Origin of the sequence: Flagellimonas allohymeniacidonis (assembly GCF_004296335.1) — a bacterium.
GTDB lineage: Bacteria > Bacteroidota > Bacteroidia > Flavobacteriales > Flavobacteriaceae > Flagellimonas > Flagellimonas allohymeniacidonis.
Window position 1 is genome coordinate 1 of record NZ_SGIU01000003.1, and the last position, 94,730, is coordinate 94,730.

Genomic DNA, 94,730 nt, shown 5'->3' on the forward strand with positions numbered 1-94,730 from the left:
GGCGACCAACGAGATCCAGGATTTGGACGCGGTGCTGACCGAGGGGAACGATGCGGGCGGTGCCTCGATCACGAACCTGGCCGACCCTACCAACGCACAGGACGCGGCGACGAAGAACTACGTTGACGGGATAGCGGATGATGATGTGTCTATCACAAATACAGTAGCAGGTAATCGAATTGCAACTGTATCTGAAACGGGTATTACCCCAGTAGACATTAATGAAACAGTAACGTCTTTATCTCAAAATACCACAACAGGTGTAATTAGTTATATCGATGAGGATGGAGGAACTCCTGAAACTGCCAATGTAGTGAGCACTGATGCAAACAACGAACTTAGTGTTGGTGCTGATGGTGGAGCATCTTTTGAAATGACTGATATTGATGTTGACGGTGATGGGTCGGACGAAACGACAGTTGACGAAGCTATGACTGATATTACCAAAGTGACTGCCAAAGCAGGAAGAATCTTTTATCCACCATCCATAGCTATTGATGCATCAACGCTTGTAAACAATGTAACTATTGATTTGTATCAAGAATATATTGACCAATTTGGAGGTCCTGCTGCTAGAAGTACCAGTGCACCAGCTTTGATTCCCACTTATGGCAGAACGGAATTGTATTACTATGTAACCTTGGTTGATACATCGGTTATCAATATTGATTCAATAGATGATAATGGCCAGATGCAGTACGACATTGTAGGTACTCCAGCAGATTACAATTCTTTGATCAATGTGGTATTTGTTGTAAAATAATTATTTAATCAGGCAAGGTAAATTGAAGACAAGTACCATCCATAAAATTTTATTTAAGTGCCTGTTTTTGGCATTCTTTGGTGTACAAACAATTAGTGCCCAATTTTTGCTTCAGGCTCCCAGTGGCGGTGGAGAATCAAATTATCAATGGTTTGAGGCTTCCGATTTGGGAACAGTCCTAGGCACCAATTCTTTTTATGTAACCACGCAGCCTGGAGTTTATTTTGCTACCTATGATGGTACCCTCTGTGGGTCCAACGCCACTGGGTACTTTATACTTACAAATTGCCAAGCACCTGACAATCAAGTTACCTTAGATATTTCAGCAAGTATTCCTTCCGGAGCCACTATAAATTGGAGTCCAGCCCTAGCGGGTGACCAAACCCAGCCAACGGTAACGAGTACCACAACAGTAGAAAGGTATATCGCAACGATTACAAAGGCTGGAAATAGTAGTGATTTACCAAGGTTTACGGTTGTTTGTATGAGCGCTGCAGCAAACTTGGTTGATGATTTGGTAACTGTGGATGAAGATAGTTCAGTTGTTGTACCCATTTATGACAATGATACAGGTTTGCCTACTACGGGAACCTTAACCACAACAGACCCACCAAACGGTGCGGTATCCATCAATAATAATGGAACACCAAATGACCCAACCGACGATATTGTAACGTATACTCCAGACCCGGACTATAACGGACCGGACACTTTTGATTATACTGTGTGCAACTCAATGGGCGACTGCAGCACTGCTACCGTTACTGTCGATGTACTTCCTATCGTAGATGCATTTGACGATTCAGTAGCGACATTCGAAGATATCGCTGTTGACATTGATGTGCTGGGCAATGATAATGATGTACCGAATCTAGGGACTCTAACATTTACAACACCATCTGATGGAAACATTTCATTGGTGGACAATGGAACCCCCGCAGACCCCTCGGACGATGTGTTGAACTACCAACCTACTTCAGGATTTACTGGGACGGATTCATTTGATTACACTATATGCGATAACTTAGGAAACTGTAGCACAGCAACAGTAACCATCATGGTTAATCCTCCGGGTGCTGACCTCGATTCTGACGATGATGGGATACCTGATAGTTTTGAAGATTTAAATGCGGATGCGGATAATGATCCTTCAACCAACCCGACGGATACCGATGCGGATGGTATACCGGATTACCTAGATATTGACAGCGATGACGACGGTATTCCAGATAACGTTGAAGCCCAGCCTACTTTGGGATATATTCCACCTAGCCTAGTGGACGCAAATGGCAATGGAGTAGATGACGCTTACGAAAATGCGGGATCTGTAGGATTGATTCCCGTTGATACAGATGTGGACGGGCTTCCCGATTATGTGGATGATGACAGTGATGGTGACAATGTACCTGATATTATCGAAGCCAATGATGATAATCAAGATGGTATTGCTGACGTAACCTTGACAGGTTCGGATAAGGACAATGATGGCTTGGATGATGCTTTTGAAGGGGGCACAGCCATTGATATTGATGTAAATGATGAAATCGATGATCCTTCAGCGGATTTAATGGACACCGATTCTGATGGTGAAGCCGATTATAGGGATACTGATGACGATGACGATGGTATTGCAACAACAGATGAGGATTTGGATTTGGATGGGAACTATGCCAATGATGATTCGGATGAAGATGGTATTCCAAATTACCTAGATCCAGATTTGGGCCCAACAGATGAAGACCAACCAGATGTAATCAATGTAATAACGCCAAATGGTGATAACGTTCATGACGTTCTGACCATAACCAACATAGAGAATTTTCCAAACAACACAGTAAAGATTTTTAACCGATGGGGTGTCATGGTCTATCAGACCAACTCATACAACACCTCGGGAAATGTTTTCGATGGTACATCGGAAGGAAGGGTAACCGTAGACAAGGACAATAAATTGCCAGTGGGTACCTACTTCTATATCGTTGATTACGAAGATCAGAACGGAAGTATGAAGCAACTCTCAGGTTACCTATACATCAACCGCTAAAAATGTTACTGTGGAACGAACAATGAACATAAAAACACTTTTCCCTACCATAAGCCTCTTTTTTTGTTTCTGTACGATGTTATGGGGCCAGCAAGATGCGCAATACACCCAGTACATGTACAACACGGTAAGTGTTAATCCTGGGTATGCCGGTTCTCGTGGTCACTTAAGTGTCGCTGCTTTATACAGAAACCAATGGTTGGGGCTTGACGGGGCTCCCGAGACACAAACACTAAACCTTCACACTCCATTGGGCTATAGGGGAGTAGGGTTGGGAGTTTCTATAGTTAATGACAAAATTGGACCCACATCCGAAACGTATTTTGATGTAGATTTTTCTTATACCATTCAAACTTCATTTGACGCAAGGCTAAGTTTTGGACTTAAAGCCAGCGCCCATATGTTGGATATTCGTTTCTCAGAATTGGATGAGTTCGAAATTGACCCGCAATTACAAGCCCAACAAGATATCAGAAACCAATTTTCCCCAAATATTGGAGCAGGAATTTACTATCATACGGAACGCTTTTACGCGGGTTTTTCAGCACCTCGTATTTTAGAGACGGAACATTTTGATGAGTCCTCCATTTCCACCGCCAAGGAACAAATCAACTGGTATTTGATTGGTGGTTATGTTTGGGATTTGAACCCCTTTTTGAAATTTAAACCTACGGTTTTGACCAAGGTGGTTCAGGGAGCACCTTTACAGGTAGATTTATCCGCCAACTTTATGTTCAATGAAAAGTTTATTGGGGGAGTGGCCTATCGTTGGGATGCAGCCTTTAGCGGCCTGTTTGGTTTTCGTGTTTCCGATGAAATGTTCATTGGTCTGGCCTACGATAGGGAAATCACTGACTTGGGTGCAACCACCTTTAACGACGGTTCATTTGAGGTAATCGTTCGCTATGATTTCATAAGAAACATCGGGAACTTGAAATCCCCACGATTCTTCTAATTCAAATTATTTCTTCTTAAGAAGTTTTTAAAAATGGGAATGCGAACATTTTCCTACAAACGCCCTATTTTTACAGAATGAAAGAAGAAAATGTGATATTGGTCAATGAGAATGATGAACCCATTGGCTTAATGCCCAAAATGGAAGCGCATGAAAAAGCCTTGCTCCATAGGGCATTTTCCGTATTTGTACTGAATCAAAATGGTGAGATCATGCTCCAACAACGTGCGAAGGATAAATACCATTCGCCATTACTTTGGACCAACACTTGTTGTAGCCATCAAAGAGAAGGAGAGAGTAATATTGAAGCCGGGAAACGTCGCCTACAAGAGGAAATGGGCTTTGACGTAGAATTAAAGGAACTATTTTCATTCATTTATAAGGCCCCGTTTGACAATGGCCTCACTGAGCATGAATTAGATCATGTGATGTTGGGGTACTATGAGGGTGAACCTAAAATAAATGTGGAGGAGGTTGCCGATTGGAAATGGATGCATCCGGAAACAATCAAACAGGATATTCAAAAAAGTCCCGAAAAATACACAGAGTGGTTCAAAATCATCTTTGACCGTTTTTATGACTATTTCGAAGAAAAAAAATCTGTGCTATGAAAGTAAAGGTTAGTAGAAAGGCACATTTTAATGCAGCTCATAGGCTTTATCGACCTGACTGGAGTTTCGAAAAAAATGAATCCGTTTTCGGTAAGTGCAATAACCCAAAATACCATGGTCACAATTACGATTTGATTGTAAGTGTTGAAGGAGAAATTGACCAGGAAACAGGATATGTGATGGACATGAAGGTACTCAAAGACTTAATTAAGTCCGAAGTGGAAGACGCCTTAGATCACAAAAATCTTAACGAGGATGTTGAAGAGTTCAAAAATCTAAATCCAACTGCTGAAAATATCGCTGTGGTCATTTGGAACAAACTCCGGGAGCATATTGACAAAAGCAAGCGATTGGAAATTGTGTTGTATGAGACTCCCCGCAACTTTGTAACCTATTCTGGCTAATATGTTATACCCACTTAAATTTGATCCTATTCTCAAAGAACGCCTATGGGGCGGCACCAAACTCAAAGATGTACTTGGGAAACCCATAGAAAGTGGGATTACAGGAGAAAGTTGGGAGTTATCTGGAGTGGAAGGTGATATTTCCGTTGTTTCGGAGGGGAGTTTAAAAGGCATTTCGCTTGTTGAACTGATACAAGAACAGGGTACTGACCTTCTTGGAAAAAGTGTTGTGGATCGCTTTGGAATGGAGTTTCCCATTCTTATCAAATTTATTGATGCCAAAAAAGACCTGTCCATTCAATTGCATCCGAATGATACTTTGGCGAAGGAACGTCACGATTGTTTTGGTAAAACAGAAATGTGGTATATCATGGATGCAGACCCAGGCTCCCAGTTGATCGTAGGTTTCAACAAGGATGTGGAAAAGGAAGAATACGCCAAGAGTCTTGAAAACGACACTCTTTTAGATCTGTTGAACTATGAAGAGGTGGCTGAAGGTGACACATTCTTTATAAATACAGGTAAAATACATGCGATTGGAGCTGGGGTTCTTCTGGCCGAAATCCAGCAAACATCTGACGTTACTTATCGAGTTTTTGATTTCAATAGAAGGGACAGTAAAGGTAAGCTTAGAGAGTTGCACACCGAATTGGCGTTGGATGCCATTGATTACAAAAAGAAAGATGATTACAAGGTAAACTATACCAAAAAGGTGGATGAGGTCAACACCATGGTTGATTGTCCTTACTTTAAAACGGATTTTCTCGAATTGACCTATTCGATGAAACTTGATTTGAGTGAGAGGGATTCCTTTACGATTTTCATGTGTGTAAAAGGAATGGCTGAAGTGCGAAACGACTTTGGTTCCACGTTGATTTCCAAGGGAGAGACCATTTTATTGCCTGCTTTGAGTACCTTTGTTGAGATTGACACCCAAGGGGCAAGGCTTTTAGAAGTTACCATTTAATAGTACATTTGAAAAAACTGGAGTATGGCTAGTATTCGCGACTTAAAAAAAGATGTAAATTTTGTTTTGGGTGATATCATCGAAGCGGTCTACATTTGGGAGGCCGGCTCCAACAATAAAAACTCGGAAGAGGGCAGTGTAATTATTGATAGGGCCATTTCAGTTTTTGATGAGTTGATGTCCCAAATACATCAAAAGGAAGTTACGGACAGAAAATCCCATTTTAAGGATATTCGTACTCAACTCGAAAACAAAGCCACCGAATTGGTGGAGGAACTCAACAAACTTGCAGATTAGTTTTACTTTCCTAAGAATTCCTTGAATTCTTTACCATATTTTGATTCCAGCACCCTTTGGGATAAAGCGCCGTAAACGGAGTCCAAATATTTTGGGTTCGCCTCTCTGCCCTCAGTTAACATGGCATAGGGGGTTACGTATGAGTCTCCATTGTTGAGTCCAAAATTAAGCGTGTACCTATAGCGGTTTACGATATTTTGAGCAATAAGCTTTTGAATAGAGTCCAAACTTGTCGAATCTTTTGAGATTTCTGGGACGGCAGTTTGCTGCATTAATTGGAGCTCTTTGATGTTGAATTGAGAAAGCATATCAGTGAATTCAGAAAGCTTTTCTTGGGACTGTGAGCCCTTTATTTCGGGGTCGACATCAAAGGTATTCCATGAAGTATTTATGGTTATGGTACCCTCTTCGCCAAAAAAAGTGATTCTATCGTTGATGTCGTTGTTATCCTGCTTTTTCAAATAGAGATAGAAAATCTCTGGACTTTCAAGATTGTACCCGAAAGAAAAACTACCATCACCTTTGATTTCCAAGGAATCAATATTGACCAATGTGGAATCAATGGGTTTTTGAAAGTACAAAGTGCCTTTTTTCAAGCCTTTTATAGTTCCTGAAATCAACATATTGGGTTCACTTTCTTTTTGGCAGGAGAATAGTAGTGCACCTAGAAATAAAATGACAAAGACGCGTTTCATGCATAAATTTTTGTGCGGCAAATATCTATATATTTCTTGAATTAGCTGAAATAAGATAGTGCTTTTCTATCACAAGAAATGGGCAAAATATGTTCTTTGATGATATCTAGATATCCGTTTTTGGTGCATGAAAAATATCGTACTGCATGGCCTGAAGAAGCAGTTGAAATCCCAATATTAAGGCCAAGGTAATGATCATGATGGTGCCTGTAGGTGCAAAGGCCTTTAAAAATGAGTAATGAACCCAAGTATACGAACCGAAAATGATTCCAAATAGAAACAGAGGGAGACCAAAAAGGATATATACGGAAGCTACATTGAAATCATATAAAAAATAGTCTTTTAGAACTCGCTTTACCAGTGTCTTGGTTAAGTTGCCGGAAAACACAAAAACCATCTTGAACAAATTCATGTTTGACTTTTCATTTCTGTAAATAGCGGGCATGGCAACATCCTTAATGGCAATTTTTTGAAAATAAAACTGGGATAACATGGAAGTTTCAAAAAAATAGCGGTCAGATAACTTATTTAGGTCCATATTTTTAAGAACTAAGGAGTTGCAGGCAACAAAACCATTTGTAGGGTCGAAATTATGCCAATACCCGGTAGCAAGCTTCACCAAAAAGGAGAGGATGAGATTTCCCATTTTGCGGGGCACGGGCATTTTTTGGAGCGCTCTAAAATCCCTAAATCGATTCCCTTTGCTCACTAGAGTCTGATTGGTGACCAAGGGTTCCAGAAGTTGGGGAAGATAGTTTAGGTCCATTTGGTTGTCGGCGTCAACCTTTATGAGGAAATCAATTTTTTTAGTAATGGCAAAAACAAAGCCTTTTTTGGTCGCACCACCTACCCCCAGGTTCTTTTCATTCTTTAGAAAATGGCAGGTAGTGTGGTCGTTGAGTGCTTTGGATATTTCCTTTTTGGGTAATATTTCCTTGCTATCATCATCAACAATAATTACAGCATCTATATAGCTTGGTATTTTTGCTACTACCTTAACAATTTCCTTTGATGCATTGTAATAGGGAATGATGATTCCCAAGCTATTTTCGTATAACAGTTTGGCCTTCATGTTCTTTTCCATGTTTGCCTTTTCGGAAAGGGTCAATCTTGGATTACGTTTTATTAAAGTATTGGCTGTTGGCATATCAATGGCTTTTTGGGTTATCAACCTATGGTTCTATTTGGGCGGTGGTGGCGAGTTTGTTTTGAACAAGGTGTGTCTTTTTTTCACCTTTTATTATGGCTACGTAGTTTCTTGCATTTATTAAATCAGGATTTTGGGTCAAGGCCTGCTGAAAGGCCATTAGGGCCATTCGCCTATTTCCTAATTTAAAATAGGCGAGGCCCATCTGATTTAGGGCAGAGGGAAAATGATGTTTGATTTCGAGAGTTTTTTTGGCATGATGCAAGGACTGGGCAAAACGGTTTTGGCGATAATAGACCTCACTTACCTTTAAGTGATTTTCTGCTGATGGCGACTGGGAAAGTTCTTCTTGTAAAACTTGAAGTAAAGGTTTCTTGTTAAGACCTATATCAAGATATTTTTGAGCTAATCCGTCGTTTTTTTGGGCTGAAAGTCGTTTGCTTGAAAGCTCAACCAACGCATGCCAATTTTTGATTTCATGGTAAACCTCCAGCAATAGGTTCGATGAATGTTGAAAAGACGGAGCTAATACGGAGGCCTTTTTTAGACACTTTCGAGCTTCTTCGAATCGTTGTTGTTGTTTAAGAAATCGGCCATAGAAGTAAAGAGAGGTATGTTGATTGGGATTTAAGGCGAGTCCTTTCTTAAAGCTTCTTTCGGCACCTGCCAAATCACTGAGATGTTCTTTAGCGATTCCAAGGTTTATATGGATGTTGGAATAGCTCGGAAGAAGTGTCAAGGCTTTTTCAAAACAGTTTTTTGCTTTTTGATAATCTCCAGACCCTAAAAGGGCTACTCCATAGTTCATATGCCCCCTACCATTTTCTGGGCACTTTTTCACCACATCTTCCCATAGGGAAAGTTCATTTTTCCATACGCTATTTCGTTGTGTGATACCATAGAAGTGAAGTCCAAAGAAAACGATAAGAAAAAAGGAAGCGAAGGTCTTCAATTTGTGTTGGTATAAGGTTTTTGGGAGGTGTCTCTCCCATAAAAAGCGTATTCCAAACACCACTGCAATGGTTAATCCGATATAGGGTAAAAAGGTTCTATGATCATTTAAAACTTCGGCAAAAGGGACAAAAGAGGATGTTGGCAACAGGCCAATAATAAACCAAAGCATTCCGAAGGACACTATGCGCGTTTCCTTTTGTTTGGAAGCCCTTAGGGCAATAAAAAGAAAAAACAAGAAAACTATGATTCCTATAATGGCTCGATAATCCAAAACTGACTGGAAAGGCATCCAATCGGTGTCAGCGGAAAGATTATATGGAATAAAATAGGTCAATACATAATGGCCAAAAACAAAAGGCTGTGTAATGATGTAGTTATATCTGCTAATATTCCCGGGAGAAAACGTGTCTGGAAGCATTTGGAAATAGAACAATAGATATAAAAAGGTAAGAGCAACTGCCGGCCAGGTTTTCCTAAGGGCATTTAAGCATTTCTGAATCTCTTTTCTTCTATAGAATTCAAGAAGATAGGCCTGTTCTTCCAAAAGGAGGACATACAAAAACAGCAGTGGAGCAAAAACAAAGGCTATTTCTTTTGATAGAAAACCAAAAAGTACAAATAGTAAATAGAGTCCTTTCCTTCTCCAGTATTTGGAATTTAGAAAGACAAAAAAAGCTAGGAGGATGAAAAATGTTGCAGTTATTTCAGCTCTTTGTATGATGTAATTAACAGTTTCGGCATTCACACAATTGAATCCAAAAGCCGACGCACATAACAATGCCAGATATCGATTTCTATTGGGCTTATGCTTATCATGAAGCATACGATTAACCATCAGAAACACTAAGAAGCAAACCCCAAGAAACATGAGAAATATATGGGTGTGATAAGGAGCGGTATAAAGACCCCCAATGGCATAGTCCAAAGAATTTTCCAAAGTGGTCAAGGGTCGATAACTCCGGTTTGTGCTTAAGGAGCTAAAAGTTTCGGGGTTACTAAAAAAATCCAGCACCTGAAACTGCCTTATAGCCGTATTGTTTACAATGGTGTGAAAGTCATCAAAATGAAACGAATTTGTGAAATGGTTGGAATAAGAGGCAACCAGTGCGATTACGGCGGAAATCGCGAGCGTGTAAAAAGTTTGGTTCTTTTCAAGACAAATTTTGAGGCCTTTCATGCTACTTCTTTAAGGCATGACCGCAATTCCAATGGATTGGGCCAAAAAGGTTTGCATGTTTAAGGTAGAGGGAATTTAGCCTGTCTTAGTGCAGGAATTTAGGAATACAGGATATGAATTGATGAATTGGGAGATTCGTTTGAACTTGAATCTTACACTTGGCTATACTTGAGATGCCACTTCCATGAGCAGGGCACAGATATAGGCTCCGGCCGTACCCACAACATAACCAAAAACCGCCAACAAGATACCCACTGAGGTCAACGAGGGGTGGAATTCAGCTGCAACCACGGGAGCAGAAGCCGCCCCACCTACATTGGCCTGGCTCCCCACTGCGAGAAAAAAATAGGGTGCCTTTATGAGTTTAGCCACCAAAATGAGAAGACCTGCGTGAAATGAAATCCAAATTAGGCCAATGGCAATGAGCCCTGGATTTTCCAATACACGTCCTAAATCCATTTTCATACCTATTGTGGCTACCAAAATGTAGATAAAAACACCTCCAATTTTACTTGCTCCGGCCCCTTCGTAGTTTTTCGCTTTGGTGAAAGAAAGCCCTATACCAATACAGGTTGCAAAAACGACCATCCACAAAAACTTGGACCCTAGTGAGGACAGGATTTTTTCCTTGTTGCGAATGACCTCAAAATTGGCCTCCAAAAAATCAGCAAAATGGTGGCCCAAGAGATGGGCAATACCCACCCCGGCAAAAGCATAGAAGGTCATCATCATAAAGTCATGCAAACTGGTTATCCTAGCTATTTTTTTGGTATGTTCCGTAACTTTTTCTTTAAGTGCTTCGATGGATGAGGTATCTGCTTTCAACCAGCCATCAATTCGCTTTGATCTTCCGATGCCAAGGAGGATAATGGCCATCCACAGATTTGCTACAACAATATCTATCAGTACCATTCCTCCAAACTTTTCAGGATTGTACTGAAATACCTCCAGCATGGCGGCCTGATTTGCCCCACCACCGATCCAACTTCCAGCTATCGTCGCCAAACCGCGCCAAACGGCATCAAACCCAGCTCCGCCAACCGTTTCGGGTGAAAAAATGGATACAATCAATATGGCAACGGGACCTCCAATAATAATTCCAGCAGTACCCGTCAAAAACATGATCAAGGCCTTTGAGCCCAAATTGAATATCGCCTTTAGATCGATACTCAGGGTCATCAAAATCAAAGCTGCCGGTAAAAGATATCTACTGGCAATGTAATAGGTGTTGGACGCCTCTTCCTTAACGATTCCGAGGCTTGCCAAAATCGCTGGCAAGAGGTAACACATTAAAACGGTAGGTACAATGGCATAAAACTTTTTCCAAAAACCTGTTTTGATGGAAGAGGTATAAAAAACGAATCCTAAACAAAGGCAAAGAAGTCCAAAGATGACAGTATCTTCAGTAAAGGGAAGTTGGTTCATAGTATTTGGCTACTAGTTTACCAAATATAGAAAAATCATAATCGGTCGTGGAGGAATTTTGCAACTCCATCCTCCGTATTGGCATAGGTTACAGCGTCGGCGACCGCTTTAACTTCATTGCGTGCATTGCCAACAGCCACTCCGAAACCAACTTTTTGAATCATTTCAATATCGTTGTAGTTATCTCCAAAAGCCAAAATATCGTCCAAAGTTTCATTCGGAGCCAGCAAAGACGTGATTGCAGATAGTTTTGAGGCCTTTTTTGGGCTCATCTCAATAATGGTGTCGCTTGAACGATAGGAATGGACTTGATTGGCAAACTTGGTTTCTAATTCTGAAAATACACGATCTAGAACTTCCTCCTGACCCATCAACATAATTTTATGGGCACCTTTTTTTTTGGAAGTCCAACGACTTAGGGTTACCTCTGTGTTTTCAAAAATGGGGTAGGTCTTGGTATTGAATATTTCCTTTTGTACGCGTTCGGACGTCTCGCTTACAAACCAATCATCATCACTATAAAGACCGAGTTTTATTCCCATTGATTTTGAGATTTCCGCAATTCCCTTCAAGGTTTCACCAGAAATGGTTTCAGAGTAGAGCGTTTTTCCTTCATGTTGAATTAAGGCTCCATTATAGCAAATAGTAGGATGGTTTTCAATGCCCATTCGTTGTTGTAGGTATTGAATGGATTTGGGCATACGCGCCGAAACCAGAATAATCATGACCTTGTCCTTAATTTGTTGGATTATTGAAACCGTAAAATCAGATACATCATTTTTAGTGGAAAGCAGGGTGCCATCCAGGTCAGAGCAGACTATTTTAAACTGCTTTAAATGTTGAGCCAATAGGTGAATTTAAGGTTGATAGAGCGGCTTCTGGGCATGAAACTGTTTACAAAGTAGTTGTCGTTGTAAACAATGAACAGGTCAGACAAGGGAGCAAAACGCCATTGCAGCCTTGAATTGAAGCCCAAATTATCTCTTTGATTGCTATATTGAACTAGGTTGGACCAGAAAATGGATTTACTGAATGTTACATTGATTCGTGGGCTTACCAACCAGATATCAGCACTGGGAAAGGGGTCGGGAAGGTTGATATTATCGTAAACCACATCCAAAGAAAGAAAAACTTTGGGTTGCAAACGCAAGCTCATGTTTCCTTCGAATGAAAACCGGTTACCGTTGAAAAAATCCCCATAGCCTGGTTCCAAGGAATAAGAAAACACTTTTCGACGGTCGCTTTGAAATTCAACCTCGTAGCTAGTGTAATAGTACCCTTGGTCTGCAGGCAACTCAATCGCTCCATCCGTTCCTGTGGGATCAAAGGGGTCCGTAAGAAAGGTAAACCTGTTGAACATCCGTGCCGAAATTTCTTCTTGGGTCTTGAATTGGGCGCCCCATCTCCAAAAGATGGTATAGTCGGTATTCTGATAATCCAAATTAGGTCTCCAAATGGCATTTGGACTAAATCGAAAACCATGCGAATTGATTTTTCCCTTTTTTGGCCAAAAGGTGTACTCAACAAAAGGCCGTGCCGCGACGATATCCTTTCTTCTTACAAAACCAAGATCGGCCCGATAATCTTCCCCTACAAAGTTTCCGCGCACACCAAAATTTACATTTCTCGAGTTATACCGCAAATCAACGCCCCCAGCGCTGTCATCATCTCCGATATCGCGGGCAAAAGACTTGTGGAAGAAAAACTTTCCCACCCATGTGTTGTCCGAGGAGGCAAGATTGTAATCCAGTCCCACCACACGGTTATAACGATCGGTCTGATCTAAGAAGTCATAGTCTTTAAAGGTTTGGCGGTTCACAAAAATGAAGCTAAGGTTGGATCGCGAGAACATCTTTTTTTGAAGGGCAAAAACCGTGTTGTTATTACTAGGTATCTCGTTGGGAACATCTTCTTCTGTTTGAATATTTAACAAACCCAGCCGCCAATCTTCATTGAGTTTTCCACTTAGACGAATACCTCCAATGATTCCGTTTTCAATGGTGTCGTCGTTAATATCATCGGCAATACCAATTCTTCGGGAAAAGAAGGGGTTGGAGTCACGTTCGTTTCCGAAGGTCCCAAATAAGTCCACGTTGTCAATAAAAAACTGTCTCCTTTCGGGTAGGTTGACTTCAAATCGTGTAAGATTGGTGAAAAAGTTATCTACCTCCACGTTTGAAAAATCTGGATTCACGGTGATGTCCAGGTTCATTCCGTTTCCAATCGCCACTTTGGCATCTGCTCCAAAACTAAAATCATTGGTGCTTTCATCATTTTCAAAATCCTTTAAGGAAATTCCATTGACATAAGGAATTATGGCCAATGGCGTCCGTGATCTTCCCAAGGGTTTTTCGAACACCATATCGCCCATGAAAGCAAGATTGAAAACAAATTGATTTTGTGGGATTTCAGCCCATGTGCTTGTCTCGTTGGTCTGCATATCGAAACGGTAGCTGTTGAATCGCCATTTGGTCTCTCCCTGCTTAAACTTGAACGAAGTAAGGGGAATGGCCATTTCACATACATAATACCCATCGTAAATTTTGGACTCGCCACGCCATTTTACATCCCAAGACGTGGTAAAACCACTCAATGTTGTTCCCCCATTTGAAATCAATGCTTCCCTGCGGACCCCGTATGGATTCATTCCGAACAAAAAGGCATTGGTGCCGTCATTGAAAGTGTCAAAAAGCAAACTGATGTTATCATTGCCCCCGGCTCTAAAATCACGCTGAAGTGAGGGTATCACGTAGTCATCCCCTTCTGTGTTGACCTTAATTCCAATATAGAGCGTTGTGGCACTGTACAGCATTTTTATGTCTGTTTGCTGCTCCGCCAAAATGGAATCAGAAGGAAAATACTGTTGAAACTTATGGGCACTTTCGGCAATTTCCCAAACGGATTCATCCAAAACAGCATCAATTTTAATAGGCTGGTCGATGAATTTTACGGTAAATTGTTTTGGTGTGTTTTGTGCGGAAAGTATGAGTGGTAAGAATACCCAAAAAACTATAAAATAGCGTTTTGACATCAGTTAATTTGAATTAGTCGCCCAAATTTAAGGGGAAGCATAGTTAAAAAAATGCCAAATGTGATTGGATTTTCCAATGTAAGAATTGAAGCTTTGGAATTTCATGGCGTTTTTAACCTTAACCATACCTAATAAACGCCTTCATTTCCTATTTTTGGCGAAATTCATCAATCATGAAAAATCTCTGCATCTTCCTCTTTTTGTTACCCTACCTGGTTTCGGCGAATTTCTGGGGCAAAACGGGCCATCGTGTGACCGGCGCGATTGCCGAGAATCATCTAACTCCAAAAGCGAAGCGTGCTTTGAATGACCTTTTGGATGGCCACAGTTTGGCCTTTGTATCCACTTTCGCAGATGAAATCAAGGCAGATAGGTCCAACTCCCGATTTTTTGCATGGCATTTTGTGAATTACCCTTTGGATGTACGTTATGAGGATTCTGAAAAAAGTGAGTATGGTGATGTAGTGATGGCCATTGAAGAATGTATTCGGATTATTAAAGATGAAAATAGCAGTAGGGAAGACAGGGTTTTTTATTTGAAACTACTGGTACACTTTGTTGGAGATTTGCATCAGCCCATGCATGCGGGTAGGGGGGATGACCGCGGTGGCAATGATATTCAACTACAATGGTTTGGGGAAGGTACTAACCTGCACCGTGTTTGGGATAAGAATCTGATAGAATCCTACGGCATGACCTATACTGAACTGGCGGACGAGTTGGACCGGGTTCCACGCAAACAGAAAAAAAAGATTCAAGAAGGTACCATTTATGATTGGGTGCACGAATCCCATCAACTTGCAGCTCAGATTTATGATTCGGCCAAAGTCGGCGAGAAATTGGCCTATCGGTATACCTACGATTATAATGACCTATTGTTTCAACAGCTGCAAAAGGCAGGTCTGCGTTTGGCCCAGGTGCTCAATGACGTCTTTAAATAGGATTACCTTTTAGATATTTTGTTGCCCGTTATTTGCCGCTGCATAGTGCATTTAAATCGGTCGACCTCACCACTCCTCAATTTTTGATGTTTGGTACTTCTACCCTGAACCCGCTTTCGCCACATTTTAAAACTACTGGGTTTCATCTCGCGACGCATGATTTCAATCGTTTCTTGTTCGGAGATTCCAAATTGGTAGGTGATGGCCTCAAAAGGGGTACGGTCTTCCCAAGCCATTTCAATAATGCGGTCCAAATCCCGTTCGGTAAATTTCTTTTTCATGCAGGGCAAAAATACGAATTAGCGAATTACGCGGAAGGTAAGGTTGATGCGCTCCCCAATATTTCTAGAAGTCTTTGCAATTTGATGCTGCCAAAAATGCTGTGTTTCTCCCTTCATTAATAACAGACTTCCATGTTGAAGAAGAATTTTATGCTTAAGGGTTCTATCTGATTTATGCCTCAAATGAAAATTACGCTCTTCGCCCAAAGTAACCGAAGCAATTACCGGATTTGTTCCCAATTCCTTTTCATCATCGGAATGCCAGCCGTTACTGTCCTTCCCATCTCGATAAAGATTCAGTAAACAGGTAGTAAAAAGAGTATCGGTCTCTTCTTCAATGGCAGTTTTTATTTCCAATAGATTCGAAGTGAACGGTTTTGGCTGCATGGTGATATTGGAATAGGAGTAAGACCTGTTGTTCGAAGCATATAGGGCTGTCAATCGCGGCTGGGCATACACCTTACCAAATACTTTAATGTCGTCTTGCTGCCAAGGTGTATTCTTTCTCAAACTTTCGAAGAAATCGTCGGCTTTTTTGAAATCGAAAAAATTAGCAAAATACCAAATATCACTATCCGGCAAATCGAGCCTCACTTTTTCCGAAAAAAGCTGCATATCAGTGAAGCACGGTTTTTAATTGATTCCGGTATTCCGAGGGATTTTGGCCTGTGAATGCCTTAAAGGACTTATTGAAGTGAGAAAAATTGTTAAACCCACTTTCGTAGCATACCTGGGTAATGCTTAGCGGTTGCTCTGCCAACAGTTTGGAGGCATGCACCAAGCGGTATTCGTTAACAAATTGTGTGAATGTCTTATTGGTAATCTTTTTAAAGTATCTGCAGAAAGAGGGCACCGTCATACTGACCATATCTGCAATTTCATCAAGACTGATATCTTCTTTAAAATTGGCTTTGACATGGTTAAAGACGATGTTTATTCGGTCGTTGTCCTTTACCTCGGTCTCCATGGAAAAACCTTCCGCATTGAGCACTTTCATTTCTTCCGAGTTGGCCAATTGATTCAAAATGTTCAATATGGAAAGTAAGCGTTGAAAATCGGTTTGGTACTCCAAAATTTCCATTTTTTCTCCCACTTTCATTTTAGTCTTGCCATAGAAGGCAATACCGCCCTTGGCAACTTCAAAAAGATTTTGAATGTTTTTCATCTCCGGAATATCAAAAAAATCACTTCCTAAGAAATCATATTTCATTTGCACCAGAGTCTCACTCTTGTTCCCGGTCAGTTTATCGGTAAATCCGCAATGGGGAAGATTTGAACCAATAAGTATAAGATCACCTTCCCTAAAATAGGAAACATGGCTGCCAATTTGCCTTTTGCCTGATCCCCCATTGATGTAAACCAACTCTAATTCAGGATGATAATGCCAGCCGTTGTTCTTGTTTTCTTTGTGTTCACTAAACTTCTGATAGGTGAACGAATGCCCAAAACTTGGGGCTATAGCTTCAAATGTAGGTTTTTGATTGTTCGTCATCATAATATCCTTTCCTATAGTAAAGGTATAGTGGGTTTTTATACCGATTCTATGCAAAATTACCACAAATCTATGGTATTTTAACCTTAATGTTTCCTTAACACTCCATGGTGGGTAATTTTCCATAGATATTGGAAAAAATGGTGGTATTTAGGGAAGTGATCACAGTGTAGTTTTGTCCTGTAATCTTAAAAACGATACGTTATGAAATCAGTTTTAAAAACTATTACAGTAGCAGCAGTTCTATTTGCAGGAGCGGTAGGATTTGCCAATGGACCAGCAAAAAGCGAGGTAGAGAAAAAGCTTGTAACCGTAGAGCTTGATCCTGTTTTTGTGAAGAAGGGAGATACATTGTTGATCAATCTTTTGAACCTTTCCCAAGAAAATGTTACTCTCAAAGTATACGATAGCGAAGGTAGATTGGTATTCAGTGAAAAAATCGAAGGTGAGGTTGTAGTTGAAAAGGCCTTTAACTTCGAGAAAGCTTACGAGGACGAATATACCGTTATCGTTGCAGATGCTTCCGGAACCTACAAAGAGAAGGTAAGCGTACGATAAGTTGTTTAGTTAATTTAAGTTCGAGAAGGCCCTTTTTTGGGCCTTTTTTTATGCGAATTTTTTAAGTCTTTCCCTTTTACCGACAGGCAAAGCCTCATTTTCTATAGCAAGTTGTAAAAGCTTTGGGTCCTTTTTTCGAGCAAAAAGCAGCTCATAAAATCCTTTTGTAGTAAGGGAAGTTGATGATTCCTCTACTAACTCTAGGGTATCACCGACAGATACTTCACCCACTTCCAAAATTCGTACGTAGGTTCCGGGATGTCCGTGTTCGATAAACTGCCTTAGGATTTCCTGTGTACCAAATTTCACTCCCAATTTGTAGCAAGGCTCCCGAGGTTGGGTAATTTGTACCAGCGCAGTGCCCAATCGATAAATGTTTCCAATGCGAAGTTCACTTTCATTCAAACCCTTGACGGTGAGATTTTCGCCAAACATGCCCCAGTCCCAATCTAGATTGGGATACTTCTTTTTCCAATAGGGGTAGTGGTCAGCTGAAAAAAGATAACAAGCCTTAAAAATGCCGCCATGTACTTTTCGGTCGGCGATTACGTCATCAACAACGCTTTCTTTTTCAAGTTTGATTGGTTTGTTGACAGGGGTTTTGTAAATGCCTGTTGTGTGGGTCTCCCCATTCCATAAAAAGCTCTTGGGTCGAGCTACGTTTGTACTGATTACCTTCATACCTTGAAGGTAAAGAAAATCAGTTTGAAAGTTGAGGGCGTTAACAAAAAAATGTCCTAAATCACCAAAGCTTCTTGGTGTCGGAATTCTAGAATGTAAAGATGCAAAATATGCTCTCCAACATTCTCTAGGTCATGAATGTAATTGTTCTCACAATGCTCCACATATTTGGTGTCCCCTTTTTCGAACTGGAGCAAATCGATTTTACCATTGCTATATCGTGAAATGGCCAGTCCCGAAGTTAGGCAAACCACACTGCAGGGATACCGATGCTTGCGAAAGGGAATTCGCTGGTTGGGCCATAGCGAAAGCTTCCACAATCGGGAGGTTTCGTTTTCGTGGAGTAACTGATGCCCTACGGAATCCTTTAAACTTTCCTCGTCCTGTAATTCCCGAATTTTTTCGATATCCCAAAGGTCAAAATTACCCTCTGGGTTCAACTGGACGCATTTCATTTGGTATTCTACTTTTTCAGGGTGATGTAAAGCACATAAAAAGAGATGACCACCAATAGGGGCAAAAGCATGAGGTCATAACGTACAACAATTACCGGATTGATGGTAATCCATTGTTGTACCTGCATTTCCCAGATAACAAAACAGGCCCAAATCAATACGAGGCACAACCAACAGATGTATTTGCTGAAATCCATTCTTTGTTTTTTGCGGCTGCAAATTTTCTAAAAATGAAATGCCATCACCAAAAAGGGACTTGCTTAAGGCGTATTGATTTCCGTTTTGTAGACAAAATGGGAGTACTTGGTTAAATTTCGTGTAATATGTTGAGGTAATGTTGTGTAGAACAGGGGCGATTAGTTGGGAATCGTGGTCTTGTACGTTTTTGGGGTTACCCCGGTTTCTTTTTTAAAAGCATTATAGAATGCGCTTTTACTGTTAAACCCGACCTCTGTTCCGATTCCTTCAATGCTAAGGTTGGCCGAATTTTTATCTATTAACATTTGCTCGGCCCTTCCAACACGATAGCGATTGATATAGGCATTAAAGTTTTCATGATACACCTGGTTGATAGCGTTGGAAATTTTTCGCGGATGCAATTTGAGTGCATCGGCCAGCCCCATAATGGTAAGATTCTTATCCTCAAAAACCTTTGACCCTTCAACATAAGCATCTATTTGTTTCACCAATTTTTTTAGTTCCGAAATAGGAATAGAATCAATTGGATTTGATCTTAGATTTTGAATTTTAGTAGGTGCCATGGACTTTTCTTCCGGAATGGCCGAAACTATGTTGCGCTGCAGAATGCCATGAATGGATGCCCAGTACAACATAAACACGTTATAAGAGGCATACAAAATGCGATAGCCCATGGAATCCTCAGTAAAGTAGCGGATGAAATGCAGAAGGAATAGTACAAAACCAAAAAAGACAAAACGCTTAACCCATCGTAGCTCTTTGTGCTCGACCAAAGTGTACTGATTGACAACCTCCTTGGAATGTTCTTGAATGAACCGCCACATGTACAACAGAATCCCGGTTGAATAGATCAATGCTACCAAGAAGAACGGGCTGTACCAGTTTGAGTTGACCCATTGCATTTTGGTAGATAATGGCAAGAAGAAAACGACAACCTGAAACAATAGGGCCAATAGTCCTGGATAGAGACACCAATAGGCAATTTTCCGATTTGAAAAAATAGAGATTTTTTGAATATACACGAAGAAGAGGGAGGCTAACAACCATTCTCCAGGTCTTGGCAGTACTTCCAGTTGAGGCATTTGGCTTATTAGATTCATATCCTCCAGAATAATGGGGATAAAGCTATAAGCATAGGTAAGTACAAAAAGACCCAAAAAAAGTGTGGACTTATTTTCTTTACGATTGGTGTACAAAAGGAGGGAACCAAGGATGATACCTTGCAGACAACCAAAAATATCAATTATGGATATGATATTGTAGTTGATTTCCATGCATGGATTTTTACCAAAAGTTAATAATTTATCCGAAAAGTCCCACAGTTTTTGCTGTAAAAAAGCCTTAAAAACCACCTATGCAAAAAGAGGTAGAAAATTTACAAATACGAATAGGCCCAATACATTAAAGCCAATTGGAGGGGAATCCGAATCAATAAAACCCATCTGGGCAAACCAAATGAAGCCCTCTGATTGTTGAGCATATTGAAATGCACAGGAAGAAAGGCCACAAGCATTGCAATGATGAGATAAATGGAAATCTCTTGGGTAAGGTCAAACAGAAGTCCAATTCCTAAAACCACTTCCATAGCACCGCTTAAATAAACGAAAAAAAGCGGTTGCGGTATAAAAGAGGGCATTATTCTTTTATAGGCTTTCGGGTAAAGAAAATGTAATAGCCCAGCAAGCATATATATACCCACCATAAGCCATAAGTGCCAGGGTATGGTTTGCATCATTTCTCTCTGAATAACCAAAAAGGTATCGATTCTGTAATCAAGCTGACAGTATCTTTCTCTTCTTCCTTCTTTTTTCTCTTCAGTTGAAGCAAGTGTTTGCCTTCATCAACCCCATTAAGGTTTAAAACTGTCTCAAACCCCAACTGATCTTTGATGTTGGTCGTTACTAAAAATTCACCGTCCAGCTCAAGGGTATCAATTTGAAATGAATATATCGCGTTGACTACCTTGAGGAAATGTTTTCTAATACTATCTTTTTGGCGTTGGGTTTTAATTTTATCACTCCAATCTGAATTGAACTCAATGGTGGACGTTAGGCCTCTACGGTCCTTTTCTGGGACCAAAGTGCTGTCAAAGGCAAAAACCCGGTTCTCCAAACCTTCAGAAAATGGCATGAATACCTGCAAATAGGACGTGGTGATTACTTTGGATGGTATGACCAATTCCCCGGGATAATCTTCGTCATTTATCAATAAATCAAAATAATTCTCTTTGTTGGCGAATTGCTCGGAAGAGTTTCTTTCCTTATCCAAAAAGTTAGAGTTGCGATACTCAATAGAGGTAACCAATAGGATGATAAAGTAAATTGGAGTCAGCAAAAGGATAAGCCGTTTGCCAAAACGGTTATCCAAAAAATTATAGATCAGAGGGCGGTAAAGGAAAGAGAGTGTTAGAAAACTAAAGACCCAATATATCGGAAAATACACTTTGGCAACCCATTTATTGCGTTTAAGCAGTCCTTGGGTGAGGAAATCCACAAGGGTGATGAGCATTCCAAGACACAAGAAAATCATTAGAGGAATACCAACTCCCTTTGAAATCCACCCGGGTAAAGCATCATTGCCAATTATGAAATTGGCAACCAAGGTCAAGGTCAAAATCACACAGGTCAGGGCAAGCACATAAAAAATCAGCAAAAAGGATATTGCAAAAAGAACGCTGCAATAATTTTCCAAATTGGCGATATAGCGGTCAAATGAAACGATCCTCTTTTTTAGGTAGGATTTAAACTTTTCGCTGTATTTCAGGTTTTCAAATTCGATATCGCCAGAAACATACCGAAGACCCAAGGCACCTATCCATAAGCCTCTTAGAATAACATGGAGAAGGAGGTTAAAAAGAAGAATGGAACATGCGATATAGGCTATAAAATGCACAATGAAACTGTAAATCTGCTGTTCATTCTGGGCATTCATCATTGCTGTTTTAAGGGGGTCGTAAGCCGTGAATAAACCGAAAATGGCAAATCCCGAAATGATCAGCTCCAGCTCCCAGCTTTGCTGTTGTAATGAATCAAGAAGCTTTTTGAACTGCGGACTTTTGTAATCGTTGCTCATGGTTTGAAAAGTTTGGCGGATTCAAGATAAGACTTTGCCACAAAAAAACCGCTTTGGCCTCCCAAAGCGGTTTTTAAACGTTCAAGGCAAAAGATACCTACTTGATCATATCGTAACTGCGTGAAATAAATTTGGTCAATTCCTCTCCCTTGAGCAAGCCTTTTGAAAGTCTTGCAAGGTCTAGCGATTGATTGATCAAACGTTCCCGTTTTTTGGCAGTTTTGGTATTTAAAATTTCACCTACCAATTCGTGGTTGGTGTTCACGATGAGGTTGTACATCTCTGGCATATTGCCCATTCCAAACATTCCACCGCCACCAGTTTGCTGCATTTCCTTCATTCTTCTCATAAACTCGGGTTCTGTGATGATAAAGGGCGATGCTGAACTGTCCATAGATTCCATTTGAATGGTGAACCCTTTGTCAACAACCACTTTTTCCAACTCCTCTTTGAGCTTATCTTTTTCTTCATCGGATAGTTTGGAAATGGCCGTATCTTCTTTTTTGATAAGATTGTCAATATGGTCGGCATCCACCCGGGCAAAGGACAATTTTTCTTTGGAGGTCTCCATTTTTTGCATCAAATGGGATATAATGGGGGAGTCCAGCAACAATACCTCATAGCCTTTGGCTTTGGCTGCTTCTATATAACTATGCTGTGCTTCCTTGTCTGAGGCATAGAGCACAACCAATTTGTCGTCCTTGTCGGTTTGATTTTCCTTGATTTTGGCTTCAAGTTCTTCGAAGGTGTAGTAATTGCCATCCACTGACGGATACAAAGCGAATTTTTCAGCCTTTTCGAAGAATTTTTCTTCCGACAACATTCCGTATTCGATAACTACTTTGATATCATTCCATTTTTGCTCGAAATCCTCGCGGTTGTTTTTGAAAAGGGAATTCAGTTTGTCAGCTACCTTTCTTGTAATGTAGGAGGATATCTTCTTCACTGCTCCATCCGCCTGTAGATAGGACCGCGAAACATTCAAAGGAATGTCCGGTGAATCGATCACCCCGCGGAGCATTGTCAAAAACTCTGGAACGATTCCTTCCACATTGTCCGTTACAAATACCTGGTTTTGGTACAATTGGATTCGGTCTTTTTGAATGTTAAGGTCATTGGTCAACTTCGGAAAGTAAAGAATACCTGTTAAATTAAAAGGATAGTCAACATTAAGATGGATGTTGAACAAGGGCTCCTCAAACTGCATGGGATAAAGCTCCCGATAAAACGACTTGTAATCCTCCTCTTTTAGATCAGTGGGCTGCTTGGTCCAAGCTGGATTGGGATTATTGATGATATCATCAACTTCTTGGGTGGGTGCAGGGTCTTCCTCTTTGGCACCTTCTGGTTTGGGAAGTGTCTCTGTTTTAGTCCCGAATTTTATCGGGATGGGCATAAACTTATTGTACTTTGTCAGTAATTCACGTATTCTGGAGTCTTCCAGGAACTCGGTTGAATCTTCAGCGATATAAAGGATGATCTCGGTACCTCGATCTTCTTTGTCAGCTTTCTCGATGGTAAATTCCGGTGATCCGTCACAAGTCCAGTGCACTGCGGTTTCATCCCCAAAGGTTTTGGTAATAATCTCAACCTTATCCGCTACCATGAAAGCTGAGTAGAATCCAAGACCAAAGTGGCCAATAATTCCTGCGTCCTTACCAGCATCCTTATATTTGTCTAAAAACTCTTCTGCCCCTGAAAAGGCAACTTCGTTGATGTATCTTTTTACTTCCTCCTCGGTCATCCCCACACCCTGGTCTATAATCCGGATTTGTTTGTCATCTTTATTGACGATAACTTCAATTAGAGGATTGCCATATTCAACTTTGGCTTCCCCTATGGAGGTAAGGTGTTTTAGTTTTAGGGTTGCATCCGTTGCATTGGAAATCAATTCCCGAAGGAAAATCTCGTGATCACTATAAAGGAACTTCTTGATTAATGGAAAAATGTTTTCTACTGAAACATTAATTTTACCTGTAGCCATTTTGTAAACTTTTTCTTTTGCCCTTCAGAAGTCAAAAAAAATACCATACTAAAAGAACTGACAAACTGACATCAATTATTTTTTAACATTCTCCCTTAAACTTTAACATCTTTTTGTTTATTGTTTTTTTGCAAATGCTAAACAAATATCTATATTTGTAATGTTGTAGAAAATTGCTATGAATTAGTATTACACTATAACGAGTTTGTTTATTTATTGGTTAGGTTGTTGAGAACGCACTTTCGCCCGAAAGTGCGTTTTCTGTTTCAAAATCAATATTCCCTGTTTTATTATTCGTATTTTTGTTTAAACATAAAATGGAATCTATGGCGAGTTCAGCGAATACCAAAGTGAATGATGAAAAGATAATAGGTTGGTTTATGGATTCGGTTTTGGAACATGAAACAGTGCCAAAATCGGTTTACAAGTTTTGCAAGGAAAACAAAATCAAGGAAGAGGATTTCTACAAATATTTTGGATCCTTTGAAGGACTTCAGCAAAGCATTTGGGAAAAGTTCCATGAGAGTACCTTGCATGTGATGCAGAAAAATGAGCAATACGATACCATGTCCAATGAGGAGAAGATGCTGACGTTCTTTTATACCTTCTTTGAGAACCTGACCCTTAATCGAAGCTATGTGCTTTTTGTGCTGCAAGGCCATAAAAATGGAATGGAAAAATTGGGTCAGTTAAAAGGTCTTAGAAATAACATCAAGGATTTTGCTACAGAACTTATTGATGACAGCAATGCAGATAAAAATCTGAAAGTCTTGAAACGCAGTCCGCAACTCTTTTCTGAAGGAGCTTGGCTGCAATTTTTGTTTTTGTTGAAGTTTTGGATGGACGATAACTCTGCGGAATTTGAAAAAACGGACATCGCCATAGAAAAGTCGGTTACCACTATTTTTCAGGTTTTTGACAATTCCTCACTTGAAAAAATCATCGATTTTGGCAAGTTTTTATACAAAGAAAGCATCGCGTAGCCTATGAAAACCTTGGATAGTATTCCAACCACTAAAATTGAAAGAGCAGGAAAACTGGTAAAAACCGGAGTGAAGATAGGTGGGAACTATGTGAAATACTATGGTAAAAAACTGGTAAATCCCGAGACCTCCAAGGAGGAACTCAATGAGGATAATGCCGAAGATATCTACGATGGACTGAAAAGTTTGAAGGGAAGCGCACTTAAGGTGGCCCAAATGCTAAGCATGGAAAAAAACCTGCTCCCAAGGGCTTACGTGGATAAGTTCTCTCTATCACAGTTTTCCGTACCGCCCCTTTCCGCTCCCTTGGTGCGAAAAACGTTTAAGAGGTATTTGGGCAAATATCCTGAAGACATCTTTGATTCTTTTGAAAAGGATTCCATTAACGCTGCGAGTATTGGACAGGTACACAAGGCTACTAAGGATGGAAAGCAACTGGCCGTAAAAATCCAATACCCTGGAGTGGCAGAAAGCATCAGTAGTGACCTTGCCCTTGTAAAACCCATAGCCATACGGATGTTCAATTTGAAAGGGAAGGACTCCGAAAAATATTTTAAGGAGGTGGAGAACAAATTGGTGGAGGAAACCAACTATGTGCTCGAACTTGAGCAAAGTCGTGAAATCACCGAAGCCTGTGAGCAAATCCCGGAAATTGAATTTCCGAAATACTATGAAGACCTATCAAGTGAGCGTATTCTCACTATGGACTGGATGAAGGGCAAACATTTAGGGGAATTCACGAAGACCGATTTTAATATCGAATTGGGAAACAGATTGGGACAATCCCTTTGGAACTTCTATATGTTCCAGATACATAAATTGCGAAAGGTGCATGCAGACCCCCATCCCGGGAATTTTTTGATCAGTCCGAAAGAAACCTTGATCGCCATTGATTTTGGTTGCATCAAAGAAATACCGGATGAGTTTTACGTGCCCTATTTTGAATTGGCCAAAGAGGAAAACATCAAAAACGATGCAATTTTCTTGGAAAAGCTTTATGAGTTGGAGATTTTAACGCCAACCGATTCTGAGGAAGAGCTGCATTTCTTTAAAGCCTTGTTCAAAGAGATGTTGACCCTTTTTACTTCACCATTCAATGAAGAGGAGTTCGATTTTGGCTCCGATGTTTTCTGGAGCCGTATTGCCGACCTTAGTGAGCGATACTCAAAAGATGAGCAAATTCGTAAAATGAACGGTAATCGTGGTTCGAAACATTTCTTATATATGAATCGCACTTTCTTTGGTCTCTATAATCTGCTTCATGACCTAAAAGCCAAAGTACAGGTGAATGACTTCAGAAGGTACATGGACTAATTTTTTTGGGATATTCTTAGTTCTTTGAATATATTTTTTACTTTTCCATGAAATAGCCGTGGGCTTTTTCAATAATTTCTAGAAAACCAAATTCTATGTATAACTCAAGAATTGCCGGACTCGGGTTTTATGTGCCCGAAAATGTGGTGACCAATGATGATTTATCTAAAGTCATGGAAACCAGTGATGAATGGATTCAGGAAAGAACCGGAATCAAGGAAAGAAGACATGTCGTAAAGGGGACCGATACCACCACCTCGATGGGGGTTAAGGCAGCTAAAATTGCCATTGAGCGTGCAGGGATAGATAAAGATGAGATTGATTTCATCGTCTTTGCCACCTTGAGTCCCGACTATTATTTTCCTGGTCCTGGTGTTTTGGTACAACGTGATTTGGGAATAAAAACTGTTGGTGCATTGGATGTTCGCAATCAATGTTCTGGTTTTGTATATGGAATATCAGTGGCAGACCAATACATTAAGAGCGGCATGTACAAGAATGTACTCGTTATTGGTTCTGAGTTGCATTCCCATGGGTTGGATATGACAACTAGAGGTAGAGGGGTTTCAGTAATTTTTGGTGATGGTGCAGGTGCGGCGGTACTGACTCGAGAGGAGGACCCTACCAAGGGTATTCTTTCATCCCACTTACATTCAGAAGGGCAGCATGCCGAAGAACTTTCTTTGATAGCCCCAGGTATGGGCAAGCGTTGGGTACTTGATATTTTGAAAGATGACGACCCAGAGGACATTTCCTATTTTCCCTATATGAATGGTCAATTCGTATTCAAAAATGCAGTGGTTCGTTTTAGTGAGGTGATTATGGAAGGCTTGCAGAAAAATAATTTGACCCCTGGTGATATTGATATGTTGATTCCGCATCAGGCCAACTTGCGTATCTCGCAATTTGTGCAGAAGAAATTCGGGTTATCCAATGATCAGGTTTTTAATAATATTATGAGCTACGGGAATACGACTGCAGCTTCCATTCCTATTGCATTGACCGAAGCCTGGGAAGAAGGCAAGATCAAGGAAGGCGACTTGGTCGTATTGGCAGCTTTCGGTAGCGGATTTACCTGGGGAAGTGTCATTATCCGATGGTAGAACATGGGAAGACAGTTAAAGCAGTTAACACCTGCGCTCATAGATTTTATTCATAACCAAAACGTTTTCTTTGTTGCTACGGCCATGGAGGAGGGAAGTATAAATCTTTCACCGAAAGGGCTGGATTCGTTAAGAGTAGTTAATGAAAATGAGGTTATCTGGCTTAACTTGACCGGGAGCGGTAACGAAACGGCCATACATCTTAAGCATAAAAATAGAATCACTTTGATGTTCTGTGCTTTTGAAGGTGACCCAATTATCTTAAGATTGTACGGAAGGGCCAAGCCCCATCAGAAGGAAACTCCCTTCTGGAATAAAAACATTGGTCTTTTTCCAAAAATTGCTGGTAGTCGACAACTTGTTCAAGTCCAAATTGAAAACGTTCAAGTTTCTTGTGGTATGGGAGTGCCCATAATGGAATTCAAAGAAGAACGGACGTCGTTGGTGGAGTGGGCCGTAAACCAAGGAGATGATGGTTTAAAAAAGTATTGGCAAAAGAAAAACACTACAAGTATCGATGGTTATAGGGATAGTTTCGATTAAAACAAAACCCCGATCAAATACGTGACTTGATACGGGGTTTTCACTAACAAACCTTGAATGACTAACCAACCAACACTCAAACAAGGGATATTAGAAGTTTATAAAATTCCTCCACTGGATTTCTTAGTATTGCTATCTCTTCTTTTACGTTGTTTCGCCCTGTTCTTGCCACTACCAAAGCGATAGGATACGCCGAGATAAAGAGTTTGACTCTCCCAATTGAACTCACCATTCTGGATGTAGGGGCGTTGCCCATCAAATTGAAATAGCATTGTATTGAATACATCATTGAAGTTGGCACTTAGGGTTCCCTTTCCTTTGGCAAAACTGTATCGAGCTCCAAAGTTGACAAAGTACATGGGTTCCACCTCAAATTGAATATTTTGGTTTTGTCCGCGGTAAAACCCAAAAAGTTGTAGGGTCAATTTTTTACTTACCGTAAAACTGTTGTTCATTCTTAGATTCCATGCCGTATTGTCCACTTCCACATCTTCAACTACAATGTCATCTTCGGTTGCCGTACCTGGTTCACCTTCCAAACTTTCGGTGATTCCACGTTGTGTCTGACTAAACATGTCAAAACTTCCGTTAATGCTCCACCATTTTGTAGGCTTATAGTTTGCTGAAACCTCAACCCCGTAAGCCGAGGTATTGTCAAAATTGTCGAAGGTCAAAATCAATTTGTTGAAATCCAGTCGGTCAACAAAAACAGCCCTGTTGATTTCATCCTCAATAGATCGATAAAACACACCAGCGGTAATGCTTCCTTTTTTAAGTCGTTTGGTATAATTCACCTCATATGAATTGGTAAACTGCGGCACCAAACTTGGATTTCCAAAGGAAGAGATCAAAGGCGTGGCAAATTCACGAATGGGATTTACCTGTTGTAAACCGGGCCTGTCTACCCTTCTGCTAAAACTGGCCTGCAGTTGATCCTTTTCATTCACATTATAGGTCAAAAATGCTGAGGGATAAATCTGTGTGTAATCATCAGTAAAGGCCCGTACCTGATTGGTATCTGCCTTAACCTGAACGTCCTCTAGGCGCGCCCCTACTTGATAGGACCACTTTTTATAGCGTTGGCTAAAAGTGACGTAGCCTGAATAAATATCCATCCCGTAAACGAAATTGGTGGAGGGTGTTGGTATTAAATCTCCGTTGGAGTTGAATGAAAGTCCAGTGGAAGAATAATCCACATCGGTTTCAAAAGTTCTCGATTCCAACCCTATTTCCAGTTTTGAAATACTATCTAGGGGATTTACATAATCGAGGTTGATAAAGGTTTGGGTACGCTCGGTATCCACAAAATCCATGTAGTCTGGAAAGAGTGTTGCCCCAGCAGAAGCAAAATCGGCATCTTCATCATCCTCAAAACGATTATGGTCTATCTCCAATTCTATATTGTGCCCCTCTTTGGCAAAATCCAGTTTGTAATCAAAATTGTATTGCTCACTGAGGTTGTCATTGGTGTTGTTAAAAAATTGGATCAAGTCCCGGGTCGGGTCAAGATTATAGGTTATATCAGTGATGCCCAATCCTTCACCCATAAAATGGTTCTGGTTGGTGAATATGGACAAGGTGTTCTTTTCATTGATGTAAAAATCTACACCTATTTTATAAAGATGGGATTCGTTGTCGTTAAAGAAATCAAAATCTTGTTGTGAATTTTCATCTTGTCGAAATATGAAACCATCGTTAAAATAATCCCCAATATTGGTGCCGTAGTTCCCATAAAAATTAAACTTTCCAACCTTATAGTTCAAATCGAGCGAGGCATTGTATTTAGGACGAATTCCCTGTGTATAGCCAAGGTTCACGTTTCCATTGAAACCCATATTGGCATTTTTGTGAAGTACGATATTGATGATTCCACTCATACCTTCAGGGTTATACTTGGCAGATGGATTCGTAATCAGTTCAATGGATTTAATAGAAGTGGATGGAATTTGTCGCAATAGCTGGGCTACTGGAACATTGGAAAGTTTTCCATCTACCATGACTCTTACGTTGGAGTTGCCCCGAAGCGAAAGCTCTCCGGTCTGAGCATCCACGTTTACCGATGGGATATTGTTCATAATATCGGATGCTGTAGCGCCTGCTGTGGTAAGGTCTTTCCCAACGTTGATGACTTTTCGGTCTACCCGTTGCTCTATGGTTGTTCGTTCGGCAACCACCTCAACTTCGGAAAGCTCCTCGGCCTCCTCCATTAGGGTTACGGTTCCAATATCGATTTTTCTATTCTTTTTGGTGATAACAAGTTTTTGAGAGTGTGTTTTGTATCCTATGGACTGCACCTCTACAATAAAAGACCCTTCTGGCAGCTTTTTGATTTCGAATTTTCCATCTTCGGTGGTGATACCCCCCGTTATTGTAGTTGAACCATCTTCTGATTTAATTACAATAGCTGCATAGGGGACAGGTTGTTTTTGGGCATTGTCAATAACAGTACCAGTGATTGAGCCAATTTTGGTGTCGGTGTCGTTGTCTCCTGCCCAAGTTTTTTGAAAAAGCGTACTGAAGAATAACAGTACAAATAGAAAAGTGATCCTTTTCATGATTTTGTTCGTTTAATGGATTGATTATTGATTGATGCTTACAAGACGACCGTGAGACGAACATGTTACAGATAAAAACCTATTTAACATTTTTTGGGAAGAATTTTCGTCTGCTTTTGGCTCGTAAGGAAGTGGTCGATTTCATGACCAAAGGGTAGGCCAAAAAGAAGAAACCCTGGCTTCACATAACGTTCCACCAGGGCATTTCATTGATAAGCTATACTAAACACTAACCATTAACTATAAAAAAATACAGTCTTACCAATGATAAAATTTGTAGTTAAATAGACGAGTTTTTTTTTGATTAGTTACACGCTTTAAGCTAGTTTAACACATAAATTAACAAATGGGAAAGACACTTGTTTTTGGGGCCTCACCCAATCCTTCGAGGTACAGCAACATAGCGATAAAACGTCTGGTTGAGAATACAATTGAAACTGAGGCGTTTGGGGTTCGGCCTGGAATTGTCTCGGGCATACAAATTAAGAATAAGCTGGATGAGTTCCAAAATATTGATACGGTGACCCTATATATCAACCCAAAAAGACAACAGGGGTATTACGGCCAAATTGTCGACTTAAAACCCAGAAGAGTAATATTTAATCCAGGCACAGAAAACAGGGAATTCCAGAATATTCTGGAAGAAGAGGGTATTCAGGTAGAAAATGCTTGCACTTTGGTACTCTTGGCAACGGGACAGTATTAAGAAGCTACTTTCTTTCTAATGGCAAGTAGACCTAAAAAGGTGAGCAGTCCGTTAAGAGGCAGCAGCTCATAACCCACAACATATCCACCCAAATACTCCGGGTCGATGTTTCCTAAGAAAGAAATGAGCAAGACGGCCACGCCGCAAACTAGCCAAACCAGCTTGTCTTTTATTTGGTATTTGGTAAAAATTCCAAAAGCGAAGAGACCCAACAAAGGCCCATACGTATAACCTGCAACAATAAGAAGGCTGTCGATTACATTTCTGCTTAAAATATATTTAAAGGAGATGATTACCAGAATAAGAAGAACGCTCATGGCGATATGGGTTCGTTTTCTGATTTTCTTTTGATCTTCTTCCTTGCGCTTTTCAATTTCCAAAAAATCAACGCAGAAGGATGTGGTAAGGGAGGTCAACGCACTATCTGCGCTACTATAGGCGGCTGCAATCAGTCCCAACATAAAGGTAACTGCCAAGGTAAGGCTTAAGCCGCTGTTCAAGGCTATTTCAGGGAAAAGCAGATCTGATTTTGGTTCACCATCCATCAAAGGAACAGAAATTCCATTTTTGCCGGCATAAATGAACAATAATGCACCCAAAAGCATGAACAAAAAGGTGGCTCCAACCAAAACAAAACTAAAGGATACCATATTTTTTTGAGCATCCTTAAGTGTTTTGCAGGTGAGGTTCTTCTGCATCATGTCTTGATCAAGGCCCGTCATACAAATGGTGACAAACATGCCCCCTATAAAGGATTTTATAAAATGGTTTCGTTCCAAAAGACTGTCCGTAAACAAGAATTTATTGTAGGATTTCAATTCATCCGAGGCCAAAAACTCCCCAAAGCTCCAATCCAACTCCCGGTTGATCAAACTAATGGATAAAACCACCGCCAAAATCATGAAGAGGGTCTGGAGGGTATCTGTCCAAACTATAGTTTTTATACCGCCTCGGTTGGTGTATACCCATATTAAGAGAATGGAAAGCACCACAGTCATCTCAAAGCGTACACCTAGGTCATCAAACACAAACTGCTGCAAGACAATGGCAACGAGGTACAAGCGAAATGACGCGCCAAGGACTCGGGAAATAAAGAAGAAAAAAGCCCCAGTTTTGTGGCTCACCACTCCAAATCGGTCCAAAAGGTATTCGTAAATCGAAGTGAGATTGTATCGGTAATAAATAGGAAGCAGGAGGTAGGCCACAACGAAATACCCCACCAAATAGCCCAGAACCACCTGCATATAGCTAAATTCTGATGCCTCAACCCATCCTGGAACCGATATAAAGGTCACTCCGGAAAGCGAAGCACCTACCATTCCAAAGGCCACGACATACCATGGGGATTGTCGCCCCGCTTTAAAAAAGTCGGTGTTCGAATCGTTTTTACCAGTAAAATAGGAGATAAGCATCAATACCAAAAAATAGATACCAATGAGGAGGAGAATCTGTGTCGCTGACATGGGTTTGGTTTGATTTGCAAAGTACAAAAGTAAATTGGTAAACCTAAAGTTGTAATTTTGCCCAGTTAAGCAAAAACATGGAATTTTCATCAAAACTTTTGGAGAATGCCGTATATGAAATGTCACAACTACCGGGCATTGGTAAAAGGACGGCCTTGCGGTTGGTACTGCATCTCTTAAAACAGCCTGAAGCGCAGACCCGTTTGTTGTCTGAGGCGCTTACGAACCTTCGGGATGAAGTGAATTTTTGTAAGAGCTGCAACAACATTTCAGATACCGAACTTTGCGAGATTTGTGCCAATCCCAAAAGAGATAAAACCTTGGTATGTGTAGTTGAGGATATTCGCGATGTCATGGCTATTGAGAACACTTCGCAGTATCACGGACTTTACCACGTTCTTGGAGGTAAAATTTCCCCAATGGAAGGAATCGGCCCTCATGACCTGAACATTGTGCCCTTAGTGAACAAGGTCAAGGAAGGAAGTATTAAGGAGTTGATTTTTGCATTGAGTTCGACCATGGAAGGGGACACCACCAACTTCTATATCTTCAAACAGCTGGAAGGCTTGGATGTGGTGACATCTACCATTGCACGGGGAATTTCGGTTGGGGACGAGCTTGAATATGCAGATGAGGTGACCTTGGGAAGGAGTATCTTGAACAGAGTTCCTTTTGAGAATTCGATAAAAGCAGATTGATTTAAGAATGAATTAATACACTTTAATTAAAAAAAAGTGGATTTCTTTAGTATTTTTGCAAAATATAAGCCATCAATAGTTCGTTAACTAAGAATATGTCAAAATTTGAATTGAAATTACCACAGATGGGAGAAAGTGTTGCTGAAGCTACACTGACCACGTGGTTGAAAGAAGTAGGGGAGACCATTGAAATGGATGAGGCCGTATTCGAAATTGCAACGGATAAGGTAGACTCTGAGGTACCCAGTGAAGTGGAAGGAGTTTTACTCGAAAAACGATTCAATGTTGACGATGTCATTAAAGTTGGCGAAGTGGTTGCGGTGATTCAAATTGAGGGCGAATCCACCGAAACTATCGACGAACCTACTGTTGTGGAAGTAGAGGCTGAAGAACCAGCTCCAGTTCCTGTGGTGGAATTGGAACAGCAAATAGCCCAGGTACAAGAAACGGTTGCTGGGACCACTACCGATTATTCCGCTTCAGAGCGATTTTATTCACCTTTGGTTAGAAACATTGCAAAAGAGGAAGGTATATCCATGGAAGAACTGGAGGCTATTGCAGGTACTGGTTTGGAAGGTAGGGTCACTAAAAATGATATCAAGGCCTTTTTGCAAAGTAGGTCTTCCTCCAACGGAAAAGCTGCACCAGCACAAAGTTCCACTGAGGCACCAGCTAAGACGGTTGTTGAGATCCCCAAAGCACCTAAGGTTTCGCCAAAAGTTGAAGCCCCTGAGCCTACAGTGGCGCAAGGGGATGAGGTGATTCCACTGACCAGAATGGGTAAGCTTATTGCCAAGCATATGACGGAAAGTATGGCTACTTCCGCACATGTACAAAGTTTTGTAGAAGTTGACGTGACCAATGTGGTGAATTGGAGGAACAAGGTTAAAAAAGCCTTCGAAGAGCGAGAAGGGGAAAAATTGACCTTCACTCCGATTTTCATGGAGGCTGTTGCCATGGCATTAAAGAAATACCCAATGATAAACATCTCCTTGGAAGGGGACAATGTGGTCAAAAAGAAAAACATCAATCTAGGGATGGCAGCTGCCTTGCCCGATGGCAACCTTATAGTGCCTGTTATTAAAAATGCCGATCAACTGAATTTGGTGGGCATGGCCAAAACGGTGAATGATTTGGCAAGCAGGGCAAGAAACAATCAATTAAAGCCCGATGAGATTCAGGACGGCACCTATACCGTGACCAATGTCGGTAGTTTTGGCAGTGTTTTTGGAACACCCATTATCAACCAGCCCCAAGTTGGAATACTGGCTTTGGGAGCCATTCGAAAAATACCCTCGGTCATTGAAACAGACCAAGGGGAGTACATAGGCATTCGCAGTAAAATGTTCCTTTCCCACAGCTACGACCACCGCGTGGTAAACGGTGCCTTGGGAGGCATGTTCGTGAAGTCCGTAGGTGATTATTTGGAAGCTTGGGACATCAACCGAGAAATCTGAAATAAAAGGACGCTTAATCCTGGCACTTTCTTAATTTAGGGAGCAAAATCAATTCATACCCAATGAAATTGTTTACCCCTTTGATGTTGATACTTTGTATTTCCATGAATACCAATACCATGGCGCAGGATAATTCTGCCTATCAAAAGAAAATGTTTCAAAAAGATGGGGATACTCTTCCCTATCGCCTCCTTCTGCCGGCCAATTTTGATGCTAATAGAAAGTATCCGTTGATTCTCGTTCTTCACGGTTCGGGCGAACGTGGTAATGACAACGAGGCACAATTAGTGCATGGTTCTAGTTTGTTTCTGAAAAAAGAGATTCGAGAGGATTATCCTGCCCTGGTGGTTTTCCCCCAATGCGCTGCAGGTAGTTCGTGGTCCAAGGTGGATGTGGAGGGAGATATGCCCAACCGTGAATTTATCTTCTATGAAGATGCAGAGCCTACTAAGGATATGTTTCTCCTTGAAGGATTGATAAAAGAACTCAAAAAAAATTTCAGAATAAAGAGAGACCAAATGTATGTTGGCGGACTTTCCATGGGTGGAATGGGAACCTTCGAACTGGTGAGAAGAAACCCAAAAATGTTCGCTGCGGCTTTTCCCATTTGCGGTGGTGCAAATCCTGCAATTAGTAAAAGATTGCGGAAACTGGATTGGTGGGTCTTTCATGGTGATGCTGACCAAGTAGTTCCAGAAAAGTGTTCCGCAGATATGGTGAAAACCATGAAAGCTGAGGGAATTTCAGTGAAGTATTCTGTCTACGAGGGTGTAACGCACAACAGTTGGGACAATGCCTTTGCGGAACCCAACTTGATTCCTTGGTTATACTCAAAATCACGCTAAATCTTTCCTATGGAATTGAAACTTACCAAACCCATTTGTTTTTTCGACTTAGAGACTACGGGTACCAATGTGGCAACAGATCGTGTTGTGGAAATTTCTATACTTAAGGTCTTTCCCAATGGAAACAAGGAAAGCAAAACCTGGTTGGTAAATCCAGAAATGCCAATCCCCGAAGAAGTAGTGGCGGTTCACGGAATTTCAAATGAAAAAGTGGCCAATGAGCCTACCTTCAAACAACTATCCAAGGAGATTTACACAATGATCAAGGACAGTGATTTGGCAGGATTTAATTCAGATCGTTTCGATATTCCGTTATTGGCTGAAGAGATGCTTAGGGCTGAAGTTGATTTTGACATGAAGCACATGGTTTCTGTTGATGTGCAGACCATTTTCCATAAAATGGAGAAAAGGACATTGGCAGCTGCCTATAAATTTTATTGCGATAAGGACTTAACCGATGCCCATAGTGCAGAAGCCGACACAATGGCCACCTTTGAAGTACTTAAGGCCCAATTGGACCGATATCCAGAGCTTGAGAACAATATCAAAAAGCTTTCCGAATTCACCACACGTAAGCAGTCTTTGGATTTTGCCGGGTTTATTGGTATAAACAAAGACAAGGAGCCCATTTTTACCTTCGGTAAGCACAAAGGAAAAACCGTTGAAGCGGTCCTTGAAGCAGAACCTGGTTATTTTGGATGGATATTAAACGCAGACTTCCCATTGTATACCAAAAAGGTCCTTACCCAAATCAAATTGAGCAAGCTCAACAATAAGCTTTCCTAAGGGATTTAATCAAAGAAATATGAAACTTATTTGCATTGGCAGAAATTATCCTGCCCATATTGACGAATTGAAAAACGAAAGACCAGATGAACCTGTGGTTTTTATTAAACCTGACTCTGCTGTTTTACCAAAGGAACAGGATTTCTACATTCCAGAATTCTCCAATGAGATACATTATGAAGTAGAGGTTTTGGTGAAGATCAAAAAAGTGGGCAAGCATATTTCGGAAAAATTTGCCCATAAATATTATGATGAAATTGGCCTTGGTATTGATTTCACCGCAAGAGATCTTCAATCCAAGTTAAAGGCCAAAGGTTTGCCCTGGGAAAAAGCCAAAGGTTTTGATGGCGCAGCGGTCGTTGGTAAGTGGAAACCAAAAAGCTTGTACGAAAGCGTTGACAAAATAGGGTTTTCCTTGTTAAAAAATGGGGAAATCATGCAAAAAGGTAATACTTCCCTGATGCTGTGGAAGATAGACGAACTTATTGCCCATATTTCGACCTTTTTTATGCTAAAAAAGGGGGATATTCTGTTCACTGGCACGCCTGCCGGGGTTGGTAAAGTAAGTCCAAATGATTACCTTTCAGGTACACTCGAAGGTGAAGAACTGTTTGCAATTAAGGTAAGATAATGATTTATAGTCTGGACAAAATAAATGAAATGGCGGATGGAGATAACGACTTTGTCATTTCTGTGATTTCTGTTTTTTTAGATGAGGTTCCTACCGACTTGGAGGGTCTGGAATCTGCGGTCAACAACAATGACTATGAAAGCATATACAAATTGGCCCATAAAATAAAACCCAACGTGGACCTTTTGGGTATGGAGCAGACCCGGGCCACCGCTTTGGAAATTGAGACCATGGGCAAAAACCAAGCAAGCATGTCTGAAATCGAACAAAAGTTTCCACTTCTGAAAACCGATGTACTCCAGGTTGTTTCTGAACTAAAAAAAGACTTCAACTTATAAATGCAGGCAGAAATCATAACCATTGGGGATGAGATCCTCATTGGACAGATTATAGACTCCAACTCTGCTTTCATTTCCAAAGAATTAAACAAAATAGGGGTTTCGGTCTATCAAATAACTTCAGTGCAAGATGATAGACAACACATTTTAGATGCTTTGGAAAAAGCCACTCACCGATCATCCCTTGTTTTGATAACTGGAGGACTTGGGCCCACCAAGGATGATGTCACTAAACATACGCTCTGTGAGTTCTTGGAGGATGAATTGGTGCAGAATCAAGCAGTTCTGGAACATATTGAGGAGTTGTTCAAAAAGTATATCGCTACGCCCATTTCCGATTTAAATCGAAAGCAAGCCTTGGTTCCTTCCAAAGCACAGGTCTTGCACAATGCTTACGGTACGGCACCGGGTTTATGGATGCAAAAGGGAGTCACCTCCTTCGTGTCCTTACCAGGCGTCCCATTCGAGATGAAGAATCTTGTAGTTGATCAGGTACTGCCCAAGGTGGTTATGGAATTTGAAAGACCACATATCATTCATAGAACGATTTTAACCCATGGGCTGGGAGAGAGTGCTATTGCCAATATCATTGAAGAATGGGAAAACAGTTTACCCGATTTTATCAAGTTGGCTTATCTACCCAACCTTGGTCGTGTTCGATTAAGGCTTTCAGCCAAGGGCACGGATGAAAAGGTGTTGAAAGCTGCACTTGATGGGAACATCAAAAAGCTATATCCGCTTATTGGAGATATTATATACGGTGAAGAAAGCGAAGGCCCCATTGAACAGCAAATTGGACGTATACTCACTGACAAAGGCCTGACCCTTGCCACGGCAGAGAGTTTTACAGGAGGAAAGATTTCACAGTATATTACGAAAGTACCGGGAGCTTCTGCCTATTTTAAGGGGGGTGTTGTGAGTTATGCCACAGAAACCAAAATTCAGGTTTTGGGGGTTCCTAAAGAATTGGTTGAAACCCATTCTGTAGTCAGTAAGGAGGTGGCCGTGGCCATGGCCCAAAATGCTAAAAATATCTTGGATTCCGATTTTGCCATTGCGACAACAGGAAACGCAGGACCCTCAAAAGGAGACTCCGATGCCGATATCGGAACCGTTTTCATTGCCATAAGTACCCCCGAAGACACCTTTGCTGAAAAATTCGTGATGGGAAATCATAGGGAACGAATCGTGCAGAAGTCAGTAAACAAGGCCTTTGAGCTACTATTACGGGAAATTTTAAAATTCTGAAAAAGAAGTTTGTACGTACCGCTAAAATGCTATAAATTTGCAGCCTCATTAAAAGCACTCAAAAGTTAGGGAGATGTCTAAAGTTTGTGAAGTAACAGGAAAAAAAGTGATGTTCGGGAACAATGTGTCCTTTTCCATCAATAAGACCAAGAGAAGATTCGACGTAAATATTTCCAAGAAGAAATTTTACATCCCTGAAGAAGACCGTTGGGTAACATTGAATGTTTCCTCAAGAGGGTTGAAGATCATCAACAAAAAAGGAATCTCTGCCGTACTTAAAGAGATCAATTCTAAAAAGTAAGTAGGATAAGCGTTTAAGCAAAGGACAATGGCAAAGAAAGGAAATAGAGTTCAGGTAATTTTGGAATGTACAGAGCATAAAGATTCTGGTATGCCCGGAACTTCACGTTACATTACCACGAAAAACAAAAAAAATACGCCGGACAGGATTGAGATTAAAAAGTTTAATCCTATCCTTAAGCGCATGACAATTCATAAAGAAATTAAGTAAGCCATGGCAAAGAAGACAGTAGCAACACTACAATCCTCATCAAAAAGACTGACTAAGGCCATTAAAATGGTCAAGTCTCCTAAATCTGGAGCTTATACTTTCGTAGAGTCTGTAATGCCTCCAGAAATGGTTAACGATTGGTTGAACAAATAACAGTTCAATTAACTTCCTAGTACGAAAACAAAAGCCGCATTATGCGGCTTTTTTCTTTTTAACAAGTCCTTTTCGTCTATCGGCCCAACGGCCAATAAACCAAACCATACTTTAAAATCCCTGAGGTATCTGAAAGACTGGATTTATTTTAACAAAACTCCTCTTACTTTCCTATCTTTGAGTCTTGTAGAAGAAGAGAAATGAGTTTGTTTAAGAACATATTTTCAAAGCAGAAAAAAGAAACGCTGGATAAGGGTCTCGAGAAATCAAAGACTACCTTTTTTGGCAAATTGAGCAAAGCAGTTGCGGGTAAATCCAAAGTTGATGACGAAGTTCTGGACAACCTTGAGGAAGTTTTGGTTACTTCGGACGTAGGTGTGGATACCACTCTCAAAATCATCGACAGGATTGAGGGAAGAGTGTCCCGTGACAAATATTTGGGCACGGAAGAGTTGAATGCCATACTACGGGAAGAGATTGCAGGTCTCCTATCTGAAACCCATACGGGCGAGGATACCGATTTCGTAATACCTACAGATAAAAAACCCTATGTGATTATGGTTGTTGGTGTTAATGGGGTGGGCAAGACCACTACCATCGGTAAATTGGCACATCAGTTCAAAAATCAGGGCCTAAAAGTGGTTTTAGGCGCGGCAGATACTTTTAGGGCGGCTGCAATTGATCAATTAGAGGTATGGGCCGATCGTGTGGATGTTCCTATCATCAAACAAAAAATGGGCAGTGATCCTGCCTCGGTGGCATTTGATACGCTAAATTCTGCTGTGGCCGACAATGCTGATGTCGTTTTAGTGGATACGGCAGGCCGTTTACACAACAAAGTCAACCTAATGAATGAACTGACCAAGGTAAAACGTGTCATGCAAAAGGTGGTGCCCGATGCTCCGCATGATGTTTTGCTGGTCTTGGACGGTTCCACCGGTCAAAACGCCTTTGAACAAGCCAAACAATTTACCAAGGCCACTGAGGTGACCAGTTTAGCGGTCACCAAATTGGACGGAACGGCCAAAGGAGGTGTGGTCATCGGTATTTCGGACCAATTTCAAATTCCGGTGAAATACATTGGGGTAGGTGAGGGCATTGAAGATTTACAGGTCTTCAACAAATATGAGTTTGTAGATTCTTTTTTCAAGGTATAAGATGAACGTGCGACTAGGTATAATAGGTGTTTTAATATTTACTTGTTCGCTACAATCCTTTTCGCAAATCTCGCATCCCAAAGCAAGCCCTTTTGCTATTGTGGAGCAGGAATTTGGCCTTTCCAAAATCAAGGTTGAATATTCAAGGCCAGCGGTTAGGGGGCGTCATGTTTTTGGTCCACAAGCTGATGGTCAGAAAGGTTTGGTCCCTTATGGACGTATTTGGAGGGTGGGAGCCAACGAATCCACCAAAATCACAGTAAGCACAGATATGCAAGTGAAAGGAAAACACTTGCCAAAAGGCACTTATGCCCTATATGCTTTCCCTGAGGAAAATAGTTGGGAGATAGCCTTTCACACAAACCTTTCGCATTGGGGAGACGGTCGAAAAAATTATAATCCCAATGAAGACTTGTTTCGTATCAAGCTAAGTCTCGAAAAGTTATCTGATCATCAAGAGAATTTTTTGATTGCCTTTGACTCCATTACCCATAATTCTGCACAAATGGAGTTGACCTGGGCAAATACAAGACTTGTTATCCCTTTTGAGGTGGATACGCATGCACAAATGGAGCTAGAAATCTCAAGACAGATTGAATCGAACCCCACGGCACAGACATATTACGAAGCTGCCCGCTATCTGCGGGAACAAAACAGAGACCCGAAGAGGGCGTTGCAATATTTGAATCACGCTTTGCGGATAGGTGGGGACACATATTATTTTCATCGCGTAAAAAGTTTGGTGGAGGCTGCTTTAGGTGATTATAAAAGCGCCATTGTGTCGGCGCAGAAATCCATGGAATTGGCCAACCAACAAGACAAGGACGAATTCGTTCGAATGAACCAAAAGAATATCAAATTATGGAAAACACTTTTAAAAGACGAATAGGGATTTCGTTATTATTTGTTTCAGTACTTCTTATTTCTGCCATTTCTTGCAAAACGGAACCAAAGGCCGAACAAGTTGAGGAAGAAGTGGTTTTATGGGAGCCTTATAATGATTCTGCTGAGGTAGCGGCCAATTCGGAGCATAAAGTAAAACGTATGCGGTACAAGCTGATTCAGTCCAAGGTGTGGGACAAAAATGAAACTTTTCTGCCATTGTACTCCGAGATTTCCAAAATGGACAGCACCACCTATGAGGAATTGAAGCCCTTGATTTTGGAGCAAGATATTCCGTCGCTTCAAAAAAACATTTCAGATAAAAAATTCACCTATGAGCAACTAGTTCTTTTTTATCTGCATCGGATTTATCAGCACGAGTTGGACAATGGAACCACTCTAAACACCATTGTGGCCTTAAATCCAGACGTATTGGCGGAAGCTCGAAAGTTGGATGCCACTTCCAAGGGGCATCATCCCATTTATGGGATGCCCATTCTTTTGAAGGATAACATTGGAACTTCAAATATGAACACCACTGCTGGTGCAATGGCATTAAAAGACAACACAACGGATAATGCTTTTATTGTGGAACGTCTTAAGGAAAAGGGAGCATTGATTCTTGGCAAGGTTAACCTTAGCGAGTGGGCTTATTTTTTATGTGATGGTTGCCCGGTAGGATACAGCTCGCTCTGGGGACAAACGCTTAATCCATATGGGCGACGCGTTTTTGAAACAGGCGGTTCGAGCTCGGGCAGTGGAACCTCGGTTGCAGCAAACTATGCGGTTGCCGCGGTCGGCACAGAAACTTCGGGTTCCATTTTATCACCTTCAAGTCAAAACTCCGTGGTCGGCCTGAAACCAACAATAGGTCTGTTGAGCAGGACGGGCATAGTACCCATCTCAAGTACTTTGGATACTCCTGGCCCAATGACTAAAAACGTAGTTGACAATGGAATTCTCTTGGATGCCATGATGGGTTATGACCAATATGATGAATCCTCTGTCTTAACGGGTTGGGAAGCTGACTGGTACGATTCCAGTGATTCCTATTCTGTGAGAGGCAAGCGTTTTGGCGCCCTTAATAGTTTAATGGAGCAGGATTCCATCTATATAACCACAATTGAAAAAATAAGGGAAGCTGGAGGTATTGTAATTGCATTCGACCCACCAGAAGTTGAAATGGATGGTTTTTTGAACCTTCTCAACATTGACATGAAAAATGACCTACCTGCTTATATTCAATCGCAGGTCAAGGATACCCAAGCTGTCTCCGTGAAGGGTGTGGCCGATGTGGTGTCTTTTAACAATTTGGATACTTTAGTGCGCGTACCTTATGGTCAAGCCCGATTGGATGGAATATTGTCAGATTCAACAACTGCAGAAGGTTTGATTGAAATTAAGAAGACCCTACAACAAAACGGGCGCATCTTTTTTAATGAAGCCATGGATGCACATAAACTGGATGCCATTTTATCGATAAACAATTACCATGCGGGGTACGCAGCTGTGGCAAAATATCCGGCATTGACAGTGCCAATGGGTTATAAAGATAATGGTGAGCCCATAAGTTTAACCTTTATCGCTAAGCAGTTTCAGGAAGCAAAACTTTATGAATTGGCAAGGGCATTCGAGGAATTGACCCAAGCTCGAAAAATTCCGGAAGACTTTAAATAACAAAAGCTATTTGATATAGTCACTCAGCTTTTCCCAAAGTTGATTGTCAAAACTGGAAGGTCCCAAAAGGCCTTCTCCTGAATCTTCGCCCATTCTCACAATTACGAGTGATTCACTGGGTACTACATAGAGTTTTTGATCATTTTTACCTAAGCCAGCGTAAGTGTCCGAAGGGGCATTTGGAATCAGTTCACCTTGAAATTCGGTCTGAAAGGCAGGTGCCCGATAACTCTCTTTCCCATTGAGCCACCATAAATAACCGTAAGCTTTGTTTAGATTTTGGGAGGCACTCTTCATATCAGACTTAAATTGGGAATCCGCCAAAATAGTCTCTCCGTCCCAAACTCCATTATTCAAATTGAGCAGGCCAAATCGTGCCATACTTCGGGCTGTACTATAAAAAATGCTATTTGGGTCGGCATTGAACCAAAAACCGTCCATGCCAATTTTGTCTCGTAAACGCGCATTAAAGTAGTCGTTCCATTCCATATTTGTGGCATTGGCCACAACAGATTGAAGTAAGGTGTAGGGACCATTGTGATAGGCCCAACGACTTCCGGCATCAGCAACATAAGTAAGGCATGCGGGGTCAGTGCATTCAAAAGTGGTATCATCCATTCCACTGGTCATCGTCAGTTGATGCCAAATGGTAATCAGGTTTTCCTTTTCTGAAGGAGTATCCGTCCATCCTATGCCCAAATAATCCGATGTAATATCCTCAATGCTTAAAAAACCTTCCTCTTGAGCCAATCCTACGGTAAATGCTGTCAAAGTCTTTCCAGCGGATGCCCAGTACCAGCTGGTATTCTGTGTATGATCATCAAAATACCATTCGATTACGATTCTTCCTTTTTCCAAGATAATAAAGGCCTTCGTGTTTTTTTCATCCAGAAAAGTTCGCAATGCTTCTTCAGCATCGGTATTCCATTCAAGTTCTGAGGCGGAAACGCCTTCCCAATCAGGCGATTGTGCCGGTGGAAAATAAAGATTGGCAATAGACGGTGATTCCTCTGGCGCAGGTTCCGTATTTGAGTCCGAAGAACACCCAAAAAGGAAAATAAAAAATAAAAACGGAAGAAAGCTGAGGAGTTTCATGGCTTATGTTTTGATTTAGGACTATAAACAATGCTAAAAGTTTAACGCTCAAATCTGAAAAATATTAAGGCGAATCGACGTAATGCGCTGTCTTGTTGTATTTTTGCACACCATTGAACGAAGCATGCGGACAAAATCACTTAAAAGGAACAAAATCAATGTAGTAACCTTAGGTTGTAGCAAAAATGTATACGACTCAGAGGTGTTAATGGGGCAACTACGGGCCAATAACAAAGAGGTGGTACATGAGGAAGAGGGCAATGTGGTTGTAATCAACACTTGTGGTTTTATCGCCAATGCCAAGGAAGAGAGTGTAAATACCATTTTGGAGTATGTTCAAAAGAAGGAAGAAGGGGCAGTGGATAAGGTTTTTGTTACCGGATGTCTCAGCGAACGTTACAAGCCCGATTTGGAAAAGGAAATTCCGAATGTGGACGAGTACTTTGGCACCAGTGATTTGCCTAACTTATTAAAAGCTCTTGGGGCCGATTACAAACATGAGTTAATTGGGGAAAGACTCACCACGACACCAAAAAATTATGCGTACTTGAAAATTGCGGAAGGCTGTGATCGACCCTGTTCGTTCTGCGCCATTCCATTGATGCGTGGGAAACATAAAAGCAAGCCCATTGAAGAGTTGGTGGCGGAGGCAGAAAAATTGGCCGCTAATGGGGTAAAAGAGCTTATTCTTATCGCCCAAGATTTAACCTATTACGGACTGGACCTTTACAAGAAGAGAAATTTAGCAGAATTACTTCCAAATCTTTCCGAGGTTGACGGAATTGAATGGATTCGCCTCCATTATGCCTTCCCGACCGGATTTCCAATGGATGTGTTGGAAGTCATGAAAAACCAACCCAAAATTTGCAACTACATCGACATTCCCTTGCAGCACATAGCTGACCCTATTTTAAAAAGCATGCGAAGGGGAACCACGAAAGCAAAAACAACCAAACTTCTACAGGATTTCCGCGCAGCTGTTCCCGAAATGGCCATACGTACTACTTTGATTGTGGGCTATCCGGGTGAGACTGAAGAAGACTTTAATACCTTGAAGGAGTGGGTGGAAGAGATGCGGTTTGAACGGCTGGGATGCTTTGCCTATAGCCATGAGGAAAACACACATGCGTATACTTTACAAGATGATGTTCCAGAGGAAGTGAAACAGCAACGGGCCAATGAAATTATGGAAATCCAATCTCAAATCTCTTGGGAGCTGAACCAGCAAAAAATTGGAAAGGAATTCCGTTGCATTATTGACAGAAAAGAGGGAAATCACTTTGTGGGCCGGACTGAATTTGATTCTCCGGATGTGGACAATGAGGTTCTAATTGATGCTACGCAGCATTATGTAAAAATTGGTGAATTCACCAATGTCAAAATCACCGAGGCCGCAGACTTTGATCTTTACGGGGAACCTATTTCAAAATAAGCATAAGATTACCAATCAGTGACGAATATCATGGTTCTTTAATGGAAGCTGTGCTAGCTTTGATTCGCAAATTTTGAATCAACTAATACTGCACAACCATGGAATCAAAAAATGAAAATGGGGCAAGAATCAGTATTGCCTTATTACGAATTTTCGTGGGTTGGCATTTTCTATACGAAGGTGTAATTAAATTGTACAACCCAGAATGGACTTCATTTGGATATTTGGCTTCGGCCCAAGGACCCTTAAAACCCTTTTTCGCATTACTTACCCAGCCAAATCTTTTGACCTGGGTAGACCTTTTAAACATCACCGCGCTTCTTGTGGTGGGCATTACATTTACCTTAGGAATTTTTGAACGGAAAGGCGCTATTGTTGGCATAGGCCTCTTGGCCCTTTACTATTTGGCACATCCTTCTTTCCCTTGGTTACCACAGGTGAATGTAGAGGGAAGTTATTGGTTTGTGAACAAAAACCTGATTGAACTGGTCGCCTGTTTGGTGATCTATAACTATCCGACAGGCAAGTTCTTTGGCCTGGATTATTTCTTAAACAGAAAACCATCAAAAATCGAAAGTTATGAAATGGACTAGACGAGACATGCTCAAAGGACTTGGTGGACTCCCTATTTTAGGAGCCGTTTGGTGGGCCGGTGCGGCAAGTTCGGCTTACAAAAAAAATAAACGCTCAGAAATTTTAAACCAACTTGGGATTAGCCCATCCCTACCTCCTTCGGTTCCAAGCATAGAAGGCGAACCTGTTCGGGTCGGGATTATCGGTTTTGGTATTCGGGGTGAACAACTGTGCCGGAGTTTAGGTTTTGCCACCAAGGAATGGTTTGAGGAAATGAAGCTTGAAATCGAAGAAAATCCGAACAATAAAGCCGTGGAGGATTTTGAGAAGCAAGAGAAACTGAATGTAAAATTGGTGGGGGTTTGCGATGTATTTGATGTAAGGGCTGAAAGGGCCTTGAACTCCTTCAATACGGCGGACAACAAGATGAAAAGATATGCTACCTATCAAGAAATGATCCATAGCGGGGATGTCGATGCGGTAGTAATTGCAACACCTGACCACTGGCATGCACCTATGGCCATTGAAGCTTTGAACAATAATGTTCATGTGTATGTGGAGAAGCCCATGACCCATACCATTACTGAAACCTATGAATTGCAAAAGGCAGCAGAAGAATCTTCCGCAGTTTTTGCTGTGGGGCACCAGCATCGACAGACCCTAAGTTTCAAGACAGCCAGGGATATTGTCGAAAAAGGGACTTTGGGTCATGTATCCTTGATTCAGACCAATACAAATCGTAATGATGATAACGGGGCATGGAACTATGATATCCATGAAAAAGCAAATCCCAATACCATTGATTGGCAACAGTTTTTGGGAAGCGCCCCACAGGTACCCTTTAATAAGAACCATTTTTTCAGATGGCGTAAGTGGTGGGCCTACGGTTCAGGATTGTCTGGAGACCTGTTGACCCATGATTATGATCGTTTGAACTGTGTACTCAATATGGGAATTCCCGAAGCTGTTATGGCCTCTGGTGGCATTTATACCCATAATGATGGTAGAAATGTTCCAGATGTATTGCAGGTGAACATGGAGTTTCCAAGATTTAGCACTGGCAGCAGCCAATCCAAAGGAAAAGAAGTAGGAATGACTTTCTGCTACAGTGCCACTTTGGGCAATGGTTATAATCGTCCAACGGTACTTATGGGCCATGACGCCACCATGGAATTGGGCAACGTACTCACCATATGGCCGGATGGCGAGTCCACCCGATATGCCCCCATGCTGGAAGAGGAGAAAATGTACCCGCACATTCCCATTTATCAATATAACCCAGGAGCCAATGTGCCGGATGCCATATCTTCTGCAACTTCCCAATATTTTGCGGATAAGGGCCTGATGTGGACCTACATTGATGGTAAACGGGTCGATTCGACCTTCTTGCACATGCGTGAATGGCTAAGTGCTGTCAAAAATGGGACAAAAGTGAGCTGTGGAATCAAGGAAGGTTTTGAAGAGGCCATAGCCGCCCATATGGCCGGATTATCCTGGAAACTGGGTAGAAAAATTGAATGGGACTCAGAAAATAATGTATTGCGGCCTATAGAGGGTGTGGATTTCGACAAAGTTCTTCTTGCCAACGAATGGCAGCTTGAACCTCAGGTGCTAGAAGATGTTTAGCCTGTTTTATCGCACTATATGCTCAGATAGGATACCAGTTGTTCAACCGTCGGATGATCATTGCCCCCGACGGGTTCGATGGTAATATTGAGTGATTCGGCATTGTCGATATATTTTAAAGTAATCAACTCCTCATCTGTGGAAAGGGTGCCCATATCAATCATTACCCCCTCTACATCGCTCCACATTTGGTACGTTTTATTTTCTGGCAGCGAAGGCAACCCTTTAGGGTTGATTATGACCAATTTGCTTTTATGGTTGATGTAGGCCACAGCTTTGGCATTGGGTGCTCTGTGATTTCCGTATAACACCAAAGGAACCACATCGACATTGTTGATGCTTTCCAAATGTGTTGAGGTCAGCTGATAGTCGGACTCAAGCGTCTCTATTCTTTTTTGAAGTTCTGTCGTTTGGCTCTGTAACGAATTCAATTTGTTTTCTGCATTTTGCCACCTGCCATAAAGCCAAAAAGCACTCAAGGCGAAAATGAGGGCCAAGCCCGCAGCAATGGAAAGTGGGAACCAATTTAATTTTCGTCTTTCTGTTTGCTCCAAGCGCTTTTGAAGATTTGTTCTTACGTGCTCTGGAGGGGTAATGGCCTGTTCAAGGCCCATTCTTTGAAAATCCTCCTCCAACGCATCGAACTGGGCTTTAAGGTCAGCATCTTCCTGTAAAGCCTTTTCCACAAGATCGTGCAATTCACTGGAAAGCTCTCCTGTGAGGTATTGTTCTAAAAGCCCGTCTTCCAAAATCCTTTTCTTTTCCATCACGCCATCAATTCAATAGTAAACCAAAGCCAGACCACCTTGCTGGAATATGTGTTTCGCAACTGCTTTAATGCTTGCCTAATATAGGACTTAAAAGTGCCCAAAGGTACACCCATGACCTCATGCGCTTCCTGGTGCGTATAACCTTCATAATATACCAAGGCAATCGCTTTTTGATGATGGGGTTCCAGTTTTTTAATAGAACCCGTGAGTTCCGTATAGTCTGGAGCTTCCTCAGAAGTCATCTTACTATCATATACACTTAAATCATCGGTTTGGATGAGCTCTTTTTTGGAACGAATGCCATTTAAGGTGGTATTCCGCGCTATGCGATACGCCCAAGTATAAAAGCGGCCCTTGGAGGCATCATAGGATGCAATATTCTTCCAGATTTTGACAAAAGTCTCTTGAAGTAAATCTTGGGCCTGACCTTCATCCCTGCACATCCGCAATATTACTCCGTATAAGGCTCCGGAATACTTGTCATACAAGGTGTACAAGGCATTTTTATCTCCAGAAACCAGGCGATCAATAAGCCTTTTGTCAGCAAAGTCGGTTTTCATTGGCACTGTTAAAGATATGATAAAAATGGAATGCATTCATCCATAGGGAACAAGTCCGTGTAGATAGGGTTGAAAGCGCGCAACAAAAAAGAAATCATTAACAATTAAATCTAGAAAAATGAAAAAATTAATCTTTGTTCTATCCACTTTTGCTTTATTCCTATTCTGTCAACAAAGCCAAGCTCAAAAGTCAAATGACATTGTAGATATTGCAGTTTCGGTGGACGATTTTTCCACTTTGGTAACTGCACTTAAATCTGCCGATTTGGTAGGTGCTTTAAAAGGGGATGGACCTTTTACGGTTTTTGCTCCGGTAAATTCAGGATTCGCCAAAATCGATTCCAATACATTGAATTCCTTGCTTCAACCAGAAAATAAAGAAAAGCTATCTGCTATTTTGACCTATCACGTGGTTTCTGGAAAGCTTATGGCCACTGATGTTGCCGCTGCCCTTGAAAAAGGAAATGGAAAAGCAGAACTTACAACTTTGAACGGTGGGAAATTGACTGCTATGAAGAAGGATGGTGGCATTTATTTGATGGATGCCAACGGAAATTACAGCAAAATTTCCAAGACTGATGTTGTTGCTTCGAATGGGGTAATACACATCATTGAGGATGTTGTAATGCCCTAAGTGTCAAGTGTTGTTTGTTTTGATGATGAAAGCACCGTTTTTACGGTGCTTTTTTTACATGTTGACGAATTCAAATCCGGCCAACGGAATATTAGTTAGGTCAAATTCGGTTTCATTGAGCAAGACTCCATGCTCCAAATAAGCTTTGAGATTGGCCAACCAAAAGGTCCAACCATTGCTGCAACCATGATGAATATTAAGCTTGCTTTCATCATCGGTGGGAATATTGAATTGTTTTAAAATGACCAATACGGCATTTTTGGACTCCTCTAGGGAAACGGAAACATGGCTATCCTCAAAGGAAATGGTCAAATGATTATTTCCATTGGCCTCTAAAACTTCTCCTTGAGCCTGTCCATCCCAATTATGCCATTCCCAAGTATACAAATCCCCCTTTTGGATGTTTTCGTCAGATTTTCGCAGCGTTCCATCTTTTTTGGTGTAATCAGCCTTTCTTAAAAACCAAGAACATATTCCTTCCGAAGTGCCCCAGCACCAATAGAGTTTTTCCAAGGGGGCCTTGATATATATTTTTTTGGTGAATTGGTCAAAAGTTAGTTTGTTCATCTTTTCCGATTTAATTCTATCTCATATATTTCTCGTCCCAATTGCGCCAAAAACGGGATGCCAATTTCATCGTATTCATAGGCATCGTCATTAAAAATACCATCTTGGTTCACCAGGATAGTGGCCGTGATCATGAAATCAATGTTGTTTTTGGTGTCCTTGATATAGGCGCAATCTGTTAAGGTTCCGTAGGCATAGCCCACCTTGTTATAAATTTCAATATGCTTGGGCATAGGGTCGATGGAGTCCCCAAACATGAAAAACTTCACATAGCTGTCATAAAACTCCTCAGCATCATATCCCAGTTCTCCAGGCAAGGTATGCATTGCGGAATAGAGCTGTTCGTACTGTGCTTCACCTAAGTTAAAACGTTCCTTTTCGATAAAAGTTTTCGGGAAAATAATCCGCTTTAAAACATTGTGCTGGGTCTCAATGGGGTAGTAGTTCTTTAATGAAAAATCAAAGGGTTCGAGGTGAAGTGAGTCATCTGCATAAAATCCTCGACCTTTCTGAATGTTCTTTAGACTTAGAGGTTTTGGGGGTGAATTAACAATGGAGGTAGTAATGACTGTGGTGGAATCGTCTTCATAAACCACCAAGGGTTTCGTGGTAACATCATCAGCATTTGAAGTGGAAAGCCTATGTGCCAACCGAAATGGACCTGCACCTTTTGCGCTCACCCGTCTATTGATGTCATCCTGTCCCAAAAACTCGATGAGACGATTATTGGCAGCATTGTCTGAAACCGCAAAAATCTCAGATATGGCTTTGCCAAAAGTTGTCTCTACGGAATCCCCTTCGATATAAAATCGACTATCTAGATTGAGGGTGTCAATCTCGTTAAGCCTCTCCAAAGTGGCAACAGCCACTGGAAATTTGACCGTACTTGCTGGATAGAAATAGTTGTTTTTATCCACTTGAAATTCAAAGTCGGTAAAAAAAACGCTGTCATTTTTACGATCTATTTGCGTATAAATAATTTGAAGTTGGTGTTGTTCCAAACTATCAACAACGCGTTTTATTTTCGGATTTTCCGATGTCAACACCTCCTGTAAAGGATGAGCGGTTTCCATTTCAGAACAGGAAAAGTGGAAGCAAAGCGTAAATATGAGAAGCAAAATTGCGTATCTGGTCATGATTTGGCCTTTTCTGTTAATCCTCCAAATAAATCTCGCCTCTATTGGGTTTTAAGATGTCCCGAATCTCTGGCATCTCAAATTCAGCGACCACTAGAAAGGCAATACTGTGCATGTCGCTATAGTGTTGAAATCCGGTAATGTCTAACTTCAATTCTTCGAGCACCACGAACTCTTGCAAATGTTTCTGATAATGTTCAGCGGTTTTTGCCGCGCTGGGACCCCTAAAATCCCATATGAGTTTGATTTTTCGGTCTAAAACTTTCTCCATTCGATGGTTAGTTGTCAAGTACAGATTTACCCTCTTCGGCAAAGGACTTAAAATCTTGAAGGTACTTCATGGACTGTTTTTTAAAAGCACCTGGCATTAAAAAGGCCATGAATTTCATGAAAAAACCAGAAAACTCAAATTCGCTCTCAGAAATCCATTTCGTACTCCCGTTCTCTTCTTTAAAGTAATTTTTTTGAACATTATGCACCCCCTTGGTATCATAAGTGCTGTGGAATTCCTCTGGAAAATTCCGCTTAATAATGGTCTCAACCATATCAAACTCGCGTTTTCCCATTTTATAGCTCAGACTCATCTGTGCACCTTCAGTCCCTGGCTCCCCGGAAATCTGCTCAAATCCGACCAACCCACGTTGCCAATGCTTCATATTTTCAGGATTGTCCAGTTTTTTAATGAACTCTTCCCGAGGAAGATCCACGATAATTTCAGTGGTGTATTTCATTTTGGCAGGTTTTCCACTAAAGTACCTAAAATATTGTTATTGCGATTCTTAGCGTAAAACTGTTAATGATAATAAAACCTACTTGTGCGGCGAGGCGTAATTGTTATTTTTGCCAAATGCTTTTGCTCCAAAAAAATAGATTTCTTCTTGCATTGGTTTTGGGATTGCTTGTTTCATGCAATTCGCTTTTTAAAGAGGATAGTGAAAAGGAACCCTTGGCAAGGGTAGGTGACGTTTACCTTTATAAAGAGGATGTAGCTTCATTGATCACCGAAGATATGACAGAGCAAGATAGTGCACTGTTTATTTCAAACTATATCAACGATTGGGCATCGAAACAATTGATGCTGTCAAAATCCAAAGTCAACCTTCCCGAGGAAAAATTGGTGGAATTTGACCGATTGGTGGATGATTATCGCACGGATTTGTACACGCGTGCCTATTTGGAAGCTTTGGTGTTCAAAGCACAAGATACCTCAATAACCACAGAACAACTGCGTGCCTATTACGAGCAGGAGAAGGAAAATTTTAAGCTGAACGAAAAACTGATTCAGCTGAGGTTCGTCGGCCTTCCCAAACAATTTTTGGATAAGGATGAGGTGACACGACGAATGAAGGAATGGACCGATGCCGATAAAAGATACTTGGACTCCATAGCGGTTCAGTTTAAAAAATTGCACTTTAACGACTCCATATGGGTCAGTTCTTCCCGTGTCTTGGAAGAAATTCCGCCGATGACCTTCTTAAATGAGGAGGACTACTTAAAAAAATCACAATTTTTTGAGATAGAGGACTCCTTGGAGGTATATTTGGGAAAGGTCACCAATGTTTTGGAAGTGAATGACACCGCTCCTTTTGAGTATATCTGGCCTGAGATAAAACAGTTGATTTTGAACCGAAGAAGGCTAGATTACGTTAGAAAGTTAAAGACTGACGTAATAGACGAAGCGATTAAGAAAAATGAATTTGAAGTTTATGAAGACAAAGAATAGGTATTTTACTCTCTTGACCCTTATTGGTTTTTTTGGAATGCTGAATGCCCAAACCGATGATATGGCTTTGGCAAGTGAAAAAGATACCACAGAAACGACCGTACCAACGAAAAGGGTGAAACTCGATGGGATTTCCGCAGTAATTGGTGATTACGTCATTTTGGAATCTGATATTGATAAAACCTTGATTGATTTAAAAAGTCAAGGGGCATCCACACAAGATATTACGCGTTGTGGTCTTCTGGGTAAATTGATGGAGGACAGATTGTATGCGCACCAGGCGGTTCAAGATAGCCTTTTGGTCTCTGATGACCAGGTGAACGGGCAAAGCGACCGACAAATACAACAATTGGTTTCCCAAGTAGGTTCTCTTGAGAAGGTGCTGAAGTTTTATAAGAAGCCTGACATCGAAAGTTTTAGGACAGAGCTTTTTGAAATCAACAAGTTGAGGATGCTCTCTGAAAAAATGCAGAACAAGATTGTTGAGGAAATAGAGGTCACTCCGGAGGAAGTACGACAGTTCTTCAATAAGATTCCAGAAGATGAAAGACCGGTGTTCGGAGCAGAGCTTGAAATTGCCCAAATTGTCAAACAACCCGAACCCCCGGAAGAAGAAAAACAAAAGGTCATCAACCGATTGAAGGAGATTAGGCAGGATGTTCTGGAAAACGATGCGAGCTTTAATGTAAAGGCCATACTTTATTCCAAGGATCCTGGTTCCAAGTCGAATGGAGGCTTTTACAGCATGACCCGTGAAACACCTTTTGTGAAAGAGTTTAAGGATGTGGCATTTAGTCTGCAAGAAGGCGAGATTTCAGAACCTTTCGAGACGATTTTTGGGTATCACATTATTTACATTGAAAAAATAAGGGGACAAGAACTCGATTTGAGACATATCTTGATGATACCAGAAATTCCACAGAAAGTGCTGGATAATGCGGCAAAGGAGTTGGATACCATTCGGCAGCACATTATCGATGGCAAATACGATTTTGCTGAAGGCGCTCTTAATTTTTCTGATGAGAAGGAGACCAAGTTCGATGGTGGACTGCTCCGAAATCCAATTAATTTTGATTCCCGGTTCGAGTTGACCAAAATGGACCCGACCTTGTACAATCAAGTACGAAATCTTAAAGATGGGGAAATATCGCGCCCTCTTCGGGAAGATGACCCCAGGGGTGGCCCTCCAAAATTTAAGATTATGCAAATCTCCAATCGGTATGACGAGCATAAGGCCGACTTTGCCAAAGACTATCTAAAGATTCAAGAACTAGCTTTACGGGAAAAACAATTCAAGGCCATTAAAAAATGGATGGACGAGCACATAGAAGATACCTACATCCATGTCAACGATGACAATAAGGGTTGCGATTTTGCAAACAACTGGGTAAAGGAATAATTGCATGTCAGACGTTGCAGCCGTAGAAAACCTTGTAAAAAAACACCAAGCCCTTACTTCCGAGATTGCAAAGGTCATCATCGGTCAAGAGAAGGTAATTGAGCAAATTCTGCTTTCCATCTATACTGGTGGACATTCACTCTTGATTGGCGTACCGGGTCTTGCAAAGACCTTAATGGTTAATACCATTGCACAGACTTTGGGACTCGATTTCAAGAGAATTCAGTTCACCCCGGATTTGATGCCCAGTGATATTTTGGGAAGTGAGGTTCTAGACCAAAATAGAAACTTCAAGTTTATCAAGGGACCTGTTTTTGGGAATATCATATTGGCAGATGAAATCAATAGGACTCCTCCAAAAACTCAGGCAGCTCTCCTGGAAGCCATGCAGGAAAGGGCGGTTACCATTGCAGGGCAACAATACAAATTGGATATGCCCTATTTTGTTCTGGCAACTCAAAATCCGATTGAGCAAGAAGGAACATATCCCTTGCCAGAAGCGCAGTTAGACCGTTTTATGTTCGCCATTGAGTTGAAATATCCTTCCATTGAAGAAGAAATTGAAGTGGTGAAAACTACGACCAATGATGAAACGGTACAGGTGAATACCCTCCTCAGTGCGGATGAAATCATCGAAGTGCAACATCTGGTTCGTCGTATTCCGGTTCCAGACAATGTTATAGACTATGCTGTGCGATTGGTCAATAAAACTCGTCCTGGTACTTCAGGTGCGACCGAATATGTAAACAATTTTGTGGATTGGGGCGCAGGACCGAGAGCTTCGCAGTATTTGGTACTTGGTGCAAAGGCACATGCAGCCATTCACGGAAAGTTTTCCCCAGATATCGAGGATGTTCGGGCCGTTTCCACTGGAATTTTAAGGCATCGTATCCTCAAAAACTACAAAGCTGAGGCTGAAGGTATCTCAGAGGAAAAAATCATTTCAGAATTGCTTTGATCCAACTATTGGCTACACCCCTTATTTAGTGAAATTCTAGTTCCTAAATCCTCGGTATTTTAGTAATTTTACGGAATTACGAAAATCATAAAATCCAATTCTATAATGGCATTTGACATTGAGATGATAAAAGGGGTTTACGCGAACATGGGAGAGCGTATTGAAAAGGCCCGAGAACTGGTTGGAAGACCACTTACATTAGCTGAAAAAATATTGTATTCGCATTTATGGGAGGGAACTCCTTCCCAAACTTTTGAGCGTGGAAAAGACTATGTTGATTTCGCGCCCGACCGCGTTGCATGCCAAGATGCTACGGCACAAATGGCCTTGCTTCAGTTTATGCATGCAGGTAAGCCCAAAGTCGCTGTTCCTACTACAGTTCACTGCGACCATCTCATTCAGGCCAAAGTTGGGGCGGATGCCGATTTAATAAGAGCCAATGAAACCAGTAATGAGGTTTTTGACTTTTTGGAGTCTGTTTCCAATAAATATGGTATTGGTTTTTGGAAGCCTGGAGCGGGAATCATCCATCAGGTGGTATTGGAGAACTATGCGTTTCCGGGAGGGATGATGATAGGAACCGATTCACATACCGTTAATGCCGGAGGATTGGGAATGGTAGCCATCGGCGTAGGAGGTGCTGATGCGGTTGACGTGATGGCCGGAATGGCGTGGGAACTTAAGTTTCCGAAATTAATCGGAGTGAAGCTGACGGGGAAACTTTCCGGTTGGACAGCTCCAAAAGATGTTATTCTAAAAGTTGCTGATATTTTGACCGTGAAGGGTGGAACAGGAGCGATTGTGGAATATTTTGGAGAAGGAGCAACTTCCATGTCATGTACCGGAAAAGGTACGATTTGCAATATGGGCGCAGAGGTGGGAGCAACCACGTCCACTTTTGGATATGACGAATCCATGGACCGCTATTTGAGGGCAACTGACCGCGAAGATGTAGCGGATGCTGCCCTTGCCGTTAAAGAACATTTGACTGCCGACCCCGCTGTTTACGAAAATCCTGAAAAGTATTTTGATCAGCTGATTGAAATTGATCTCAATACTTTGGAACCCCATTTAAATGGGCCATTTACTCCAGATTTGGCGACCCCTATTTCAAAAATGAGCGAAGCGGCCAAAGAAAACGATTGGCCATTGAATGTTGAGGTTGGGTTGATCGGTTCGTGTACCAATTCTTCCTACGAGGATATTTCACGAGCAGCTTCCCTTGCCAAGCAAGTCTCCGAAAAAAACCTAAAAACAAAATCAAAATTCACCATTACACCAGGTTCTGAACAGGTGAGGTACACCATAGAACGTGATGGTTTCATCAATACCTTTAACTCTATAGGCGCTACCGTTTTTGCCAACGCATGTGGCCCATGTATTGGTATGTGGGACCGCTATGGAGATAAAGCGGCGGATGGACCTAGAAACACTATTGTTCACTCTTTTAACCGAAACTTTGCCAAAAGAGCCGATGGGAATCCGAACACCTTAGCTTTTGTAGGTTCCCCTGAGTTGGTTACCGCAATAGCAATTTCTGGTCGGTTGGATTTCAATCCAGTGACCGATAAGTTGATTAATGAGGATGGAGAAGAGGTAATGTTGGATGAACCAAGAGGTTATGAACTTCCTCCTGAAGGGTTTGCTGTGGAAGATGCCGGTTATGTAGCTCCAATGGAAGACGGTAGCGGTGTACAGGTTGTGGTTTCACCTACATCCGAACGACTTCAATTGTTGGAGCCTTTTGTACCTATAGATCCAGATAGTTTACAAGGTGTTAAACTATTGATCAAAGCCTTTGGTAAGTGTACTACGGACCACATATCCATGGCAGGTCCTTGGTTGCGGTACAGAGGACATTTGGACAACATTGCCAACAACACACTCATTGGGGCGGTCAATGCCTATAACAAGCAGACCAATTTTGTGAAAAATCAGCTGACCGGCGAGTATGTTGCAGTTCCTGATGCGCAAAGAGCCTATAAGAAAGAAGGCATTAAGACCATTGTTGTTGGGGATCATAATTATGGAGAGGGATCTTCAAGGGAGCATGCGGCAATGCAGCCCAGACACTTGGGTGTTGCAGCTGTTTTGGTAAAATCGTTTGCTCGGATTCATGAGACCAACCTTAAAAAACAAGGAATGTTGGGACTGACTTTCGCCAATGAAAGCGATTATGACCTTATTCAAGAAGATGATACTTTCAATTTTGTTGATATCAAGGACTTTGCCCCTGGCAAGCCTTTGACCCTTGAAGTGGTTCACTCTGATGGTAGCAAAGACACTATTATTGCCAACCATTCTTATAATGAAGCTCAGATTGATTGGTTTAATGAAGGATCTGCTCTAAACAAGATCAAAAAACAAAATGCTTAAATTTTAAGAAACTAAGCCTGAAAACTCCTGATTTTGTATCAGGAGTTTTTTGGTTTGGAACAAACTCTTTTCAATGAAAGTTACCAAGAAGACCATTTTAAATATTACGTTGATATTGTTCATCCTATCTTTTTTTGTAACCCCCTTGGGTCATTACGGAAAGATTTTTCTTAATCGATTGTTTTCTTTTTCACCTCCGGTCATTGAGGAATCGGAAAGAGAAAAAATCACCGATTATAACTGGAAACTAAAGGATGAAGAATGGAATTTCTTCAACTTCGAAAAATCAAAGGGCAATGTGGTCTTCATTAATCTATGGGCCTCTTGGAGACTTCCTTGCGAAGCGGAATTGGTAAGTATCCAAGAAATGTACGACAAATACAAGGGGCAAATGGATTTTTATATCATTACCAATGAAAACCGACCTCCGGTAGAGGAATTTATGCAGAAACATGAATTTACCTTTCCGGTTACGTATTTAATCATTGGCGAAAAAATGCCTATAAATCCCGATGAGGTTCCTTCATCCTATTTGATTGATAAGTCGGGGAACATTGTAATTTACAAGAAAAAAATCGCCGATTGGAGTACGTCCAAAGTGTATGGTGTACTAGATCGTTTGATCGCTGAATGATTAAGAAACTCTCAAAAGACCAAATAAGCAATGTTATATGGATATTGGCCATTGTGCTGATTCTATTTACCCCGCTAGGTTTCTATGCCAGAGTGTTGGTAGGAAAGGTCTTTGCAACAAGTGCCAACATTATTGAGATTGATAATCGAGAGAAGTTAAAGGCGTACAACTGGAAATTAAAGGACCTTGAAGGGAATGGCATTAGCTTTTCTGATTTAAAAGGAGAAGTGGTTTTGATAAACTTTTGGGCGACTTGGTGTCCTCCATGTGTGGCGGAAATGCCTAGTTTAAATGATCTATACCAAGATTACCACGAGAAGATTGCGTTTGTATTTGTAGCCAATGATCAAAAAGAGAAAGTGGTTTCTTTTTTAGACAAAAAGCAATACGGATTCCCTGTTTTTTTTGAAACTTTATCCACTCCCGATCTTCTAATTTCGAGAAGTATTCCAGCCACCTATATCTTGAGCAAATCCGGAGAAATCGTTGTTGCAGAAAAAGGTGCGGCCGATTGGAATTCGCAGTCCACTCGGGAGCTATTAGATCAACTTTTGCAAGAATAGGCTATGTCTCAGATAACCACCATTACCCTTTTTAGATACTCTGGGTTAAGGAACAAACTTTGGGCATTTGGCATGATGCAGTTTGCCCATAAACATTTGAAAGGTAGTTCTGGTTTGGAGTTTTATAAACTCTTGGGTAGCGGTAAAAAGGGGTTTAATCCCTTACCGGATTGGAGCGTGTATGCCTTGTTTCAAATTTGGAACGATGAAAAACAGGCCGAAGACTTCTTTGCTTCATCAAAATTGATAAGAAAGTATCAAAATCGGACTGAGGAATCTTGGATCCTATTTTTAAAAAGCTCGATAAGTAGGGGGGAATGGTCTGGTAGTAATCCTTTCCAAAAAAGTCCTTCTTTGGACCAGAACAACCCCTACATAGTGGCCATTACCAGGGCCAACATTAAAACGAAACTCCTGTTTAAGTTCTGGAAATATGTTCCTAAATCGCAGCACGGACTTCTAGAAAATGATGGTTTGATCTACACCAAAGGATTTGGAGAAGTACCTATAAAGCACATGGCCACGTTCAGTGTTTGGAAAGATAAAAAGTCATTGGATTCGTTTGCTTACCAAAATAACCCTCATGTGGGAGCCATTCGGCAGACCCGTATCTTGGATTGGTACAAGGAAGAACTGTTTTCCCGTTTTCAACCCTACAGATCCATTGGAACCTGGGAAGGGAAAAACCCACTACCGTCATTAGACCCTAACTAGAAAAAAGTAAACAAAGAAAAGTAGTTGGACTCCATAAAGATGTATGGAAATTGCCCGGTTTCCTGAGATTTTGAACTTCCAAAGGAAAATCTGCATCAACAACCCAATTGCGAACCACGTAATATAATTTTTTATAGGTACATGTCCTTCGAATGTCCAAAAGTCAAAGTTAGGTGCATTCTGCTCCATGAAGTAATCCAAAAGGACCATTAAGCCAGCAGCCAGGGCCATTTTAACATAGATTGATATTTTTAAAGGACTTACTATCGCTGCTGTTGTAAATGCCAATAAAGCCCAAAAACATCCTATAAGTAAGGGTACACCATCCAATTTGAAACCTAAGTTTTCTCCATAGACATATTCCCCGAAAAGAATTCCGTGGTTGACACCCAACCATTCTGCGAACATTCCCATTGTAAAAAAGAGGAGAAACAGCAAGGCCTTTTTCATGCTGTTGATTGAAAAAACCCAGATGAATAAAATAAGATTTATAAAAAGGTTCAAAGGAGTCTTCTCCAAAAACCATTCTTTATGACCAATGGTCATTCCAATTATTGCGGATAGATGAAACAGCCAAACTAGAAAGGCCGCAAACCAAATTCGAAATTGAGGTTTAAAGGACATTTTATGCAGTGGGAATTAAATCGCTAACAATTTTTGCTGATAATAGGCAGAGTGGAATACCTCCTCCCGGATGGACAGATCCACCACAGAAATACAGATTTTCTATATGTGAGCTAAAATTTGGATGTCTTAAAAAGGCTGCAAAGCGAGAGTTGCTGGCAGCACCGTATAAAGCACCTCTGTACGAACTCGTGCTTTCTTCAATACCAATGGGATCTAGCGTAAACTCACTTATAATGTGTTGTTCAATATCGACGTTCAACAAGCTGCTCAGTTTTTTCACAATATTCTTTCTACATTCGGCTTTCAATAAATCCCACTCCTGGCCGTAGTTGCCCGGAGCATTCACCATTACAAACCAATTTTCATTGCCTTCCGGTGCGTCTTGTGGTTCATTTTTGCTGGTTATGTTGATATAGACCGTAGGGTCATCATATACCGTTTTCTTTTTGAAGATATGTTCAAATTCAGACCTATAGTCGTTGCTAAAAAAAATGTTGTGCAAGTCTAGCTCCTTAAAAGTTCTGGAAATTCCCCAATAAAAGATAAGAGCAGAACTTGAACGTTCTTGTTGCAAAACTTTTTTGGGTTGTTTTTGCTTGCGAAGCAGTTTTTTGAATGTGGGATATATGTCCATATTGGACACGACGAGGTCTGAATCATATGTTTTGTCTTGGGCCTTTACGCCCACAGCTTTTCCATTTTCAATAAGAATTTCCTCGACAGCTTCTTCAAAACGAAATTCAATGCCGACCTCTTGCGCCAAACGGAAAAGGGACTGTGTAATTTCATGCATACCCCCTTTCGGAAAATAGGTGCCATAGTGCATCTCCAAATGGGGAATCATCGACATAATACCTGGAGTTTGATAGGGAGATGATCCGTTATAGGTGGCGAATCGATTGAATAATTGCACCATCTTGTCGCTTTTAAAAGTGGCTTCATTGGTGTCATTCAGTGACTTGTAAATGTCTAGTTTTCCCAATTGCAATATGGCTTTCAATGTATCTTTGGATAGATATGTGCCTAATTTATGCAATGATTTTTCCAGAAAAAGAGAGGCGGTCAAATTGTATTTTTCCGTACTCTTTTTAATGTAGTTTTCAAGGGTTACCTCAGATTCACCAAAGGTTTTGGCTGCTGTGGAAATAAATTTTTCTTGATTTTCTTGAGCAGAAAAACGCGTGCCATCATCCCAGAAGTAATTGCAGATGACTTCCTTTTTTTGGTAATTGAAATGTTCTCTGGGATTTTTCCTGTGCAATTCGAAAAGCTCATCTACATATTGGGGCATTGTAAAAAGAGAAGGCCCTAAATCGAATCGAAACCCATCCTGCATTTTGGAATGAAGCTTACCTCCTGGGTAGTGATTGGACTCAAATACCAAAACCTCATAATTTTTAGCTCTCAATCGGATTGCGGTGGCGATTCCACCGATACCTGAGCCCACCACTATGGCTCTTGGCATTATTTTTTGAAGTATTTAAAAGGAACAAACAACATTCCAAAGCATTCCCCATCTTCTTTCCCGAGATGTTTGTGATGAATCTTATGGGCCCTGCGCACTCCTTTGGCATACCAATTGTTGGCATTTCTAAACATCTTGAATCTTTGGTGGATGAAGATATCATGGACAAAGAAATAGGCAATGCCATAGGCCAATATGCCTAATCCAATGGGCCAACCGTACCAAAAGGTGGTATTGTTCGCAATCATGATGAACGACATGCTGACCACTGCGTAGAAGATGAAAAAAGCATCGTTGCGCTCGAACCACGAATCATGGTCCTTGCGATGATGGTCTTTGTGCAGACTCCACAGAAAGCCGTGCATTACATATTTATGGGTAAACCATGCCATGAACTCCATGATACAGAACACGCTAATAAAAATGAAGATCCAGAGTGCAATTTTCATTTAAAACAGTTGAAGTTTATAATTGACATAAGACTTCGCCAAAAGTCCGAATTTTTGATAATTTGGAACACGAATTCGCGTATTTTTTATTTCCAAAGGGGGCGTGCTTTGAAGTTTTTGGAGCAACTTGTTATAATATTTGTATGCGGTGTAAACACCGAATTTGGCCTCCTCGGGTAATCTTACAATTCCAGAATATCCCTTGGCAAAGTCAGCTTTTATCTCATCCACAATCCTTTTTTTGGATACTTCGTCCAGTTCCAACAAATTGGTGTTTGGGAAATAGGTTCGCTCCAATTGTTCAAAGTCAGCCTTAAGGTCTCGAAGAAAGTTCACTTTTTGGAATGCGGACCCTAGTGCCATAGCTGACTCTTTCAACTCTTCGTATTGCTGTTTGTCTCCCTTTACGAATACACAAAGACACATGAGTCCAACCACATCCGCGGAACCGTAAATATATTCCTTGTACTCGGCATGGGTCTTATACTCTTTCTTGGAAAGATCCATTCGCATACTTTTCATAAAAGAATCCACAAGGTGTTTGGGAATATCGTAGGTATGATAGGTATGTTGAAATGAATTCAGGATGGGATTTAAGCTTATTCTGTTTTCCAGGGCATCCTCCAAATCCTGTTCAAACTTTTCAAAAAGCTGTTGTTTATCGTAGTCATGGAAGGTATCCACAATCTCATCGGCGAACCTTACGAAACCATAAATATTATAGATATCGGCCCTGATCGAACTTGACAACATTTTTGTGGCAAGCGCAAAGGAAGTGCTGTAGGACTGGGTCACAATTCTACTGCAGGTATATGATACGTTGTCGAAAATAGTTTTCATCTTCTTAAGCTTTTTGTAGGATTAAGTCCGATACCAATTTTCCAGAAATCAGGGAAGGTGGCACCCCTGGCCCGGGAACTGTAAGCTGACCTGTAAAAAACAAGTTTTTTACTTTGCTGCTTTTCAAATTGGGTCGCAAAAAGGCAGTCTGTTTCAAGGTATTGGCCATGCCATAAGCATTGCCTTTGTATGAATTGTACTGCTCAACAAAATCGTTCACACAAAAGCTTTCTCTAAAAAGAATGGACTCCCTGGTGGATTGTTTTGTGTGCTTATCAAATCTATCAATAACAATATCAAAGTATTGTAATCGCAATTGCGGAGTATCTTCCAAACCGGGAGCTATAGGAACCAGGAAAAAACCGGTCTCACACCCTTCAGGAGCCATGGAAGCGTCGGTTACGGAAGGGAAATTGACATAAAACAAAGGCTCACTGGGCCATTGTGGACGGTCATAAATCTCTTCGGCATGTTTTTCAAAATCGGTATCGAAGAATAAATTGTGATGTTCTATATTCTTTAATTTTTTGTTGAAACCAACATAAAATAGTAGGGAGGAGGGAGCATAGGTTTTCTTCTCCCAATAGGATTCTGAATATTGCCGATATTGTTTTGGCAAAAGGGTTTCGGAGTGGTGATAATCCGCTCCGCTGATGACAAAATCAGAAATAAATTCATTGCCATTCGACTCTATCCCTATCACTTTCCCATTTTCGACCTTTATTTTCTCCACAGGACTGTTCGTGTGAAAAGTAACTCCCAGTTCTTCTGCCAAGCTTTTCATGGCCTTGATGATTTCATACATCCCACCTCTTGGATGCCATGTACCAAGACCAAAATCCGCAAAATTCATGAAGCTATAGAATGAAGGCGTCTTGCTAGGCTTGGCTCCCAGAAAAAGTACGGGAAACTCTAGGGTAGAGACCAACTTTGGATTCTTGAAGCGTTTTCGCACCTCTTGGCTTATGGTCTTGAAAAATTGATCCACCCTAAAAACGGTTTCTTTGGTGACCAACTCGAGGGGAGATAGTCCTGGGCGAAGAACCACTTTGTTGATGGCAATGTCATAGTTTTCTTGGGCCTTCCCAATAAATTTTCTTAAATGGCTACTGCTTCCAACTTCTATCCTTTCGAATTCCTCACAAATTTTGTCCATACAATCACCAATGGTGATCACATCGTCTTCAAAGAAAATTTTGTACGCTGGGTCAAGTTTATCGAGCTGATAGTAGTCGGAGGTACTTTTTCCAAAATCATTGAAAAACTTCTCAAAAATGTCTGGCATCCAATACCAACTGGGGCCTATATCAAAGGTAAAACCATCTTTATGCAATTGTCGGGCTCTTCCCCCAACAGTGGTATTTTTCTCAAAAACAGAAACATCATAACCGGCCTTGGCCAAATAGCAAGAAGCAGATAGCGAGGAAAAACCGGAACCTATGACAACTATTTTTTTCATGTAACCTTATCAATTTACTCAAAGTGAAGAAATCAAATGTTCTATAGAATTGAAGGCTGAAATATGTTCTGGCAATGAGCTTTCCGGAATATACTGAATTTGATGGCCCAAAACCAGAAGTTTTGAATTCCCTGAACTGTTTAAGGTTTTGGAAAATTTCTTAAAGTAATCTAACAGTTCATCTTTTGTGGGGGAAACGGTAAAGTAGGAGACAAAGTTGATATTGTCATAATATTTCAAGAGATCCACCAAACTCTCTATAGGCATTGTTTGACCCAGATAGATTGATTTATAGCCTCTTAAGGTAATCTCATAATTGAGATAGAGCAATCCAATTTCATGGATTTCATTTTCGGGCAAAAAAAGTGAAAAAACTTTGTCCTTCTTGGTCGGTTCCACCAATTGGAGCTTTTCTGTATTGATGTATATTTTTTGTTTGATCAAATGAGTGATAAAGTGTTCATGGGCCGGACTGATGGTGTCTGTCTGCCATAGGAGACCCAACTCATTGAGAAGGGGAATGAACACCTCATTGAAAATATCCCGAAATGACCTTTCAGAAAGAAGGCTATTGTATGTATTTAAAAACAAGGTTTGATCAAAATTGATCATCGCCAGCTTAAAGGCATTTATGGCATGGTTCTTTTCGCTGTTGTTGGCCACAATTTCACGAACCATAATTGGGATGTGTGATTCCTCGAGTTTTGCAATCTTGGAAATCTTGTATCCATTATTGTAAAGAAGCGTAATATTTAAGAGCTTTTGGAGGCTGGCTAAGCTATAGTACCTTATGTTGGTGCTTGTACGTTCAGGAGAAAATAGGTTGTAACGTTTTTCCCAGATTCTAATGGTATGGGCCTTTATTCCTGAAAGGTTCTCCATATCACGAATACTAAAAGACTTTTTTACATTGTTCATCTTTTTGTTATAATCGTTAAACAAATTTACAATTAATATCGGGTCGTCCTAATAAATAGTCTTAAAATTTGGTTATTTATTAAGGATGTATTGTGGATAACTTGGGTTGAAAGAGAAACAAAATAGCATAAAAAAACCGCACTAAATGCGGTTTTGTGCCCACGACTGGAGTCGAACCAGCACGTCCGGAAGGACACTACCCCCTCAAGGTAGCGTGTCTACCAATTCCACCACGTGGGCATTTTGGCGGGTGCAAGCTAGCAAAAAATGACCAAGTCGGAAACTAAATTTCACATTATCTATTCAGGTCTTGAAATCAATTATTAAGAATTGGAAGGCAATGGTTATAAGTTGGAAGTTGCTGCCCTCAGGAAGAACTGTTTAACCTTTATCTGTAAAGACTGCTTGAGGTCTTCGCATGTAAAAGTCTTTTGGCCGTCCTCCAGAAAAACAAAGATGTGGGATTGGGTTCCATGCCTTCATCTGGCGTTTCAATGTATGAACTGGTCAGCAGTTTTAAGAACTGGAGTTCATTGCTGTCGCCCAAAAAATCTTCATAAGCCATTTCCCATTTGTGAAACTCCCTTTTTTTTATTTCAGCATTGGAGAGTACTTCAACATTGGTATGGCGAGGATCTGTTTTGATTCGATCAAACAAAGAAAGTACTTTAATTTGATTGCCTTCTAGATATTGCAGGAACTCACCATGGTAGTACAACAAACATCCCGTAATATCCCTTTCTTGATTCAATACTCGGGCCTTTTCAAGCATTTCGGTAATCTGGCTCTTTTTAAAGGAAGGGCTAGCCGTGGATCGATAGACTAGACAAAACATGCATTTGATTTTAGAAACGAGCTAAGGGAAACTACCTGCAAGGGCCACAATGGCCTTTGAAACTTCAATGTTCCTTTAAAGGTAATGAATTGTAAAAAAACAAGAAACCCAACAGGAACGGTAGGGTGTTATTGCCAGTCAATAGTAAGGAATTGAATTAAATATTCTTTGAGTCTTTAATGTGGAATTATTTTATGAGGAATTCAATTTCCTTTAGTACTTCCCTATCCATGTCAAAATTTTCAACCTTTTTGTCAAACAGCCGGTTGAGATTGTTTCCGGCCAAATCCTCAAATCGTGATTCCACCTCTATCTTAAACTTTCCTGTATCCCAATTTTCCAGCGGTTCAAATCGAACAGCAGTTTCTTGGTAGAGCAAAGTAAATTTTCCGTTTATTTCTTCTCCAATTTCGTTTTTAATGTGTATGGTTTCCTTGGCTAAAATGGCATCCATAGTCTCATTAAAAAGTATGGTCAATGGGTCTTTCGTATTGGGATTTGGTGTTTCCATAGTCCAATCCTGGGGTTTGGGCCTGTTTCCATCTCTTTGGACAACCACCAAGTTCTTAAAGTAGGGTTGCTTAAGCTCGACTCCTTGGGCTGATTTCCATTCCTTACTGAACTGTATGGCGTATTGATGCCCCTCTTTTAAAGGTAACCCCTGTGTTTTATTGGGAATCAATCCAGTTTTTATTCGTCCAGGGTCAAGCCAAAGGGTTAGCAGGTCATGTTCTTGGTTCCATAGTTCCGACTCCAATGCCAGAAAAATAGATACCTGTTCATTCGAAGTATTATCTATTACTTTGATGTAATCCAAGGCACTACCCACAGATTGCATGGGTTCTGAAAATTGAACATGCAGCTTTAGCAGATTTTCAGGTACAGCGTCTTTCGAAGGATAAATTGCCAATATTTCAGGAGGTTTTCCGCTGTTTTGATCTATTGGCGCAAAATTTGCCAAGACCTTTTTATCTTTTCTCCGAAAGGTATATGTAATATTCGAAGTAAAAGGCACGACAGGACGAAATTGATAGATGTTTTCCCAAGGCTGTATTTCTCCCAATACAGCAGTTTCTGATTCATCACCTAAAAAAACACCAATATCGCTGTGTTGGACGGAAGTTCTAAAACGCACCGCCACTGCCTTTCCGTTTAAATAGTCAATACCGAGAACCTGTAATTCATCTTCCTTTTTGCAGCTTGAAACGCATAAGAAGGCCAGGAACAGAATCGCTATGTATCTTTTCATGTTTACGAATGGCTACATCCACTCGATTGATCGACTTCTCAAAATGAGATCTCCATTTGAGGTTCTTTGTAAATAAACCACATTGGTAGCATCCAAATTATCCATTTGTAGGACATAGGGAAAGGGCAAATTGTCATAAGGAACGCCTTCAGTTTCCGCAAAAACCGTGACAGGCTCCGTGAGCGTCTTGTCGAAAGAGGCAATATCCTTGTACTTGATACGCATTACAGGCCTATTGGTATTTGACATCAGAAAATATTTTTGTCCATTTTTTTCATATGAAATCATATCCAAAGGAGAGTTGCCAGCGCCCAATTCGGCAACAGTTCGACCTTTGGTGTGGGTGCCGTCCTTTAGGTCGGACATCGGGAACAGTACGAGTGGCGTACAGGTATAGCTTGCCATTAAATAGTCTTGGTTGTTGATATTGATGACATCAAAGGTCTTTATGGGGGCATGGGTCTCATAAGCCCCATGGGCTGCATGCCATATTTCGAGCGAAGCATATTCCTGTGCGTCATTAAAAGGAAAAGGAATGCTTCTAAAGGTGGAGCCGAATTCCTTATTGCTTAGCCCCGAAATCAATACTTTGCCGTTATGGTACATTAAATCGGAAATGGCCCAAATCCTCAAATCCCTATCCCATTTGTCCTTGGCATCAGAGGCGATTACATCGTTAAGCTCAATCTTTGAATAGGAGACGTCATTCACAGGAACATTCTCAAATCCCTCTCCCTTAAGTCGCAAAATTACAGGGGTGCCATCCATGACATTTACCGAAAAATAAACATTTTTGGAAATGGGATTTACGGCCATATCATTGATTTTGATTTTGTCGGTAGTAGTGCCTAGGGAAGCGGCGATTTTTTGATCAAAGCCCTTGATGGCGATTTCACCACCTTCTTCTTTGGGAACAACATCCTTGGTATCGACGGCATAGACCGACGCCTTTTTGGTATCTCCGATAAATAGAATTCCCTCCGGTCCGAAGGAGAGTTTATCCATGGATTCGATTTCAGGATTTCCCACCACAAATCCTGCTTTCAAATCGCTCTTTGTGTCTGTAATTGTAGCGGCTATGGTAACCAAGATGATGGCTACCAGTGAAAAGGTGGTCAGTAACTTTTTCATGAGATAGGTGTTTCCTTAAAAATATCCAATTTTGAAGGATCTATATTTCCCCTGTTGCCAATTAACTAAAATTTAACGGGTTGATTTTGTATGGATTAAGAAAAAACAAAGTAGCGGGAGGAAAGGAAGAGCATATCAAGCAAAAAACCTCCAAGACTTAAAAATCTTTCCGCTTGGCCTTGAACAAAAGTCGCCATACAGGTAAAAAAGTCCAGAGTATTAAAGTAAAAAGCGAAATGATCAGCCCTTGGTTGGTTCCGAAGAAATTTTTAAATACAGCGCCAGTATATCCCAGCAAGGCCGATATATCCAACTTTAGTAAAATCAATGTCCGCGAGAGATCAATAGGGTTTAAGAGCGTGGCGACCAAGGAGAAGGTATCTAGGGGATACTCTTCAAAAACAATAAGGGACATCAAAAAAAGCCCATCATAAATCACTGCCAAAAACAACCAAACCAAAATGGAATACCCAAAACCCTTGATTTTGTTTTCGTTTACCAAGGCGATATTGAAAGATAGAGCGGTAAAAATCAATGTTAAAAAGGCACCGTTCACAAGGAGTAGGGTGAAATCGAAAATAGCGGTGCTCTCAAGGAGACCGTAAATGACGAAAGGAATCCCAAGGCCCAAAAGAAGGCTCAAGGTCAGCGAAAAAGCAACGCCTAAATATTGCCCTAAAAAAATGGAGGAGCGTTTGATGGGCTGAGCCAGCAGTAACTCAGTAAATTCTTTTGAGTTATAAAAGTACATGACCCCGAAAATCGTCCCGATCAAAGGAACAAGTACAATGATAATGTTCATCAAGGTAATGACCGCCTTGGAAACATCATTATTTAAAAACAACAATACAAAACCAAGTGCTAGGTAAAAGAGAAAATATACATAGCTCCAACTGCTTCGCATTAAATCATAAAAGCTGTATTTTAAAATTTTAAACATGCGTAGAGTTTTGGGTAATGGTCGCTATCGCGTGTTCCACATTTTTTTGTTTGGTCTGTTTTTTCAATGCATCCACACTTCCTTTGAAGTATATTTTTCCTTCTAGCAGGTATATGATTTCATCGGCCACCTCCTCAACGAAATTCATGATATGTGACGTGACCAGAATGGTCTTCCCATTGGTTTTTTCATATTGTATGAGCTCCTTAAGATGGATTAAGGCCTTTGGATCTAATCCGGTTGTGGGTTCGTCCAGTATGATCATCGGTTTGTCAAACATAAAAGTGAGCACGATATTTACTTTTTGTTTGGTTCCTCCGGAAAGCGTGCTGAGTTTTTTGTTCAAAAAAGGTTGAAGGCCAAACAAGTCAATCAACTGCTCGTCGTTTGTTGGTTTTTGATGAAGGTCCTTGATCATGTGAATGAGCTCTTTGACCTTTAGATTCCCTGGAAAATTGGCAATCTGGGGCAGGTATTCTATTTCTTTGCGATAGGCCCATTGATTCTTGATGCTATTCCCTGAAATTGAAATATTCCCCCGGTTGGGGATTACCATTCCCAAAATAGATTTTATCAGAGTGGTCTTGCCAGACCCATTCGGACCCAATATGGCAACAATGCCTTTGGACTGAATGTCCAAATCGATGCCCCGTAGAACTTCGTTTTTGCCAAACTTCTTGTGAAGACCGGTTATTTCAATCATGACTCTTTTTCATTAGAGGATTTGTATCGAAAAGATTATCCGGTGTGAATACCGGAGATACTTTCTCTGAAAAATCGATGATATCCATGAACAAACTACGCAAAAGGACTATAGTTTCGGGAGTTCTGTTTACAATGTAGGAAAATAATTTTACGGGCCGATAGGGGACATCCCCTATACCATCATTGTTCAAATCGTACCCTGTGTAGTCGCTCCAAAAATTTTTATCAAAAACATTATCATTAAGACGGCTGTTATAGGAAATGTCAAAAGAGTTGTACAGAAAGTTGTTTTGTGTAAACGTATTGGAATAGCAGGCTCCCAAAACTTTTATGGCCCAGCCGTTGTTCTTAAAATCATTGCCCTTATATACAATTCGATTTGAGCCCTCAATGTTGATTCCTATCGTATTTTCTTCAAAGGTGTTGTTAAAAATTTCAGCATCGTTAATTTCTTTCAGTAGCATTCCGTAGGCTGCGGTTCCCCAGTTTTTTCGGAAAGTATTGTCGTACATTTTTATCCGTTTGGAAAACATCACGGCAACACCCGCACCGTTGTTTTCGAAGATGTTGTTCGTATACACATCGTCATTAGAAAACATAAAATGAAGCCCATATCTAAGGTTGTTGGTGCTGGCATTGTCTTTAATCAGAACTTCATCTGAAAACTCCAGGTAGATACCATCCCTAACACCTTGAACGATATTTCGTTCTACTTCCACATGATTGGAGTACCAGAGCTGAATACCATTTCCCGAGTTATACTCATCCTTGGCGTCTCCAATAATTTTGTTGTGATATATTCTGCCGTGATTGGATTTCTCAATGTAGATTCCAAAGAAAAGCTTTTCAAGAACCACGTTTTGAATCAAGAAATTCTTGCTTTTAACAACGCGTATGGCTGCATAGTCTGATGTATAGCTTGTACCAACATTGACAATAAAAAGGCCATCGATGGTTACGTTGTCGGCTACAATCCGTATGATTTCACCTTTATCTTCGCCATCTACTACAGGAAAACCTTCACCTTTCAAAGTGAGTGGTTTGTCAACAACAATATTGAACTCTTTATAAATCCCTTTTTTGATGAGGAGGGTATCAAAATCCGAGGCTAGGGCAATACCTTTTTTGACCGAATTGGCTTTACATGAATTACAGACCAAAATGGTATTGGCAATAAGTCCGTTTGTCAATAGAAAACAGATGAGCGAAACAAGAGTGCGGAGGGATATCATGTATAACGAAATGGCTTAGCGAGTTTGAAACTTTGCTTTAAGTTCTTCCCAGGTGAAAAGTTGACCATCGCTTTCTCGCTGGGTTTTCTGAGCCTCTTCTTTTGATTCGAACGCCGTTAAATATTCGCCCATGGGACTTGGAATATTTTCACTAATAAGAAACGTAGCTTCAGATGCGTCGACCAGTTGCCCAGGGGAATTATAATCATTTACCAGGAACAAGGCTATTTTAGTACCGTCGAACTCCTCCAATTGATTGAGCATACATTCCGAGGCATCAAACTTATATACTTTACCCTTATCGGTCACAAACTCAGCCGCATGTTGCTTATCTACAATGGTCATTTTACAAAAATGACATGCATCCGTCCCATATTCGATGGGCTTGGGCCCGATGGTGCATGAGCTTAGCATCAAAATCAATAAGCCTATCAAAACTGGGTAGAATCTCATTTTTTAACCTTTACTTTCATTGTTTGAAGTTTGGCCTGCTTTGGTTTGGATTTCCAAGTCTTTCTACCCAATAAAAAGGCAAGCACAGTCAACATCATTCCCGTAAACATCATCCAAGCTCCAGAGGACGGTAATGAAGTTACGTCAAAATTCAACATTTTCACATGTCCAAAAAGTGGAGGCTTATAGGTCATCGGAGTTCCATCGGGATTGGCAAGTTTCATGATAGCATTCGGGTCCAAATTAGTACCGTAATCAACCATCCAAGCATTAAAATCATACATGCCCAGCACTCCCAAAATGGACATCAGTATAAACCAACCCACAAACCAATTTGGGGAAAGAATTTTGAAATAACCCAATAAGCCCACTAAAACCCCCAGTGCCACCATACCTCCTATGATCAATGGGAAAGTTGAAAACTCCCACATATCTTCAGACTTAGGAAGGGTTTTCATTCCTATGTAGTGGTTAAGGCCATCTATATTTTGAATATCAAACTCGTTTACCCCCTGAATTCCATCAATATGAATGTTCATACCCAAAGGCTCAGGATATTGAGGTGCTCCGAGCATAATGTTCCACAAAGGGAAAAAGTATAAGCCCAGAAGAAACAAAGGTCCAATCATCATCAGGAAACTTGCTTTTTTCATAGCCGTTGGATTATTGTATTGTTTTGATAAGTGATTCGATAGAAATCTTTAGGCAAAGCGGGCAGCAGCATTTGCGCTGCCCGCCTCAAGTTTGAAAAAACATGAGTGTTTATTCACCCAAAGACCATGATAGATCAATGTTGGCATTCGCAGGGGAAACCCTTACATAACCCTGCATTTCTTGGTGCAATGCCGAACAGAAATCTGTGCAATAAAACGGCCAAACACCAACTTGCTTGGGTTCCCAGACCGAGGTCTTGGTCTGGCCTGGCATAACCAATATTTCAGATGTGTTCTGTCCCAGCATGGAGAATCCATGGGGCACATCAAAATCTTGCTCATGATTGGTGATATGGAAATATACCTTATCTCCAACCTTGACTCCTTCTATATTGTCAGGAGTGAAATGACTTCGAATCGTTGACATGTAAATATGCACTTCGTTACCGTTGCGTTCCACCCTGGCTTGATCAGGTGACGTCACCGCATAAGGGTGTTTATTCTCATCCAAACGGTAAATTTTCTTGGAATTGGCTCTCAATAGATCAGCTGGACAACCTGCTGCATAATGGGGTTCTCCATGGGTTGGAAAGTCATAGATCAACTCCATCTTCTCACCAGAGATATCATAAATCTGCGCAGAGTGTTCCATTTCTGGCCCTGTGGGCAAATAACGATCTTTGGTGATTTTGTTCATGGCCACCACATACTTTCCGAAAGGTTTACGTGAGTTACCTCCAGGAATCATAAGGTGTCCTACTGAATAGAATGTGGGTTTACGATCAACAACCTCCCAAGTTTCCAATTTCCATTTTACCACTTCTGAAGAAATGAAGAACGTGGTGTACGCATTGCCACTACTGTCAAATTCTGTGTGCAGTGGGCCCAATCCACCACTTTTTACAACCCCTGCCATTACATCCTCAAATTTGAGAATAGGTATACCATAGGCTTCACCATCAAATTTTTCCGCCTCAATGGCTTCCAACATTTTGGTAAACGAATGTACAGTTAGGTCTGCAGAAAGTTTTCCGGCGCCAATGATGTACTCACCAGATGGGTCAACATCGCAGCCGTGCGGTGATTTTGGTGTTGGAAGGAAGAATACCGCTCCGGGCACTTCTGTGGGATCGACCGTCAGCACCTCTTTTACCATGGTTGAGGTGCCTGTATGTGTTTCTTCATTATATACGTTGTGGGCATAGTTGGTTGCCATTTTTGTTCCTCCGCCGTTGTTCACAAATTCTTCGATTTTTTTCCAGTTGATGGCTGCTATAAAATCTTTATCGTTTTGCGAAGAGTTTACTTCCATCAAAGAATTGGCTTCTTCGGTGTTATAGGTGCTAAAGAAATGCCAGCCGTGGGATTTCCCTCTTCCCGGATGGGAAAGATCATAGTTGAACCCAGGCATCATTACTTGGAATTTAAGGTCCAAGCGTCCATCTTCTGGATTTACACTGATAAAACTCAAGGCTCCTTTAAAGTTACCTTTGTATTCATTGATTGGCATATCCCTCTGTGGTACGGGAACGGCAAATCGGGTTCCTGCAATCACATATTCCGTGTTTTCAGTGATGAACGCAGAACTGTGGTTACCGGCACTGTTCGGAATTTCAATAATCTCCTCTGTCTCAAACGTACTCAGACTGATTCTTGCGATTCTCGGGGTATTGTTCCCGTTAACGAATATCCATCGACCATCAAGTTCCCCATTGGTTTGTGAAATATCGGGGTGGTGCAAATCGTCCCATGGAATAAATCCATGTGAGGTATTCAGCATGGGCTTCGTCTCTTCCGAATAACCATAACCAGAGGTAGGAAATTGCGAGAATACTGGAATTTCCTTGAACATTCTACCGGAAGGAAGTCCATAAACCGTTAGGTTACCACTATAACCGCCCGATAGGAAGGCATAAAACTCATCTTGCTCCCCGGGAGCTACATATACTTTCTCCGCTGCGCTGGACGCCAATGCTCCATTTCCAGAGCCATCACCTCCTGGCTTGCAGCCAAAGAGAAGAAGGGTCAATCCCATAAGGGTGCCAAAAAAATAATTCAGTTTTCTCATTGTGTTGATTCTTTTAGATTAGCATTTAGTTTTCTGGGGGTAATATCACGGCATCCACGACATGTACAATGCCATTACCGGCGGAGATACTTGCCACTATTTTGGCCCCTCCAACATATACCTCTCCATCTTTCACTTCGATAGTGGTGTTTTGATCATTGGCCTGTCCCAGTTTTTTGAATTTTTTCAGGAATTCCTTGGAATAGTTGCCAGGGGTCACATGATGCTTAAGAATATTGGCCAAAGCATCTTTGTTTTCTGGTTTAAGTAAATTTTCCACGGTTCCCTCGGGTAAGGCGTCAAAAGCAGCATTTGTTGGCGCAAACACCATCAAAGGCCCTGCATTTACAAGTGCGTTTTCTAGGTTGGCCGCTTGCACTGCGGCTACCAAAGTGGTATGATCAGGGGATCCTATGGCAATCTGAAGCACATTGGGTGTAGACCCATCGTCTTCGATGAAAGCCTGCCCTTGTTTTACGGTTTCTTCGGTCGTCTCAGAATCTGCCGATGTAGTTTCTTTTTGATTCCCATTTTTGCATCCAAATAATAGTAAAACGGCAAAAAGGGAACCCATTACAATTTTAAGGTGGGTAGTTTTCATAATTATTATTCTAAGGTTCTGAAGTATTCTAAAATTGACCGGGCTTCTTCCACGGTAATGTTCTGATTGGCCATGGCAGCTCCGTTGAATTCCACAAGAAGATCCTTGGCACAACGGTCTTGCTCCACCATCAATTGAGGATCCAAAATCATGTTCATAATCCATTCAGGACTTCTTCGCTTAAGGATGCCTGTTGGTGATGGACCAATAAACCTTTTATCTATTTTGTGACAGGCGGTACAGTTGGTCTTGAAAAGGGCACCACCGGCTTCAACCATCTCCATATTTATTTCGGGATCTAAGGGAAGATTTTTTATTTGGCCAACACCTTTGTTGTCCAATGTAATTCGCTCTGAGGCAGGAACCTCGTTGGTTTCTGGTGTAGTCGCTTCGGTTTGCTCGGTAGATTTAGTTCGATCTACACTAAAACCATCGGATTTTTTCTCTTGTTTTCCTCCACAGGACACTAAAAAAAGGGAGATGAGAAAACAGAGTATTGCGAAATTAATTTTCATAGGGAGCGGTTTTTAATGAATGCTCAAAAATATTAGCCTTTAACTGTGGAAAATATGATATCGGTCATATTTAAGACAAAAACATCTTTTAATTTTTACTTTTACAAAAAGAATTGTTCCATGTTATCCAAATCCTCTAAATACGCTATAAAAGGTGTACTGTTTCTCGCCTTAAATTCCGATGAGAAAAAGAAAGTACAGGCAAAAGACTTAAGCGCACCCATCAATGCTCCATCATCATATATTGCCAAGCTGCTTCAGGAGTTGGTTCGACATGGCATTGTTTCATCCTTGAAAGGACCAAAAGGAGGGTTTTATTTAAATGACGACAACAGACAAGTAAGCGTGATGCGCATTGTTGATGTTATTGATGGGCACGATAAATTTAGCTCATGTATGCTGAGTCTTGAAGAATGCGATGCAGAGAATCCTTGTCCGTTGCATGACTTGGTATCGAACGGAAAATCAGAGGTTGTCAAAAATTTGGAGAATACGACCATCGAGGCCCTTGTTTCGGAGATACAGTTGGGCAAATCCGTTTTACCTTTATGAAAAATTCGAATTCCTGATGGATATTACTTTGTAGGGGGAGATATTTTATACCCGTATCACGTTCTTTGGCTGAAACCCGTAAAACAAAAAAGCCTGAAATTTTTCAGGCTTTGGTTTGGAATATTTTAAGTGACCTGACTGGGGCTCGAACCCAGGACCCTCTCCTTAAAAGGGAGATGCTCTACCAACTGAGCTATCAGGTCTCCACTTACTTATTGCGCTAAGCGGGTGCAAATATAAGTTCTAAAATTTATTTGGCAAGCCCAAATAGTGATAAATTTGTGTTTTTTTGAGAACACGATTAATTGGGATAAATGAAAGTAGTTTTAGTAGGTTATATGGCAAGTGGGAAGTCTACCGTTGGGCAGTTATTGGCCAAAGTATTGGATGCTCCTTTTGTGGACCTCGATGATTACATTGAAGAAGAAATGGGGATGTCCATCGGTGAACTGTTCTCCAAAAAGGGGGAGATTTTCTTTAGGAAAACCGAGTTTCAATTGTTGGGGAAAGTTCTGGAGGAAAGCAAAGACATTATTCTGGCCACAGGTGGCGGTACACCTTGTTATGGAAATAATATGCAGACCATTTCGAAAAACTCCAACCTATCTGTTTATCTACATTTATCGATTCCATCTCTAGTTGATAGAATCAGTAGGGAAAAAGACAAAAGGCCTTTGGTGAAAAACTTGAAGGATGAGAATCTACCCGAATTCATTGGAAAGCATCTTTTTGAGAGAAGGTCATATTATGCCCAAGCAGATGTAACGATTAATTGTGATGGTAAAAGCATCGAAGAAGTGGTAACTGAAATACAATCCCACTATTCCAAATAGACTCCGTAATTTCTTGCCGTAAATTCCACTTTAATGTGCTCGTGTAGGGAAGTGGACAGGGAAATACCCTTATAATCCGCTTTTACTGGATATTTTTTATGGTTTCTGTTAACCAAAACAGCAGTTTTCAGTTGTTTAATAGGGGTTTTTAAAAAGTGTTGAACGCCATAGATCAAGGTTGTTCCCGAGTTCAATACATCATCCACCAATACAATCGACTTGTTTTTGTAATCTTCTTCATCAATGGAGGTGGTCACCCCACTTTGCAGAGGATTGCTCTTGTTCATTTTAACCTTGCAAAGCGTAATGTTGGCCTCTGTGATTTTTTTCAGAACAGCGGCTATCTTTTCGGCAAACTTCAAACCTCCACCTTCTATACCGGCGACCACAATTTGGTCTTCGGTGACATTGGCCTCATAGATTTGATAGGCAATCCTTTTTATTTTGTGCTGTATTTTTTCGTGGGTGAGAATTTGATTTTGCATACTTAAAATTAGCCATAATTATGAAGAAACATCGGAATCTGGTTCCTCCAGATAATCATCGATATCCCTTCTATCTTTTTTGGTTGGCCTTCCCAGTCCCTTTTTACGATAATGATCTTTGGCCAGTTTTAAGAGCTCATTATGCTCGAAGGCTTCCTTGGGAGTGGTATCTTTTCGATAAATATCCACCAACTTGGCACCAACCCGACTTTCTGGAATGTCCAAAACTACCATTTCATAGTCAATTTGATTCTTCCTCAACTGTATTTCGTCCATTGGGAACACCTCTCGGGAAGGTTTGGCCACATTGCCATTGATTTGCACATGCCCCTTTTTTACCGCTGTTGTGGCAATATTTCGGGTTTTGTAGTACCGAGTGCTCCAAAGAAATTTATCAATGCGCATTTTCGCCGCAAATCTTTGTTAATGGAATTATCAAAAATAGGGGAAAATTGTATCTTGCATCGCTAAAAATGAATTTGATGCGGAAAAGGATTTTGTATGGTCTGTTCTTGACCTTCTTGGCGTTCTCTTGTAGTAATGACGATGACATGGGAATAGAATCGATACCACCTCGTTTGTTGGCCGAAGTTTCCCCTGAAAATGATGAAGAGATAAGGGAGTACTTAAACACCCACTTTTTTAACTACGAGGAGTTTCAATCCATGCCTGCTGATTTCGACTTCAAAATCCGCATCGACACGATTGCAGGTGCTAACGCCGATAAGCAACCTCTCATGGATTTCGTAGAAGAGACCGTTATTAACGTATCTTCCTTCGAGCTGTTGCTCTCGGAAGAAGAGAATGATGTCCCGCATACCCTGTATTATCTTTCTGTTCGTCCGGGGGTAGGCGGGCCTGCAAATCCGGATGCACGGAGACCCTCTGTGGCTGATTCCGTTTTTGTTCGATATGAGGGCAAATTATTGGATGGCACTTCCTTTGATGCGGCCAATAATCCAGTTTGGTTTGATCTGGCCCAATTGCAAGATCTTACACAAGGTTTTAGAGGATTTGCTGAAGGTGTGCCGAATTTTGTCACTGGAGGAGCCCCAATAAGTAACCCTGATGGAACTGTTGATGTAGAGGATTTTGGTATAGGACTCATTATTTTTCCTTCTGGACTTGGTCGCTTCAATAGGGCCGATGGTGTGATTCCTCAGTATAGCCCACTAATTTTTACGATTGACTTATTCACTTTGAATGAAACCGACCACGATGGTGATGGAATACCTTCGATACAAGAAGATGTGGATGGTAACGGTTATTTGTACGACGACAATACGGATTCTGAGGAAGAGGTAGGTCTCCGTCTTGCAAATTTTCAAGACCCCGATGATGATGGGGATGGGGTGTTGACCCGTGATGAAATTTCCGATGATAATGGGAATATCATTTTCCCTTACCCTGATTCAAATAATGATGGGACACCAGATTATCTGGATCCAGACACGAACTAAAATAAAAAAAGCCCCTCTGAGGGGCTTTTTTTTTCACAATATCTCTTTTAGTTATTCTTTCTTGCCAGGTCAACCGATAGGCTGAAAATTATCTGCGAGGGTCTTGTATCAACTCTACCTGATATATCGGTGATATTGTCGCCGATAAAGACGGCCTCATTTTCAGAAAACCCTCTTTCATAGCGAACATCCAAACCAAGCCTTCCTAGATTGACACCTGCCCCAACATTCAAACCAACGGTAAAGTCATTTTCTACATCCGATACGTTCAAATTGTCCAAATCGTTGCTTAGCGTATATTGAAATGCCGGTCCACCAAAAATATGTAGGGGTCCAATTATCTTATAACCTAGCAAAACCGGTAAATCCAATTTGGAAACATCATAGTCACTTGAAGTGCCATTGACATCGTAGGAGCTTTTTGTACGGGTATATACCAGTTCTGGTCTCAAATATATTTTTGGAAAATCCAGTTTTCCCCAAAAGCCCACATGATAGCCGGTCTTTCCTTCGCCACCATCAACGATGCTTTGGGCTGCATCTCCGATGCTGCCCACCAAATCCCCATTTTTGTTGTAACTAAGGCCTGCTTTAAGTCCAAAACCAGACCCACTCTGTGCGGATACAGCAAAGCCCAACAGGCCAAATGCTGCTACTAGAAGCGTTTTTTTCATAAGTGTTTCGTTTTAAGAATTGAATGGTATCACACAAAGATGATACCGGAAACTATTTGCGTTTCATCACTCTTAAAACGGCCGCTTCAATGGCTTTATTGTTCAATCCGTATTTATCCATGAGCTGTTCCGGTGTACCACTTTCTCCAAAGGTATCTTGGGTGGCGATGAACTCTTGGGGTGCCGGATGGTGTTGCGACAATACCCTAGCAACACTTTCGCCCAAACCTCCAAGGTAATTGTGTTCTTCTGCAGTTACCACACAACCTGTCTTTTTCACCGAATCAAGAATTGCCCGGTCATCTAGAGGTTTTATGGTGTGAATGTTGATTATTTCTGCAGAAATTCCTTGATTTTCAAGATTTTCCGCCGCTAACAAAGATTGCCATACCAAGTGCCCAGTGGCGATTATGGTAACATCGGTCCCCTCGGTCAACTGTAAAGCTTTTCCAATCTCAAACTTTTGGTCTGCAGGGGTAAAATTGGCGACTTTTGGTCGACCAAATCGTAAATAAACAGGGCCTTGATGTTCAGCGATAGCAATGGTCGCCGCTTTGGTCTGATTAAAATCACAAGGATTGATTACGGTCATCCCTGGAAGCATTTTCATCATCCCGATATCCTCCAAAATCTGATGTGTGGCTCCATCTTCGCCAAGTGTGAGTCCAGCGTGTGATGCACAGATTTTCACATTCTTTCCGGAATAGGCGATGGACTGGCGTATTTGATCGTATACCCTGCCCGTGGCAAAGTTGGCAAAGGTGGATGCAAATGGAATCTTTCCACCGATGGTAAGCCCAGCGGCGATACCCATCATATTGGCTTCTGCAATACCCACCTGAAAAAAGCGTTCTGGGCTTTCGGCGATAAAGGTCTCAATTTTTAAGGAGCCCACTAGGTCTGCACATAATGCAACCACATTGGGGTTGGTTCTTCCCAGTTCGGTCATTCCTGCGCCGTAACCACTTCTCGTATCTTGTTTGCCTTGATCTATGTATTTTTTCATCTTTCGTTCAGCTAGAATTAATAGTCGCCCAAAGTTTCCGGGTTTTGGGCCAGGGCCGTGGCCAATTGCTCATCGTTTGGTGCCTTACCGTGCCATGCGTGGGTGTGCATCATAAAGTCAACACCATTACCCATTTCAGTTTTCATTACAATACATACAGGCTTCCCTTTTCCTGTTCTCGATTTCGCCTCATTGAGTCCATCAATGACTTTTTTTAGATCATTTCCGTTTTCAATTTCAAGAACATCCCAACCGAAGACCCTGAATTTTTCAGCAACATCACCTAGCGGCATAACATTTTCAGTGGCTCCATCAATTTGTTGCCCATTTCGGTCCACTGTGGCAATAAGATTATCCACCTTTTTTCCTGCAGCAAACATGATTGCTTCCCAATTTTGTCCTTCCTGTAATTCACCATCGCCATGAAGACTGAACACCAAATGATCGTCACCATTCAGTTTTTTGGCCAAAGCTGCTCCAATGGCCACTGACATACCTTGTCCCAAAGATCCAGAAGCAACGCGCACCCCGGGTAAACCCTCGTGGGTTGTTGGGTGACCTTGCAAGCGCGAATCGATCAAACGGAAAGTGTTCAATTCATCAAGGGAAAAATACCCTCGGCGTGCCAGCACACTGTAAAAAACTGGGGAGATATGACCATTGGAGAGAAAGAACAAATCTTCTCCTTTTCCATCCATATCGAATCCCTCTTTAAGCTCCATGATTTCATTGTAAAGGGCAACAAAAAATTCCGTACAACCCAATGAACCCCCTGGATGTCCAGAATTTACCTTGTGCACCATACGTAGAATGTCGCGACGAACCTGGGTCACCAAGCTCTGCAATTCTTCATAATTTGGCATTTCGTATCATTTATGTCCTCAAATGTAACCGCAATCTTTTTGCTTTACAAGAGGAGTACAATTTAATTTTAACAAGGTATTTCATTTTATTGTTATGCTCCGATGTCCAACTTTATTTTTTTGTTAGGGACTTGATGCATAGGAGTTGGCTATATTTGCCCTTTTAAAGAAAAGGATTGGATTTTAACCTAGTACGAAAAGATTCCGGCACTAAAGCTCGGGCCGGGGAAGTAGTTACAGATCATGGGGTTATACAAACCCCAATCTTTATGCCTGTAGGCACTGTAGCTTCCGTAAAGGGAGTTCACCAGCGTGAACTTAAGGAAGACATTGACCCCGATGTCATTCTTGGCAACACCTACCATCTTTATCTCAGACCAGGTATTCAAATTTTGGAAGAGGCTGGTGGTTTGCACAAGTTTATGGGATGGGATAGAAACATTTTGACAGACAGCGGAGGGTATCAGGTTTACTCACTCTCTGACAATAGAAAAATCAAGGAGGAAGGAGTTACCTTCAAATCACATATCGATGGTAGTAAACATTTTTTCACCCCTGAACATGTAGTGGACGTTCAGCGTACCATCGGTGCAGATATCATAATGGCTTTTGATGAATGTACACCCTATCCTTGCGATTATGACTACGCTAAAAGGTCCATGCACCTTACCCATAGATGGTTGGACCGCTGCATTTCCCATTTTGAAAAAACACCTCCCAAATATGGTTATGCCCAGACATTGTTTCCCATCGTGCAAGGATCTACATTCAAGGATTTACGGAAGCAATCGGCAGAATATATTGCATCTGTGGGTGCCGAAGGCAACGCCATTGGAGGACTTTCGGTGGGGGAACCTGCTGAAGAAATGTATGGGATGACCGAAGTAGTATGCGATATTCTTCCGGAGGATAAACCCAGATATCTGATGGGGGTTGGTACCCCAATCAACATCTTGGAAAACATCGCCTTGGGAGTCGACATGTTTGATTGTGTAATGCCCACACGGAATGCCAGAAATGGAATGTTGTTCACGGCCCATGGAACGATCAACATCAAAAACAAAAAATGGGAGGCAGACTTTTCGCCCATTGATGAAATGGGGATTACCTATGTGGACACTGAATATTCCAAAGCGTATTTAAGGCATTTGTTTGCGGCCAATGAATATCTGGGAAAGCAAATCGCCACAATTCACAATTTGGGATTTTATCTTTGGTTGGTTCGCACCGCAAGAGAGCGTATTTTAGCCGGGGATTTTTCGGAATGGAAGACCAAAATGGTGAAACAGATGGATAAACGCCTGTAATGCTGACGATTCTCGATAGATACATATTAAAGCGCTACCTAGTCACATTTCTAGGAATGCTCATGCTATTTGTGCCTATTGGAATTATGGCCAATTTGGCGGAAAAAATTGGAAAAATCATTGACAATGAAGCCCCTCTGGCTGAGGTTATTCAGTTTTATGGGAACTTTACTCTGGTGATTGGGAATCTTCTACTTCCCATTTTTCTATTCCTGTCCATTATCTTTTTTACTTCAAAGCTGGCCAGTAATACTGAAATTGTAGCTATCCTCAGCTCTGGGGTTTCCTATTCCCGATTTTTGAGGCCCTACCTTATTGGAGCCACCCTGGTGGCCATCCTTATTTTTATGATGGGGATGTTCATTGTTCCCTATGCCAGTATTGGATTCAACGAATTCGAATACAAATATTTCAAGCGAGGGCGACAGGACCGGGTCACCGACAATATCTTTAACCAACTTAATGACAGGGATTACATTTATGTGAGTAGGTTTGAGCCAAATCGGAAAATTGGATACAACTTTACCTACGAGCACTTTGACTCCCTTAAACGTTTGGAATACAAAATTTCTGCTTCCAATATTCGTTGGGTGGAAAAAGATAGTATTTACCGGCTCACCAATTACTCCAAGCGAAAACTTCAAAACGGTATAGAGCTCATTGAAACCCAAAGACGTTTGGATACGCTTTTTACATTCAAAATAGATGATTTGACACCCGTGTCCTATGTAGCAGAGACCAAAAATCTATTTGAACTCAATAAGTTTATTGAAGACCAAAAACAAAAGGGTGCTTCAAATATCAATGCCTATATATTGGTTAAGTACAAACGATGGGCGCTTCCCATTGCCGCGTTTATTCTTACCATAATAGCCGTTGCAGTGTCCTCCGTTAAACGTAGGGGCGGCATGGGATTAAACCTTGCTTTTGGGATTGGGGTGGCCTTTATTTATATCTTTTTTGATAAAGTATTCGGCACCTTGGCTGAGCAATCGGGCTTCTCACCACTTCTAGCTGTGGTAATACCTAATTTGATATTTGGGGTTTTTGCAGTGTATATGTTGATGAAAGCCAAGCGATAAGAATACATTCAAAGGAAAGTGTGGGCCAAAGTATTGTTCTTTCAAATCTGTATCCACTAAAGTTTTATATTTGCGCCACTATATTTTTCAGAAATCAACTTCCATGGAATATTTAGATTTTGAATTACCGATCAAGGAACTTGAAGATCAGCTTCAGAAGTGCATGGTTATCGGCGAAGAGAGTGATGTTGATGTCACTGAAACCTGTGCACAAATTGAAAAAAAGCTCGAAGAGACCCGAAAAAACATATATAAAAACCTTTCTGCTTGGCAAAGGGTGCAGTTATCTAGGCACCCTAACAGACCATATACCATGGATTATATCAATGCCATTTGTGGCGATACTTTTCTGGAATTACATGGAGATAGGAATGTTCGGGATGATAAGGCAATGATAGGAGGTTTGGGAAAAATAGGTGATCAAAGTTATATGTTCATTGGGCAACAAAAAGGCTATAACACCAAAACCCGTCAATATCGAAATTTCGGAATGGCCAACCCGGAGGGTTATCGCAAAGCCCTGCGTTTAATGAAGTCAGCCGAAAAATTTGGTCTTCCTGTTGTGAGTTTTATCGATACCCCAGGGGCTTATCCCGGTATTGAGGCTGAGGAACGTGGACAAGGGGAAGCCATCGCTCGAAATATTTTGGAGATGACGCGTCTTAAAGTTCCGATTATTGTTGTCATCATCGGAGAAGGTGCCTCTGGCGGAGCCTTGGGCATTGGTGTTGGTGACAAAGTATTGATGCTTGAAAATACTTGGTACTCGGTGATTTCGCCCGAATCCTGCTCTTCCATTCTTTGGAGAAGTTGGGAGTACAAGGAGCAGGCAGCCGAAGCACTCAAATTGACAGCTACCGATATGAAAAAACTCAAATTGGTCGACGAGATTGTAAAAGAACCGTTAGGCGGTGCCCACTCCAATAGAGAAAAAACCTTCGACTCGGTTAGGAATAAAATTTCATCACATTTTGAAGAGTTAAAAAAGTTATCACCAAAAGAATTGGTGAAAACCCGTATGGAAAAATATGCCTCAATGGGTGTGTTTAACGACTAGGAGCTATTTTTCAACTTTGTAGCGGCCGTACCTGGCAGTTGATTTAAACATTTTTCTGTTATTAACATTTTATTTTGGGTTATCAACACTAATTTTGTTGAATACCTGTGGACATGGTGTATTGAAAATCTAAGGTTAACTTAAGGTTAATTAGCTACTTTCGCACTTATGGAAAAGCCTAACCCAATAATTGGTCATCGCGTGGATAAATCCACCCTCATCAGTCTTGAAAAAGGCAAAATACCTCCTCAAGCCGTTGATTTAGAGGAAGTTGTGCTTGGAGCAATGATGATTGACAAAAAGGGTGTCGATGAAGTTATTGATATTCTTCATCCAGAGGTGTTCTATAAGGATTCCCACAAATTTATTTACGAGGCTATCTTCAAATTGTTTGAATCCTCTGAGCCGGTGGATTTATTAACCGTTTCGGCACAATTAAAGAAGGATGGCAAGCTAGAGGCTGTGGGAGGGGACTTTTATCTGATAAAATTGACCCAAAAAGTGGCCTCTTCAGCGCATATCGAGTTCCATGCACGAATCATACTTCAGAAGTATATTCAACGAAGCCTCATCAAAATTTCCAGCGAAATTATTGAGGATGCCTATAGCGATTCGACCGACGTTTTTGACTTGCTGGACAATGCAGAAGCCAAACTGTACGATATCACTCAGGGAAATCTGAAAAGATCTGCAGAGACTGCGATGAACTTGGTTATCCAAGCGAAGAAAAAGATTGAAGAAATTTCAAATAAAGAGGGGCTTAGTGGTATTCCATCTGGATTTGACAAATTAGATAAACTTACCTCAGGATGGCAACCCAGCGATTTGGTTATCGTTGCGGCAAGACCAGGTATGGGTAAAACAGCGCTTACGCTCTCCATGGCGCGAAATATTGCAGTAAATTCCGAAATTCCAGTGGCTTTCTTTTCCTTGGAAATGTCCTCAGTACAATTAATTACCCGTTTGATTTCTTCGGAAACCGGACTTTCTTCTGAAAAACTTCGTACAGGTCGACTCGAAAAACATGAATGGGAGCAGTTGAATGTGAAGGTTAAGGCGCTCGAAAAAGCACCTTTGTTCATCGATGATACCCCGTCCTTGTCCATTTTTGATTTACGTGCCAAAGCCAGACGTTTGGCATCGCAGCATAAAATTAAACTCATTGTAATCGATTACCTGCAACTAATGACCGCAGGAGGTAGCCAAAAAGGAGGGAATAGGGAGCAGGAAATTTCCACAATTTCCCGTAACCTCAAGGCTTTGGCAAAAGAATTGAATGTCCCGGTAATCGCGCTCTCGCAGTTATCACGGGCAGTTGAAACCAGAGGTGGGAGCAAACGTCCCATTTTGTCCGACCTAAGAGAGTCAGGTGCGATAGAGCAAGATGCCGATATCGTATCGTTTATTTACAGACCTGAGTACTATAAAATTGACGAGTGGGATGATGAAGAACGAACACCAACACAGGGTCAAGCCGAATTTATAGTGGCCAAACACCGAAACGGTGGATTGGATAATATTAGGTTAAAATTCATTGGAGCGCTCGGTAAATTTGATAACTTGGATGACTTTGATTCCCCATTTGAGTTTCAATCGAAGATGAATGCGGATGAGGAGAATCCTTTTGCAACCCCAAATCTTCCCAGCGCGGATGAAGCTTTTGGAAGCGCAATGAACGGTGATGATGACCCTGATGACAGTGACGTACCTTTCTAAATTGAAAAATCCTTGGGCTCTGGCAAAAGCTAGAAACTTTCTACTATTCTTATTTCTCATTTTTTCTTTCGAATCGATGGCATCAGTGATTCTAATTCCGATGGATGCTGAAGGACAGGAGAATCACCTCAAGGCGTACGGCATAACCTATTGGGTCTTGACCAAACAACAAAAAGTCCAATGGCTTTTAAACTATAGAGGTGGCTCATTTTTACTACCAGATGGGGAGGTAATCCGAAAAGAGTGTCAAATTAGAGGAGTATCTTTTGAAGTATTATCCGATGCCCAAGCTGAAAAAGTATTGGACGAAATAAGTAGCCCCTCACGCAACCAAGAAGCTGTAATCTTGGAAAAAGCACCCAAAATTGCGGTGTATTCACCAAAGGGGAATCAACCCTGGGATGATGCAGTAACCATGGTGCTTACCTATGCAGAAATTCCCTATGTGACCATTTACGATGAAGAGGTTTTAGATAACAAATTAGCGTTGTACGACTGGCTACATCTACATCATGAAGATTTTACTGGACAATTTGGTAAGTTTTATGGGGCCTACCGAGCTGCTCCCTGGTATATCGAGAGCAAAAAGGAGGCGGAAACTTTGGCCCAAGAGCTTGGTTTTTCAAAGGTTTCTGAAGAAAAAAGGGCCGTAGCCCTAAAAATAAGAAACTATGTCATTGGCGGTGGATTCATGTTTGCCATGTGTTCGGCTACCGATAGCTTTGATATCGCCTTGGCCGCAGAGAATGTGGACATCTGTGAACCCATGTTCGACGGAGACCCTTCCGATGCCAACTACCAAGGAAAATTGGATTATAAAAACACCTTTGCTTTTACCAATTTTATTTTGGAACGGAATCCCCTTCGTTATGAGTTTTCCTCTATTGACATGACAAACAAAAGAAGAAATGTTCCTCGGGAGTCAGATTATTTCTCTCTCATGGAATTTTCGGCCAAGTGGGATCCCGTACCGACCATGCTGACCCAAAATCATACTACATTGGTTAAGGGGTTTATGGGGCAGACCACCGCATTTACAAGAGATCAAGTCAAATCAACCGTTATGGTCTTGGGAGAAAATAAACTCAATGGGGAAGCGAGATACCTTCATGGTATTAAAGGAAAGGGTTTTTTTACCTTTTATGGAGGCCATGACCCGGAAGATTATCAGCACAGGGTAGGGGATCCCAAAACGGAACTTGAGCTACACCCCACTTCTCCGGGTTATCGTTTGATTTTGAACAATGTACTTTTCCCAGCAGCTCGGAAGAAAAAACAAAAAACCTAGAAGGGTTCCAACGACTTTATAGCTGGGTTATCCCGATGTTTATGAATACAGCATCCAATGGATTACCGTTGTTGTTCACAACATACCTAAATCGTACTTCATCATTGGCGCTCAGAGGATAAATTATGGTGCCAGAAGTGCCCCACCAATCACTGCTCGGCAGGGAAGCAAACCCTCGAGTAAGGTAACCCCTTAAAGTACCATTTATAAAAACCCCAATAATATACTTTGTATCACCCGAAGGCATGTCCCTCACCGAAAAAGCGGCACTCATAAAATAAGCCCCGGCCTCTACAACCCTTATTCTCCCATTCCCTATAGTTTGAAAAATGCCTCCCGTATTATTGATTTCATGGGATGCATTCACGGGAAGGTCATAGTATTGGTTGGTACTGTTTACGATGAGATTGTTGTTGCCATTGCTTGCTCTATTCAATACTAAGGTTTTGCTGGTATTGCTGGGAGCAACCCAATTGGAACCTTCAAAAAAATTAAGTTGCTTGGTGTCTTCGTTATAAATAAGCATTCCTTCTTCCGGATTGGTAAGACTATTAATTTCCGGTTGACTGGCTTCGTGTACCTTGATCAAATCCCCTGTACTAGGTGCTTGGCCCCAACACTGTGATATATTCAGGAGGCATAACAATAAAAATGGCCCAAAAGTCTTATGTACGCCTATTTTAAGGGAACCGAATAGGGGCATACCTTAATTTGTTTGCAATAAAACTAAAAGGGGAGTCTCAGTATTACAATAAATTGTTGTGAACTAGCTAATTTCCAGTATCATCCCCTTAAGAACTGCCACCTTAAGACTGTTCTTGGTCTTAGTATTTCACCTGAAGCATTTTTAGATTCGGGTGAGTCTTCTTATGAGGGGCCCATGATTTGGAAACTTTTCAAGAAGTTCCCTTTGGGTCGGAAGTACAAAATCATCAAAATCAAATCCCGGTGCTACAGTGCATCCCACAAAGGAATAGGAATTCGGATACAAGGTCTCGGCAGCAAACCAGCTTCCACCTGGAATTACAACTTGGGGTACAAGATTGGATTCAAAATCTGTGCCCATATCATATGTTTTATATTTTCCTTCATCAGAGATGCTATGAATTCTTAGAGGGGTTCCGGCATAAAAATGCCAAATTTCATCTTGGTTGATTTTGTGAAACGCAGAAAACATATCCGAAGTGAGCAAAAAGTAAATGCCTGTGGAATAATTGCGTTCACCCGCATAGTTTTTGGGTAGCTCTGCTTCTGGTATTTTACCTTCGCTTCGATAGGTTTCCTTAAAAAAACCACCCTCCGGGTGTGGTTTTAGGTCAAAACGAAGAATGAGTTCCTCAATTTCTTTCATAATAAAGTTTCCAAAACCCGTTCTACACCAAAATCATCGTTACTGGCAGTTTGATACTTGGCGGCTTCTTGAATTGTAGGATGGGCATTCTGCATGGCAAAACTGTGTTCTACGAGCTGCATCATCTCCAAATCGTTGTTGTAATCACCAAACACCATCACCTCGTCCTTACCTACACCAGTATCTGCCAACAGTTTGTCCAAGGCAAAACCTTTGTTTGCATCAATATGGTTTAAATCCACCCAGTGCATTCCAGAAACCTTCACCTTCACCTGTTCTTCTATTTTTTTGAGTTCTGGATAGATATAATTTTCGGCACTTAGTTTATGATAGACCGCAATTTTGATGATTTCGTCCGAGACGTGGCTCAAATCATCGTGAATTTCAAACTTTTCGTAGTACTCCTTAATCTCATCAAAAAAAGATGTTGAGCTACCATCAAAGTATGCGCTGTACTTGCCACATAACATGGCATGGGCCCCATCAATTTGGTCTATGGTATCAAGCAATTTGGTTTTTAAATGATGCTGCAAGGGGATGACCAGAAGTTCTTCTTCCTGTTTTTTAACCAATGCACCATTTTCAGCAATCACATAGATCTGTTCTTTGATGGGTTTCAATTTTTCAACAATACTGTGGTACTGTCGTCCACTGGCCGCCACAAACTGAATACCCTTCTTGCTAAGCTCATGAAATAGCTCAAAGAAGCGATCACTGACTTGATGATTGGAATTTAATAAGGTGCCATCCATATCGGTGACGACCATTTTTATTTTTGATGGATTCATTTCTAAAATTCAAACGACAAAGGTAGGGTTTGGAAAGAGTATGAAGTAAAGTTTGTATTAATTTCACTCCATGAAGTTTTATCAAAAGGAAATTCGTTTAAAACCGAGAACAAGGGGATTCCATATTATTACGGATGAAATTAAGGAGGCCATGCCAGAAATTCGGAAAATTGAAGTGGGTTTTGTTCAGGTTTTCATTAAGCACACCTCGGCTTCATTGACCATTAATGAAAATGCGGACCCAACGGTGCGACTGGACTTTGAAAGTCATTTCAACAAAATGGTCCCTGAAAATGCCTCCTATTTTGTGCATACTTATGAAGGTCCGGACGATATGCCTGCGCACATTAAGAGTGCCTTGTTGGATAATTCGCTTCTAATTCCTATTACAGGAGGGAAGTTAAACCTTGGTATTTGGCAAGGAATTTACCTTTGCGAACACAGAAACCACGCTTCTGGAAGAAGACTGGTCTTGACGGCCTATGGAGAATGAGTATAGAAAAAAAGTCCCGCTCGTTTTGAGCAGGACTTTCTTAAGCGGGTAATTATTGTTTGTTATTTCACTTTGTTCACAATGGCTTTGAACGCATCAGGATGGTTCATCGCCAAATCGGCTAGAACTTTTCTGTTGAGCTCAATTCCATTGGCTTTCACCTTGCCCATAAACTGGGAGTAAGACATTCCGTGAAGTCTTGCTCCGGCATTGATACGGGTAATCCAAAGTGAACGGAAATTTCTCTTTTTATTTCTTCTGTCACGGTAGGCATATAGCATTGCTTTCTCTACCGCATTTTTGGCTACTGTCCATACATTTTTACGTCTTCCGAAGTAACCTTTAGCTTGCTTCATCACTTTTTTTCTTCTAGCTCGTGAAGCAACTGAATTAACTGATCTTGGCATAATGTTTCATTTTTTTGTAGCAGGCGCCCTAAACTGTTTTAGGGTCTTTATATGGCCCGACTCCATGGTTTATAAATAATGTACCGAATTGAACAATTATTTTAATCGTAATTGTTCTTTAATGCTGTTAACGTCTGACTCATGTACTAATGTAGAGTGCGTTAACTTAAGCTTGCGCTTTTTCGATTTTTTGGTCAAAATATGACTCTTAAAAGCGTGCTTTCTTTTGATTTTACCAGAACCTGTAAGCTTAAATCGCTTTTTGGCACTGGATTTTGTTTTCATCTTAGGCATTTTCTCCTCTTTATAATTTACAACCGAAGGTGAATTCGGTTGCCCGCTTATTTGTGCTGAACGTAGTTCAGTAAATCACTTTTTGGTTTTAGGGGCTATGAACATGGTCATACGCTTCCCTTCCAATTTTGGCATTTGTTCTACTTTTCCAAGTTCCTCCAATTCTTGGGCCAATTTTAGGAGCAGTATTTCTCCTTGGTCTTTGTAGACTATCGACCTTCCCTTGAAAAAAACATAAGCCTTTAACTTAGCTCCATCTCTTAAGAACTTTTCCGCGTGACGCTTTTTGAACTCATAATCATGGTCATCCGTTTGGGGACCAAACCTGATTTCTTTTACAATCACTTTGGTTGCCTTAGCTTTCATGGCTTTATCCCGTTTCTTTTGTTCGTATAGAAACTTTTTATAGTCCATGATTTTACAAACTGGAGGACTTGCTTTAGGAGATATTTCAACTAAATCAAGTTCTAGCTCCTCTGCTTTTGCAAGCGCTTTTGAAATGGGATATACGCCCATTTCCACATTATCTCCCACTAGTCTTACCTGGGGAGCAGTAATTTTGCCATTGATATTATGAGGGTTTTTGTTTTCCCTCCTAGGTTGGGGTCTAGATCTTCTTCGTATTGCTATGACGTCAACTTTTTAATTAAACATAATTTTTAGAACGACTTTAAGGTACTATTTATTTCAGTAGTCACCAAGTCGGAAAATTGCTCAATACTAACACTGCCCAAATCCTCACCGCCATGCCTTCTTACAGCAATAGTCTCCGAAGCTTCTTCCTGTTCGCCAACCACCAACATGAAAGGAATTTTTTTGAGCTCCGCTTCTCGAATTTTCTTTCCGACTGTCTCGTTCCTATTATCAATGAGCGCGCGAATTTCGTTATTTTCCAGAGAACTTAAAACTTTTTCAGCATATTTTTCGTGTTTCTCGCTGACAGGCAGTACGATGGCTTGATCGGGAATGAGCCATAATGGGAAATTTCCTCCTGTGTGTTCCAGCAACAAGGCCACAAAACGTTCCATACTTCCAAATGGGGCTCTGTGAATCATAATGGGCCTGTGTAGTTCATTGTCGCTGCCTTTATAGGTAAGGTCAAAACGCTCAGGCAAATTATAATCCACCTGAATGGTTCCCAATTGCCATTTTCTTCCCAAGGCATCCTTGATCATGAAATCGAGCTTTGGACCATAAAATGCTGCTTCGCCAGTTTCAACCACAAAATTTAAGCCCTTTTCCTCTGCTGCATTGATAATGGCTTGCTCTGCTTTTTCCCAGTTTTCTGCTTCCCCTATATACTTTTCAGGTTTGTCCAAATCGCGAACAGAAACCTGGGCTGTGAAATTGTCAAATCCTAATGAGGTAAGAACGTAAAGGGAGAGGTCAATAACTTTTTTGAATTCCTCATTAAGTTGTTCCGGGGTACAAAAAATATGGGCATCATCCTGCGTGAAACCACGTACTCTTGTCAACCCGTGAAGTTCACCACTCTGCTCATACCTATATACAGTACCAAACTCGGCAAATCGTTTTGGCAAGTCCTTATAGCTAAAGTGACCATGATTATATATCTCACAGTGATGTGGACAGTTCATGGGTTTCAACAAAAACTCCTCATCTTCTTTCGGGGTATGGATAGGTTGGAAACTGTCCTCTCCATATTTAGCATAGTGCCCTGAGGTTACATAGAGCTCCTTTTGTCCTATGTGGGGGGTGACCACCATTTCATAACCCGCCTTTTTCTGTGCCTTTTTCAAGAAACTTTCCAAACGCTCGCGTAAAGCAGCCCCTTTGGGAAGCCATAGCGGCAAACCTTGCCCTACTTTTTGTGAGAAGGTAAAAAGTTCAAGTTCTCTTCCTAGTTTTCGATGATCTCTCTTCTTAGCCTCTTCAAGCAAATGCAAGTATTCAGTAAGCTCCTTTTGCTTTGGAAATGATATTCCATATACACGGGTCAATTGTTTGTTGTTTTCGTCACCTCTCCAATACGCACCAGCCACACTAAGCACCTTAAATGCCTTGATTATTCCAGTATTGGGTATGTGTCCTCCACGACATAGATCAGTAAAAGTGCTATGGTCACAAAAAGTAATGGTGCCATCTTCTAGATTTTCGATGAGTTCTACCTTATATTCATTAGCCTGTTGCTTATAATAGGAAAGCGCATCCGCTTTGGATACCTCACGCATTTTGTAATCATGTTTTCCACGGGCAATTTCAAGGGCTTTTTTTTCGATTTCAGGAAAGTCCTTTTCAGAGATATGGTGTTCTCCAAAATCCACATCGTAATAAAACCCATTTTCAATGGCCGGACCAATGGTCAACTTGATGCCCGGATATAGTTCTTCCAAAGCTTGCGCCAGAACATGGGATGAAGAATGCCAAAATGCCTTTTTGCCGTCATCCGTATTCCAGGTATATAAGGTAAGCGTTCCATCAATGGTTAATGGGGTTGTTGTTTCCACTGTGGTATCATTGAATTTGGCAGATATTACATTTCTGGCCAATCCTTCACTGATGCTCTTGGCCACGTCCATAGGAGTGGCGCCCTGCTGAACTTTCTTTTTTGCACCATCCGGTAAAGTAATCTCAATCATTCGCTTGCCTTATTTAAATGGTTGGCAAAGATACTATGTTGGATGGATGCTGGCAATAGTTGTTTCTATGGAAGAGTATTTTAGTGGTTCTTCAAAAATTTGGAAGTATGGTTAATTTCTCTTATCTTGAATTCTGCTTGCTAATATAGATTTAGGTCATAAAAAACTGAAAATCAAATAATTATAAAAAAAATGATTTTTTTTTGAAAATTGTTTGGTCGGTTTGTTTAAAGCTATCTATATTTGCACCCGCTTTGCCGGTGAAAGCCGGATGATTGCGGGATAAAAAGGGGCCCTATAGGGGTTTCTTTTTTGAGAGAAGTTCATTGAACATATTGGTATAGACAGCGTAAACAAAGAGAAAGAAAGACCATTTTGGTGCCGGGCAGATC

At 41.1% G+C, this 94,730-nt stretch carries 101 protein-coding genes and 2 tRNA genes; 47 read left to right on the forward strand and 56 right to left on the reverse strand.

Annotated features, from left to right (window positions below):
- From EW142_RS16760 to EW142_RS16100, 7 genes are all read left to right on the forward strand, one after another.
- Positions 1-763 (forward strand): hypothetical protein (locus EW142_RS16760; protein WP_165395299.1); only part of this gene is annotated, 763 nt, incomplete at its 5' end.
- A gap of 67 nt (positions 764-830) precedes the next feature.
- The gene (locus EW142_RS16075) at positions 831-2,807 is read left to right on the forward strand and encodes a T9SS type B sorting domain-containing protein (RefSeq protein WP_240740243.1); all 1,977 of its coding nucleotides are present in this window, start codon (positions 831-833) and stop codon (positions 2,805-2,807) included.
- Between the two features lie 22 nt (positions 2,808-2,829).
- Complete coding sequence (locus EW142_RS16080; RefSeq protein ID WP_130615969.1) at positions 2,830-3,762, forward strand: PorP/SprF family type IX secretion system membrane protein; 933 nt, start codon at positions 2,830-2,832, stop codon at positions 3,760-3,762.
- A gap of 77 nt (positions 3,763-3,839) precedes the next feature.
- Positions 3,840-4,373: an isopentenyl-diphosphate Delta-isomerase gene (gene idi / locus EW142_RS16085; protein WP_130615791.1), complete on the forward strand. Its 534-nt coding sequence runs from the start codon at positions 3,840-3,842 to the stop codon at positions 4,371-4,373.
- Positions 4,370-4,777 carry a 6-pyruvoyl trahydropterin synthase family protein gene (locus EW142_RS16090; RefSeq protein ID WP_130615793.1) on the forward strand — a complete coding sequence of 136 codons (408 nt, stop codon included), beginning with the start codon at positions 4,370-4,372 and terminating at the stop codon, positions 4,775-4,777. Before idi ends, EW142_RS16090 begins: the two co-directional genes overlap by 4 nt.
- Before the next feature lies 1 nt (position 4,778).
- Positions 4,779-5,744: a type I phosphomannose isomerase catalytic subunit gene (locus EW142_RS16095; RefSeq protein WP_130615795.1), complete on the forward strand. Its 966-nt coding sequence runs from the start codon at positions 4,779-4,781 to the stop codon at positions 5,742-5,744.
- 24 nt (positions 5,745-5,768) lie between these two features.
- Positions 5,769-6,041, forward strand: coding sequence for a hypothetical protein (locus EW142_RS16100; protein WP_130615797.1), 273 nt, complete (start codon positions 5,769-5,771; stop codon positions 6,039-6,041).
- Between the two features lie 2 nt (positions 6,042-6,043).
- Here EW142_RS16100 and EW142_RS16105 read toward each other — a convergent pair whose 3' ends face one another.
- The 6 genes from EW142_RS16105 to EW142_RS16130 all read right to left on the reverse strand — a co-directional run bounded on the left by EW142_RS16105 (position 6,044) and on the right by EW142_RS16130 (position 14,470).
- A complete protein-coding gene (locus tag EW142_RS16105; RefSeq protein ID WP_130615799.1) occupies positions 6,044-6,736 on the reverse strand; it encodes a DUF4369 domain-containing protein in 693 nt (230 codons plus the stop codon).
- 106 nt (positions 6,737-6,842) lie between these two features.
- Positions 6,843-7,883: a glycosyltransferase family 2 protein gene (locus EW142_RS16110; protein WP_130615801.1), complete on the reverse strand. Its 1,041-nt coding sequence runs from the start codon at positions 7,881-7,883 to the stop codon at positions 6,843-6,845.
- A gap of 25 nt (positions 7,884-7,908) precedes the next feature.
- Entirely contained in the window at positions 7,909-10,014 is a 2,106-nt protein-coding gene (locus EW142_RS16115) for a tetratricopeptide repeat protein (RefSeq protein ID WP_130615803.1), read from the reverse strand.
- Positions 10,015-10,176: 162 nt separating this feature from the next.
- Positions 10,177-11,439: a DUF819 family protein gene (locus EW142_RS16120; RefSeq protein ID WP_130615805.1), complete on the reverse strand. Its 1,263-nt coding sequence runs from the start codon at positions 11,437-11,439 to the stop codon at positions 10,177-10,179.
- 35 nt (positions 11,440-11,474) lie between these two features.
- Positions 11,475-12,287 carry an HAD family hydrolase gene (locus tag EW142_RS16125; protein ID WP_130615807.1) on the reverse strand — a complete coding sequence of 271 codons (813 nt, stop codon included), beginning with the start codon at positions 12,285-12,287 and terminating at the stop codon, positions 11,475-11,477.
- Complete coding sequence (locus EW142_RS16130) at positions 12,272-14,470, reverse strand: DUF5916 domain-containing protein (RefSeq protein WP_130615809.1); 2,199 nt, start codon at positions 14,468-14,470, stop codon at positions 12,272-12,274. Before EW142_RS16130 ends, EW142_RS16125 begins: the two co-directional genes overlap by 16 nt.
- A 173-nt stretch (positions 14,471-14,643) precedes the next feature.
- On the opposite strand from EW142_RS16130, the gene EW142_RS16135 reads away from it, so the two are divergent.
- Positions 14,644-15,411, forward strand: coding sequence for a S1/P1 nuclease (locus EW142_RS16135; RefSeq protein ID WP_130615811.1), 768 nt, complete (start codon positions 14,644-14,646; stop codon positions 15,409-15,411).
- 2 nt (positions 15,412-15,413) lie between these two features.
- Here EW142_RS16135 and EW142_RS16140 read toward each other — a convergent pair whose 3' ends face one another.
- The 3 genes from EW142_RS16140 to EW142_RS16150 are packed head-to-tail and all read right to left on the reverse strand — an operon-like array spanning position 15,414 to position 17,184.
- On the reverse strand, positions 15,414-15,692 hold the full coding sequence (locus EW142_RS16140; protein WP_130615813.1) for a TIGR03643 family protein: 279 nt from the start codon (positions 15,690-15,692) through the stop codon (positions 15,414-15,416).
- Positions 15,693-15,710: 18 nt separating this feature from the next.
- Positions 15,711-16,307, reverse strand: coding sequence for an alpha-ketoglutarate-dependent dioxygenase AlkB family protein (locus EW142_RS16145; RefSeq protein WP_130615815.1), 597 nt, complete (start codon positions 16,305-16,307; stop codon positions 15,711-15,713).
- A 1-nt stretch (position 16,308) separates the two neighbouring features.
- Complete coding sequence (locus EW142_RS16150) at positions 16,309-17,184, reverse strand: AraC family transcriptional regulator (protein WP_417935795.1); 876 nt, start codon at positions 17,182-17,184, stop codon at positions 16,309-16,311.
- A 204-nt stretch (positions 17,185-17,388) separates the two neighbouring features.
- Between EW142_RS16150 and EW142_RS16155 the strand changes: the two genes are divergently transcribed.
- Complete coding sequence (locus EW142_RS16155; RefSeq protein ID WP_130615817.1) at positions 17,389-17,742, forward strand: hypothetical protein; 354 nt, start codon at positions 17,389-17,391, stop codon at positions 17,740-17,742.
- A 48-nt stretch (positions 17,743-17,790) separates the two neighbouring features.
- On the opposite strand, the gene EW142_RS16160 is transcribed toward EW142_RS16155, so the two are convergent.
- The 7 genes from EW142_RS16160 to htpG all read right to left on the reverse strand — a co-directional run bounded on the left by EW142_RS16160 (position 17,791) and on the right by htpG (position 24,132).
- Positions 17,791-18,423, reverse strand: coding sequence for an MOSC domain-containing protein (locus EW142_RS16160; protein ID WP_130615819.1), 633 nt, complete (start codon positions 18,421-18,423; stop codon positions 17,791-17,793).
- Between the two features lie 56 nt (positions 18,424-18,479).
- On the reverse strand, positions 18,480-18,878 hold the full coding sequence (locus tag EW142_RS16165; RefSeq protein WP_130615821.1) for a hypothetical protein: 399 nt from the start codon (positions 18,876-18,878) through the stop codon (positions 18,480-18,482).
- Positions 18,879-18,886: 8 nt separating this feature from the next.
- Positions 18,887-19,075: a hypothetical protein gene (locus EW142_RS16170; protein WP_130615823.1), complete on the reverse strand. Its 189-nt coding sequence runs from the start codon at positions 19,073-19,075 to the stop codon at positions 18,887-18,889.
- Between the two features lie 159 nt (positions 19,076-19,234).
- The gene (locus tag EW142_RS16175) at positions 19,235-20,350 is read right to left on the reverse strand and encodes a helix-turn-helix domain-containing protein (protein ID WP_130615825.1); all 1,116 of its coding nucleotides are present in this window, start codon (positions 20,348-20,350) and stop codon (positions 19,235-19,237) included.
- Between the two features lie 101 nt (positions 20,351-20,451).
- Positions 20,452-20,661 carry a DoxX family protein gene (locus EW142_RS16970; RefSeq protein ID WP_313790929.1) on the reverse strand — a complete coding sequence of 70 codons (210 nt, stop codon included), beginning with the start codon at positions 20,659-20,661 and terminating at the stop codon, positions 20,452-20,454.
- A gap of 146 nt (positions 20,662-20,807) precedes the next feature.
- Positions 20,808-22,148, reverse strand: coding sequence for a hypothetical protein (locus EW142_RS16185; RefSeq protein WP_130615827.1), 1,341 nt, complete (start codon positions 22,146-22,148; stop codon positions 20,808-20,810).
- 97 nt (positions 22,149-22,245) lie between these two features.
- On the reverse strand, positions 22,246-24,132 hold the full coding sequence (gene htpG, locus EW142_RS16190) for a molecular chaperone HtpG (protein WP_130615829.1): 1,887 nt from the start codon (positions 24,130-24,132) through the stop codon (positions 22,246-22,248).
- A gap of 326 nt (positions 24,133-24,458) precedes the next feature.
- On the opposite strand from htpG, the gene EW142_RS16195 reads away from it, so the two are divergent.
- From EW142_RS16195 to EW142_RS16210, 4 genes are all read left to right on the forward strand, one after another.
- Positions 24,459-25,115 (forward strand): TetR family transcriptional regulator C-terminal domain-containing protein, encoded by a 657-nt coding sequence (locus EW142_RS16195; RefSeq protein WP_130615831.1) that lies wholly within the window; start codon positions 24,459-24,461, stop codon positions 25,113-25,115.
- A 3-nt stretch (positions 25,116-25,118) separates the two neighbouring features.
- Positions 25,119-26,429 carry an ABC1 kinase family protein gene (locus tag EW142_RS16200; RefSeq protein ID WP_130615833.1) on the forward strand — a complete coding sequence of 437 codons (1,311 nt, stop codon included), beginning with the start codon at positions 25,119-25,121 and terminating at the stop codon, positions 26,427-26,429.
- A gap of 95 nt (positions 26,430-26,524) precedes the next feature.
- Positions 26,525-27,532 carry a 3-oxoacyl-ACP synthase III family protein gene (locus EW142_RS16205; RefSeq protein ID WP_130615835.1) on the forward strand — a complete coding sequence of 336 codons (1,008 nt, stop codon included), beginning with the start codon at positions 26,525-26,527 and terminating at the stop codon, positions 27,530-27,532.
- A 3-nt stretch (positions 27,533-27,535) separates the two neighbouring features.
- Positions 27,536-28,075 carry a pyridoxamine 5'-phosphate oxidase family protein gene (locus EW142_RS16210; RefSeq protein ID WP_130615837.1) on the forward strand — a complete coding sequence of 180 codons (540 nt, stop codon included), beginning with the start codon at positions 27,536-27,538 and terminating at the stop codon, positions 28,073-28,075.
- Positions 28,076-28,173: 98 nt separating this feature from the next.
- Here EW142_RS16210 and EW142_RS16215 read toward each other — a convergent pair whose 3' ends face one another.
- On the reverse strand, positions 28,174-30,630 hold the full coding sequence (locus EW142_RS16215) for a TonB-dependent receptor (RefSeq protein WP_130615839.1): 2,457 nt from the start codon (positions 30,628-30,630) through the stop codon (positions 28,174-28,176).
- 346 nt (positions 30,631-30,976) lie between these two features.
- On the opposite strand from EW142_RS16215, the gene EW142_RS16220 reads away from it, so the two are divergent.
- The gene (locus tag EW142_RS16220; RefSeq protein WP_130615841.1) at positions 30,977-31,336 is read left to right on the forward strand and encodes a CoA-binding protein; all 360 of its coding nucleotides are present in this window, start codon (positions 30,977-30,979) and stop codon (positions 31,334-31,336) included.
- Here EW142_RS16220 and EW142_RS16225 read toward each other — a convergent pair.
- Positions 31,333-32,799: a sodium:solute symporter gene (locus EW142_RS16225; protein WP_130615843.1), complete on the reverse strand. Its 1,467-nt coding sequence runs from the start codon at positions 32,797-32,799 to the stop codon at positions 31,333-31,335. The two genes, EW142_RS16220 and EW142_RS16225, sit on opposite strands and share 4 nt — an antisense overlap.
- Positions 32,800-32,876: 77 nt before the next feature.
- Here EW142_RS16225 and recR point away from each other — a divergent pair, with 77 nt between their 5' ends.
- The 13 genes from recR to EW142_RS16290 all read left to right on the forward strand — a co-directional run bounded on the left by recR (position 32,877) and on the right by EW142_RS16290 (position 43,182).
- Positions 32,877-33,497, forward strand: a complete 621-nt coding sequence (gene recR, locus EW142_RS16230; RefSeq protein WP_130615845.1) for a recombination mediator RecR — start codon at positions 32,877-32,879, stop codon at positions 33,495-33,497.
- 95 nt (positions 33,498-33,592) lie between these two features.
- Positions 33,593-34,954, forward strand: a complete 1,362-nt coding sequence (locus EW142_RS16235; RefSeq protein ID WP_130615847.1) for a dihydrolipoamide acetyltransferase family protein — start codon at positions 33,593-33,595, stop codon at positions 34,952-34,954.
- Positions 34,955-35,016: 62 nt separating this feature from the next.
- Positions 35,017-35,799: a carboxylesterase family protein gene (locus EW142_RS16240; RefSeq protein WP_240740244.1), complete on the forward strand. Its 783-nt coding sequence runs from the start codon at positions 35,017-35,019 to the stop codon at positions 35,797-35,799.
- Between the two features lie 9 nt (positions 35,800-35,808).
- Positions 35,809-36,585, forward strand: a complete 777-nt coding sequence (locus tag EW142_RS16245; protein ID WP_130615849.1) for a 3'-5' exonuclease — start codon at positions 35,809-35,811, stop codon at positions 36,583-36,585.
- Between the two features lie 19 nt (positions 36,586-36,604).
- Positions 36,605-37,216, forward strand: a complete 612-nt coding sequence (locus EW142_RS16250) for a fumarylacetoacetate hydrolase family protein (protein WP_130615850.1) — start codon at positions 36,605-36,607, stop codon at positions 37,214-37,216.
- A complete protein-coding gene (locus EW142_RS16255; protein WP_130615852.1) occupies positions 37,216-37,554 on the forward strand; it encodes an Hpt domain-containing protein in 339 nt (112 codons plus the stop codon). Before EW142_RS16250 ends, EW142_RS16255 begins: the two co-directional genes overlap by 1 nt.
- On the forward strand, positions 37,555-38,802 hold the full coding sequence (locus EW142_RS16260; RefSeq protein WP_130615854.1) for a competence/damage-inducible protein A: 1,248 nt from the start codon (positions 37,555-37,557) through the stop codon (positions 38,800-38,802). It begins immediately after the preceding gene.
- Positions 38,803-38,875: 73 nt separating this feature from the next.
- Positions 38,876-39,103, forward strand: coding sequence for a 50S ribosomal protein L28 (gene rpmB / locus EW142_RS16265; RefSeq protein WP_130615856.1), 228 nt, complete (start codon positions 38,876-38,878; stop codon positions 39,101-39,103).
- 27 nt (positions 39,104-39,130) lie between these two features.
- A complete protein-coding gene (gene rpmG / locus EW142_RS16270) occupies positions 39,131-39,313 on the forward strand; it encodes a 50S ribosomal protein L33 (RefSeq protein WP_130615858.1) in 183 nt (60 codons plus the stop codon).
- A gap of 3 nt (positions 39,314-39,316) precedes the next feature.
- Positions 39,317-39,466 (forward strand): DUF4295 domain-containing protein, encoded by a 150-nt coding sequence (locus EW142_RS16275; RefSeq protein ID WP_130615860.1) that lies wholly within the window; start codon positions 39,317-39,319, stop codon positions 39,464-39,466.
- 200 nt (positions 39,467-39,666) lie between these two features.
- The gene (gene ftsY / locus EW142_RS16280; RefSeq protein ID WP_130615862.1) at positions 39,667-40,623 is read left to right on the forward strand and encodes a signal recognition particle-docking protein FtsY; all 957 of its coding nucleotides are present in this window, start codon (positions 39,667-39,669) and stop codon (positions 40,621-40,623) included.
- 1 nt (position 40,624) lies between these two features.
- Positions 40,625-41,512: a DUF2911 domain-containing protein gene (locus EW142_RS16285; protein WP_130615864.1), complete on the forward strand. Its 888-nt coding sequence runs from the start codon at positions 40,625-40,627 to the stop codon at positions 41,510-41,512.
- Complete coding sequence (locus EW142_RS16290) at positions 41,485-43,182, forward strand: amidase family protein (RefSeq protein ID WP_130615866.1); 1,698 nt, start codon at positions 41,485-41,487, stop codon at positions 43,180-43,182. Before EW142_RS16285 ends, EW142_RS16290 begins: the two co-directional genes overlap by 28 nt.
- 6 nt (positions 43,183-43,188) lie before the next feature.
- On the opposite strand, the gene EW142_RS16295 is transcribed toward EW142_RS16290, so the two are convergent.
- Positions 43,189-44,277, reverse strand: a complete 1,089-nt coding sequence (locus EW142_RS16295) for a serine hydrolase domain-containing protein (protein WP_130615868.1) — start codon at positions 44,275-44,277, stop codon at positions 43,189-43,191.
- 124 nt (positions 44,278-44,401) lie between these two features.
- On the opposite strand from EW142_RS16295, the gene rimO reads away from it, so the two are divergent.
- The 3 genes from rimO to EW142_RS16310 all read left to right on the forward strand — a co-directional run bounded on the left by rimO (position 44,402) and on the right by EW142_RS16310 (position 47,908).
- Entirely contained in the window at positions 44,402-45,709 is a 1,308-nt protein-coding gene (gene rimO / locus EW142_RS16300) for a 30S ribosomal protein S12 methylthiotransferase RimO (RefSeq protein ID WP_130615977.1), read from the forward strand.
- A gap of 98 nt (positions 45,710-45,807) precedes the next feature.
- Entirely contained in the window at positions 45,808-46,302 is a 495-nt protein-coding gene (locus EW142_RS16305; protein WP_130615870.1) for a TQO small subunit DoxD, read from the forward strand.
- The gene (locus EW142_RS16310) at positions 46,289-47,908 is read left to right on the forward strand and encodes a Gfo/Idh/MocA family protein (RefSeq protein ID WP_130615871.1); all 1,620 of its coding nucleotides are present in this window, start codon (positions 46,289-46,291) and stop codon (positions 47,906-47,908) included. The genes EW142_RS16305 and EW142_RS16310 overlap by 14 nt, the downstream gene beginning before the upstream one ends.
- A 14-nt stretch (positions 47,909-47,922) precedes the next feature.
- Here EW142_RS16310 and EW142_RS16315 read toward each other — a convergent pair whose 3' ends face one another.
- A complete protein-coding gene (locus EW142_RS16315; RefSeq protein WP_130615873.1) occupies positions 47,923-48,675 on the reverse strand; it encodes an anti-sigma factor in 753 nt (250 codons plus the stop codon).
- Entirely contained in the window at positions 48,675-49,238 is a 564-nt protein-coding gene (locus EW142_RS16320) for an RNA polymerase sigma factor (RefSeq protein WP_130615875.1), read from the reverse strand. Before EW142_RS16320 ends, EW142_RS16315 begins: the two co-directional genes overlap by 1 nt.
- A gap of 118 nt (positions 49,239-49,356) precedes the next feature.
- Between EW142_RS16320 and EW142_RS16325 the strand changes: the two genes are divergently transcribed.
- Positions 49,357-49,872 (forward strand): fasciclin domain-containing protein, encoded by a 516-nt coding sequence (locus tag EW142_RS16325; RefSeq protein WP_130615877.1) that lies wholly within the window; start codon positions 49,357-49,359, stop codon positions 49,870-49,872.
- A gap of 54 nt (positions 49,873-49,926) precedes the next feature.
- Here the strand turns inward: EW142_RS16325 and EW142_RS16330 are convergent, their stop codons facing one another.
- From EW142_RS16330 to EW142_RS16345, 4 genes are read right to left on the reverse strand one after another with little or no spacing between them, the layout of a single operon-like run.
- Positions 49,927-50,439 (reverse strand): SRPBCC family protein, encoded by a 513-nt coding sequence (locus tag EW142_RS16330; protein ID WP_130615879.1) that lies wholly within the window; start codon positions 50,437-50,439, stop codon positions 49,927-49,929.
- Positions 50,436-51,575 carry a serine hydrolase gene (locus EW142_RS16335; RefSeq protein ID WP_130615881.1) on the reverse strand — a complete coding sequence of 380 codons (1,140 nt, stop codon included), beginning with the start codon at positions 51,573-51,575 and terminating at the stop codon, positions 50,436-50,438. Before EW142_RS16335 ends, EW142_RS16330 begins: the two co-directional genes overlap by 4 nt.
- Positions 51,576-51,591: 16 nt before the next feature.
- Complete coding sequence (locus tag EW142_RS16340) at positions 51,592-51,846, reverse strand: hypothetical protein (protein ID WP_130615883.1); 255 nt, start codon at positions 51,844-51,846, stop codon at positions 51,592-51,594.
- A gap of 7 nt (positions 51,847-51,853) precedes the next feature.
- A complete protein-coding gene (locus EW142_RS16345) occupies positions 51,854-52,306 on the reverse strand; it encodes an SRPBCC family protein (RefSeq protein WP_130615885.1) in 453 nt (150 codons plus the stop codon).
- Between the two features lie 116 nt (positions 52,307-52,422).
- On the opposite strand from EW142_RS16345, the gene EW142_RS16350 reads away from it, so the two are divergent.
- The 7 genes from EW142_RS16350 (at position 52,423) to EW142_RS16380 (ending at position 59,942) form a co-directional block, all read left to right on the forward strand.
- A complete protein-coding gene (locus tag EW142_RS16350) occupies positions 52,423-53,298 on the forward strand; it encodes a peptidyl-prolyl cis-trans isomerase (RefSeq protein ID WP_165395300.1) in 876 nt (291 codons plus the stop codon).
- Positions 53,282-54,697, forward strand: coding sequence for a peptidylprolyl isomerase (locus EW142_RS16355; protein ID WP_130615889.1), 1,416 nt, complete (start codon positions 53,282-53,284; stop codon positions 54,695-54,697). Before EW142_RS16350 ends, EW142_RS16355 begins: the two co-directional genes overlap by 17 nt.
- A gap of 4 nt (positions 54,698-54,701) precedes the next feature.
- The gene (locus EW142_RS16360; protein WP_130615891.1) at positions 54,702-55,655 is read left to right on the forward strand and encodes an AAA family ATPase; all 954 of its coding nucleotides are present in this window, start codon (positions 54,702-54,704) and stop codon (positions 55,653-55,655) included.
- A gap of 105 nt (positions 55,656-55,760) precedes the next feature.
- The gene (locus EW142_RS16365) at positions 55,761-58,031 is read left to right on the forward strand and encodes an aconitate hydratase (protein WP_130615893.1); all 2,271 of its coding nucleotides are present in this window, start codon (positions 55,761-55,763) and stop codon (positions 58,029-58,031) included.
- A gap of 73 nt (positions 58,032-58,104) precedes the next feature.
- Positions 58,105-58,665 carry a TlpA family protein disulfide reductase gene (locus EW142_RS16370; protein WP_130615895.1) on the forward strand — a complete coding sequence of 187 codons (561 nt, stop codon included), beginning with the start codon at positions 58,105-58,107 and terminating at the stop codon, positions 58,663-58,665.
- Entirely contained in the window at positions 58,662-59,228 is a 567-nt protein-coding gene (locus EW142_RS16375) for a TlpA family protein disulfide reductase (RefSeq protein ID WP_130615896.1), read from the forward strand. Before EW142_RS16370 ends, EW142_RS16375 begins: the two co-directional genes overlap by 4 nt.
- A gap of 3 nt (positions 59,229-59,231) precedes the next feature.
- A complete protein-coding gene (locus EW142_RS16380; RefSeq protein WP_130615898.1) occupies positions 59,232-59,942 on the forward strand; it encodes a DUF3291 domain-containing protein in 711 nt (236 codons plus the stop codon).
- Here EW142_RS16380 and EW142_RS16385 read toward each other — a convergent pair.
- From EW142_RS16385 to EW142_RS16470, 18 genes are all read right to left on the reverse strand, one after another.
- Complete coding sequence (locus EW142_RS16385) at positions 59,928-60,566, reverse strand: carotenoid biosynthesis protein (RefSeq protein ID WP_130615900.1); 639 nt, start codon at positions 60,564-60,566, stop codon at positions 59,928-59,930. The two genes, EW142_RS16380 and EW142_RS16385, sit on opposite strands and share 15 nt — an antisense overlap.
- 1 nt (position 60,567) lies before the next feature.
- Positions 60,568-62,034 (reverse strand): 1-hydroxycarotenoid 3,4-desaturase CrtD, encoded by a 1,467-nt coding sequence (gene crtD, locus EW142_RS16390; protein WP_205783311.1) that lies wholly within the window; start codon positions 62,032-62,034, stop codon positions 60,568-60,570.
- Positions 62,034-62,483, reverse strand: coding sequence for a sterol desaturase family protein (locus EW142_RS16395; RefSeq protein WP_130615904.1), 450 nt, complete (start codon positions 62,481-62,483; stop codon positions 62,034-62,036). The genes crtD and EW142_RS16395 overlap by 1 nt, the downstream gene beginning before the upstream one ends.
- Complete coding sequence (locus tag EW142_RS16400) at positions 62,484-63,323, reverse strand: phytoene/squalene synthase family protein (protein ID WP_130615906.1); 840 nt, start codon at positions 63,321-63,323, stop codon at positions 62,484-62,486.
- A 4-nt stretch (positions 63,324-63,327) separates the two neighbouring features.
- Positions 63,328-64,782 carry a phytoene desaturase family protein gene (locus EW142_RS16405; protein WP_130615908.1) on the reverse strand — a complete coding sequence of 485 codons (1,455 nt, stop codon included), beginning with the start codon at positions 64,780-64,782 and terminating at the stop codon, positions 63,328-63,330.
- An 18-nt stretch (positions 64,783-64,800) separates the two neighbouring features.
- On the reverse strand, positions 64,801-65,700 hold the full coding sequence (locus EW142_RS16410; RefSeq protein ID WP_130615910.1) for a MerR family transcriptional regulator: 900 nt from the start codon (positions 65,698-65,700) through the stop codon (positions 64,801-64,803).
- Positions 65,701-65,856: 156 nt separating this feature from the next.
- Positions 65,857-65,940 (reverse strand) — tRNA-Leu (locus EW142_RS16415).
- A gap of 148 nt (positions 65,941-66,088) precedes the next feature.
- Positions 66,089-66,535 carry a BLUF domain-containing protein gene (locus EW142_RS16420; protein WP_130615912.1) on the reverse strand — a complete coding sequence of 149 codons (447 nt, stop codon included), beginning with the start codon at positions 66,533-66,535 and terminating at the stop codon, positions 66,089-66,091.
- A 187-nt stretch (positions 66,536-66,722) separates the two neighbouring features.
- Positions 66,723-67,784 (reverse strand): hypothetical protein, encoded by a 1,062-nt coding sequence (locus tag EW142_RS16425; protein WP_130615914.1) that lies wholly within the window; start codon positions 67,782-67,784, stop codon positions 66,723-66,725.
- Between the two features lie 12 nt (positions 67,785-67,796).
- Positions 67,797-68,915: a hypothetical protein gene (locus EW142_RS16430; RefSeq protein ID WP_130615916.1), complete on the reverse strand. Its 1,119-nt coding sequence runs from the start codon at positions 68,913-68,915 to the stop codon at positions 67,797-67,799.
- Positions 68,916-69,072: 157 nt separating this feature from the next.
- The gene (locus tag EW142_RS16435) at positions 69,073-69,855 is read right to left on the reverse strand and encodes an ABC transporter permease (RefSeq protein WP_130615918.1); all 783 of its coding nucleotides are present in this window, start codon (positions 69,853-69,855) and stop codon (positions 69,073-69,075) included.
- Positions 69,848-70,558 (reverse strand): ABC transporter ATP-binding protein, encoded by a 711-nt coding sequence (locus EW142_RS16440; protein WP_130615920.1) that lies wholly within the window; start codon positions 70,556-70,558, stop codon positions 69,848-69,850. The genes EW142_RS16435 and EW142_RS16440 overlap by 8 nt, the downstream gene beginning before the upstream one ends.
- Positions 70,551-71,792: a nitrous oxide reductase family maturation protein NosD gene (locus EW142_RS16445; protein ID WP_130615921.1), complete on the reverse strand. Its 1,242-nt coding sequence runs from the start codon at positions 71,790-71,792 to the stop codon at positions 70,551-70,553. Before EW142_RS16445 ends, EW142_RS16440 begins: the two co-directional genes overlap by 8 nt.
- A gap of 15 nt (positions 71,793-71,807) precedes the next feature.
- Positions 71,808-72,245 (reverse strand): nitrous oxide reductase accessory protein NosL, encoded by a 438-nt coding sequence (locus EW142_RS16450; RefSeq protein ID WP_130615923.1) that lies wholly within the window; start codon positions 72,243-72,245, stop codon positions 71,808-71,810.
- Positions 72,242-72,898 (reverse strand): hypothetical protein, encoded by a 657-nt coding sequence (locus EW142_RS16455; RefSeq protein ID WP_130615925.1) that lies wholly within the window; start codon positions 72,896-72,898, stop codon positions 72,242-72,244. Before EW142_RS16455 ends, EW142_RS16450 begins: the two co-directional genes overlap by 4 nt.
- A gap of 109 nt (positions 72,899-73,007) precedes the next feature.
- Positions 73,008-74,933, reverse strand: a complete 1,926-nt coding sequence (nosZ, locus tag EW142_RS16460) for a Sec-dependent nitrous-oxide reductase (protein WP_130615979.1) — start codon at positions 74,931-74,933, stop codon at positions 73,008-73,010.
- A 58-nt stretch (positions 74,934-74,991) separates the two neighbouring features.
- Entirely contained in the window at positions 74,992-75,567 is a 576-nt protein-coding gene (locus EW142_RS16465; protein ID WP_130615927.1) for a fasciclin domain-containing protein, read from the reverse strand.
- Between the two features lie 5 nt (positions 75,568-75,572).
- Positions 75,573-76,082 (reverse strand): c-type cytochrome, encoded by a 510-nt coding sequence (locus EW142_RS16470; protein ID WP_205783313.1) that lies wholly within the window; start codon positions 76,080-76,082, stop codon positions 75,573-75,575.
- Between the two features lie 120 nt (positions 76,083-76,202).
- On the opposite strand from EW142_RS16470, the gene EW142_RS16475 reads away from it, so the two are divergent.
- Positions 76,203-76,634, forward strand: a complete 432-nt coding sequence (locus EW142_RS16475) for an RrF2 family transcriptional regulator (protein WP_130615929.1) — start codon at positions 76,203-76,205, stop codon at positions 76,632-76,634.
- Positions 76,635-76,764: 130 nt separating this feature from the next.
- Here EW142_RS16475 and EW142_RS16480 read toward each other — a convergent pair.
- Positions 76,765-76,837: transfer RNA gene (locus tag EW142_RS16480), tRNA-Lys, on the reverse strand.
- A gap of 111 nt (positions 76,838-76,948) precedes the next feature.
- On the opposite strand from EW142_RS16480, the gene EW142_RS16485 reads away from it, so the two are divergent.
- Positions 76,949-77,467: a shikimate kinase gene (locus EW142_RS16485; RefSeq protein ID WP_130615931.1), complete on the forward strand. Its 519-nt coding sequence runs from the start codon at positions 76,949-76,951 to the stop codon at positions 77,465-77,467.
- On the opposite strand, the gene EW142_RS16490 is transcribed toward EW142_RS16485, so the two are convergent.
- On the reverse strand, positions 77,455-77,952 hold the full coding sequence (locus EW142_RS16490; protein ID WP_130615933.1) for a phosphoribosyltransferase domain-containing protein: 498 nt from the start codon (positions 77,950-77,952) through the stop codon (positions 77,455-77,457). The two genes, EW142_RS16485 and EW142_RS16490, sit on opposite strands and share 13 nt — an antisense overlap.
- Positions 77,953-77,970: 18 nt before the next feature.
- Complete coding sequence (locus tag EW142_RS16495; RefSeq protein WP_130615935.1) at positions 77,971-78,357, reverse strand: RNA-binding S4 domain-containing protein; 387 nt, start codon at positions 78,355-78,357, stop codon at positions 77,971-77,973.
- Between the two features lie 77 nt (positions 78,358-78,434).
- On the opposite strand from EW142_RS16495, the gene EW142_RS16500 reads away from it, so the two are divergent.
- Positions 78,435-79,412, forward strand: coding sequence for an FKBP-type peptidyl-prolyl cis-trans isomerase (locus tag EW142_RS16500; RefSeq protein ID WP_130615937.1), 978 nt, complete (start codon positions 78,435-78,437; stop codon positions 79,410-79,412).
- A 47-nt stretch (positions 79,413-79,459) separates the two neighbouring features.
- On the opposite strand, the gene EW142_RS16505 is transcribed toward EW142_RS16500, so the two are convergent.
- The 3 genes from EW142_RS16505 to EW142_RS16515 are packed head-to-tail and all read right to left on the reverse strand — an operon-like array spanning position 79,460 to position 81,955.
- Positions 79,460-80,086 (reverse strand): outer membrane beta-barrel protein, encoded by a 627-nt coding sequence (locus EW142_RS16505; protein WP_130615939.1) that lies wholly within the window; start codon positions 80,084-80,086, stop codon positions 79,460-79,462.
- 52 nt (positions 80,087-80,138) lie between these two features.
- Positions 80,139-81,092, reverse strand: a complete 954-nt coding sequence (locus EW142_RS16510) for a transketolase family protein (protein WP_130615941.1) — start codon at positions 81,090-81,092, stop codon at positions 80,139-80,141.
- A 17-nt stretch (positions 81,093-81,109) separates the two neighbouring features.
- Positions 81,110-81,955 carry a transketolase gene (locus tag EW142_RS16515; RefSeq protein WP_130615943.1) on the reverse strand — a complete coding sequence of 282 codons (846 nt, stop codon included), beginning with the start codon at positions 81,953-81,955 and terminating at the stop codon, positions 81,110-81,112.
- Positions 81,956-82,131: 176 nt separating this feature from the next.
- On the opposite strand from EW142_RS16515, the gene tgt reads away from it, so the two are divergent.
- The 5 genes from tgt (at position 82,132) to EW142_RS16540 (ending at position 88,405) form a co-directional block, all read left to right on the forward strand.
- Positions 82,132-83,262, forward strand: coding sequence for a tRNA guanosine(34) transglycosylase Tgt (gene tgt / locus EW142_RS16520; RefSeq protein ID WP_130615945.1), 1,131 nt, complete (start codon positions 82,132-82,134; stop codon positions 83,260-83,262).
- Positions 83,262-84,344, forward strand: coding sequence for an LptF/LptG family permease (locus EW142_RS16525; RefSeq protein ID WP_130615947.1), 1,083 nt, complete (start codon positions 83,262-83,264; stop codon positions 84,342-84,344). The genes tgt and EW142_RS16525 overlap by 1 nt, the downstream gene beginning before the upstream one ends.
- A gap of 103 nt (positions 84,345-84,447) precedes the next feature.
- A complete protein-coding gene (locus EW142_RS16530; RefSeq protein ID WP_130615949.1) occupies positions 84,448-85,401 on the forward strand; it encodes an acetyl-CoA carboxylase carboxyltransferase subunit alpha in 954 nt (317 codons plus the stop codon).
- A 168-nt stretch (positions 85,402-85,569) separates the two neighbouring features.
- Positions 85,570-87,117, forward strand: a complete 1,548-nt coding sequence (gene dnaB, locus EW142_RS16535; RefSeq protein ID WP_130615951.1) for a replicative DNA helicase — start codon at positions 85,570-85,572, stop codon at positions 87,115-87,117.
- A 76-nt stretch (positions 87,118-87,193) separates the two neighbouring features.
- The gene (locus EW142_RS16540; protein ID WP_240740246.1) at positions 87,194-88,405 is read left to right on the forward strand and encodes an asparagine synthetase B; all 1,212 of its coding nucleotides are present in this window, start codon (positions 87,194-87,196) and stop codon (positions 88,403-88,405) included.
- A gap of 16 nt (positions 88,406-88,421) precedes the next feature.
- On the opposite strand, the gene EW142_RS16545 is transcribed toward EW142_RS16540, so the two are convergent.
- From EW142_RS16545 to EW142_RS16555, 3 genes are all read right to left on the reverse strand, one after another.
- The gene (locus EW142_RS16545) at positions 88,422-89,108 is read right to left on the reverse strand and encodes a hypothetical protein (RefSeq protein WP_130615955.1); all 687 of its coding nucleotides are present in this window, start codon (positions 89,106-89,108) and stop codon (positions 88,422-88,424) included.
- Positions 89,109-89,252: 144 nt separating this feature from the next.
- Entirely contained in the window at positions 89,253-89,756 is a 504-nt protein-coding gene (locus EW142_RS16550; RefSeq protein ID WP_130615957.1) for a cupin domain-containing protein, read from the reverse strand.
- Positions 89,753-90,544, reverse strand: coding sequence for an HAD family hydrolase (locus EW142_RS16555; RefSeq protein WP_130615959.1), 792 nt, complete (start codon positions 90,542-90,544; stop codon positions 89,753-89,755). The genes EW142_RS16550 and EW142_RS16555 overlap by 4 nt, the downstream gene beginning before the upstream one ends.
- A 70-nt stretch (positions 90,545-90,614) precedes the next feature.
- Between EW142_RS16555 and EW142_RS16560 the strand changes: the two genes are divergently transcribed.
- On the forward strand, positions 90,615-91,037 hold the full coding sequence (locus EW142_RS16560; protein WP_130615961.1) for a secondary thiamine-phosphate synthase enzyme YjbQ: 423 nt from the start codon (positions 90,615-90,617) through the stop codon (positions 91,035-91,037).
- A gap of 62 nt (positions 91,038-91,099) precedes the next feature.
- Here EW142_RS16560 and rplT read toward each other — a convergent pair whose 3' ends face one another.
- The 4 genes from rplT to thrS all read right to left on the reverse strand — a co-directional run bounded on the left by rplT (position 91,100) and on the right by thrS (position 94,338).
- Complete coding sequence (gene rplT, locus EW142_RS16565) at positions 91,100-91,444, reverse strand: 50S ribosomal protein L20 (RefSeq protein ID WP_130615963.1); 345 nt, start codon at positions 91,442-91,444, stop codon at positions 91,100-91,102.
- A 96-nt stretch (positions 91,445-91,540) separates the two neighbouring features.
- Positions 91,541-91,738 (reverse strand): 50S ribosomal protein L35, encoded by a 198-nt coding sequence (gene rpmI / locus EW142_RS16570; protein WP_073181711.1) that lies wholly within the window; start codon positions 91,736-91,738, stop codon positions 91,541-91,543.
- 75 nt (positions 91,739-91,813) lie between these two features.
- The gene (gene infC, locus EW142_RS16575; protein WP_130615965.1) at positions 91,814-92,362 is read right to left on the reverse strand and encodes a translation initiation factor IF-3; all 549 of its coding nucleotides are present in this window, start codon (positions 92,360-92,362) and stop codon (positions 91,814-91,816) included.
- 35 nt (positions 92,363-92,397) lie between these two features.
- A complete protein-coding gene (thrS, locus tag EW142_RS16580; protein WP_130615967.1) occupies positions 92,398-94,338 on the reverse strand; it encodes a threonine--tRNA ligase in 1,941 nt (646 codons plus the stop codon).
- Between the last annotated feature and the right edge of the window lie 392 nt (positions 94,339-94,730).

Bases quoted from the DNA above. Each gene is read 5' to 3' on its own strand.
- EW142_RS16235 (WP_130615847.1), top strand. From the start codon at position 33,593: ATGTCAAAATTTGAATTGAAATTACCACAGATGGGAGAAAGTGTTGCT.
- EW142_RS16510 (WP_130615941.1), bottom strand. From the start codon at position 81,092: ATGAAAAAATACATAGATCAAGGCAAACAAGATACGAGAAGTGGTTAC.
- EW142_RS16470 (WP_205783313.1), bottom strand. From the start codon at position 76,082: ATGAAAATTAATTTCGCAATACTCTGTTTTCTCATCTCCCTTTTTTTA.
- EW142_RS16430 (WP_130615916.1), bottom strand. From the start codon at position 68,915: ATGAAAAAGTTACTGACCACCTTTTCACTGGTAGCCATCATCTTGGTT.
- recR (WP_130615845.1), top strand. From the start codon at position 32,877: ATGGAATTTTCATCAAAACTTTTGGAGAATGCCGTATATGAAATGTCA.
- rpmB (WP_130615856.1), top strand. From the start codon at position 38,876: ATGTCTAAAGTTTGTGAAGTAACAGGAAAAAAAGTGATGTTCGGGAAC.
- htpG (WP_130615829.1), bottom strand. From the start codon at position 24,132: ATGGCTACAGGTAAAATTAATGTTTCAGTAGAAAACATTTTTCCATTA.
- EW142_RS16250 (WP_130615850.1), top strand. From the start codon at position 36,605: ATGAAACTTATTTGCATTGGCAGAAATTATCCTGCCCATATTGACGAA.
- EW142_RS16325 (WP_130615877.1), top strand. From the start codon at position 49,357: ATGAAAAAATTAATCTTTGTTCTATCCACTTTTGCTTTATTCCTATTC.
- dnaB (WP_130615951.1), top strand. From the start codon at position 85,570: ATGGAAAAGCCTAACCCAATAATTGGTCATCGCGTGGATAAATCCACC.
- EW142_RS16425 (WP_130615914.1), bottom strand. From the start codon at position 67,784: ATGAAAAGATACATAGCGATTCTGTTCCTGGCCTTCTTATGCGTTTCA.
- EW142_RS16195 (WP_130615831.1), top strand. From the start codon at position 24,459: ATGGCGAGTTCAGCGAATACCAAAGTGAATGATGAAAAGATAATAGGT.
- EW142_RS16185 (WP_130615827.1), bottom strand. From the start codon at position 22,148: ATGAGCAACGATTACAAAAGTCCGCAGTTCAAAAAGCTTCTTGATTCA.
- EW142_RS16410 (WP_130615910.1), bottom strand. From the start codon at position 65,700: ATGAACAATGTAAAAAAGTCTTTTAGTATTCGTGATATGGAGAACCTT.
- EW142_RS16105 (WP_130615799.1), bottom strand. From the start codon at position 6,736: ATGAAACGCGTCTTTGTCATTTTATTTCTAGGTGCACTACTATTCTCC.
- EW142_RS16445 (WP_130615921.1), bottom strand. From the start codon at position 71,792: ATGATATCCCTCCGCACTCTTGTTTCGCTCATCTGTTTTCTATTGACA.
- EW142_RS16090 (WP_130615793.1), top strand. From the start codon at position 4,370: ATGAAAGTAAAGGTTAGTAGAAAGGCACATTTTAATGCAGCTCATAGG.
- EW142_RS16550 (WP_130615957.1), bottom strand. From the start codon at position 89,756: ATGAAAGAAATTGAGGAACTCATTCTTCGTTTTGACCTAAAACCACAC.
- EW142_RS16115 (WP_130615803.1), bottom strand. From the start codon at position 10,014: ATGAAAGGCCTCAAAATTTGTCTTGAAAAGAACCAAACTTTTTACACG.
- EW142_RS16095 (WP_130615795.1), top strand. From the start codon at position 4,779: ATGTTATACCCACTTAAATTTGATCCTATTCTCAAAGAACGCCTATGG.
- rpmG (WP_130615858.1), top strand. From the start codon at position 39,131: ATGGCAAAGAAAGGAAATAGAGTTCAGGTAATTTTGGAATGTACAGAG.
- EW142_RS16220 (WP_130615841.1), top strand. From the start codon at position 30,977: ATGGGAAAGACACTTGTTTTTGGGGCCTCACCCAATCCTTCGAGGTAC.
- EW142_RS16405 (WP_130615908.1), bottom strand. From the start codon at position 64,782: ATGAAAAAAATAGTTGTCATAGGTTCCGGTTTTTCCTCGCTATCTGCT.
- EW142_RS16160 (WP_130615819.1), bottom strand. From the start codon at position 18,423: ATGAAGGTAATCAGTACAAACGTAGCTCGACCCAAGAGCTTTTTATGG.
- EW142_RS16355 (WP_130615889.1), top strand. From the start codon at position 53,282: ATGAAGACAAAGAATAGGTATTTTACTCTCTTGACCCTTATTGGTTTT.
- EW142_RS16155 (WP_130615817.1), top strand. From the start codon at position 17,389: ATGAAATCAGTTTTAAAAACTATTACAGTAGCAGCAGTTCTATTTGCA.
- EW142_RS16145 (WP_130615815.1), bottom strand. From the start codon at position 16,307: ATGCAGCTTTTTTCGGAAAAAGTGAGGCTCGATTTGCCGGATAGTGAT.
- EW142_RS16350 (WP_165395300.1), top strand. From the start codon at position 52,423: ATGCTTTTGCTCCAAAAAAATAGATTTCTTCTTGCATTGGTTTTGGGA.
- EW142_RS16255 (WP_130615852.1), top strand. From the start codon at position 37,216: ATGATTTATAGTCTGGACAAAATAAATGAAATGGCGGATGGAGATAAC.
- EW142_RS16340 (WP_130615883.1), bottom strand. From the start codon at position 51,846: ATGGAGAAAGTTTTAGACCGAAAAATCAAACTCATATGGGATTTTAGG.
- EW142_RS16275 (WP_130615860.1), top strand. From the start codon at position 39,317: ATGGCAAAGAAGACAGTAGCAACACTACAATCCTCATCAAAAAGACTG.
- EW142_RS16260 (WP_130615854.1), top strand. From the start codon at position 37,555: ATGCAGGCAGAAATCATAACCATTGGGGATGAGATCCTCATTGGACAG.
- EW142_RS16240 (WP_240740244.1), top strand. From the start codon at position 35,017: ATGAAATTGTTTACCCCTTTGATGTTGATACTTTGTATTTCCATGAAT.
- EW142_RS16555 (WP_130615959.1), bottom strand. From the start codon at position 90,544: ATGAATCCATCAAAAATAAAAATGGTCGTCACCGATATGGATGGCACC.
- EW142_RS16485 (WP_130615931.1), top strand. From the start codon at position 76,949: ATGAAAGTAGTTTTAGTAGGTTATATGGCAAGTGGGAAGTCTACCGTT.
- EW142_RS16320 (WP_130615875.1), bottom strand. From the start codon at position 49,238: ATGAAAACCGACTTTGCTGACAAAAGGCTTATTGATCGCCTGGTTTCT.
- EW142_RS16455 (WP_130615925.1), bottom strand. From the start codon at position 72,898: ATGAAAAAAGCAAGTTTCCTGATGATGATTGGACCTTTGTTTCTTCTG.
- EW142_RS16295 (WP_130615868.1), bottom strand. From the start codon at position 44,277: ATGAAACTCCTCAGCTTTCTTCCGTTTTTATTTTTTATTTTCCTTTTT.
- EW142_RS16375 (WP_130615896.1), top strand. From the start codon at position 58,662: ATGATTAAGAAACTCTCAAAAGACCAAATAAGCAATGTTATATGGATA.
- EW142_RS16500 (WP_130615937.1), top strand. From the start codon at position 78,435: ATGCGGAAAAGGATTTTGTATGGTCTGTTCTTGACCTTCTTGGCGTTC.
- EW142_RS16130 (WP_130615809.1), bottom strand. From the start codon at position 14,470: ATGTCAAAACGCTATTTTATAGTTTTTTGGGTATTCTTACCACTCATA.
- EW142_RS16440 (WP_130615920.1), bottom strand. From the start codon at position 70,558: ATGATTGAAATAACCGGTCTTCACAAGAAGTTTGGCAAAAACGAAGTT.
- rpmI (WP_073181711.1), bottom strand. From the start codon at position 91,738: ATGCCTAAGATGAAAACAAAATCCAGTGCCAAAAAGCGATTTAAGCTT.
- EW142_RS16330 (WP_130615879.1), bottom strand. From the start codon at position 50,439: ATGAACAAACTAACTTTTGACCAATTCACCAAAAAAATATATATCAAG.
- EW142_RS16315 (WP_130615873.1), bottom strand. From the start codon at position 48,675: ATGGAAAAGAAAAGGATTTTGGAAGACGGGCTTTTAGAACAATACCTC.
- EW142_RS16175 (WP_130615825.1), bottom strand. From the start codon at position 20,350: ATGGAAATCAACTACAATATCATATCCATAATTGATATTTTTGGTTGT.
- EW142_RS16970 (WP_313790929.1), bottom strand. From the start codon at position 20,661: ATGGAAGTGGTTTTAGGAATTGGACTTCTGTTTGACCTTACCCAAGAG.
- EW142_RS16490 (WP_130615933.1), bottom strand. From the start codon at position 77,952: ATGCAAAATCAAATTCTCACCCACGAAAAAATACAGCACAAAATAAAA.
- crtD (WP_205783311.1), bottom strand. From the start codon at position 62,034: ATGCCAAGAGCCATAGTGGTGGGCTCAGGTATCGGTGGAATCGCCACC.
- EW142_RS16205 (WP_130615835.1), top strand. From the start codon at position 26,525: ATGTATAACTCAAGAATTGCCGGACTCGGGTTTTATGTGCCCGAAAAT.
- EW142_RS16540 (WP_240740246.1), top strand. From the start codon at position 87,194: ATGGCATCAGTGATTCTAATTCCGATGGATGCTGAAGGACAGGAGAAT.
- EW142_RS16245 (WP_130615849.1), top strand. From the start codon at position 35,809: ATGGAATTGAAACTTACCAAACCCATTTGTTTTTTCGACTTAGAGACT.
- EW142_RS16365 (WP_130615893.1), top strand. From the start codon at position 55,761: ATGGCATTTGACATTGAGATGATAAAAGGGGTTTACGCGAACATGGGA.
- EW142_RS16080 (WP_130615969.1), top strand. From the start codon at position 2,830: ATGAACATAAAAACACTTTTCCCTACCATAAGCCTCTTTTTTTGTTTC.
- EW142_RS16450 (WP_130615923.1), bottom strand. From the start codon at position 72,245: ATGAGATTCTACCCAGTTTTGATAGGCTTATTGATTTTGATGCTAAGC.
- EW142_RS16495 (WP_130615935.1), bottom strand. From the start codon at position 78,357: ATGCGCATTGATAAATTTCTTTGGAGCACTCGGTACTACAAAACCCGA.
- EW142_RS16530 (WP_130615949.1), top strand. From the start codon at position 84,448: ATGGAATATTTAGATTTTGAATTACCGATCAAGGAACTTGAAGATCAG.
- EW142_RS16360 (WP_130615891.1), top strand. From the start codon at position 54,702: ATGTCAGACGTTGCAGCCGTAGAAAACCTTGTAAAAAAACACCAAGCC.
- EW142_RS16435 (WP_130615918.1), bottom strand. From the start codon at position 69,855: ATGTTTAAAATTTTAAAATACAGCTTTTATGATTTAATGCGAAGCAGT.
- rimO (WP_130615977.1), top strand. From the start codon at position 44,402: ATGCGGACAAAATCACTTAAAAGGAACAAAATCAATGTAGTAACCTTA.
- EW142_RS16140 (WP_130615813.1), bottom strand. From the start codon at position 15,692: ATGAAAAAGAAATTTACCGAACGGGATTTGGACCGCATTATTGAAATG.
- EW142_RS16385 (WP_130615900.1), bottom strand. From the start codon at position 60,566: ATGTCCTTTAAACCTCAATTTCGAATTTGGTTTGCGGCCTTTCTAGTT.
- EW142_RS16110 (WP_130615801.1), bottom strand. From the start codon at position 7,883: ATGCCAACAGCCAATACTTTAATAAAACGTAATCCAAGATTGACCCTT.
- EW142_RS16215 (WP_130615839.1), bottom strand. From the start codon at position 30,630: ATGAAAAGGATCACTTTTCTATTTGTACTGTTATTCTTCAGTACGCTT.
- EW142_RS16545 (WP_130615955.1), bottom strand. From the start codon at position 89,108: ATGCCCCTATTCGGTTCCCTTAAAATAGGCGTACATAAGACTTTTGGG.
- rplT (WP_130615963.1), bottom strand. From the start codon at position 91,444: ATGCCAAGATCAGTTAATTCAGTTGCTTCACGAGCTAGAAGAAAAAAA.
- EW142_RS16290 (WP_130615866.1), top strand. From the start codon at position 41,485: ATGGAAAACACTTTTAAAAGACGAATAGGGATTTCGTTATTATTTGTT.
- EW142_RS16150 (WP_417935795.1), bottom strand. From the start codon at position 17,184: ATGACGAACAATCAAAAACCTACATTTGAAGCTATAGCCCCAAGTTTT.
- EW142_RS16370 (WP_130615895.1), top strand. From the start codon at position 58,105: ATGAAAGTTACCAAGAAGACCATTTTAAATATTACGTTGATATTGTTC.
- EW142_RS16285 (WP_130615864.1), top strand. From the start codon at position 40,625: ATGAACGTGCGACTAGGTATAATAGGTGTTTTAATATTTACTTGTTCG.
- ftsY (WP_130615862.1), top strand. From the start codon at position 39,667: ATGAGTTTGTTTAAGAACATATTTTCAAAGCAGAAAAAAGAAACGCTG.
- EW142_RS16335 (WP_130615881.1), bottom strand. From the start codon at position 51,575: ATGACCAGATACGCAATTTTGCTTCTCATATTTACGCTTTGCTTCCAC.
- EW142_RS16100 (WP_130615797.1), top strand. From the start codon at position 5,769: ATGGCTAGTATTCGCGACTTAAAAAAAGATGTAAATTTTGTTTTGGGT.
- EW142_RS16135 (WP_130615811.1), top strand. From the start codon at position 14,644: ATGAAAAATCTCTGCATCTTCCTCTTTTTGTTACCCTACCTGGTTTCG.
- EW142_RS16345 (WP_130615885.1), bottom strand. From the start codon at position 52,306: ATGAAATACACCACTGAAATTATCGTGGATCTTCCTCGGGAAGAGTTC.
- EW142_RS16380 (WP_130615898.1), top strand. From the start codon at position 59,232: ATGTCTCAGATAACCACCATTACCCTTTTTAGATACTCTGGGTTAAGG.
- EW142_RS16200 (WP_130615833.1), top strand. From the start codon at position 25,119: ATGAAAACCTTGGATAGTATTCCAACCACTAAAATTGAAAGAGCAGGA.
- EW142_RS16560 (WP_130615961.1), top strand. From the start codon at position 90,615: ATGAAGTTTTATCAAAAGGAAATTCGTTTAAAACCGAGAACAAGGGGA.
- EW142_RS16525 (WP_130615947.1), top strand. From the start codon at position 83,262: ATGCTGACGATTCTCGATAGATACATATTAAAGCGCTACCTAGTCACA.
- idi (WP_130615791.1), top strand. From the start codon at position 3,840: ATGAAAGAAGAAAATGTGATATTGGTCAATGAGAATGATGAACCCATT.
- EW142_RS16165 (WP_130615821.1), bottom strand. From the start codon at position 18,878: ATGAAATGCGTCCAGTTGAACCCAGAGGGTAATTTTGACCTTTGGGAT.
- EW142_RS16310 (WP_130615871.1), top strand. From the start codon at position 46,289: ATGAAATGGACTAGACGAGACATGCTCAAAGGACTTGGTGGACTCCCT.
- EW142_RS16120 (WP_130615805.1), bottom strand. From the start codon at position 11,439: ATGAACCAACTTCCCTTTACTGAAGATACTGTCATCTTTGGACTTCTT.
- EW142_RS16465 (WP_130615927.1), bottom strand. From the start codon at position 75,567: ATGAAAACTACCCACCTTAAAATTGTAATGGGTTCCCTTTTTGCCGTT.
- EW142_RS16305 (WP_130615870.1), top strand. From the start codon at position 45,808: ATGGAATCAAAAAATGAAAATGGGGCAAGAATCAGTATTGCCTTATTA.
- EW142_RS16395 (WP_130615904.1), bottom strand. From the start codon at position 62,483: ATGAAAATTGCACTCTGGATCTTCATTTTTATTAGCGTGTTCTGTATC.
- EW142_RS16505 (WP_130615939.1), bottom strand. From the start codon at position 80,086: ATGAAAAAAACGCTTCTAGTAGCAGCATTTGGCCTGTTGGGCTTTGCT.
- EW142_RS16420 (WP_130615912.1), bottom strand. From the start codon at position 66,535: ATGTTTTGTCTAGTCTATCGATCCACGGCTAGCCCTTCCTTTAAAAAG.
- nosZ (WP_130615979.1), bottom strand. From the start codon at position 74,933: ATGGGATTGACCCTTCTTCTCTTTGGCTGCAAGCCAGGAGGTGATGGC.
- EW142_RS16225 (WP_130615843.1), bottom strand. From the start codon at position 32,799: ATGTCAGCGACACAGATTCTCCTCCTCATTGGTATCTATTTTTTGGTA.
- EW142_RS16475 (WP_130615929.1), top strand. From the start codon at position 76,203: ATGTTATCCAAATCCTCTAAATACGCTATAAAAGGTGTACTGTTTCTC.
- EW142_RS16515 (WP_130615943.1), bottom strand. From the start codon at position 81,955: ATGCCAAATTATGAAGAATTGCAGAGCTTGGTGACCCAGGTTCGTCGC.
- thrS (WP_130615967.1), bottom strand. From the start codon at position 94,338: ATGATTGAGATTACTTTACCGGATGGTGCAAAAAAGAAAGTTCAGCAG.
- EW142_RS16170 (WP_130615823.1), bottom strand. From the start codon at position 19,075: ATGGATTTCAGCAAATACATCTGTTGGTTGTGCCTCGTATTGATTTGG.
- EW142_RS16400 (WP_130615906.1), bottom strand. From the start codon at position 63,323: ATGAAAACTATTTTCGACAACGTATCATATACCTGCAGTAGAATTGTG.
- EW142_RS16210 (WP_130615837.1), top strand. From the start codon at position 27,536: ATGGGAAGACAGTTAAAGCAGTTAACACCTGCGCTCATAGATTTTATT.